The 115,343-nt window shown below is 43.1% G+C and carries 84 protein-coding genes (2 of these 84 running past the window's edge); 32 read left to right on the plus strand and 52 right to left on the minus strand.

What is annotated here, in order from left to right; translation table 11 throughout:
- From ACYVBM_RS00470 to ACYVBM_RS00485, 4 genes are all read left to right on the plus strand, one after another.
- Positions 1–190, plus strand: partial view of a SusC/RagA family TonB-linked outer membrane protein gene (locus ACYVBM_RS00470; RefSeq protein ID WP_460683635.1) — the end only. 3,131 nt of this gene lie to the left of the window's left edge; only the last 190 of its 3,321 coding nucleotides appear in the window; its start codon lies off the left edge, out of view; the stop codon is at positions 188–190.
- A gap of 12 nt (positions 191–202) precedes the next feature.
- Positions 203–1,858, plus strand: a complete 1,656-nt coding sequence (locus ACYVBM_RS00475) for a RagB/SusD family nutrient uptake outer membrane protein (RefSeq protein WP_460683636.1) — start codon at positions 203–205, stop codon at positions 1,856–1,858.
- 160 nt (positions 1,859–2,018) lie between these two features.
- Entirely contained in the window at positions 2,019–3,152 is a 1,134-nt protein-coding gene (locus tag ACYVBM_RS00480) for a SusE domain-containing protein (RefSeq protein ID WP_460683637.1), read from the plus strand.
- A gap of 158 nt (positions 3,153–3,310) precedes the next feature.
- On the plus strand, positions 3,311–4,510 hold the full coding sequence (locus ACYVBM_RS00485) for a glycoside hydrolase family 76 protein (RefSeq protein WP_460683638.1): 1,200 nt from the start codon (positions 3,311–3,313) through the stop codon (positions 4,508–4,510).
- A 186-nt stretch (positions 4,511–4,696) separates the two neighbouring features.
- Here ACYVBM_RS00485 and ACYVBM_RS00490 read toward each other — a convergent pair whose 3' ends face one another.
- The 8 genes from ACYVBM_RS00490 to ACYVBM_RS00525 all read right to left on the minus strand — a co-directional run bounded on the left by ACYVBM_RS00490 (position 4,697) and on the right by ACYVBM_RS00525 (position 14,658).
- Complete coding sequence (locus tag ACYVBM_RS00490) at positions 4,697–5,707, minus strand: LacI family DNA-binding transcriptional regulator (protein WP_460683639.1); 1,011 nt, start codon at positions 5,705–5,707, stop codon at positions 4,697–4,699.
- Between the two features lie 175 nt (positions 5,708–5,882).
- Positions 5,883–6,734 (minus strand): DUF4249 domain-containing protein, encoded by an 852-nt coding sequence (locus ACYVBM_RS00495; RefSeq protein ID WP_460683640.1) that lies wholly within the window; start codon positions 6,732–6,734, stop codon positions 5,883–5,885.
- A complete protein-coding gene (locus ACYVBM_RS00500; protein ID WP_460683641.1) occupies positions 6,735–9,056 on the minus strand; it encodes a TonB-dependent receptor in 2,322 nt (773 codons plus the stop codon).
- Positions 9,057–9,261: 205 nt separating this feature from the next.
- Positions 9,262–10,134, minus strand: coding sequence for an aldose 1-epimerase family protein (locus ACYVBM_RS00505; protein ID WP_460683642.1), 873 nt, complete (start codon positions 10,132–10,134; stop codon positions 9,262–9,264).
- A gap of 238 nt (positions 10,135–10,372) precedes the next feature.
- Positions 10,373–11,542 carry a mannonate dehydratase gene (uxuA, locus tag ACYVBM_RS00510; protein WP_460683643.1) on the minus strand — a complete coding sequence of 390 codons (1,170 nt, stop codon included), beginning with the start codon at positions 11,540–11,542 and terminating at the stop codon, positions 10,373–10,375.
- 59 nt (positions 11,543–11,601) lie between these two features.
- Positions 11,602–12,417: an SDR family oxidoreductase gene (locus ACYVBM_RS00515; protein ID WP_460683644.1), complete on the minus strand. Its 816-nt coding sequence runs from the start codon at positions 12,415–12,417 to the stop codon at positions 11,602–11,604.
- Positions 12,418–12,653: 236 nt separating this feature from the next.
- Positions 12,654–13,823 (minus strand): mannonate dehydratase, encoded by a 1,170-nt coding sequence (gene uxuA / locus ACYVBM_RS00520; RefSeq protein WP_460683645.1) that lies wholly within the window; start codon positions 13,821–13,823, stop codon positions 12,654–12,656.
- A gap of 19 nt (positions 13,824–13,842) precedes the next feature.
- Entirely contained in the window at positions 13,843–14,658 is an 816-nt protein-coding gene (locus ACYVBM_RS00525) for an SDR family oxidoreductase (RefSeq protein ID WP_460683646.1), read from the minus strand.
- 115 nt (positions 14,659–14,773) lie between these two features.
- Here ACYVBM_RS00525 and ACYVBM_RS00530 point away from each other — a divergent pair, with 115 nt between their 5' ends.
- On the plus strand, positions 14,774–15,637 hold the full coding sequence (locus ACYVBM_RS00530) for an AraC family transcriptional regulator (protein ID WP_460683647.1): 864 nt from the start codon (positions 14,774–14,776) through the stop codon (positions 15,635–15,637).
- Positions 15,638–15,704: 67 nt separating this feature from the next.
- Here the strand turns inward: ACYVBM_RS00530 and ACYVBM_RS00535 are convergent, their stop codons facing one another.
- Positions 15,705–17,249: an alpha-N-arabinofuranosidase gene (locus ACYVBM_RS00535; protein WP_460683648.1), complete on the minus strand. Its 1,545-nt coding sequence runs from the start codon at positions 17,247–17,249 to the stop codon at positions 15,705–15,707.
- Between the two features lie 396 nt (positions 17,250–17,645).
- On the opposite strand from ACYVBM_RS00535, the gene ACYVBM_RS00540 reads away from it, so the two are divergent.
- From ACYVBM_RS00540 to ACYVBM_RS00550, 3 genes are read left to right on the plus strand one after another with little or no spacing between them, the layout of a single operon-like run.
- On the plus strand, positions 17,646–18,893 hold the full coding sequence (locus ACYVBM_RS00540; RefSeq protein ID WP_460683649.1) for a U32 family peptidase: 1,248 nt from the start codon (positions 17,646–17,648) through the stop codon (positions 18,891–18,893).
- A complete protein-coding gene (locus ACYVBM_RS00545) occupies positions 18,886–19,107 on the plus strand; it encodes a ferredoxin (protein WP_460683650.1) in 222 nt (73 codons plus the stop codon). The genes ACYVBM_RS00540 and ACYVBM_RS00545 overlap by 8 nt, the downstream gene beginning before the upstream one ends.
- Positions 19,104–19,553: a hypothetical protein gene (locus tag ACYVBM_RS00550; protein ID WP_460683651.1), complete on the plus strand. Its 450-nt coding sequence runs from the start codon at positions 19,104–19,106 to the stop codon at positions 19,551–19,553. Before ACYVBM_RS00545 ends, ACYVBM_RS00550 begins: the two co-directional genes overlap by 4 nt.
- A 154-nt stretch (positions 19,554–19,707) precedes the next feature.
- Here the strand turns inward: ACYVBM_RS00550 and ACYVBM_RS00555 are convergent, their stop codons facing one another.
- The 12 genes from ACYVBM_RS00555 to ACYVBM_RS00610 form a co-directional block, all read right to left on the minus strand.
- Complete coding sequence (locus tag ACYVBM_RS00555) at positions 19,708–20,832, minus strand: glycoside hydrolase family 26 protein (protein ID WP_460683652.1); 1,125 nt, start codon at positions 20,830–20,832, stop codon at positions 19,708–19,710.
- A 151-nt stretch (positions 20,833–20,983) separates the two neighbouring features.
- Entirely contained in the window at positions 20,984–23,221 is a 2,238-nt protein-coding gene (locus ACYVBM_RS00560; RefSeq protein WP_460683653.1) for a glycoside hydrolase family 3 N-terminal domain-containing protein, read from the minus strand.
- Positions 23,222–23,232: 11 nt separating this feature from the next.
- Positions 23,233–24,333 (minus strand): SGNH/GDSL hydrolase family protein, encoded by a 1,101-nt coding sequence (locus ACYVBM_RS00565; RefSeq protein WP_460683654.1) that lies wholly within the window; start codon positions 24,331–24,333, stop codon positions 23,233–23,235.
- Positions 24,334–24,346: 13 nt separating this feature from the next.
- Positions 24,347–25,297 carry a glycoside hydrolase family 5 protein gene (locus tag ACYVBM_RS00570; protein WP_460683655.1) on the minus strand — a complete coding sequence of 317 codons (951 nt, stop codon included), beginning with the start codon at positions 25,295–25,297 and terminating at the stop codon, positions 24,347–24,349.
- 10 nt (positions 25,298–25,307) lie between these two features.
- Positions 25,308–28,145, minus strand: a complete 2,838-nt coding sequence (locus ACYVBM_RS00575) for a TIM-barrel domain-containing protein (RefSeq protein WP_460683656.1) — start codon at positions 28,143–28,145, stop codon at positions 25,308–25,310.
- Positions 28,146–28,198: 53 nt separating this feature from the next.
- Positions 28,199–29,947: an alpha-L-arabinofuranosidase gene (locus ACYVBM_RS00580; RefSeq protein ID WP_460683657.1), complete on the minus strand. Its 1,749-nt coding sequence runs from the start codon at positions 29,945–29,947 to the stop codon at positions 28,199–28,201.
- Positions 29,947–31,173 (minus strand): AGE family epimerase/isomerase, encoded by a 1,227-nt coding sequence (locus tag ACYVBM_RS00585; protein ID WP_460683658.1) that lies wholly within the window; start codon positions 31,171–31,173, stop codon positions 29,947–29,949. The genes ACYVBM_RS00580 and ACYVBM_RS00585 overlap by 1 nt, the downstream gene beginning before the upstream one ends.
- A 10-nt stretch (positions 31,174–31,183) precedes the next feature.
- Positions 31,184–32,401: a glycoside hydrolase family 130 protein gene (locus ACYVBM_RS00590; protein WP_460683659.1), complete on the minus strand. Its 1,218-nt coding sequence runs from the start codon at positions 32,399–32,401 to the stop codon at positions 31,184–31,186.
- A 298-nt stretch (positions 32,402–32,699) separates the two neighbouring features.
- Complete coding sequence (locus tag ACYVBM_RS00595; protein ID WP_460683660.1) at positions 32,700–34,259, minus strand: IPT/TIG domain-containing protein; 1,560 nt, start codon at positions 34,257–34,259, stop codon at positions 32,700–32,702.
- A gap of 27 nt (positions 34,260–34,286) precedes the next feature.
- Complete coding sequence (locus ACYVBM_RS00600; RefSeq protein ID WP_460683661.1) at positions 34,287–35,429, minus strand: glycan-binding surface protein; 1,143 nt, start codon at positions 35,427–35,429, stop codon at positions 34,287–34,289.
- 39 nt (positions 35,430–35,468) lie between these two features.
- Positions 35,469–37,163: a RagB/SusD family nutrient uptake outer membrane protein gene (locus tag ACYVBM_RS00605; protein WP_460683662.1), complete on the minus strand. Its 1,695-nt coding sequence runs from the start codon at positions 37,161–37,163 to the stop codon at positions 35,469–35,471.
- An 11-nt stretch (positions 37,164–37,174) separates the two neighbouring features.
- Positions 37,175–40,375, minus strand: coding sequence for a SusC/RagA family TonB-linked outer membrane protein (locus tag ACYVBM_RS00610; RefSeq protein ID WP_460683663.1), 3,201 nt, complete (start codon positions 40,373–40,375; stop codon positions 37,175–37,177).
- A 225-nt stretch (positions 40,376–40,600) separates the two neighbouring features.
- Here ACYVBM_RS00610 and ACYVBM_RS00615 point away from each other — a divergent pair, with 225 nt between their 5' ends.
- Complete coding sequence (locus ACYVBM_RS00615) at positions 40,601–41,485, plus strand: AraC family transcriptional regulator (protein ID WP_460683664.1); 885 nt, start codon at positions 40,601–40,603, stop codon at positions 41,483–41,485.
- Positions 41,486–41,602: 117 nt separating this feature from the next.
- On the opposite strand, the gene ACYVBM_RS00620 is transcribed toward ACYVBM_RS00615, so the two are convergent.
- The 5 genes from ACYVBM_RS00620 to ACYVBM_RS00640 all read right to left on the minus strand — a co-directional run bounded on the left by ACYVBM_RS00620 (position 41,603) and on the right by ACYVBM_RS00640 (position 49,144).
- Positions 41,603–44,356, minus strand: coding sequence for a glycosyl hydrolase (locus ACYVBM_RS00620; protein ID WP_460683665.1), 2,754 nt, complete (start codon positions 44,354–44,356; stop codon positions 41,603–41,605).
- A 20-nt stretch (positions 44,357–44,376) separates the two neighbouring features.
- Complete coding sequence (locus ACYVBM_RS00625; RefSeq protein ID WP_460683666.1) at positions 44,377–44,565, minus strand: hypothetical protein; 189 nt, start codon at positions 44,563–44,565, stop codon at positions 44,377–44,379.
- 292 nt (positions 44,566–44,857) lie between these two features.
- A complete protein-coding gene (locus ACYVBM_RS00630) occupies positions 44,858–47,266 on the minus strand; it encodes a glycoside hydrolase family 2 TIM barrel-domain containing protein (RefSeq protein ID WP_460683667.1) in 2,409 nt (802 codons plus the stop codon).
- A 160-nt stretch (positions 47,267–47,426) separates the two neighbouring features.
- On the minus strand, positions 47,427–48,767 hold the full coding sequence (locus ACYVBM_RS00635; protein ID WP_460683668.1) for a rhamnogalacturonidase: 1,341 nt from the start codon (positions 48,765–48,767) through the stop codon (positions 47,427–47,429).
- Positions 48,749–49,144 (minus strand): hypothetical protein, encoded by a 396-nt coding sequence (locus ACYVBM_RS00640; RefSeq protein ID WP_460683669.1) that lies wholly within the window; start codon positions 49,142–49,144, stop codon positions 48,749–48,751. The genes ACYVBM_RS00635 and ACYVBM_RS00640 overlap by 19 nt, the downstream gene beginning before the upstream one ends.
- A 40-nt stretch (positions 49,145–49,184) precedes the next feature.
- Here ACYVBM_RS00640 and ACYVBM_RS00645 point away from each other — a divergent pair, with 40 nt between their 5' ends.
- Complete coding sequence (locus ACYVBM_RS00645) at positions 49,185–49,526, plus strand: hypothetical protein (protein WP_460683670.1); 342 nt, start codon at positions 49,185–49,187, stop codon at positions 49,524–49,526.
- Between the two features lie 29 nt (positions 49,527–49,555).
- Here ACYVBM_RS00645 and ACYVBM_RS00650 read toward each other — a convergent pair whose 3' ends face one another.
- The 9 genes from ACYVBM_RS00650 to ACYVBM_RS00690 form a co-directional block, all read right to left on the minus strand.
- Positions 49,556–49,678, minus strand: coding sequence for a hypothetical protein (locus ACYVBM_RS00650; protein ID WP_460683671.1), 123 nt, complete (start codon positions 49,676–49,678; stop codon positions 49,556–49,558).
- Between the two features lie 243 nt (positions 49,679–49,921).
- On the minus strand, positions 49,922–51,238 hold the full coding sequence (locus tag ACYVBM_RS00655) for a rhamnogalacturonidase (protein WP_460683672.1): 1,317 nt from the start codon (positions 51,236–51,238) through the stop codon (positions 49,922–49,924).
- Positions 51,239–51,373: 135 nt separating this feature from the next.
- A complete protein-coding gene (locus tag ACYVBM_RS00660; RefSeq protein ID WP_460683673.1) occupies positions 51,374–53,236 on the minus strand; it encodes a RagB/SusD family nutrient uptake outer membrane protein in 1,863 nt (620 codons plus the stop codon).
- Between the two features lie 18 nt (positions 53,237–53,254).
- Positions 53,255–56,443: a SusC/RagA family TonB-linked outer membrane protein gene (locus tag ACYVBM_RS00665; protein ID WP_460683674.1), complete on the minus strand. Its 3,189-nt coding sequence runs from the start codon at positions 56,441–56,443 to the stop codon at positions 53,255–53,257.
- Positions 56,444–56,453: 10 nt separating this feature from the next.
- On the minus strand, positions 56,454–57,887 hold the full coding sequence (locus ACYVBM_RS00670) for a fasciclin domain-containing protein (protein ID WP_460683675.1): 1,434 nt from the start codon (positions 57,885–57,887) through the stop codon (positions 56,454–56,456).
- A gap of 18 nt (positions 57,888–57,905) precedes the next feature.
- Positions 57,906–59,705, minus strand: a complete 1,800-nt coding sequence (locus ACYVBM_RS00675) for a fasciclin domain-containing protein (RefSeq protein WP_460683676.1) — start codon at positions 59,703–59,705, stop codon at positions 57,906–57,908.
- Positions 59,706–59,711: 6 nt separating this feature from the next.
- Complete coding sequence (locus ACYVBM_RS00680; RefSeq protein WP_460683677.1) at positions 59,712–61,184, minus strand: RagB/SusD family nutrient uptake outer membrane protein; 1,473 nt, start codon at positions 61,182–61,184, stop codon at positions 59,712–59,714.
- Positions 61,185–61,194: 10 nt separating this feature from the next.
- Positions 61,195–64,479, minus strand: a complete 3,285-nt coding sequence (locus ACYVBM_RS00685; protein WP_460683678.1) for a SusC/RagA family TonB-linked outer membrane protein — start codon at positions 64,477–64,479, stop codon at positions 61,195–61,197.
- 12 nt (positions 64,480–64,491) lie between these two features.
- Positions 64,492–66,693, minus strand: coding sequence for a fasciclin domain-containing protein (locus tag ACYVBM_RS00690; RefSeq protein ID WP_460683679.1), 2,202 nt, complete (start codon positions 66,691–66,693; stop codon positions 64,492–64,494).
- 569 nt (positions 66,694–67,262) lie between these two features.
- On the opposite strand from ACYVBM_RS00690, the gene ACYVBM_RS00695 reads away from it, so the two are divergent.
- Positions 67,263–68,240: a Gfo/Idh/MocA family protein gene (locus ACYVBM_RS00695; protein WP_460683680.1), complete on the plus strand. Its 978-nt coding sequence runs from the start codon at positions 67,263–67,265 to the stop codon at positions 68,238–68,240.
- Between the two features lie 34 nt (positions 68,241–68,274).
- On the opposite strand, the gene proS is transcribed toward ACYVBM_RS00695, so the two are convergent.
- Positions 68,275–69,753, minus strand: a complete 1,479-nt coding sequence (gene proS, locus ACYVBM_RS00700; protein WP_460683681.1) for a proline--tRNA ligase — start codon at positions 69,751–69,753, stop codon at positions 68,275–68,277.
- A gap of 312 nt (positions 69,754–70,065) precedes the next feature.
- On the opposite strand from proS, the gene ACYVBM_RS00705 reads away from it, so the two are divergent.
- Both ACYVBM_RS00705 and ACYVBM_RS00710 read left to right on the plus strand, forming a co-directional pair.
- Complete coding sequence (locus ACYVBM_RS00705; protein ID WP_460683682.1) at positions 70,066–71,043, plus strand: hypothetical protein; 978 nt, start codon at positions 70,066–70,068, stop codon at positions 71,041–71,043.
- 50 nt (positions 71,044–71,093) lie between these two features.
- Positions 71,094–72,605 (plus strand): OmpP1/FadL family transporter, encoded by a 1,512-nt coding sequence (locus ACYVBM_RS00710; RefSeq protein ID WP_460683683.1) that lies wholly within the window; start codon positions 71,094–71,096, stop codon positions 72,603–72,605.
- Between the two features lie 88 nt (positions 72,606–72,693).
- On the opposite strand, the gene ACYVBM_RS00715 is transcribed toward ACYVBM_RS00710, so the two are convergent.
- The 4 genes from ACYVBM_RS00715 to ACYVBM_RS00730 all read right to left on the minus strand — a co-directional run bounded on the left by ACYVBM_RS00715 (position 72,694) and on the right by ACYVBM_RS00730 (position 75,831).
- Positions 72,694–73,488, minus strand: a complete 795-nt coding sequence (locus ACYVBM_RS00715; protein WP_460683684.1) for a segregation and condensation protein A — start codon at positions 73,486–73,488, stop codon at positions 72,694–72,696.
- Positions 73,489–73,589: 101 nt separating this feature from the next.
- The gene (gene mscL / locus ACYVBM_RS00720; RefSeq protein ID WP_460683685.1) at positions 73,590–73,976 is read right to left on the minus strand and encodes a large-conductance mechanosensitive channel protein MscL; all 387 of its coding nucleotides are present in this window, start codon (positions 73,974–73,976) and stop codon (positions 73,590–73,592) included.
- Positions 73,977–74,057: 81 nt separating this feature from the next.
- Positions 74,058–74,621 carry a ribosome recycling factor gene (gene frr, locus ACYVBM_RS00725; RefSeq protein WP_460683686.1) on the minus strand — a complete coding sequence of 188 codons (564 nt, stop codon included), beginning with the start codon at positions 74,619–74,621 and terminating at the stop codon, positions 74,058–74,060.
- A gap of 70 nt (positions 74,622–74,691) precedes the next feature.
- Complete coding sequence (locus tag ACYVBM_RS00730) at positions 74,692–75,831, minus strand: glycosyltransferase family 4 protein (protein WP_460683687.1); 1,140 nt, start codon at positions 75,829–75,831, stop codon at positions 74,692–74,694.
- Positions 75,832–75,981: 150 nt separating this feature from the next.
- Here ACYVBM_RS00730 and ACYVBM_RS00735 point away from each other — a divergent pair, with 150 nt between their 5' ends.
- Positions 75,982–76,815 carry a transketolase gene (locus tag ACYVBM_RS00735; protein ID WP_460683688.1) on the plus strand — a complete coding sequence of 278 codons (834 nt, stop codon included), beginning with the start codon at positions 75,982–75,984 and terminating at the stop codon, positions 76,813–76,815.
- A 206-nt stretch (positions 76,816–77,021) separates the two neighbouring features.
- Here ACYVBM_RS00735 and ACYVBM_RS00740 read toward each other — a convergent pair whose 3' ends face one another.
- The 6 genes from ACYVBM_RS00740 to ACYVBM_RS00765 all read right to left on the minus strand — a co-directional run bounded on the left by ACYVBM_RS00740 (position 77,022) and on the right by ACYVBM_RS00765 (position 84,841).
- Complete coding sequence (locus ACYVBM_RS00740; RefSeq protein WP_460683689.1) at positions 77,022–77,792, minus strand: EcsC family protein; 771 nt, start codon at positions 77,790–77,792, stop codon at positions 77,022–77,024.
- Between the two features lie 70 nt (positions 77,793–77,862).
- Positions 77,863–79,596 carry a sodium:solute symporter family transporter gene (locus ACYVBM_RS00745; RefSeq protein ID WP_460683690.1) on the minus strand — a complete coding sequence of 578 codons (1,734 nt, stop codon included), beginning with the start codon at positions 79,594–79,596 and terminating at the stop codon, positions 77,863–77,865.
- A 71-nt stretch (positions 79,597–79,667) separates the two neighbouring features.
- Complete coding sequence (gene araA, locus ACYVBM_RS00750; protein ID WP_460683691.1) at positions 79,668–81,170, minus strand: L-arabinose isomerase; 1,503 nt, start codon at positions 81,168–81,170, stop codon at positions 79,668–79,670.
- Between the two features lie 143 nt (positions 81,171–81,313).
- On the minus strand, positions 81,314–82,036 hold the full coding sequence (locus tag ACYVBM_RS00755) for an L-ribulose-5-phosphate 4-epimerase (RefSeq protein ID WP_460683692.1): 723 nt from the start codon (positions 82,034–82,036) through the stop codon (positions 81,314–81,316).
- A 128-nt stretch (positions 82,037–82,164) separates the two neighbouring features.
- Positions 82,165–83,805, minus strand: coding sequence for a ribulokinase (locus tag ACYVBM_RS00760; protein WP_460683693.1), 1,641 nt, complete (start codon positions 83,803–83,805; stop codon positions 82,165–82,167).
- A gap of 64 nt (positions 83,806–83,869) precedes the next feature.
- The gene (locus ACYVBM_RS00765) at positions 83,870–84,841 is read right to left on the minus strand and encodes a glycoside hydrolase family 43 protein (protein ID WP_460683694.1); all 972 of its coding nucleotides are present in this window, start codon (positions 84,839–84,841) and stop codon (positions 83,870–83,872) included.
- 143 nt (positions 84,842–84,984) lie between these two features.
- On the opposite strand from ACYVBM_RS00765, the gene ku reads away from it, so the two are divergent.
- The 6 genes from ku to ACYVBM_RS00795 all read left to right on the plus strand — a co-directional run bounded on the left by ku (position 84,985) and on the right by ACYVBM_RS00795 (position 91,656).
- A complete protein-coding gene (gene ku, locus ACYVBM_RS00770) occupies positions 84,985–85,755 on the plus strand; it encodes a non-homologous end joining protein Ku (RefSeq protein WP_460683695.1) in 771 nt (256 codons plus the stop codon).
- 3 nt (positions 85,756–85,758) lie between these two features.
- The gene (locus ACYVBM_RS00775; protein ID WP_460683696.1) at positions 85,759–86,406 is read left to right on the plus strand and encodes a DNA polymerase ligase N-terminal domain-containing protein; all 648 of its coding nucleotides are present in this window, start codon (positions 85,759–85,761) and stop codon (positions 86,404–86,406) included.
- 56 nt (positions 86,407–86,462) lie between these two features.
- Complete coding sequence (ligD, locus tag ACYVBM_RS00780) at positions 86,463–88,358, plus strand: DNA ligase D (RefSeq protein ID WP_460683697.1); 1,896 nt, start codon at positions 86,463–86,465, stop codon at positions 88,356–88,358.
- Between the two features lie 175 nt (positions 88,359–88,533).
- Entirely contained in the window at positions 88,534–90,123 is a 1,590-nt protein-coding gene (locus ACYVBM_RS00785; protein ID WP_460683698.1) for a peptide chain release factor 3, read from the plus strand.
- A 121-nt stretch (positions 90,124–90,244) separates the two neighbouring features.
- Positions 90,245–90,862, plus strand: coding sequence for a hypothetical protein (locus tag ACYVBM_RS00790; protein ID WP_460683699.1), 618 nt, complete (start codon positions 90,245–90,247; stop codon positions 90,860–90,862).
- 209 nt (positions 90,863–91,071) lie between these two features.
- Positions 91,072–91,656 (plus strand): Uma2 family endonuclease, encoded by a 585-nt coding sequence (locus ACYVBM_RS00795; protein WP_460683700.1) that lies wholly within the window; start codon positions 91,072–91,074, stop codon positions 91,654–91,656.
- On the opposite strand, the gene purB is transcribed toward ACYVBM_RS00795, so the two are convergent.
- Entirely contained in the window at positions 91,657–92,994 is a 1,338-nt protein-coding gene (gene purB / locus ACYVBM_RS00800; protein ID WP_460683701.1) for an adenylosuccinate lyase, read from the minus strand.
- Positions 92,995–93,117: 123 nt separating this feature from the next.
- Positions 93,118–93,492, minus strand: coding sequence for a four helix bundle protein (locus ACYVBM_RS00805; RefSeq protein WP_460683702.1), 375 nt, complete (start codon positions 93,490–93,492; stop codon positions 93,118–93,120).
- A 139-nt stretch (positions 93,493–93,631) separates the two neighbouring features.
- Between ACYVBM_RS00805 and ACYVBM_RS00810 the strand changes: the two genes are divergently transcribed.
- The 5 genes from ACYVBM_RS00810 to ACYVBM_RS00830 all read left to right on the plus strand — a co-directional run bounded on the left by ACYVBM_RS00810 (position 93,632) and on the right by ACYVBM_RS00830 (position 98,198).
- Complete coding sequence (locus ACYVBM_RS00810; RefSeq protein WP_460683703.1) at positions 93,632–94,372, plus strand: menaquinone biosynthetic enzyme MqnA/MqnD family protein; 741 nt, start codon at positions 93,632–93,634, stop codon at positions 94,370–94,372.
- Between the two features lie 219 nt (positions 94,373–94,591).
- Positions 94,592–95,344, plus strand: coding sequence for a class I SAM-dependent methyltransferase (locus ACYVBM_RS00815; RefSeq protein WP_460683704.1), 753 nt, complete (start codon positions 94,592–94,594; stop codon positions 95,342–95,344).
- Between the two features lie 108 nt (positions 95,345–95,452).
- Positions 95,453–96,298: a glycosyltransferase family protein gene (locus ACYVBM_RS00820; protein ID WP_460683705.1), complete on the plus strand. Its 846-nt coding sequence runs from the start codon at positions 95,453–95,455 to the stop codon at positions 96,296–96,298.
- Entirely contained in the window at positions 96,295–97,251 is a 957-nt protein-coding gene (locus ACYVBM_RS00825; protein ID WP_460683706.1) for an FkbM family methyltransferase, read from the plus strand. The genes ACYVBM_RS00820 and ACYVBM_RS00825 overlap by 4 nt, the downstream gene beginning before the upstream one ends.
- Positions 97,252–97,262: 11 nt before the next feature.
- Complete coding sequence (locus ACYVBM_RS00830; RefSeq protein ID WP_460683707.1) at positions 97,263–98,198, plus strand: glycosyltransferase family 2 protein; 936 nt, start codon at positions 97,263–97,265, stop codon at positions 98,196–98,198.
- Between the two features lie 12 nt (positions 98,199–98,210).
- Here ACYVBM_RS00830 and ACYVBM_RS00835 read toward each other — a convergent pair whose 3' ends face one another.
- Complete coding sequence (locus tag ACYVBM_RS00835) at positions 98,211–99,416, minus strand: glycosyltransferase family 4 protein (RefSeq protein WP_460683708.1); 1,206 nt, start codon at positions 99,414–99,416, stop codon at positions 98,211–98,213.
- A gap of 271 nt (positions 99,417–99,687) precedes the next feature.
- On the opposite strand from ACYVBM_RS00835, the gene ACYVBM_RS00840 reads away from it, so the two are divergent.
- The gene (locus ACYVBM_RS00840; RefSeq protein ID WP_460683709.1) at positions 99,688–100,260 is read left to right on the plus strand and encodes a tail fiber domain-containing protein; all 573 of its coding nucleotides are present in this window, start codon (positions 99,688–99,690) and stop codon (positions 100,258–100,260) included.
- Positions 100,261–100,459: 199 nt separating this feature from the next.
- Positions 100,460–102,364: a S8 family serine peptidase gene (locus ACYVBM_RS00845; RefSeq protein WP_460683710.1), complete on the plus strand. Its 1,905-nt coding sequence runs from the start codon at positions 100,460–100,462 to the stop codon at positions 102,362–102,364.
- 375 nt (positions 102,365–102,739) lie between these two features.
- Here the strand turns inward: ACYVBM_RS00845 and ACYVBM_RS00850 are convergent, their stop codons facing one another.
- From ACYVBM_RS00850 to ACYVBM_RS00860, 3 genes are all read right to left on the minus strand, one after another.
- The gene (locus tag ACYVBM_RS00850; protein WP_460683711.1) at positions 102,740–103,870 is read right to left on the minus strand and encodes a glycosyltransferase family 4 protein; all 1,131 of its coding nucleotides are present in this window, start codon (positions 103,868–103,870) and stop codon (positions 102,740–102,742) included.
- A gap of 56 nt (positions 103,871–103,926) precedes the next feature.
- Positions 103,927–106,419, minus strand: a complete 2,493-nt coding sequence (locus tag ACYVBM_RS00855) for a YfhO family protein (protein ID WP_460683712.1) — start codon at positions 106,417–106,419, stop codon at positions 103,927–103,929.
- A 124-nt stretch (positions 106,420–106,543) separates the two neighbouring features.
- Complete coding sequence (locus ACYVBM_RS00860; protein ID WP_460683713.1) at positions 106,544–106,696, minus strand: hypothetical protein; 153 nt, start codon at positions 106,694–106,696, stop codon at positions 106,544–106,546.
- Between the two features lie 167 nt (positions 106,697–106,863).
- Between ACYVBM_RS00860 and ACYVBM_RS00865 the strand changes: the two genes are divergently transcribed.
- The 5 genes from ACYVBM_RS00865 to ACYVBM_RS00885 form a co-directional block, all read left to right on the plus strand.
- Positions 106,864–107,664, plus strand: coding sequence for a queuosine precursor transporter (locus tag ACYVBM_RS00865; RefSeq protein WP_460683714.1), 801 nt, complete (start codon positions 106,864–106,866; stop codon positions 107,662–107,664).
- 383 nt (positions 107,665–108,047) lie between these two features.
- Positions 108,048–109,160 carry a glutamine-hydrolyzing carbamoyl-phosphate synthase small subunit gene (gene carA, locus ACYVBM_RS00870; protein WP_460683715.1) on the plus strand — a complete coding sequence of 371 codons (1,113 nt, stop codon included), beginning with the start codon at positions 108,048–108,050 and terminating at the stop codon, positions 109,158–109,160.
- 193 nt (positions 109,161–109,353) lie between these two features.
- Complete coding sequence (locus ACYVBM_RS00875) at positions 109,354–110,103, plus strand: DeoR/GlpR family DNA-binding transcription regulator (protein WP_460683716.1); 750 nt, start codon at positions 109,354–109,356, stop codon at positions 110,101–110,103.
- A 36-nt stretch (positions 110,104–110,139) separates the two neighbouring features.
- A complete protein-coding gene (locus ACYVBM_RS00880) occupies positions 110,140–113,556 on the plus strand; it encodes a SusC/RagA family TonB-linked outer membrane protein (RefSeq protein ID WP_460683717.1) in 3,417 nt (1,138 codons plus the stop codon).
- 19 nt (positions 113,557–113,575) lie between these two features.
- On the plus strand, positions 113,576–115,343 hold the 5' portion of the coding sequence (locus ACYVBM_RS00885) for a RagB/SusD family nutrient uptake outer membrane protein (protein ID WP_460683718.1). It continues 32 nt past the right edge of the window; only the first 1,768 of its 1,800 coding nucleotides appear in the window; it begins with the start codon at positions 113,576–113,578; its stop codon lies off the right edge, out of view.

Genomic DNA, 115,343 nt, shown 5'->3' on the forward strand with positions numbered 1-115,343 from the left:
TAAAAAAATAGGGCTGGATAAAGTGCGTATTTATGCAAACGCCCAGAATCCTTTTACTTTCTCCAAAAACTCCTTCATTGATCCGGAATCAACAGAGTTCGATAATATGCTTAAAGCAGGAGGAGGTAACAGCGGGAGAAATTATCCTACGCTTAAATTTTACGGAGCCGGTATCAATGTAGCGTTTTAAAATGTATGAAAAATGAAAAAAATATTATATATTATATTAACCTTTACAGCAATAGTACAGTTTTATTCCTGCCAGAAGCTGGACGTTGCTCCTGTTAATAAATTTACTGAAGCCAATTATTGGGTAAGCACCGATAAGGCAAGGCTGGTTTTAAATATGGCTTATAACCAGATGTACAATGCCGGGATGATGTGGCGGGATGAATTTTTAAGCGATAACCTCGTACATACTTATGGCACCAGCGACCCCTACACTATTCGCAGGGGAGAAGCCACCGCCGCGCTCAATCTTTTTGCCAACGAATGGAGCGATGCGTACGGCGGTATAAAAACCTGCCTGGTATTCCTTGAAAACGTGGACAGGGTGCCGGGTATGGACGAGAATGTAAAAAGCAGGATGATTGATGAAATACGGTTTATTCGCGCTTATATCTATTTCAGGCTGGTTAATTATTATGGCGATGTGCCGTTCTTCACCAGCCAGGTTAGCCTGGATGAAGCCTATAAAGTACACCGTACCGCCAAAAGCGAGGTGCTGGCTTTTATACATTCGGAGTTAGATGAAATTATCCAGAATGGTAACCTGCCTAAAAATGATAACCTAAACGCAGACGAAAAAGGCCGCATTACAACGGGAGCTGCCGTTGCTTTCCAGGCAAGAGCCTATTTATATGAAAACAACTATCCCAAAGTAAAAGAGTACACCGGGCGCCTGATCAGCGAACCGTCAAAATACGGCTCTTATCAGTTGTTTCAGCATACTGTGAAAAATGAAAGCTACTTCCGCCTTTTTACACCGGAAAATGAATATAACAGCGAAATTATACTGGATATCACATACGTACCGGGACTAAAAACCTGGGACAATATGAAGCAGATGGCACCGATTACAAAATACGCGGAAATATCGGCAGATAACCCGACCCAGGAACTGGTAGATGAATACATGACATTAAACGGGCTTCCCGTTAAAGGAACAGGCAAAGACCCCTCCTATAATGAAAATGATCCTTATACCAACCGCGATCCGCGCCTCACGGCAAGCATTGTATATGACAATTACAAGTGGTTAAATCAAAACGGATCAGTAAGCACCATAAGAACAGCAGTGGGTTCCGGCACTGATGATTCTTATAAAGGGCCAACAGAACGCCAAACCAAGACAGGTTATTATGTACGCAAATATTATGACTGGACCATGACCAGCAATAACCAGTCTGGCCTTAACATCGTCATGTTCCGCTATGCCGATGTGCTGCTCATGTATGCCGAAGCCAGCAATGAGCTCGGTAAAATATCACAGGCAGAATGGAATATAACCTTAAGGCCAATACGTGAAAGAGCAGGCTTCGGGACCGCAGTAGCGCTGGATTATCCCGCATCAAAATCGCAGGCAGAGCTAAGGAGCATTATACGAAACGAAAGGCGTGTAGAGCTGGCCTTCGAAGGTTTGCGCTGGTATGATATAAAGCGTTGGCAGATCGGGCACGAAGTACTGAACGGAAGAATACACGGGTTTAAATTTGCCGGAAGCGATCCCAATACAGATGGAGGATATGTTCGGGTAGAACAATACCAGTTTAACAGCAACCGCGATTATTTATGGTCAGTACCATTAAACCAGATGGACCTGAATGCCAATTTAAAGCCTAACAACCCCGGGTATTAATTAAGATCAATTACATGGATAAACGCTCAACATAAAAAATTATGAAATGAGCATAAAAAATATTCTTTATTATATCAAAAGGATAAATATTTTTCTATGCGAGTTCCCTGTCTGCCAACAGGCAGGCATGTGACCATTAAAAACCATAAAAAATAAACACATGAAAAAAATAGTATCTTATATTTTTATAGCTTTTTCATTCATCCTGGTTATAACAGGCTGCAGGAAAAATGAAATGGAGTACAAAGATCCCAGAGTAAGCGCTGTTGATGCGCTGTATGCTCCTTTAGGAAATCAACAATTAACTTTAAGCGCTGACCAGGGCGCCAGCTTATTATTCCAGTGGGCACCCAGCCATGCACAGGATGGGCAACTGGTTTCTTATGAAGTGGTTTTTTACAAGGAATCGAATTTAGAAACCCCTGTATATAGAATTATTTCTGAACAGGGCGGTAAAGAGCTGTACGCAAGTATCTCTCACCTGGATATTAACCGGGCCTGCTCGGCTGCCGGTATCCCAACCGGGGAAACAGGAACTGTTTACTGGACAGTTGTTTCCTGGCGTGGGCTAAGTTCTGCTACGTGTCCGCAAAAAAACAAGCTTACCGTAAAACGGCTGGAAGGGTTTGAAGCCATTCCTGATGAAGTGTATATTACCGGTGAAGCTTCTGAAACAGGTACAGATATTTCAAAGGCGCTTCCCATGAAAAGAACAGAAAATGGTAAGTTCGAAATATATACACAATTGAAGAAAGAAGGGGGGTTTAAATTTACAGACCGGAAAACCGGTGATCCTGTCAGCTATTATATTAACGCATCTAATAAATTAGCTGAAGCTAATAATGATGAATTATCTAAGGTAGATGAAACCGCTGTTTACCGTATCACGCTTGATTTTACAAATAAAGCCGTAACCTCCCTAAAGATCACTAAAATGGGTGTGTTCTTCTGCCCTGAAAACAAGGTCGTTTTAGACCTGGCGTACAAGGGTGCCGGCGTATGGTCCGGAACCGGCGTCATCAATTTCAGACAGGAAAGCTGGGGAAGAGATGAACGCTATAAATTCCAGCTCGAAACTTCTTCCGGAACAAAACAGCTGGGTACAGTGAATGGCACCGACAGCCGGCCCACGGCCAGCAGCCCGGCCTCTTACTATTATGTAAGGCTGCTCGATCAAAATTCACAATGGGATGACAAATGGAAATTTGCCACCGAGGTAGACGGCGCAAGCACTACAGTAACGCTTAGCATGAAGGCTGATGCCGCTTATACACATACCGTAAAAGTGAATTAAACTTTAACTGATAGGGCTGTCCCCAAAGGCTCCTTGATTGTCATATTGCCCCGATAGCTATCGGGATGACGAAATATGGACAATCAGGGGAATAGCCTTCGACAAGTTCAGGCTGACATACTTTTTGGTAAGCTCTATTAAAACAAATAAAAACGCACATGAAAAAGATTGCTATAATTTATAGCCTTGCTCTTCTTGCATTATCTTCCTGTATAAAGTATGATGATGCTTATACGGCGGTAAAAAATGCAAAAGATGATTTTTATGCTGTAAACTGGACAGCTGCTGCGGATAGCAGCACTAATTCATTTTTTAACAGATACTGGAATACCACATCGCATGTGTTTAATAACACATATGATGGTGAAATACAGGGAAACGACTACTGGCCGGAAGCTCATGGTCTGGATGTACTGGTAGATGCCTACCTGAGAACAAACGATAACAGGTTTAAACAGGCTATATATGATTTTTACGAGGGGGTAAGAAAAAAGAACTGGTACAGCAATAACTGGGAGAACGAATATTATGATGATATGGGCTGGCATGGGCTGGCACATATGAGGGCGCTGGAAGCCACGGGCGATCAACGCTATGCACAATCATCCAAAGACCTGTGGCGCTGGATTACTGCAGGCTGGACAGGGTATGACGGCGGTGGTATTAAATGGCGTAAATCATCAGACGATCTGGGAGAAGCAAAAGGCATTCCTGCCAACGGGCCTGCTGCTATTATCGCTGCCCGAAGATACAGGAAATACCCTGATGAAATAAATGGCGGACTCAACAACCTGGAATGGGCTAAAAGGATCTATAACTGGATGAAATATTATCGTACTATTTTGTCGTCTGGCAGGGTATTCGAAAATATTAATAACACCAATAACGATTACTCATACGATGTGGGCACTTATTTAGGCGCCGCCCTGGAGTTATATGATATTACAAAAGACAAAGTCTATTTTGATGATGCTGTAAGAATTACCAACTATCATATCTCGCACAATATAGATAAAGCGTATGGCGTAATGAAGGATTTTGGTGAACAGGCCGGAGGGGGTAAGGGCCACGATGTAAACCTCTTCAAAGGAATATTTGTTCGTTATTTCACCATACTGATACAGCATCCTGATCTGCCTGCCGCCGACCGGGGACGTTACCTTGGATTCTTGAAAAACAACGCTGAATATTTATGGATCAAAGGAACGCAGAAAACACCTGATATAAAATTCAGTTATACCTGGTGGAAGAACCCCGGAGATGCCGAGGTATGGGGCGATCTTCGTGCAGCAATAAGCGGGGCCACCACTATGGAAGCGATGGCATTATTGAAAAAAAACGGGTACCTGGATAAATAGCCGTGTTGAGCAGAAAGCATGTACGCCCAAAATTTACGTAATTAACGTAAGTTTTGGGCGTTTTTGATATTTTGGTAATGGCTGCGTTCACCCCACTGCATTTTCGTTTAGCTTACACCACGAACGCTATTAGAAAAGGGGAATTTTGCCTTAACAAAGATCCCAACCTCGTGCTATAAAAAAATCTTATAAAGACTGGCGGTTGATGAGCTCTGCATCCAACAGCAATGTTTCGTCTTTTTCCCCCTTTACCGGCTCACGCATATATTGGGTAAGGATCTCAATTCCCCGGCGGGCTATTTCCTTAATGGGTTGATGAATGGCAGTAATAGCGGGTTTGTACAATTTAAAAAGATCATGATCATCAAAAGAAAGCACCGCCACACGGTCGGGGATCTTCCATTTTAATTGTTGCAGCACCTTTAATCCATCAATACTCAGGTAGTTCGTGGCAAAAAACAAGGCATCTACATCATCGTTCTTTTTTAAAAAATCCATGATCCCTGTTTCATATGCACCATCCTCTGTTGAGAACGGAAGCTTTAAAATGAAACGCGATTGATACAGACCGCTTTTCTTAATGCTATGCTGAAATACGTTAAGCCGCTCTTTCATCTGCATCTGGTCAAGCGCCGTTATAATGAACCCTATTTTTTTATAGCCTTTCTGGACCAGTAATTCTACTCCCTTCGCAATGCTGTTCTTATTATTCACCAGCACGCAGGGCAGGTTTACGTCAGCAAAATACCGGTCCAGCAGCACTACCGGTTTTTTACTTTTCTTCAGCTTTATCACTTCTTCCTTCATACCACTGGATGGTGTAATAATAAACCCGTCCACCTGTTTATACAGCATTTTAATCAGCTCCGTTCCTTTCTTATCATCGTTCTCGGTGCTGCAATATACCACCCGGTACCCTGCCTTATAAGCCACATCTTCTATAGCTTTGGCAAGCATGGAAAAAAAAGTATTAGATATATCTTCAACAATCAACCCGATTACATGCGTTTTCCCGGTACGAAGGCTTGCAGCAGACTTATTAGGGACATAGCCTGTTTCTTCAATGATCTTTCGGATCTTATCAGCCATCTCTTCGCTAATGCGCATTTCCTTTTCCTTACCATTTATTACAAAGGAAACGGTTGAAGGGACTACGCCAGCTATTTTCGCTATGTCTTTAATAGATAACTGTTTCATCTGCGTGGTAAAGATTGGTTTATATTTTTTAGTTAAATACGTCCGGGTTATGGGAAAGCTAAAAATACAGTACTTTACGAAAATACCTCCCACTTATTATGTCAACTTTTGCAAAATCGTTTTTTTACGACAGGTGAATATAGTACTTTTCTGTTTTCCCATATCAAAAATAGTCTTAATCAGCCGGGTAACTACAGGTAGAATCGGGGAAAACAGCGATGTTCAGGGCAGAAACCGTATGTGCGCTAAAATGGCCCAATGCTCCACCCTTAATATTGGATACAGGATTCCCGGGCGATGCTGATTGTGATGATCCCAGCGAGCCCTGGCTCAGGCTGTACCAGAATAAATAGTTGGGCTGATCAATACATTGCATTTCAACCCGCACCTGGTCGCATTTTTTCAAAGTATATTCATTATTAAATATCAGTAACTCGTCTGTAACCATACGCCCGTTGAACAGGTCGTCTTTGGCAATGAAAATGGTAGTTTCTGCCCGGCCATCTACATACTGAATGAACCTGTAAGCGTTCCCCAATTCGGCCGGATCTTTAAACCGTATGGTAGCAATATTGCGTGTTTGCCCCAGGAAAAGCCTTTGTGTAATATACAGGCTGTCCAGCCGTACTTTTCGGGGCATGGTAGAGGTTGCGGTAAAAACCTTTACTTCGCCTGAGTTAGATGTGCCCGCAGGATGTTCTACCCGCAGATGATAGGTGCGGCCCGGGCGGCCGGTAAATTTTGCACGGTAAATGCCTCGTTCAGAGGCCGGCATTAAAACTACCGGAGTCTTTCCTTCTTCTGTAATGGTTACATGTGCGTTATTGACACCCGACAGGTTAAGACTATCGTAAAAATTACCGGTCATAGACACGCGCACACGGCATACACTGTCATCTGTAAGAATTCCCTCCACCACATATTGTGAAGGCGCATCCTGTATGCCTACATGAATCACTCTTTCGCAGCTCACTGCAATTAATGAAACACCGATCACCAGTAATATGAGCTTTAGTATGGACAACACTTATTTAAACTTAAAATTATAAGAAATGGATGGTACCAATTTAAAAAGAGAGGTTTTTACGGCTTCCGTGCGGGTAGGGTCTTCCTCGCTTTGCCGAAAGGTAATAACATAAGGATTTTCTCTGCCGTAAGCGTTAAAAAGACTGAAGGCCAGCTCTGAGGTAAATTTCTTTTTATCCTTCAGCAGCCAGGTAGCGCCCAGATCAAGACGATGATAGGCCGGCATCCTGTCGGCATTCCTTTTGTTATAGTAAAACACGATCTGATTGTCGATAATATATTTCCCGTTGGGATAGGTAACCGCATCACCGGTATAATAGATCCAGTTGGCTGCAAGGTTCCATTTCCTGTTAAGCTGGTAATTAAACACTATGGCTACATCATGGGTACGATCCTGCCTTGCATTATACCATTGCCCATCATTAATACCATTTATTTTTCTTTCTGTTTTAGACAGGGTATAGCTGATCCATCCGGTGGTTTTGCCGGTCTTCTTTTTCAGGAAAAGCTCCCAGCCATAAGCACGGCCCATGCCAAAAAGAATTTGCGATTCAATAGCATCATTGGTAAATATATCGGCTCCGGTTCTGTAATCGATCTGGTTGTGCATTTTTTTGTAGTAGGTTTCTGTTGAGAACTCATACCGGTTTTCCGCAAAGTTCTTATACCATCCCAACGAAAACAAATCAGCAATTTCAGGTTTTATAATATTGGTACTTGCCAGCCATTTATCAGTTGGTGCACCGGTGGTTGAATTAGACATCAGGTGCAGGTTTTGCACATTGCGTACATAGGATGCTTTGAAAGAGGATGTTTTATCGATGATGAAACTGGCTGCCAGGCGGGGTTCCAGGTTCAGGTAATTTTTTACTATTGCTCCTTTTGCATAAGTTAGGGTATCGGTTACATTTCCATCGGCATCTACCTCGTAAAAATCACCTGCGCCTAATATAGCAAACGAGGTTAAACGGGTGCCATAAGTAACATTCAGCCAGGGAGCCGCTTTCCAGGTATCGGTTACAAACAAGGCATTTTCCCACGAGTACCGATCCTGCAAATAAAAATTATTAAAGCTTGTGCCACCGGAAGAAGTAACATCGCCGGGACGTATTTTATGGTAGATGGAATTAAACCCGAAACGAAGTGCATGCCTGCTTCCCGCATACCATTGAAACTCCTGTTTGAGGTTTAAATCGCGGATCTTTGAATAAATATCCAGATCATTGTTAGGATTATTGATATTGATATTATAATCAAAATCACTGTAAATGAAAGAGGTGTTGGAGAACAGGCGGCTGTTAAAAATATGGTTCCAGCGCACGGTGCCGGTAATATTCCCCCAGTTAATGCCAAACTGCTGATCCAGCTTTAAATAATCCCTTCCAAAATACCCGGATACATAAATATTATCTTTCTGGCCAATTTTATAATTGAGCTTGGCATTGTAGTCATAAAAATAAAGCTTATTGTTGCGGATAGTAGTGTCTTTCGCAAGGGGAACAAAAACATCCGCGTAAGTTCTCCTGCCAGACAACAAAAAAGAAGACCTGTTTTTTTGAATAGGGCCTTCCAGGTTGAGCTTCGCTGATATAAGGCCTATACCGCCACTTAGTTCATATGCCTGGTTATTGCCCTCGTTCATCTTTACATCAAGCACAGATGACAGCCGGCCTCCATATTGTGCCGGCATGCCCCCTTTATAAACAGTAATATCTTTAATGGCATCAGAATTAAAGGTAGAAAAGAAACCCAAGAGGTGCGATGCATTATACACCTGTGCCTCGTCCAGTAAAATAAGGTTCTGATCGGCGCTGCCGCCACGCACATAAAATCCGCTGTTACCGTCTCCCGCCGGCTTTATACCGGGCAGTAACTGGATGGCTTTTAAAATATCCCGTTCTCCCAGCAGCATAGGAATAGTCTTTACTTCCGTTATGCTGAGCCGTTCTACTCCCATTTGTGTACCTGTAATAGTGCGGCCTTTACCGGAGGCCGATATTGTTACATTTTCCAGGTCTTTAATCTCATCGGACAGGGTAATATTTTTTGATATATTCTGATCCAGCCTTATTTTTTCAGCTATGGTTTCAAAGCCAACCGCTGAATATTCTATTACATATTCACCGGCAGGCAATGTGATAGAATAAAAACCATATTCATTGCTACTGATCCCTTCAGTACTGCTGGTAGATCGGATACTGGCATTGATAACGGTTTCTCCGGTACGCTGCGAACGTACCGTTCCGCTCAGGGTAAACTTCTGCTGCGCATAACCAACAGAAAACAGCGTGATCAGTAAAAGTGAAAAAATTAACCGCCTCATTACTTAAACAAAGCGAAAGATAATTGATAAAAGCGAGAAGCGTAAAAGTTTAATATTTTTTTAAGGTGGCCTCTATAAAGAAATGCCGCCACATAGTATCACAAAGCATCAATTTTAAAAATTTTCCGGGTGGAAAAAAAGTAAGGATGCTTTTGAAGCTATTATACTGTTGTATAGATACAACTTTAAAATACGATGTGGAGGGCTAAATAACCGTAAAGCTCCAGGTTCTTACAAATTCGTCCTCCGACCCGATACTATTGATCCCTTCCTTATTGATCAATTGCTGATCCGAAGTTACACTGTCTGCAACACCACACCAGGGCTCTATACAAACAAAGTCAGCATTTTTTGAAGCCCAAATACCCAGGTAAGGAAAGCCGGGAAAATCGAACCGGAACCCTTTCCCCGATCGTTGCGATAATAATTGTACACTATTGCTTTTGAGATGCTTTAATACTATCGCATCTTTCTCGAATAACTGCTTCTGTAACCTGATACTGTTTTGACCCCGGAAAAAAGGAACCGCCTCTTTCTCTAATAAGCCGGCAGATGTTATGGGCCACTTACCGGCAGTTTCAATTTCATTGAACAGGAGTATATAATCTTCATAACTATCGCCTTCAAACAGAGGCACACGAAAGGCAGGGTGTCCTCCAACAGAAAAATACATATTCGCGGAGCCGGTATTTACCACGCGGTACGTTACATGCAGCGATTGGCCCTCTATACTGTAATCTATAAAAAAATGAAAGGGAAAAGGATACCTGCTCAAAGTGTCCGCACTGCTTTCCAGCAAAAAAGAAAGCGTATCAGAAGTTTGCCGGTACAGCCCGAATACCATATCGCGGGCAAATCCGTGCCTTGGCATCTGATAGGCCCTGCCCTCAAAATAACAGGTATCTTCTTTTAATGTACCAACAACAGGAAACAGTACCGGGGAGTACTTGCCCCAAAAAGCAGGATCTCCGCTCCACATATACTCTTGTCCTGTTTTCAGATGCTTTATGCTTTGCAACTCGGCCCCTTTGGCCGCTACCGAAATATTTATATCGCTGTTTCCAATTGTAAAAACCATGCTATAAAAATAAGCTATAGCCGCCGAAGTTGCCCATACTTTATGCGGGTGTTTAACAAATTGCCCTTTTTTACAGCAGCAAGCTGATAAAAAGCTATTGTGAAGCGAGCCTGCCTGACGACCGTCAGGACACACTTCACTCAGACAGCTATGAACGGACAAATACCACCATAAAAACAGGCTGGAACCCAAACGGACCAGCCTGCAAACCAATTAACAACAATCCATTTAAATCATCTTATAAAATAGAATGGGCGATACCCATTTCCAATCCGCGCAATTCTGCCAGTCCTCGTAAACGGCCGATACAGGAGTATCCCGGGTTGGTCTTCTTTTTAAGATCGTCCACCATCTGATGGCCATGATCGGGCCTTACAGGAATGGAAATCTGCCTTTTTTGCTGCAATAATACCAGCTCCTTCATCACCGCATACATATTCGCATCGCCTTCGAGGTGATTGGCTTCGTAAAAGTTGCCTGCTGCATCACGTTGCGTAGATCTTAGATGTATAAAATTCACCCTGTCTCCAAGATTCTTCAACATTTGCGGCAGGTTGTTTTGTGCAATCACGCCAAAAGAACCCGTGCAATAGCACAAACCGTTCGACTGATTGGGTACCGCTTCCGTCAACTTTAGAAAATCACTTTCGGTGCTCATAATACGGGGCAAGCCCAATATGGCATAAGGCGGATCATCCGGATGTATCGCCAGCTTAACACCCACTTCATCTGCAACCGGTGCTATTTCCGACAAAAAATAAATAAGATTGGAACGGAGCTTTTCCGCATCCGTATTGTTATAGCGATCTAATTGCTTTTGAAACGCTTCCAGAGTAAAGCTTTCTTCTGCACCAGGCAGGCCGGCGATCATATTACGCACCAGCTGATCTTTTTCTTCCTGAGCCATTTCTTCCAGGCGTACCTTAGCCTTACTGAGCTCTTCTTCGGTATAATCTCTTTCTGCATCAGGCCTTTTCAGCAAGAACACATCAAAAGCAATAAAAGCAGCACGTTCAAAACGCAATGCTTTAGAACCATCAGGCATCGTGTAGGCCAGATCGGTACGCGTCCAATCCAGCACTGGCATAAAATTATATGTAACAATCATAACACCGCATGCGGCCAGGTTGCGAATGCTTTGCTTATAGTTCTCAATATACTTTTGAAAATCGCCTTCCTGCGTTTTGATATGCTCATGCACCGGTACACTTTCCACTACCGACCAGGTTAATCCTACTGATTCAATTTCGCCTTTTCTTTTTTGAATTTCTTCAACCGTCCATACTTCACCGTTTTTCACATGATGCAATGCGGTAACAATGCCGGTAGCCCCGGCCTGCTTGATATCCCAAAGTGATACCGGATCGTTAGGGCCATACCAACGCCAGGTTTGTTCAAATAGCTTCATTTTAAAGTATCGTTTAATTATTTTAAATAGAAATTTATATGCTTTAAATGCCGGGTGTATTAAATGGAAAAGGCATCAAAACCGCCATCAATCACTAATATAGTTCCGGTTACAAATTTTGAGGCATCGCTAATGAGATAATGCACCGAACCCAACAGTTCATCGGCATCGCCAAAACGATTGAAAGGGGTATGTGCCAGTATGGTTTTAGCACGATCCGTATAAGAGCCGTCTGTATTGGTTAACAAAGTTCTGTTTTGCTCTGTAATAAAAAAGCCCGGAGCTAATGCATTTACCCTAAAATTGGGGCCAAATTTCATAGCCAGTTCTCCTGCCATAAATTTGGTAAAATTAGATACAGCAGCTTTGGCTGAACCATAACCTGCTACCCGTGTTAAAGGGCGCAAAGCTGATTCGGAGGAGATATTAATGATATTACCCGAGCCCGTATCTACCATAGCTTTGGCAAATACCATGGTAGGTATTACGGTTCCGAACAAATTAAGATCTACTACTTTTTTAAAGGCATCAATATCTAAATCAAAAATAGTTTTATCAGGACCAATGGTTGCGCCAGCCATATTGCCGCCGGCAGCATTAATTAGTACATCAATTTTTCCGTAGGCTTCAAGTATAGCAGTACGATTGTGCTCCAGTACTTCTTTTTTTAAAACATCCGTTTCCATAAAAAGCGCCTCACCCCCGTCTGCTATAATCTTATTCACCAGATTATCCCCACGTTCCTTATCACGATCCAGCACCACAATCCGGGCACCATTTTTTGCCAAATAAGCTGCCATATCTGATCCTAATACGCCGCAGCCTCCGGTAATAACTACTACTTTACCTTTAATACTAAATAGCTCCTGTTCCATAATTTGCTTTTATTTATTACAAGTTTTTATACTCCGCTTCTTACGGTACCAGCCCTGATCTTTTTCCGGTAAACACGCCTTAGTTAATCGTCTACCATCATTGGGCAAGGTTTATTTCATTGTTTTTTTTGCAAAACCATATGCAATATAAAACTTCAAAGCCACCCTGCTACTGTGAGCCGGCGCCCGTTATTTTCGTTTCAGATATGCCTAATACGCTCCGCTTATATCTATAACTAAGACCTTAGCTGCTTTACAGTGGCCATTACTCCATCTATCTGCGCCAGAGCATACATACGTCCATGAAAAGAATAGCCGGGATTGTAGCCTTTATCCGCATCATCCAGCATCAGGCGCCCATGATCCACGCGCATGGGTAGCGAGGGGTTCACTTCTTCAAAAACGCTCACTACTTCTATCAGCCGCCCCCTGCCTTCGAGATGGGAAGCCTCCATAAAGTTTCCCCCTTCCAGAATATCTGTGCTACGCAGATGCACAAAGTGCGTACGACCGGCAAATTTCCTTGCCATTGAAGGTACATCATTGGTCAAACCCGAGCTTAAAGAACCGGCGCAAAATGTTAACCCGTTGTGTGGATTGTCTACTGCCTGTAATATCCAGCTAATATCTTCTTCATTGGTTACAATACGCGGTAAACCCAGCATCTGGTAGGGCGGATCATCAGGGTGCACGCACATATTGATACCATACTGCTCACACACCGGCATAATGCGGGTAAGGAAATACTTCATGTTTGCACGCAAACCATTTTTATCAATACCATCGTACAAACTCAGCAGCCGCTTAAAAATAGCTACCGGGTCCTGATCGCCCTCCCTGATATTACCATTAATGAAGCCCTGGGTTTTTACAATAATAGTATCAATCAACTGGTTCTTCTCTTTTTCAGTAATCACCTTATCCAGCTCTTTTACTTTTTCCAACTCAATTTCGGTATAATCGAGCACTGCATTATTTCTTTTCAGAATATAGATATCGAAATAAGCAAATTTTGTTTTATCGAAAAACAATGTTGAGGTTCCATCAGGTAATTTATAGTCCAGCTCTGTGCGTATCCAGTCTATGACCGGCATGAAGTTGTAGCAGATGGTACGAATACCGGCCCTCCCCAGGTTTTCAAGACTTACGATATAATTGTCGATCAGCCGGTCTCTTTCTGCACCGCCATATTTAATCGCCTCACTTACGGGCAGGCTTTCTGCTACTGACCAGCGCAGGCCGGCATCTTCAATAAACTTTTTATGATCCAGTATGGCTTCCGATGTCCATACTTCGCCGTTAGGAATATGATGCAAAGCGGTTACAATACCCTCCACTCCTATCTGCCGCAGCATGGGCAAAGTGATCTTATCTTTTTTGCCAAACCATCGCCAGGTTTTTTCCATATTAAACAATTTTTATTAATCAAACACCACTAAAGGCGCTGAAGCCACCATCAACAGGAAGCACAACACCTGTAATAAAACTGGCCGCATCACTACACAAAAACCGGACAGCACCGTTCAATTCAGCGATATCACCAAAACGACCCATTGGGGTTTTAGCCAGCACTTTTTTACTTCTTTCAGTTAAGGAACCGTCTGGATTGATAAGCACGGCGCGGTTCTGATCTCCAATAAAGAAACCCGGAGCTAAAGCATTTACCCGCACTTTGTCGCCAAATTTCAATGCCACTTCCGAAGCCAGCCATTGTGTAAAATTGCTTACAGCAGTTTTAGCTGCCGAATAACCCGGAACCCGGGTAATAGCAGAATACGCAGCCATGGAAGATATATTGATAATAGAACCGCTTTTTTGTTCAGCCATTACTTTACCAAAAACCATAGAAGGATAAACCGTACCGTTTAAATTTAAGTGGGTTACTTTTTCCCACTCCGGTACAGGCATATCAAAAAATGATTTGTCGGGGGCCAGTGTTCCGCCCGGAGTATTACCCCCCGCAATATTCAACAGAATATCGATGTGGCCCCATTTTGCCAACGCTTCTCCGGCTACGTTTTCCAGGCTTTCAATATCCAGCACATTTCCAACCACACCCATCGCCTCACCGCCCAGCTCCGTTAATTCTTTTACTATATTATCAATATTTTCCTGGCGGATATCGATTGCCACGATTTTGGCACCGGCCTGAACAAAACTTTTTGCTATGCTGCCACCGAGCACTCCACCTGCTCCTGTTATTACCGCAACCTTACCCTGAATACTAAATATATCACTCATAAAACAAGCATTTATTTTAACTAATTTAAACAATGCACAAATTTAGTTCAAAGCCCAACAAATATATTTTCCTAATTTTGCATATACTTATTCAATATTTGCAAGATTTATTTTTATGAGAACCATCATAAATGAACATCTTACTATTTCCAAAATATCACCACTTAAGGCCCGGCATTTTGACTACAAGTACTTTACCTATCCGTGGCATTTCCACCCCGAATATGAAATTATTTATATAAAAAAGGGCGCCGGAACAAGGTTTATCGGAAACAATATTGACAAGTACAATGACGGCGATAGTATGCTGATGGGATCCAACCTACCCCACTATATGAAGAGTGATGATATATACTCCTCTGAAGATAATAATCTAAGGGTAAATGGAAGCATTATTCAGTTTGAGAAAGATTTTATGTATTATTCGGTCAATCATTATCCCCATCTCAGGAAAATAAAGAAACTGCTTGAAAAGGCCCAGCATGGTATCTACTTTCCGGCCGGAAGTTCAGCAAAAATGAAAGAGTTGCTGGAGAGCATCCCTAAGAAAAAAGGGCTGGAACAGTTCATGTCTTTTCTCCAGCTTTTACAGGCAATGGCAGAAAATCAATTCAAACGAATCATATCTCATTCCAATTTTGCTGAAAAAGCAGCAAGCGATAGTTCGAGAATTGACATGGTATTGTCTTATTTAAATAGCCACTATACACAACCAATCAGCCTGAAAGAGGTTGCGTCATTTGCTGCTATGAATAATTCTGCATTCTGCCGTTTTTTTAAAACCAAAACGGGCAAATCCTTCAAATCCTACTTAATGGATATGCGCATAGATTATGCCTGTAAATTATTGCTGCTGGATGAGAAGAATATTTACCAGATAAGCACGGAGTGCGGGTTTGACACGATCTCGCATTTTAATAAAACATTCAAAAACAAATTAGGATATCCACCATCGGAGTACCGGAAAACAATGATGTAAGCATGTAAGTATTGTGCTTAATAGCTGCAGCTATAATCACCATTATTTCACTGCAGTGATTAACTTATTAATCCAATGTAATACTTACAATACTAAGTTTAGGTAATTTTACGATCAAATCATTTTTTTCAATTTTTACCTCTTTAAAAGCAACAGGAACCACTTTTGTTTTATTCTCAAAAGTGTTGATATCTGTAAAGCTTTTGGAAGTAAGGATGCGTCCGTTAACCGTTTTATATTTTTTACCGTTCAAAGAGGCCCTTACTGTAATGTCTTTACCGGCATCAATATTTACGAAAGTGATATGCACTTTTCCGTTGGAGTCAAGCGAAGCAGAAGCATTCACTGCGGGTATTTTACTGTTGCCGTTTACATAATCAGGAGTAGTAAAGGCAAAAGGGATCAGCCTGGCATCCATATGATTCATAAACAACTCAAACACATAATAAGTAGGTGTAAGCAGCATTTCTTTACCCTTCGTTAAAACAATAGATTGCAGCACATTTACAGTCTGTGCCAGGTTAGCCATCTTTACACGATCTGCATGATTATTAAAGATATTCAATGTGGTGCCTGCTATCAAAGCATCCCGCATGCTGTTCTGCTGATATAAAAATCCCGGGTTGGTACCTGGTTCTACATCCGTCCAGATTCCCCATTCATCTACTACCAAAGCCACCTTTTTTTCTTTATCGTATTTGTCCATAATGGCCGAATGTTTTTGTACCAGCTCTTCCATGTGCAGGCAATTCTTCATAGTATTGAAATATTCTTTTTCATCAAACTGTGTAGCAGAGCCTTTACTTCCATTCCAGTCGCCTGTAGGTAAGGTATAATAGTGCAGCGTAACCCCCCACATCTGGTTACGTGGAATATTTTTCATTAATGTTTCCGTCCAGTTATAATCGCCGGCATTGGCCCCGCTGGCAATTTTTTTCAATGGTGCTCCCGGGTAATTTCTTGCATAGGTGGCATACCTTTTATAGAGATCTGCATAATAGGCAGGGGTCATATTTCCTCCGCAGCCCCAGCTTTCATTGCCTACACCCCAATAAGTCACCTTCCAGGGTTTATCACGCCCGTTCTCTTTTCTAAGCTCGGTCATGGTGCTTTGTGCCGGGGAATTTAAGTATTCTACCCACTTGGCCATTTCTTCTACCGTACCGCTTCCTACATTACCCGCAACATATGGTTCTGTATTTAAAAGCTCGCAAAGCTCAAGGAACTCATGCGTTCCAAAACTGTTGTCTTCCGACACGCCACCCCAGTTGGTATTTACCATTCTGGGTCGTTCAGCAGGTTTTCCGATTCCATCACGCCAGTGATACTCATCAGCAAAGCAACCTCCGGGCCAGCGCAGGTTAGGGATCCTGATCTTTTTCAATGCTTCTACCACATCCAGCCTGATACGCCCCTGTTTTTTTACATCAAGGTTCTCATCTACCCAAAAACCGTCATAAATACAACGGCCTAGATGCTCCGCAAAATGTCCGTAAATATGCTTACTGATCACCGCCCTGGCTTCACGGGTGTTAAGAGCAGCAGTAATTTCCTGGGCATTTACCTGGAAATAAAAAGCAGCAGTAAACAACAGCAAAAAAAATTTCTTCATGGCAATAATATTTTAATTGTTTTTTAGACAATTAAAAATAGAAAATAAATTTTACCTGGCAAAAAGTCAGCTACATAATATTTGGAACCAGTGTATATCCTTCTGGCGGGATACCATGTAGAATACATTATAGAATTAATCCACACGATAGGATAACCATTGAAACAGGGTGACATTACTTTTATGGTCAGTACCCGGGTGATTCCCGGGATGAACCTACTTCTGGCTGATGTGCTTTCCGCAAACGGAGGATGAATAACATGGAAGCCTGCCGTTGACCAGCTGACAATTCAGCCAGACAGCTTCCCGGGTTCATAAAATATCAACATAGTTCATCTTCCTATATGACCAGAATCATTTCTGAAAAGTTTTGCTCCCGGTAGCTTTGCGCACGAAATGTTACACAGAAAAACAGAACTCTTATCACCGGCAGGCTCTTTTGATGCCCTGCAGGCTGGTATAGACGCTGGTGCGGATGCTATATATTTTGGGGTGGAGCAGCTGAATATGCGCACCTGCTCTACTCCTCCTTTTTCGATTGAAGATATTGCTGAAGTAGCGGAACGATGTAAAAAACAGGGTGTGAAAAGCTGCATCACGCTTAACACCATAGTATATGAACATGACCTGAGGCTATTAGACAATATACTAAAAGAAGTAAAGCAGCAGGGTATTGATGCGGTGATTGCTTCAGACTTTGCAGTGATTGAGCAATGTAACCGCATGGGCATTGCTTTGCATATTTCCACCCAGGCCAATATCAGCAATATTGAAGCGGTAAAATTTTTCTCAAGATTTTCTGATGTTGTGGTGCTGGCCCGGGAGCTCACACTGAAACAGGTGGAAAATATTTGTAATGAAATTATACGCAAAGACATCCGTGGCGTGTCGGGTGAACTGCTGAAAGTGGAAATTTTCGGGCATGGGGCACTTTGTATGGCGGTTTCGGGTAAATGCTATCTAAGTCTGCATACTCAAAACGCATCGGCTAACCGGGGAGCCTGTGTGCAGAATTGCCGCCGCCCTTATGAAGTAACCGACCTTGAAACCGGCCAGCAGCTTGTGGTTGATAACGAATATATCATGTCTCCCAAAGATCTGTGCACCCTTCCTTTTTTAAACGAAGTGGTAAACAGCGGTATTCATATTCTAAAAATAGAGGGCAGGAGCAAGGGAGCAGATTATGTGTACACCGTTACAAAATGTTACCGTGATGCGCTGAACGATATTGCAAACGGTACTTATTCCGAAGCAAGAACCGCAGGTTATATGGAACAGCTTGCGTCTGTGTACAACCGTGGTTTCTGGGATGGCTATTATCTCGGCAGAAAACTGGGTGAATGGACCAAAATCCCGGGCTCAGCAGCAACAGAGAAAAAGATATATATTGGCAAAGGCACAAAATATTATCCCAGGATCGGCATTGGGGAGTTTACAGTGGAAACGGGCAGCATTAAAAGCGGAGATACCATTATGATAAGCGGATCTAATATCGGTTTTATAAAAGAAACCATGCAATCCCTGACGGTGAACGGTGAGCCAGCCGGTATAGCCCGCAAAGGAGATAAGATCACTTTGCCAGTAACGGCAAAAATAACGCCCCGCGATAAATTATATAAAATCGTGCGTGCAGAAAATGAGTAAGCTGATCCATTACCGGGACAAATGTATAGGCTGCGGCATTTGTTATGAAATGCAGCAGGACCTCTGGCGCATGTCGAAGCGCGACGGTAAAGCCACGCTTATTAAAGCGGAGAAGAAGAACAAAACTTTTGTTTTAGAAATTAAAGAATGGGACAAGGCATTGGCGGCGGAAGTAGCTATAGCCTGTCCTGTAAAAATCATAAAGTTATCATGAGTCCCATACCTTCAGAGATCGTAACGTTTTTAGAAAAACAAACCTGCGCAAGCGTTTGCTGCGTGGATGAACAGGGAAACCCTTATTCATTCAGCTGTTTTTACGCCTTAAACAATAAGGAAGGATTGTTATACTACAAATCTTCCTCTACTACCCAACATTCGAAGATACTTCAGCGAAATACTATTGTTTCCGGAACCATATTGCCGGATAAGCTAAAGAAAATGCTGGTTCAGGGCGTACAGTTTACAGGCAGGCTGATTGCAGCAGGTGAACCTTTAACCCGGAACGCGGGCGCCACATATCACTTTCGGTTTCCTTTTGCGCTTGCCATGCCGGGTGAAGTATGGACCATAGAACTGGAAACCATAAAGATGACCGACAGCGGAAAAGCGTTTGGCAAGAAAACAACCTGGAAAAGAACGGCCGTAGCAGAAACCGCATAACCCGGCGGTTCGGTACACAAAAGTATTTTACAATACACTCATGGTGCTGCAGGTACCGTTTGGTTCGTTGGTCTATCGTCCGGAGGCGATATAGTAAACGTTCAAGGCAGGAATGTATGCCGGGATCGGACGCTTCACACAGCCTTCGCTTAAGCTAATGGTATAATTTGAGCTTAGCCGCATCTTTCTCAAAAAATGTTTCGGGCTTTTTATAAAAGTCGGCAAAATCCTTCGCAGCAGCATGGCCTTTGTAGGGCACATAAAACTCTGTTGACTGATCGTATGGCTTATACCCGGCATTACGCCAGAACAGAACATAAGCGAACTGATGTTTCTTAAACACAGGATACAAAGTCTGTGTGAACCATTTGCTATCCGGGATCTGGCTAAACCCTATCTCCCCTACTGCGGGTATCTTATTCCGCTTTTTGGCTATACCACTTATTATCTCTAATCCACTGTCCAGCATTTTTACAAATCCCGGATCATATTGTGCTTCTCCCCGTTGATAGGTATCGAAAGACAGGATATCTACATAATCATCGCCGGGATAGCGCTCTAAAAATTGCGTATCACTGGTAAATTCTGTACCGGTATTATACCCTATCAATAAATTATGTAAATGCTTTTCATTCCTTAAATAATCTACCGAAAAACGAAACAGTTGCTTAAACTCTTCATTGGTGCTGCTTTTTACGCCCCACCAGAACCATCCCCCGGTATGCTCATGAAAAGGCCGCCATAGTACAGGGAGGGCCTCTCCCTTCGGCCCTTTTAGCTCGTGTAAAAAAACAGCTACTTTATCGAGGTATTCTTTAAACACCAGATGCCTGCTGCCACCCGGCAAAACAGCCGCTACTGAACCGGGAGCAGGGTCCCAGGCATTTTTACCGGTAAAAGGATTATTGACATGCCAGCTAATCGTAATCACAGCGCCACGCTGGTAGGCGCTGATGATATAATCCCGCATTTTATCAAAAGGCACATCATCTAAATTTTTATCTTTCCCTAGCTCCAGGTTTCCCAGCTCCCAGCCATAAATACCCGGATAATCACCTGTTACATCTTTTATATCGCTACGGCCCTGCTCATACTTCCATTTAACTCCATAAGCCAGATCGTCCTGATGCCCAACCAGGTATCCCCTGAGCATCATTTTTTGCAGGTTGCTCAAAAGCCGCCGGGTCTCGGCCGTCGCATATTTGTCTGACGGCGAAACCTGTGCAAGTATTATATTACAGAACACCGAAAGCCAACCTAATAAATATATCTTTTTCATTCGTATATTATTTTAGAAACAGCAGGCGCTGCCATTATTCAAAACCTGACGCAGAAACCGCCGGATAAAAAAGAATATCATCTTCCTATTATTTGCCTCAGGCCGACATTACTTTTTTAGTCAGCCCCGGCCTTAAATATTATATGCCCTCTTACCATACTTCAAAATCCAGGCCCTGCACCTCTTTGGAGTTACCGCCTGCAAATACTTCAAACCTCCCTGGTTCAAAGACCAGATCTCCCTGTTCATTGTAAAATGAAAGTTCTTCTGTACCAATTGTGAACTTCACCTTAGTGGTTTCACCTTTCTTTAATGCTATTTTTTCAAATCCCTTCAGCTCCTTCACCGGCCTTACAATCGAAGCAGTAATATCTCTTATATATAACTGTACCACTTCTTCCCCGTCCCTGTCGCCGGTATTTGTTACCGGTACTTCAACCGTGAGCACTTCTCCTCTTTTAAGTGTTGTATTGTTTATAGCCATCTTACCATACGAGAAGGTAGTATAGCTTAAACCAAATCCAAACGGGAATAAGGGTTCATTAGGAATATCTCGATAACGGCTATACCAATTTCCTGCCCCATCCGTTGCAGTTGGCCGGCCGGTATTAAAATGATTATAGTACACAGGTACCTGGCCTACGGTATAAGGAAAGCTCATTACTGTTTTACCCGAAGGGTTATATGTTCCGCTTATTACACTGGCAATAGCATTACCACTTTCAATACCTAATATCCAGGTATATAATATGGCATCCACATGGGGTAATAATTCTGTAAGAATTAACGGACGGCCTGCTGCTATTACTGCTACTACAGGCTTCCCGGTTTGCTTCAGCGCTTTTATCAGCTCTATCTGATTTTGTGGCACTACAGGATTCGCCAGCGACCGGTCTTCCCCGGCCAGCTTACCGGATATACCTATATTCACAATGGCCACATCCGCATTTGCCACAGCATTTACTGCTTCGTTCATCAAAGCCGCATCGGCTGCGCCATTCAACCGGTAACCCTCGTTATACGAATGCTGTATATTAGCATTTGCCAGCCCTTCACGTAAACTAACCGCCTGCTGCGCATCGCCTTTAGCAATCCAAAAATCATACATATCGTCTTTACTGTCAGCCAGAACACCTATCAGCGCTACTTTAGCGCCCTTACCCACCGGCAATGCTTTATTATCATTTTTTAACAGCACTATAGATTCCTGTGCTGCGGTCAGTGCTTCTTTGCGATTGGCAGCTGTAAGTATGTTATTTTTTTCTCTTTCCTCATCGGCATACTTATACGGATCGTCAAAAAGTCCCAGCCTAAACTTGACGGTTAATATCCTGCTCACGGCTTCATCTAATTCTTTTCCCGAGATCTTTCCTTTTTTTACCAACCCGGGAATATACTTATACATCACTTTCGATTCCATGTCAATCATGCTGCCTGCCTTAAATGCTTTATACGCTACATCCTCCTCATCTGCGGCATAACCCCAGCTAATCATTTCTCCAAAAGAGTTCCAGTCGCTTACCACCATGCCTTTAAAACCCCATTTCTTTTTTAACACTTCTGTAACCAGGTATTTACTGGCGCTAACCGGCACTCCGTCCAGGGTTGTAAAACCATTCATTACAGTGAGTGCACCCGCTTCAACTGCTTTCTTATAAGGCAGCATATATTTGTTCCATAAGGCCGTTCTGGAAACATCGGTTACATTATACTCGCGTCCTGCTTCTGCCAAACCGTAAGCAGCGTAATGCTTAACACAAGCCAGGATATTATGTGCTGATAAATTACCCTGGAAACCTTTTACCCTTGCAGCAGACAACAGGGATCCATACCAGGGGTCTTCGCCGATACCTTCCATTACCCGTCCCCAGCGGGGATCGTTACTTAAATCGCACATAGGCGCAAATGTCCAGTGAATACCGGATGCCGACGCTTCGAGCGCAGCAACGGACGCATTTTTCTCAACCTGTTTTAAATTCCAGCTGCAAGCTTCTGCCAGAGGAATGGGGAAGATCGTTTTATAACCGTGTATTACATCATATGCGAATAGTAAGGGGATACCCAGCCTGCTTTTTTCAACCGCTATCTGTTGAATGGCTTTGGTTTCGGCCACACCATTCACATTTAACATAGAGCCTACCAGCCCTTCCTGTACTGCTTTCATTTTGCCCTGCTGCCCTATATCATTTAAAGCAGGGCCGGTAAAAACACCACCGTTCAGTTGGTTCAACTGGCCAGCTTTTTCTTCTATTGTCATGCGTTTGAGCAGATCCGAAACACGTTGGGCTACCGGCAGTTCTTTGTTTTTATAAGGTACCATAACTGAAGTTTGTGCTATGCAGGAAGTACTGAGCACTGCTGATGCAAGCATCGTTAATCCAATTTTCATTCGTAAATATTTTATTCTTTTTGTTTCTTATTTAACAATTTATTCTTCTGAAAGAAAGTCGCTAATTCCGCGGCAATCTGCGAATGCTCGTTTACAGAAGGATGATAATCGCAACCCGAAATATACCTGCCTTTAAAAACGAAATACGTAATGTTGTTGTCGCCATTTCGCCTTAACTCCAGTTCCACATTCTTTAAACGCTGAGCCATAAAGAATTTCAGCCGTTCATCGGCCATTGGCGATGTCATCAATACAATGGTAGCTTGAGGATAATAAAGCCGTACCTGTCTGGTAAAGGCTACATACTTTTTTTCAAAAGCACCGGCATCCTGTATCCCGTCGTTTTGTCCCAGGCAAATAGCCACCACACGGGGAGTATATCTTTTAAAATCCCACTGAACCGAATCCTTTCCTGTATCTATTTTATCAAATACCTGCGGCATTAAAATGGTCATATTACAGCAACTGTGCATGAGTCCGATACCCGATACCGAACTTAATATCCAATCTGCATGCAGCTTACGTGCGGTTACCGGTCCATAAGCCATATAGGCATTATGCTGATCTTCCCAGCGGCCGGCACCACATTTTACAAGGCTGGTATCGGCAGAAGCGCCACAGGTGATAGAATCGCCTATAAATTCGATCAAACAATTCCCGGAGCTTTTATGAAAAGCTATAGCTGAAGCCTGTACTCCTATCACATCTATATAACCAATAGAGGCTTCTGTATTCTTTGCTACAAGTAGCGTATGCTTTTTCTTTTTTAGAATTGGTATCAACGTGATCGTGTCTCTGTTTGACTGAAGCCTTAACCGAAGCGCGGGCTCATTGTCTAACTGTATCTCTATATAATTATGCTGTACCCCATAACGCAACTCATCAGCTAGTATCAGTCTACAGGTATCGCCTGTAAAAGCAAACTCAAAATAAGCGCCGGGCGACCACAGGCGCCTTACATCGCCCACCTCCTGAAAACGGCCTGTATAGCGAATGGCAGCATGACTGGCAGGGAAAAACATAGCGCCCGCGTACAGGGAAAAGAAGCATACATACAACAGGAAACTTACTATTAAAAGCCGTTCCCAGTATTTTCTTACGAATCGGCACATACAATCTTCAATTTTAAAAATCTTTTAAATATTGCTGCACCATCTTACCGGAGAGCTTAATATCCTCTTCTTTCCAGTTGCCATCCGATGCCGCCGACTTATTCAATACAGAACAGGTTTCATCTTTATCTGAGACTGACCAGGTAACCCAGCTCAGTTTCCGTGTTTTCATCCAACGGATATAGGCCTCCCATTCGTCTTTATCAATAGGCCCATCGCCGGTTGCGAGCATTCCTGCCGATTCTGAAATAAAAACAGGCAACCCTTTGGCAATGGCAGCATCTGTTCTGTCGCGCAATTCCTTTTTATGCGTACCTGCATAAAAGTGCATGGTGTACATCAGGTTACCAAAGCCCTTAACAGGGTCTTCCGCAGCCAGGTGAAGATGCTGATCCCAATGAGGCGTACCTACCAGAATAATATTAGCGCTGTCTATAGCCCGGATAGCTTTTATCACTTCCTCAGCATACGCTTTTACCTGGGGCCAGGTTTCATCATCGGGCTCATTGAATATTTCATAAATGATATTGGGATAATTCTTATACAGCCGGGCGATCTCTTCAAAGAAAAGTGTTGCTTCCGGCAGGTTGATGTTATGACTATGCCAGTCTACGATAACATAAATACCTTCTTTAATAGCCGCATCAATAACGGTTTTGATCAATTTAAAGGAGGCTTCCCTGTTATGGAGGTATCCCTTTTCAGGCTCTACGCCCAATGCCGCTCTTACCACATTAGCATGCCATTTTTCTTTCAATTCCTTTACAGCACCGGCTGTATAAAACCTTGGATGAAAGCAGCTCCATCCAAAGCTCATGCCTTTTAATTGCACCGGGCGGCCCTTTTCATCACTTAGTTGCGTACCTATTACCTGTAGCTTCCCTATCTCTTTTACAGGCTGGGCTGATATAATAGCCGGAACCAGGCTCCCTAACAGGATCATAATATTTACAATTTGTTTCATAGCCTGTTCATTATAATTTCACAATAATTTTCTTGCCTTTATAGGTAACAGGAATACCCGTTCTTTCGTCGAAATCAAAAGCTGATGGCTTTGACCGGTTAATTAGCCTGACATAAAAAGTCCGTTGTTTCAGCATACCGGGAAACCCGCCCTTCCTGTCTTCTATAGTAAGTGTTTTACCGGCCTGATCATACCTGAAAGTAATATAGGCGTACGCTCCCTTTTCGTAGTTATAATTCAAACCCTCATCTTCATACAACGTAAACATAGCATCTTTACCCCCATACACATACAATGTAACAGGATCGGCAGGTTTTTCATCGGTATACTGTAAGACAGGCCCCGCCGGGATCACAGTACCTTCCTTAACAAACACAGGCATCCGCTCATAAGGTGCAGCAACCGTTATATACTGCCCCCCGGTATAGTATCTGCCCGTGTACAGGTCGTACCAGCCCTGCCCTGCGGGCAGGTATAATTTTCTTTGCGTTGCTTTATAAGCATAAACCGGATTAATAAGTAAAGAAGGGCCGAACATATATTGATCGCCTATATTGGTAACCGTGGTATCACAGGCAAAATCAAACACCAGTGCTCTCATGATGGTACCATCTTTATGATAAGCATTGCCAGCCAGTGAATAGATATAAGGCATCAGGTGATAACGCAGCTTGTTGTAATATAGCATACTGCTATAGGCAGGATGCCCTTCAGATGCTATATTATATATTTCCCTGAAAGGAAACTGGCCATGTACCCTGAACAAAGGTGTAAAAGCGCCAAACTGGTACCAGCGTGTATTTAATTCACGCCATTCGTCCAGATCTTTTTCTGCTGGTTTTTCATACCGCCTTTCAACAGAAAAACCACCTATATCCATTGTCCAGTAAGGCAGCCCTGATAAAGAGAAATTAATACCTGCGCTTATCTGCGCCTTCATATCTTCCCAGCGCGTGGCAATGTCGCCGCTCCATATAGCAGCGGCATAACGTTGCGAACCGGCAAAGCCCGAACGCGTTAAGAGAAAGACCCTTTTATCCGGATCTGATCCACGCTGCCCCTCATAAATACCTTTGGCATTTTGCAGCGGGTAAGCATTAAGGAACTGAGCTGCTGTACCTAAAGCGGTGGGCGCCATCTGCTGCTTACGTCTCTCGGGAGATACATTAGAAAGAATATCAGGCTCGCTGGCATCCATCCACCAGGCATCTATACCTCTCTTATACAACTTCTTATTGATCAGGTTCCAAAAACCTTTACGGGCCTCTTCATTAAAAGCATCATAAAAAGTAGAAGTGTACCCCTGCGCGATCCAGTCTTTCTGCCTGTCTGCGATATTTCGTTTGTATAACCATCCCTTAGCATTAAAGCTGTCGTACACGGGTATTCCTTCATAAAACTTGGGCCATACAGAAATCATGATACGCGCATGATTATCGTGCACCTGTTTTATCATTGCATCCGGATCGGGGAAACGCTTCTCATCAAAATCCTGGCTGCCCCATTCTGCTTCACGCCAGTAGCTCCAATCGAGCACGATATTATCTAATGGAATTTTTCTTTTTCTAAACTCGTTTAACACACCTGTAAGCTCGTCCTGGGTTTTATATCTCTCCCGGCTTTGCCAGAAACCCATGGCCCATTTGGGCATCAATACGGCTTTGCCTGTCAATTGCCTGTAACCGCTTATTACATCATCTACATCATCGCCATATACGAAATAATAATCCAGCTGTTTACCCGCTTCACTGTCAAACGTATAACTGTTCTCATGATCTTTACCAACCGGCGGCAGCCATTTTACGGTAAGATAAGATTCACCGCCATCTGGTATCCATTCAATACGGATGGGGTACTTTTTATTCTTTTCAAAATTAAAATTAATAACACCCGAGCCGGGATTCCAGGCCTGACGCCATTTATCGAATAAGAGCTTTCCATCAATCCAGACTTTAGTATAGCCCGCATACGTAAGCCGTATTTTATGTACCCCTTCCAAGCCACTGGCTATACTTCCCTCCCAGCTCACCAGGCCTTTGTCTGCCTTAAAACCAGGAGGCAGGTGCAGTTTACTGTCATTTACATAGGCATAGTTAATCTCAGACTCAGCCTTAACTATATCTTTTGACGGATTATTTTTATCATTGCCATAAGTAGCCGTCAGCCAGCCCTGGTTGCCTTGTTTATCGAATAATATTAAAGAGGATAAAGACTGGAAATTACGGGTATCACCTACTTTGGTAAGCGAGTAGTTATCCCAAAGCAGCCCGTAGTTATTTTTTGATACTAAAAAGGGAACAGCTACTTCGGTATTATTCTGGAACAGCAATACCTGCTGGCCTTTATAATTGTACATATCCTCCTGGTGCTGGCCAAGCCCGTACCAGGCATCATCTGCAGACATATCAAAGGTTTGCCTGATGCTATACAGCGGCTCTCCTTCCCATACCACCGGTTTTAAATGCCTGCCGGTTGCAGCCCGCTCACTCAGCAAAACATGTCCTTTTTTATCAGCATAGCTCACCGTCCCGGTTTTTTTATCAATAGTTACTTTAAGCGCAGCAGTGGTAAGCAGCAGTTTATTATCGTTGGTTTCGGAAAGGCTCCATCCTGCTTGCCGGTGCACCGGCAACACCACCAGGCTTTCGCTCGGGGCAGGCTCCTGACCAGGCAAAGCCGTTACCCTTATTATTTTTTGTGTAATCACCTGAACGCTTAGCACGGCCGCATTCCCTGAAAATGATTTTTCAGGATATAGTATTATGCCATCAACTGTTTTTTTATATTGCTGCTGCGCGGCGGTAACCCAACCACTTATCATTAAAATGAACAAACACAAAATCCTCATCCGAAATAAAATTTTATTTTTAATAGCTCATATCGGGCCGGCCAATATTTCCCTTATTTTTTATCCACTACCATAAACACAGCGCTTCTTGCAGGCACTGATACTTTAATTCCTCCTGATACAGCAGCCGCCGAAGGCGGAATGGACAGGTAATTATCAGGTCCACCGGCAGCACCGGCAGGTCCCTGCCCATTTACATATACTCTCCGGGAGAATTCCCCGTTATCGGATCCCCCTGTAAGTGTGTACCAGTAAAATGTATCCCCTTTCAGAAAATTATGAATCTTAACCTCCACACCCATTGCTGCAGCAGAAGTATTCAGCAACACTACCCCGGTTTCTCCCGAGGTAAAGGAAGAAGCATAGGCCTCAAGTGCCGGGTTAGATGCAGTAACATTTAAAGTTCTGTCGCCAAGTACTTTTTGAAAATAATACATATGATAAAATGCCGGTCTGGGCGTCCATTTAGGTATGCCATCAGGCTCATCGCCCTGGCTAAACCAACCATGATCGTTGCCATCTTCCCAGGCATTGGCCAAATCCCATCGCGAAGCAAATCCAAATTGCTGTTTCAGCATTTCGGATAATACCGACACGGCATGCAAGCCGCTTACATGCGATACCATTTGCCTGGAACCGGTAGCAAATATATTCCACTCGTCCATTGCTACCGGCCTTTCAGCAACACCATAAGTTTTAAATTGCTGTTTTACATACTGCATAATACTTTTCGTAACCGTACTTCCCGATGAAAGTATTTCGGCCGCAGCAGAATTTACATGATAAGGAGTATAGTAACTATGTGTAACGTAAAAATCAGGCACATTTTCAAGCGCGATAAGCGCACCACTGTTCCATGTTTTAAAGGTATTGGTTTCCCAGCTCGCGGGCTCGGCTTCTACCATAACAGCACCTATATATATTTTTTTACCTTTTTCTGTGGCAGCTTTACGCATGGAGTCGGCAAATACTTTAAAATGCTTTCCATACAACTGGCCCGTAAGAAATTCAGGTTGCCCATCTTTATTATCAGCTATATGGATTCTGTAACCTGCCTCCCAACTTCCAAAATTCTCGTTACCTATTTCCCAGTACTGGGTGCGCCCATTATCGTAACGAACCCAGTCTGCTGCAAGGTGGGCCGCTTCGGCTACAGGATCGGGGCCTTTTCCATAACGTGCAAATCCATAATTAACAGTGATCAGCCCCTTGTTACCTGTTTGCTGTAACATACTGTAATAATTATCCACAGAAAGGGTCCAGGCTGCTTCATTTTTTCCATACCAATAACCCGCATCAACAGCGGCACCATTCACATCAAGCAACTTTCCCGGAGCGTTGGCCGGAGGGACACCCGGCGCGGCATTCCAGAAAAACAGGTCGCTGATACTGCCGCCGGGAAAACGTATAAAGCCCGGTTTATTTTGCGAAAGATGGTTCATCAGCTTCGGCTCGGTAACCATTTGTGTCATCCAGGTATTTGCATTATTACCAAGCAGGGTAGCCGGCACCTTACCTATTACATTGCTGCGATCTACCGTAACCGTAACGGTTGTAGTGGAAGGCGGCGCTACCTTGGCAACAACTGAAGGAACAGTAAAACTTTTAGGACCCCAGTGTTCTATAAAGAAACCTACCGTTGCTGCCAAAGGCGGGTCGGCCTGTGGTTTTATCTCCGCTTCTTTATCACCGGGCTGTACAGGTAAAGGCAGCGGGTCAGGATCGGAAGGTCTGCCCTTTTTACAGGCCATGCTTACAACCAGCGACAATAAACACACCACAGCTTTTAAATATACCCTCATTATATCTTTTTTAAAACAGGCTTACGCACCCGCTTTATTATTTCAAGACAGGCGCGGGCGTTATGATAAGGACATTTCCAAAAACCCAGTTTAGGCTCATCCATTTTTGTATAATCCTCTTTTACTCCCCAAAACCATTCTCCATATTTCCTGTCAATAATATGCACCCTGATAAAATTCCATGTGTGCAGCAGGTATTGAACATATAAAGGATCATTCGTAAGCTGGTACGCGTTTAAAAAACCCACCATAGCTTCGGCCTGCACCCACCAGTGCTTTTCTTTATTAACTGATCCTGAAACACCATCCATTTCATAATATAACGCACCATCTTTATCTACCCAACGCAAGGTTGCTTCGCTCATCTTTATCGCCAGCTGCTCAAAACGTTCCAGGTACATTTTGTCGTCCAGCGCAGCAGCACAATGCTGCAGCAGCCAGGCCGCTTCTATATCGTGTCCAAAAGAATAACCACTTACCGCGGGTCCCCACTCTTTGTTAAAGAACAGCTTCAGATGCCAGGTTTGCTTATCAATGATCTTCTGGTCAAAAATATCCAACAGGTCTTTTATTTTTCCAGACAGGTTGCCATCCGGCCAAACTTCGTACAATGCTGCATAGGCTTCTACCACATGTAAATGCGTATTGGTTGTTTTAGGCATATTTTCATCCTTATCTGAAAGCCGGAGATCTTCAACAGGCTGCCAGCTTTCTGTAAACGCCTCTATATATCCTTTGCCTTCCTTATCAGCTGTATGTCGCTCTAAATGTACATACAGCTGCCTCGCCAGTTCGAGGGCTTCTTTATCAGAGGTCAGCTTTACATATTCACTCAGGCCATAAATACAAAAAGCTATACCATAGGTTTGTTTTTTACCATCCAGCTTTTCTCCCCGGGAGGTTACAGACCAGTAAGCACCGCCATATTGCCTGTCTATAAAATGATCTCTTATATACCGATAGGCTCTTCGCGCCAGTTGCACTAACTGCTGATCTTTACGCAAGCCGGCAGCTGCTGAAAATGCCCACAATATCCTGCTGTTAAGCACCAGCCCTTTTGCGGCACCAGGCCGGGGGTTATTGTTATTATCTATCTCTCCCAGAAATCCCCCGTTACGATCATCCACTGCATTACTGATCCAGTAGCGGAGGATATGACCCAGCTCCGCATCCATCTCACGGGCTAAAACCTCACACTTCTCTATCCGTATTTGTTCATCGTCCATTACTATACAATTACCGGTCAAATCCATTTACCACAGGCAACACCTGCCACTCTTCTAATACTGCCTGGTTAGCTTTTATTATATCATGCAATGTTAATACCGTATTATAAGAAGTATAGCCATCTGCAGGTGTATTTATCACATAATCCAGCAGGCGGTCTATTGTAGACACGGCTACATGTACCCGGGTATCAGAGGAAGCATAATAAATAAATACTTTACCATCATTATCTGCAATCCACCCATTGCTGAATGCCACATTAGACACATCGCCTACCCGCTCATCACCTTCGGGAGCCAGGAAGTAGCCCGCAGGCCTGTGTATCACTTTTGAAATATCGCCGAGGTCGGTCATAAACATATACAGCACGTATCTTAATCCTGCAGCAGTATTACGTACGCCATGTGCCAGGTGCAGCCAGCCTTTTCGTGTTTTAAGCGGGGCCGGCCCCAGACCGTTTTTTAATTCTGATATGGTATGATATCGCCGTCTCTCAATTACCTGCTCTTTTTCTATTACGGCATGCTCCATATTATCAGCAAAGCCCAGGCCTATACCCCCGCCGCTGCCGGCATCGATAAAGCCATCCTGCGGCCGGGTATAAAAAGCATATTTACCATCTACAAATTCGGGATGCAATACCACATTCCTTTGCTGGGCCGACGGTGTTACCAGATCGTTCAAACGTTCCCAGCTTTTTAAATCTTTGGTACGCGCTATCCCACACTGGGCTATAGCCGAAGACTGATCAGATTCATGCACAGAAGGATCTTTCCTTTCGGAGCAAAACAAACCATAGATCCATCCGTCCTCATGCTCCACAAGTCTTATGTCATAAATATTCGTATCGGGCACATTGGTTTGGGGAATCAGAACCGGGTAATCCCAGAACCTGAAGCCATCTATGCCATTATCACTTTCTGCAATAGCAAAAAAAGATTTACGGTTCGCTGCTTCTACCCGGGCCATTACAAGGTATTTGTTCTTCCATTTTATAGCCCCAGCATTCAGTACTGCGTTAATACCCATTCTTTCCATTAAGTAAGGATTGTTCTTCCTATTAAGATCGTAACGCCAGAAAACGGGAGTATGGGCTGCTGTTAATACAGGATATTTATAACGCTCGTACACTCCATTGTTTTCTTCAACAGGCTCATTCACCCTGTTGATCAGTTGCTGATAACGATCCTGCAGCGCTGAAAGCCTCGCTTCAAAACTTTGCTCCATATCTTTAAATTTAACTATTTAATACCGCCCTCTTTCCGACCCTGCTTATGTAAACATGCTTATTAACTGCCAGGCTTATCCATACTCAACAAAGGACCTTACCAGTAATTGTTACTGATAAAATAATACGGTAGCCCATTAATCCGGAACAAGACCCAGCTGAGAAAAAACCTGCACGATGCCAACAAACACCAGTAACAGCCCAAAGCAGTACATATTTTTTATAAGACACGCGGTTGGGTACACTCATAAAACCCAATCAGGCAATAGTGCCTATTGCCTGCCGGGCATTACTATTTTAATTTAACCCAATCTCATCAACATATATAGTACCGCCAATACCCTGCATATCCTGAATAGTCAATTGCGTTAAGGATGCATCGGAAGTAAGGCTACCTACAGGAATTGCATAATCCTTCCATTCTCCCGCTGCACCCAACACCAGCGAATAATTGCCACCATTAAATTGGATATTTAGCGTCATACCCGCAGTACCTGCAGTTGGATAGACCGATAGTTTAAACATTGTATAAGGCGCCAAACTAATATTACCATTACCCAGCTGGATAGGAGATCCCCAGCTTCCGGCGTTATATACTACCTTAATGGATTTGGAACCTACCCTTACAGGTGTTGAATTGGCATAATCCCTGGTTCCACCCCAGCCATCGCCAACCCAGCCATTCCAGTTTACCACGGCATCATCATAAAGATGTAAAGCAATAACCGGGGGAGGTGCCGCACCTGTTATTTCGAGAATACCGGAGGACTGTACGGTTAAAACAGAGTTTAATACTTTTAATGTCACCAAGCCATTCGCTATACCCGTAGGTACTTTTACTACTATTTTCGTAGCAGACTGACTGACAAAGCTGGTAACAGGATTGGTAACATTTTCAAATAAAATTGCAGTAACCAGGTCCAGGTTAGTACCGGTTATGGTAAGATCGGCTCCCGGGTCTACCGGATTGGGAGCTAACTGCGTAATGGCAGGTAATATGATATTCAATTCATTTGCCGACTCTGTCTGTACACCCGATGCTGCTTCCAGTTTTACCCGTCCCCTGGTAGTAGCACCCGGCACTTTTACCAAGAGCTCAGTTGCAGACTGGCTGACAAATTCGGTAACTGCAGTAGCCACACCCGGGAAAACAATTTTTTTAACCAGGTCCAGATCTGTTCCTTTAATGGTAACATTATCACCGTGCTTTACCGCAGCCGGTGAAAAAGCAGTAGCCAACGGTAATGTAACTGTAAGGATTTCTGTTGTTTCGAAATCACCCGCTTCAGTGCCGCTATACACAATTAGCAGGGGGCCGGTTTTGGCGTCCGCCGGAACGGTAACTACCAGCTCATCAAATTTTTTGCTTACAAAATTTTCAACCAGTTTATCACCACCAAATGTTACAGAGGTAACCCAGTTGAGAAAGGTACCATGTATTGTAATATTAGCGCCGGGTCTTGCCTCCCCCGTAACGGAAGTTACGGTAGCACCTACACCCATATCGAACATAGACTTGGAAATAATATCACCGCTACTGGTTTTTAATATAACCTTCCCCCGTTCAGCTGCGTGCGGAACCACAAGGGTGATCAAAGTAGCAGTTTGCGCAGTAAATGTCGCTTTATCTACCACTGCGCCAGTACCTGCAAATACTATGGCAGTTACCTTATCGAGATTATGCCCTATAAAACGGATTTCTTCGCCGTGCTTTACGCCGGTTGGCCCAAAACTGAGCAGTACCACTTCACCCGTTGTGACTTCTTCCTTGTCTTTTTTGCACGACTGCAGCCATACAGCGGGCAGCAAAAGCACTAACAGCGCCAATAATGATTTAGCTTTTATAATATTTCTCATATCCCTGATATTGTTACTTTAGTAATATTATTTAGACTCTTTGGGCACTACCCTGAAGCTGTCAAAGCATATATCTGCATCCCAGTTGCCGGCTGCATTACCTACCAACAGACGGCACCAGTAGCCCGAAGCACTAATTACGGGCCTAACAGTATAAGAATCGAATACTTCTGTTAACGGGATCACTACCGTTTGCCATTGCCCTTTGGTATCGAATGGTGCAGGCCATATATAACCACCATTTTGTTCTGCTGTTAATCCCACATTTATTTTCACAGCATTCCCATTATAAGGCTTAATGGTGTTTACTTCAAACTTGAGGTAATAATCCTGTGGTTTTAAAATTGCCTCATCGGGTATGTTCTTGCTATGAACGGGCATAGAGCTTGCCGGGCCTCCGGCTAATTCGGTCCAGCTCCATGCTGTCACCTCTTTAGTTAACCGGATATAATTACCATTGATCAGCGGAGGATCCCCTGCACCTGGATTACTTACCACCAGGCTGCTGTTCCACCAGCCTTCGTAAGGATCGCTGCTGATAAAAAGGTTCCTGTTATCCCTGAACCAGAAATCGGATTGAGTTTCCCCAAAATTGGTTTTTATAGTAACAGGACCTGGCTGCGCGCCTGCAGGAACCCTTACTTTAACGGCCTGGTCTGCTATTTCAACCACTTCGCCCTCAACACCGCCGGTAAATGTTACCGATACCGGGGCATAAAAATAATCTCCGTTGATAGTGGCCACACCCCCTTCATTTACAAATTCACAGAGCATACTGTTTATGGCAGGCTTGCTGATCTGTACTTTAAAATCATGCAGCAGCTCATAACCATTCCTGAATATAATTTTCAGCTTGTTGATTATGTTGCCGGGAACCAGGCTGGGCACTGATGCCAAAATAGATCTTGAAGTAATGTAAGTAGGCGTAATAACCGCTTTCCGGTCGTTGAACCAAACTTCTACCGCATTTTCCAGGTTATCGCCCATGATAGCCACTAACTGCCCCTGGCCTGCCCCGGCCAGCAATGAATCGGAGGCTGCAGGATCGGTGATGCGCACATAGCTTACAGAAGGCATTTTATTTTGATCTTCCTTTTTACAGGAAGCAAATAATGCTGCTGTGCCCATCAGCACAAGAACAGCAACTATTGTAATATATATTTTTTGCATTCTTATTGAATTTCTGCTTTAAAAAATAGGATGTACAGGTTATGGATAATCTACCGGAGGCTTTTGCAAATTAGGGGCCTGGGCCAATTCGGTATTAGGAATGGGCAGGTAGAAATTACCGCTGCCTACATTAGCACTTCTTTCAGAAAACCATGATGTTTTGGTAATGGTCCACTCTGATGGATTGGGCATCACATTCGGCTGCACCAAAAACAATCCCCTGTCCTGCGAATTGATCAGGTTATATGCTTTTGCAGGATTCCAGTACTGAAGCGAAATAATATCATACCAGGCCATTCCTTCCATGGCAAACTCCTTGAACCTTTCAGAAAATACTTCGTCCAGCGTAAGCGGTCCTTTTGCTCCCAGCCCGCTCACCTCATAAGGCGGCAGCCCTGCACGGGTATGAACCGCATTAAAATAATCTATAGCTGTTGCATCGGTAGTAGAACCACTATTACCAATCACTGCTTCTGTATAAACCAGGTACATTTCTGCCAGGCGCTGCATATAGGTGTTCTGTGGATAGTTCTGCTGCGCGGCCAGGCCTTCCAGGGTTTGAGCACCTACCAAATACTTTTTAATACTGGCGGGGTTCTGCCCATCGCTTGATGTAAACGGATGCACGTAGGAGGCTCCGGTCGATTTTACCTTGATCTCGGGATATTCAAAGCCGGGAAACAGGAAAGTAGCTTTCAGCCGCTGATCTAGCGTTCTTCCCTTCATTACATCTTCTGAAACCTTGCTAAAACCTTCGTACTGGCCCAGCAACCACCAGGTAGCGCTGTATCCGCCACCCCATCCGTTCAGGGCCAGATCGGTATTAGGACTGATCTGGTCGATCACGCTATTTCCCAGGCCATAAGTACCGGTTCCTCCTGTAAATACCCATTGCAGCTCAAACAACGATTCGTTATTATTATCATAAGGGTATTTAAACAGGTTGGCATAGTCGGACAATAAACGCTTACCGCTTAGTGTAATTACCCTTTGCGCATAGTACCTGGCACTATCTAAAAACTGCTGGTTTCTCGATCCGCCATTTGACTCTACCCCGGCGCGGGTTAAATAAAATCTTGCCAGCATTCCTTCTGCCGACCATTTGGTGACCCGGCCTTCCTGGGTAGACGTTTCGGGCAGATCTGCTGCCGCAGCTTTCATTTCTCTTGTTATAAACTTCCATACACTGGATATAGTGTTCCGGGTAATAGTAGTGTCGTATAACTTTTCAAAATTATTTTCGATAATCGGAACAGGCCCCCAATTCATTACCAGATAACGATATGCCAGTGCCCGCATATATTTTGCCTCTGCAATAGCCTGCTTTTTTACTGACGGAGAGACGTCGGCCCCGCCATATCTTTCTATATTATACAGGAAGAGGTTGGCCTGCGCTATCACGGTAAAGAAAGCATTCCACGATGCCGTAACATGGCCGTTCTCCCCGGTAGCGGTAAATAGTACATGAGCTCTGAAATCGCCGCCCCATGGATAAAAAACCGTTCCTCCCCTGATATCTCCTAACGAAAAACTGGCCTTATCATTGTAGCTGAACCATACTTTGCTATACAATAAACTGGTGCCTGCCAATACCTGCTCATCGGTTTTATAAAAATTGGCATCGGTTATAGCGCTTAAAGGCGGCCTTTCCAGAAAGCCTTTTTTACAGGCAGCAAATGCCACGGTTACCAGCAGCAATGCTAAAACATTATTGAAACGAAATCTATTATTCATATCAGCAATTTTTAGAAATTAACACTTATAGAGGCATTATACATTCGGGTAAGCGGATAGCGGCCAAAATCAAGGCCAATAGCCTGGTTACCAGAGCTGGCACCTGCACCGGTATATGCACCAATTTCGGGATCATAACCTTTATACTTAGTGAATGTCAGTACGTTCTGAATGCCTACGCCTACTCTTACTCCTTTTAAAATTTTCGTATAGTTGATTATTTTTGAAGGCAGGCTATAAGACAAAGAAATATTCTTTACCCGCAGGTAAGAGCCATCTTCCACAAACCTCGAGGAAACCACGTTCTGGTTATTTTCACTTGCCACACCCGATGTAGTAATACGCGGGATCGTTGTACCAGGGTTTTCTAATACAGGATTGGATTCACTTCCTGTAAGCTTTGCGTAATTGGTCATTTCTGTTAAAAAGTTACGGCTCAGGTTTACGTTGTTGGGATTCAGGCTTAGCTGCCGGATAGCGTTATACACGTCATTTCCATAAACACCGGTAACCAGTATACTCAGCTCGATGCTTTTATAGGAGAACGTGTTAGTAAACCCGCCACTCAACTTAGGCCAGGGATTACCAATATCGGTTTGGTCGTCTACTGTAATAATACCATCACCATTGACATCTTTATATTTTGCATCGCCTACCCAAATCCCATTATTCGAGTTTTCGGTTGGCCGGCGAACACCGTTTCCATCTGCCGGAACAGGGCTATTATTAATTTCTTCTACTGACCGGAAAACACCTTCTGCTATATAGCCACGGAATAACCAGGGCTGGCCGCCTACAGAAGAACGCTGCACCCACGGAAATGTATAACCAAATATCCAATCGGAAGTACGGCTAATAGGTACATTATCCAAAGTTAAAGAAGTGACTACTGTTTTGAAATGAGACAGGTTCAGGTTCGACTCCCATCTGAAATCGTTCTTCTGCACAACAGTGCCATTTAAACTAAGGTTCCAGCCTTTTGTTTGCAGAGAACCTGTATTTACCGGCGGAGGCCCAACAGCTCCAACGGCATCATTAATACCCGTATATTTAGGCAAGGTAGCGTTCATAATAAGGTTATCCGTATTTTTTACGTAATAATCAGCCTCTATAGTAAGCCGGTTCTTCCATAAACCTATATTAATACCTACGTTATTGGTTTTGGTTTCCTCCCACTGTAAATCGGGGTTAGTAAAAGTGCCGGGCAAGAAGCCGGTACCCCAGGTGGTAGCACCCGGCACCATAGGCGCATAAATACCTGAACCGGTACCCTGGTTGCCGGTCAAACCGGTTTCAAGGCGCAGTTTTAATTCATTGATTAAAGAGGATTTGAAGAATTTTTCCTGGCTTACCCGCCACGCAGCAGATAATGAAGGAAAAGTACCCCATCTTTTATTTGAGCCAAAATTAGGAGAGCCATCCCGCCGGAATGTGCCCACTAACAAATAGCGGTTATCATAATTATAGGTGCCCCTACCCAGGTAAGATTCCTGAGCCCAGGGATAGGTACCACCGCCATTTGTGGCAGAGAGCGGGTCACCAGCCTCAAGATCAAACACATCATTGGTAAGGAAGCCTGTTCTTGTTGCGGATATAACTTTATACCAGGACTCCTGTGCTTCATGGCTCACCATTAAATTAATATTATGCTTATTAATTTGTTTGTTATACTCGACCAATTGGTTCCAGTTCCAGTACCAGCTTGAAAAAGTACCCTCGTTTAATGAATTTACAGTTTGCAAATGCCATTGATCAAGCCTGTAAGTAGGGGTATAGTACATAGAAAGCCCGTTTCCGAGACTTCCGTTAAATGAACTTCTTAGTGTTAATCCTTTTAAAGGGGTAACAGCCACATTTAAGCCGCCCAGGAACTGGCGTTTCATATTCTTATTGGTAATAAGATTGGCGATGGCTATGGGATTTACAGGTGCAAACTGCCCCTGCCCGTTAATAGGATCACTGCCACCCCATGTACCATCGAGGTTATTAACCGGTATTTGCGGGGTGAGCCTGAGCGCGTTGGCAATAAGCGGATCGGAAGCACTGTAGTTAGTTGCAGTTAATACTTCATTGGTTTGGTTAAAGCTAAGATTAGTACCTATCGAAAGCCAGGTACGGGGCTTATTATCCAGATTTAGCCTGAAGCCATAACGATCGAACCCCGACCCTTCTGCCACACCATCCTGGTTCATATATTCGCCGGACATATAATAGGTCGTATTATTGTTGCCTCCACTCAGGCTGAGCTGGTGCTTGCCCATATTAGCCACCCTGAACAGCGCTTTTTGCCAGTCAGTACCCGCTCCTAATATAGATGGATCCAAAAAGTTCTCCGGTATATTCTGAGGCGTACCTAAAGTATATTGGTAGTCGTTCACCATCTGCGCGTATTGACGCAGGTTCATCACATCAAGATGCCGGGGCGGCCTTTGCGAATTGTGCTGGTAACTGTAGTTAATTTTAAAATCTCCAGATTTACCCCGCTTGGTAGTAATAATAATAACCCCGTTTGTTGCGCGTGAGCCATATATTGCGGTAGCAGAAGGCCCCTGCAGTATCTGCATATCCTCAATATCAGCCGGGTTAAAGCCCGCCAAAGGGTTGGAAGAGCTCTGATTACCGTAGGATACATCGTCATTCTGTATTTGTATGCCATCTATCACATACAAAGGAGCGGTACGATTGAGAGAGCTGATACCACGGATATTTACCGATAAACCTCCTCCAGGCTGACCGGAGTTCTGAGTTACATACACTCCGGCGGCCCGTCCCTGTAGTGCCTGCTCCAAAGTAGTATTTACTGTTTTCTCTATTGCTTTAGAAGAAACAGATGTTTGGGCAGTGGTAAGATTCGATCTTTGAGCAGTGCCATAACCGATCACTACTACATCACTTAGCGTACTGGTGCTGCCCGAAAGCGTAATTGCCTGCAATACCCCGTCCGTTATCGCTGTCTCTTTAGCAGGAAAACCCACGTACGTGACCACTAAGATATTACTGGCATTGGGCACATTTATTGTAAACAGCCCTTTTTCATCGGTAACAGCATACAATTGAGTGCCTTTTACCTGAACCGTTGCATTGGCTAACGGCACCCCGTTAGCATCATTTACAACTCCCGAAATTTTTCTTGTATCCTGTGCCTGCGCAAAAAGCACAAAAAAAGTACACGCAAGAAGCAACCATGCTCTTGCATTTTTCATTTTAAACATATGGCAATAAGTTTAGTTTAAAGGTACTATTTTGAAGGGCTCTTAACCTAATACTTTATTGTCATAAAATGATACAAATTATACAAAATTTAAACCGATTACAAAAATTATTAATATAATTAATTCATTATCAATATATTATTATACATATTTTATCAAAATTGGCCTAAAATAGTTTTTTTTATTGATACTTTTATTACATTATTCTTATATAATTTTACGTTTATGTTTAAAAATATACTTCGTGAGATTATACCGCTTACACCTTACGATTGCTTTGCTATTAACAGGAGGGTAAAGTCTGAGTTTGATTTTCCTTTGCACAGCCATGATGAAATTGAGCTGAACTTTATCAGTAACGGCAAAGGCACCCGCAGGATGATAGGAAATCATATAGGCGTAATTGACGACCTGGAGCTGGTACTGGTAGGACCTAATTTGCCCCATGTGTGGGAAACCTATCAATGTAAAAGCAGTGAGATTGCCGAAACCACTATTCATTTTCAAAAAGATTTCCTGAACGAAAAATTCTTCAGAAGAAACCAGATGGTTTTCATCCAGAAGATGCTGGAACTATCTCCGAGAGGTATTCTTTTTTCAAAGGAAACCATCCTGGCTATCATGCCCCGCCTCAGCACTTTGGGCCAAAAACAGGGTTTTGATTCGGTGCTCGAACTATTATCGATACTGCACGACCTTTCTATATCGCGCAATATGCAAACTCTTTCTGACGTGGGGCTTTCGCCCGACCATACTTCGAACTATAACAGCCGCCGTATTGAAAAGGTAATGGAATACATTAACCACAACTTCCAAAGAAATATTACACTGAATGAAGCTGCTCAGATCGTGAACATGACCGATATGTCTTTCAGCCGCTTTTTTAAATCAAGAACAGGCATCACTTTTATGGACACCCTGCTGGAATGCAGGATCGGCAATGCTTCGAGGCTCCTGATCGACACTACCCAATCCATCTCGGAGGTTGCCTATAACTGCGGGTTCAATAACATATCCAACTTTAACAGGCTCTTCAAAAAGAGAAAAGGTTGTACACCAAAAAAGTTCAGAGAAGATTATATTTTTTATGGCACCCGGAAGTTTATATAAGCGCTAGTAATAGCTGGCATGAAGCGCTATCAACAGTTACAATTGCATATAACCATCATAAAAGATATTTACCGGTATCCCGCTCCCTTACTTTACATGTTGCATGATACTGGCAATCTACCTCAGCGGCACCAGATTTACTTCGCCATCCAATCCCGAAGGTTGTACATTCCAGGTGGCCGCATTAAAATCTTTATAATTAATATTCACAAAATTGATCTCATGGTAATTGCGCCATAGTTCTCCTTTCTGATCCATGTAGCGGATACGGTTGGCCATCAGGTTGCACACTTCTATACGAATGGTATTGGTACCTTCTTTCAGGTATTCTCCCACCCTGATTTCATAAGGCAGGCTCCATATCAGCCCGGCATTTTTACCGTTAATGATAATGCGGGCAGATTCATATAATTTATCTAGCTGCAATAAATAATCCGTTGCCTTATTTTTTATGCTGAAAGAAGTAGTGTACACCCCGGTACCTGAAAAATGCTGCGTAGCAATATCATTGGTAAAACTTGTCCAGGGCCTGATACCTGCAGTTTGTTTTGCAACTGGTAAAAACGGGCCGCCCTCCTTAAAGCTGATCGTCCATTTATTGCTTGTCAGATTGACCGGCGATCCGGTTGCCACTAAATATCTATATGCAGGCACCACTGCTGTTTTCGCTGAGACTTTGATGATCACTGACTGGCCCGATTTTAACTGCAAACGGATACCTGTTTTACCCCGCTCTTTCTTAAAAGCTAACTGACTGACAGCACCGTTCAGCGGGTCCATCAATAAAACACTGTTCCCGGTTGCCTGCAGGCTGATGGCTTCGTCCACGTCATTGGCGGTATTATTTACGATAAAGTAATAAACAGCATCTGCCAATTTCCGGCGAACAAACTTCAGGCCGTTTAATACCATGCTTTCGGGCAACACATTTAACCGGTTCAGCGCCTCACTCATATTTCCTACAACCACTTTTCCGCTGCCTACCTGCGCCATCTGCAACCCGTTTACTTCTGAAAGCTTTACTCCATGGATCAATGCTTTTAGTGCGGCCCTTTGCTTTTCCACATCATTGAAACCCGGTACATCTTCAGGCAACTGTTCTATCACCACTGTTCCGCCTTCTGCTGCAATCCGCAGCAAATTTTTAAAAGTGTTGACCGGCATTTTTTCGCAGGCAGGCACCAAGAGCACTTTATGCCGGGCGCCACCAGGCACTACGCTCATTACTCCTTCGTTCGCTTTTGCCCCTGCCAGCATCCTGTCAGAAACAAAATCCAGCGAATACCCATTCTGCTGCAGCCCTACCACATTTTTATAAAACGGTGTGGGATGCAGCCACTCATCTACATGATGTACGGAAAGAGGCTTATCCATGCCTTTGGCATTATGCCATACATCGTACACCGGCCAGTAAATGGCCAGTTCATTATCGGGCGCACCGGCCTGCAACACAGACTGGCAGCGGGCGATATAGTTATTCAACCCGCTTAAGTGCGGCCATAAACTATTATTGGGAACAAAGTTAACCGATGCATAAAACAACCAGCCCGGCCATTTAGCATCCGCCGGGCTATAGGTAGTACCATGATAAAAAACATGGTTAATACCTGCCAGGAACACCTGGTCCACCTCAGGTTTGCACTGGCTCCAGGAAGTTTTAAAATGCTCACCCAACCAGGTAAAGGTTTCGCAGCTTGTTAAAGGCTTGCCATAAGCATGTGCAGCCGATGAAGCAAATTTCAGCATATTGGGGTCGGGATCAACATTGCGTATATCAGCGCTGTCTCTTTTCAATCCCCTGATCGCAAAATAGCTACTGCCAAAGGTTTCTGTTTCGGGTATATCAAAGGCTCCGTACAGGTCGAGCAGGTTACCGGGCGAGCCATGCGCCTGGTTGATGGAAAGCGCTTTCCTTTTATGTGTCCAGTTAGTAAACACTGTAGAGAAGTTCTCACGCATCAGGTCGGCCATTGTTTCCCGGTAATCTGATTTTAACCGGGCTACGGCATCACTGCCGGTATCAGAAAAAAGCAGGTTGATATAGTTGCTCAGGTCATATCCTCTCCGTTTCTGAAATTCCTCAAAGAAAGCAGGTGTCCAGTTGGCCCCGTACACTTCATAGCTGTCATTGAAAAAGCCTTTTACACCGTGTGAAGCGTTACCAAAAGCTGTATCAAAAATTGTAAAATAATTGGCTGTTGCATCCTTAGAAAAATGATCAATGGTAAAGCCCTCACCACCAGGTGCCGCACGCTTTACCGCCTGCCTGGTTTTACCGTTGAAAATGGCGTACAGCCTTAAACCCTGTGCAGCTGTATATCTTAAATGGCCCTCTTTGTCTACTTTGCCGGTAAGATCAACGGCATTGCCGTTTTTATCAAATCCGATTACAGTGCTTAATACAGCAAAGTCTTTTTGTTTAGGATCGCTCACCGTTATCTTTTCACCAAGCGCAGCATTTGCATTCAAATCATATTGCTGAACGATGACCTTAGATGCTGCATCTTCTTTGGTTACATGTGTGCCTCCAATGGGCCAACCCGTGCCCACAGAAATATAAACGCCCATATCCAGCGCATTGGATTGTTGAACTGTATAGTCCAGCATTTTCATCCATTCCGGCGAAAGATATCGGATATAGCGGCTTTCAAATCCTTTGGCCCCATAGATAGGCACAATCTCAGTTCCTCCAAAACCAGCTTTAGCGTATTGCTGTAACGATGCGCTGATATTCTTTTCATCTACCGCGCTGCCCATCCACCACCAGCGCGTCCAGGGTTTAGCCTGCTGCGTAATAGCAGGCCATTGCGTTTGAGCAATCAATTGAGCTGATACAAAAACAGCCAGACAAGCGATCCCTATTTTTTTCATGCCAATTATTTTAACTTATCCTAATATATTTTCAATACTACAATACCACGTGCGGGTATGTCAATACTTTTATGCAGCCAAAGATCCCTAAGTTTATTATGCTTCTTTATACCAGCCTTTTCCGGTGTTAAGCTGAATACGATATCCTTACTGCCCCAGTTCATTATAGCGATTGCTTTCTGTACTTTTTTCCTTAGCTGTTTGAACATATCTCTACGTTATCCTCCTTCCAGATCTGCGGAAAACAATGTTGGCATAAGTTGAAAATGGGACCACACAACTCAATAAAACAATAATTAGTATTTTCTTCATACAGACCTGTTCTGTTATACATTTTAGTAACATATGCTTTAAGTTATTGTATATAGCCCTATTAGATTTCATCATTTCTCTTTAGTTTCAGGAGACTTTTTGACTCCGCTCCGCTCAAAGTGACGATTCTTTTTTGTCATTACCTTGTTGATTTGGCACCGTAAATTCTTTAGTTGACAATACACCGCCTTACTTAGTTACCAGTACTCTTTCCACTGTTTTTAACCCCTTAACCGAGGCTCTTACAGTAACTTTTCCTGCTGCCTGCCGAGATCGCAGTATAGCCATTGCAAAACCATTATACAATTTTCGGCTGTTGCCATCAAACAGCTCATCACTGTAATGATCGCCGTTATCTACTGCAATTAATTGAGCAGCACCGCTTATTTCAAAATGCACTTCGGCAGGATCAGCGGTGTACACGCGCCGGTCCCTGTTATCTACCGCATATACCTTTACATACTGCAGGTCTGTACCCCCCGCTTTCCAGTTCGTATTTTCTGTTTCTATTTTTAAAGCCACTGCTCTGCCTGTTGTTTCTAATTGATGGCGGGCTACTTCTTTACCATTGGTACGTGCTATTGCTACCACCTTACCGGCCGCATAAGGTACTCCCGGCCAATAGATCATATTACGTTTTGCAGGATCGGTGGTATTGTTTTTCTGAACACCAACCGATTTCCCGTTCACCAATAGTTCTACCTCTTCTGCATTGGTAAAAGTAAACAGGTTTTGTTTGCTCCCCGCTTTCCTGTTCCAATGAGCGGACAGCGGCAAATGGCCTACAGTAATATCGTTCCATTCTATATTTTCTTTTTCATTGTCCATAATGCCTATATGCACCAAAGGTTCATTGGAGAAGGTGCTTTTGATTAAATAGGCTTGTGGCAAGGGTTCCAGCGAATGATTGAAGAAAGAATAGGCCCAGCCTTTTTTGGGCCAACCGTTGGATTCGCCCCAATATTCGATAGCACCCCAATAAGCCAGTCCTATCATCTTCTCCCTGTCCATTCCGTAAAACGGCGCCAATAATTCGTTGGTGGTGGCTTCGCTCTGGTAAATATTCATATCCGGTGCATGCTTTAAATAATCGGCATAGTTGTACCAGCGATAATTGAAACTGGCCACATCGGTAACCGTAGCCAGCTCAGGCGGAACAATATTCGTATTGAAGCCCTCGTCATTTTTACCTACGCCACCGGCGCGGGCAGGGAACATAGCCACTGTTGTTTTGCGGGTGGAATCATAACGCCTGGCCAGCACATTCATTAAACGGTAAGTAGTTACACCCCAGTCGCCGGTTGGGTAGCCTGCCAGGTCTTCCCGCATCTGCAGCTCATTACCAAACGACCAAAGGATCACCGAAGGATGGTTCCTGTCGCGTTTGATCCATTCAGTTAAATTTTCCGGCCAGATCTCCGTCCATGGCTTACGGCCCACCCAGTAATCCTTATTGCTCCATTTATCGTACAACTCATCCACAATTAAAATACCTTTTTCATCAGCAAGACGTAAAAACGCTTTGGAATATGGATTGTGTGAAGTGCGGATATGATTATAGCCAAAAGCCTTCAGCAGGTCCATTTGCCTGGCCATAGCGGTTTCGTGAGCTGCAGCACCCACGGCACCGAGGTCGTGGTGGTTGGCAATTCCCTTCAGGAAAACTTTTTTACCATTGAGTTTAAAGCCAAACTCTTTGGAAAACTCAATGGTACGGATGCCAAATTTTTCTGTTACCTGATCCATTATTTTTCCATCTAAATGTAAGGTAACTACAGCAGTGTAAAGATTTGGATGGTCGCAGTCCCATAGCTGCGGACCAGGCACATTGATCACGGGCAACAGCACTTCTACTGTTCTAAGTTTATTTCTTTGAGGTGCGGCAATTTTCGAGACAGCAATTGGTTTTCCATCAGGAGCAAAAATTTCCGCATTGATCTCCAGGTTATAGGTTTTATTCCTGATCCCTTCCAGCTCTACCTGTACCTTTACCTCCGCATTTTGTTCATCAATTTTTGATGTAGTGATAAACACCCCATGACGTGCAACGGAGACCTCGTTCTTAACAACCAGGTACACATCGCGAAAAAGCCCGCCGCCGGTGTACCAGCGCGAATTACCTTTTGTGGAGGCCCGAACAGCCAGTATATTGTCTGCATCATATTTGATGAGCTTTGAAATATCTGTCTCAAAACCCAGGTAACCATAATCGGTACCACCTATTTTTACCCCGTTCAGCCATGCATCGCCACTCAACATGATACCTTCAAAATCAAGCAATACTTTTTTACCCCTCCATACAGGATCGGCCTTAAAAATTTTACGGTACCAACCTGTTCCTTCTTCCTTAAAACCTCTTGCCCCACCGGCAGCTTTCACCCAGGGTTGATTGATCTGGAAATCGTGCGGCAAGTCAAGGGGTTTCCAGTCCGAATCATTAAAGCCGGGCTTTTCAGCATTGGGAACATTGCCATGATGAAATTTCCAGCCAAAATTAAACAGCTGGCTGATCCGGATGCCTTCGTGGTTTGCCTGTGCAGAAAGCATACCTGTCAATAACAGACAGGTAATAACAAGCGCTATGGGTTTTCTTAACATGATGCTTATTTTAAAGGTATACCTAGTGTCATATCAATTAAATAATGTCTGTCGCTCTGAGCTTGTCGAAGGGTGGTTCGTCATCCCGATAGCGATCGGGACACCACGACAAAATTTATTTAACTAAACAATATGAGGTTTTAAAGACCTTATAGTAGGTCTACAGTTTCTTATTATTTACAGTAATATTTTTCAGCTGCAGATTTTTGATGAAATCCAGTTCAATATGGGGCTTTTCCGGAACAGTAATGTCCAGGTTTTCCAATGTAAAATCTGAAAGCGCGTATTGCTTTGAAGATTTGATATGGAGAAAATCATTGCATTTTACATTGCAGTTGCGTATAGTGATATGGCTCGCGGAAGATTTCGGCTCCGGTTGCCCTTTCAGATCGAAAAACTGCATCCACGCACCTATTGAGAAAAAACTGCGCGCAGTCCCGTTGATATCTTCTACCAGTACATATTGATGGTTCTGCGGCGTGTCGGGTCTCATTTTCAGCAACAGCACGTGCGATGTATTATTTACAGTGCAACGCCGCATTATCACATTGTAAGTGAAAACCGATTCGCTGCCCAATGTCAGGGACGGGCAATTGACAAAGGTATTGTCTTCGACAATGATATTGCGGTTGGCCCCATTATTAGGATCTTTGTCTGCCGTTGGCCCTTTGCCTCCTTTCAGGCAAACGCCATCATCGTTTACTGATATGTAACAGTTCTTGATTAAAACATTCTGACATACATCCAGGTCAATACCATCGGAACTTGGCGCTCGCACTTCGCTGCCGTTATTGGTACCCGCAAGGATACGCACGCCAAGAATTTTCAGGTTCTCACATTTATAGTAATGAGAGCTCCAAAACGGCGAATTAAGCAGCTGTACGCCCGATACCTGCACATTTTTACTGTTCGATACAAACAGCAGCCGCGGGCGTTGCTCATCCATATTGGTGCATTTGGGATTCCATTGGCGGCGCAGCCAGAAAGCCTTCCAGTAGCGCAGCCCGTTACCATTGATGATCCCTTTGCCCGAAATAGTAAAACCATCCAGGCCATCGGCATTGACCAGCGCGGCAAAATATTTCAGCGACTGTCCTTCTATGCGGGTGGTAATAATTTTAAAATCGGAAATATCATCGCTGCCTTTGAGGGTTGCCCCTTCTTCCAGGTATAAATGCGTTTGAGGTTTAAAAAACAGCGAGCCGCTGAGGAAAACGCCTTTGGGAATAATGACCACCCCGCCACCCTCTCCGGCCGCCTTGTCGATAACCGCCTGGATTTTTTCGGTTTGTACAAGCGTGCTGTCGGCTTTTACACCATGATCAGTAATGGTATATTTTTTTCCCAGTGAATTCAACGTAACAATACCTGTATCGGAGAACCAGGCAGGAATGGGCGTTCCATCGGGAAAAGTTTGTGCATATAAGCTCCCTGTATTTTTGAAAACAGGAAAACCAAACAACAGCACCAAAACGAAAATGATTATATTTTTGTATCGCATATCCTTTTATTTTTAATAAACCCGGTGCCGGCATTACTGCTTATCGAGATAACAAACCTTTTTGCCGTCGTTTTAATATGTTTGCGATACCATACGATACCAGTTGACAGATCCACGATATCCTTTTTAAATGCTTCATCTTCGTTCCAGGCTGCAGGCAAAGTGACTGGTTTCCAGGCTCCTCCCGAACTAACCGAAGGAGAGGCGTATTCCTCTGGCCGCACTTCACCGATATGCAATTCCCAATTGCTGTTGAAATTATATTTGCGCTGAAGCGGTACTGCAATGGCCAGAACGGTATTGCACCCGATAATAAAAAAACAGATAATAACACATATCCATTTGACTGGCAGTATATCCTGACTTGAGACTCGCATATCAAATTGGTTCAATCGTTATATAATAACAGGGTTATCATTGACTACGAAAATAAAATATCCCCACTTTTTATTGTCCTGTTGCATCCTGTGCAGGCATATCAAGGTTGGCACTTCCGGATTATGGATAAAGCCTATTTGCTGCTTTAATAACACGGCTATATTTTGCGACCCCATGCTGATCTACCTGCCTGATACGGATAAATATATCTGCAGCACCATTAACTTTGAACAAAGCACTTTTTACACAGCCGCTAAAAAAGCTGCCGGTACAAGTCCTGACATTACTGCATACAAACGCACTTTTTTCCGGTTACCCGCAAAACTGATCCATAACAGGAATATAAAAGAAATGCCCGAAACCGGTGCTATTGAGAGGTAAAATGGATTCCATTTGTAGAGGCTACCACATCAAAATACCTGTTGTTGCTCTCGAATGATGCTCCACCTTACAAACAGCGTTCCCGATTTTATAATTGCACTAAGCGAACCAATACCTACAGGAAGTGTAGCTTCATATAATAAATATCCCATGCTATTTGTATTCAGCGCTGAAACAGCTCCTGAAAAAGAATATGAGGAAAGTAAAAGCAAATAACGTAAGTAGGCGACATTTTATAAGAACAAATCATTGTTTATATCCATCATGCCGTTCCTGCCTTGTACCATGGGCCTCTTTCGCTTTTTGAAGAGATGCCTTTTATTTCTGCATCATCGAAATAATACAGGTGTAGCTTTGCTATTAATTTCAAAACGTAAATTAAGCCACATCACTATTTATAATTTCACTCCGTTTATCATTACATTATCCAAAGTAAAATTCCTGATATAGTCCTTATTTATTTCCGGATTTTTAGCGGCTTTGATTGTAAGATTTTTAAAAGTAAAATTGTAAAGCATATATTGATCCGATTTCTTTACATTGAATACCGCATCACAATGCAGATCAATATTTCTCATGGTGATATGATGGGCATTAGCAGTACGTATTTCCTGCTCTCCTTTCAGATCGAAGAACTGCGTCCATGGCTGTATAAACAACACATTAGCTGCAAATCCTGAAATATTTTCCACAGTTATGTACTCATAATGTTGCGGGGTATCGGGGCGCATTTTCAGCCAAAGGAGTCTTTGCGCATGTTCGATCTTTACACGGCGTAAAATGATGTTACGGTTGTGAACCGATTCGCTGCCGCAGGTAAGTGCGCTATGACAAAAACCATAAGTACAATCTTCTATAATGATATTATAGTTTCCCCCGTTATTACTGTCTCTGTCTGCAAAAGGCCCCTTACCGCCTTTCAGCGCCACGGCATCGTCATTGACTGACATATAACAGTTCTTAATCAGTACGTTTTTACAAACATCCAGGTCGATAGCATCGGAGCTGGGTGCTTTTACCGGTGCCTGAGGCGCGTAAATATAAAGATCCAGCAATTTCAGGTTTTCACACTTATAGTAATGTGAGGTCCAGAACGGAGAATTGATCAGCCTGATGCCCGACACCTGCACATTCTTACTATGGGAAATATATAATAGTCTCGGGCGCATTTCATCCATGTTGGTACATTTCGGATTAAACTCACGGCGCAGCCAGAAGTGCTTCCAATAAGTTAAGCCATTTCCATTGAGTGTTCCTTTTCCTGAAATAGTAAACCCATCTACTTTATCGGCATTGACAAGGGCTGCAAAATATTTCAGCATTTGCCCTTCCATCCTGGTTTCTATTAATGCAAAGTGGCTGATATCATCGCTGCCTTTAAGGGTTGCACCTTCTTCGAGGTACAGGTGGGTTTTGGGCTTAAAGAAAAGCGAACCGCTCAAAAATGTTCCTTTAGGCACAACGATCACACCACCTCCGTTACCTGCAGCCTTATCTATCACCGCCTGAATTTTTTCTGTTTGAATACGGCTGCTGTCGTTAACCACCCCATGATCGGTGATCCGGTATTTTTTACCGAGCTTGTTGATATCGGTGGGAGTAATTTTTCTAAACCAGTCGGGTATAGGCGTGCCATCTGGAAATATTTCCTGGGCCGATAAATGACCTGCGCCTAATAACAACAATAAAAAAACGAATAATCTCAACTTCATAAATAGTTACTGTTTCATTTAATAAAAATGCTAATGCACGAATAAAGACTTTCGTGGTTTTATTCGTGCATTAGTTCAGGTTCAAATATAATGCAGGCCCCCTGGAATAGCTGAAATACAGCCCTCCTTGGGCCTTTAGTCCAGCTTAAACGGCAGGTACCAGTTATCCCTGTTCATCAGCTTTGCCCGTACTTCTCCGGCTTTGGGATTGCCTGCTTTCAATAATTTTTGATACACCTTATCTGCCAGGAAAGCATTGTCGTTCCGGCGACGGGCAATACGGGTAAGGTCGCTCCACCGCTCTCCCTCAAAAGCCAGCTCTGCGGCGTCCTCTTCAACAATTTTATCTTCCAGCAAAACGGGGTCTACCTCAAAGCCCATCATTACATTACCATAGCCGTCAGCCGTTCCGGGACCGTAGGTGATACCGGGCAATTGCAGGTTAGGCATAGTTGCCCTGGCTCTGATTCCTATATTACGGTACCACATTCCCAGTCCTACCTGGTTCTTGACCCGCGCATCCAGGTAATACGGAGAGTTTTCAGGATAAGCAACCCTGCTTGTTCCAAAGCCCTGGTGGGTGATCATGGATTCCAGCTCAAAAAAGCTGGCAGGTGCCTTTGTTCCGCCACTGGTAAGAGCGCCATAATAATAAGTATTTATAATACCGTCGTTTAAAAGCGCATACGCTACACGGCCCTGTCCATCGCGATTGGCCGCTTCAGCAAACCTCAGGTGCGCCTGCGCCGCCCTGAAGATGTTCCATTGCCCGCCCTTGTTCAGCAGTGACAGTGGCCCTGATGCATTATCAGTCAGCTTGGTGATCACCGGGTCACTTCCTACCATTTCATAAGATAATTTTCCCCTGGGATCCCAGGGAATGCCACTGTTGTTTGTTTGGGCATTCCAGTAATCGATGATCTTCTGAGAAGGCCTTATTTTATAGCTACCGGCTTTTGACGCCAGCTCTACAAAGGGATTCCCCGGAGCAAAAGCATTGCTGTAGGGTATTCCCCAGTTCCATTCAGACCACCAATGCCTGCTGGTATTAGGTAAAGCAAACATGCTTCGCCAACCTTCGGTCACCGAGTTGATAAGCGAAGAGCCCTCCTGTGCCCGGGAGAAACTAACCACCAGATTTGCATTGGCAGCATCTGACCACCCAATCCGGTTTGAATTGCGTCTGAAGTTTTCCCACTCGTTGACGGTGGAATAATAATTTTCATCTTCCGATCCCAGAATCTTTTTATACCAGTAGGCAGCCTGGTAATAATCGCCTTTCCATAAATACAGCTCACCTAACACATGGGGCTTACAAATATATATTTTACGGGTATCTCTAGCATCTACCGTAAAATTGAGGCTGGCCCCCGTAGGATATGCCTGGTACTGGAGATAAGGCAGGTCTTTCGTATCATTGATCAGTTGGGTGATCAGCTGATCGAAGCCCAATTTAGGCTGATTATTGAGTGCCGGGATATCTTTTACCGTTTCAACGGCCTCGGTTATATAGGGCACGGCACCATAATGAATGCCTAGCTGGAGGTACAACCAGGTTCTTAATACCGCTATATCAGAATATCTTTGCGTAAACTCTGCCTGGCTTAATTTGCCCTGGTCGGCCATGATTTTAAAGTTTTTCAACGCATCATTACAGTTAAAAATGATCTTGTAAAAAGGGGTAGGATCTGCATAAGGATTATCTGCGGTTACCTCATGGTTGGATAACTGCCGCAGCCAGGGGTCTGCATTCAGCGTAACATCTACCAGGTCGGCCCTTAGTTCGTTCAGCAGAATATACTTATCTCCCAAACCAGCCACCTGCCCGTAAATGCCCAGCACAACAGCATCCGCATCAGCCAGGGTATTATATACCATAGATTGATCCAGCTTATCTTCCGGTAGCAGCTCAAGCGTTTTTTTGCAGGAAGCAAAGAATAATGCGGCTGCCGGCAAAGCCATTAGTATAAAACGTATATGCGAGTGCACGATTTTCATTACTACAAATTTTTATTATTATAAACCAATACGAACGCCCAGTTGATACGATCTGAAGATGGGTTCCAGCGTTACATCTATCCCTTGTTGAAAAACGTTCGCCGAAACTGCAAACTCAGGATCGTATCCCAGGTATTTGCTAATTGTAAAAAGATTATTGGCAGTACCGTAAACCCGTATATATTTTATGATCTGCCTGTTGATTCCGAAATCATATTCCAGTACCGCCTGTCTTACCCTAAAATAAGATCCGTCTTCTATCCACCTGTCAGAAAAGCGGGCATTTCCCATCGGATCGCCATAACTTACTTTGGGTACATTGGTTTCCTGGCCTTCGGCTCTCCAGCGGTTCAGCATAAGCTCGGTCTGGTTGTAAAAATTTTTACCGGACTCCAACTGTGCCCTGGTATAATTATACACATCATTACCGGCGCTAAAAGTGAACAGTGCCGAGAACTTCCATCGTTTATAGGAAACGGAATGGTTCATGCCTCCAAAAAAATCGGGCAGGGGATTTCCTAATATAAACCGGTCATTGCCATCAATGATCTTATCGCCGTTTCTATCCGCAAACCTGGCGTCCCCGGCCTTAAAAGGAATTTTATTTCCAGTCACATCCAGTATTACCAAACCTGCGGCATCTGCTTCTGCCTGCGTGCTGTATACCCCCTCGAATTTGAACCCGTAAAAAGAATTGGCTACCTGCCCTTTTTGGGTTATGTAAGTGGCGCCGGCATACTCTGTATACACTGTTTCGGGGATATCCGTTATTGTATTATTGTATTTTCCTAAAGAAATACCTGCATCCCATTTAACGCGGCTGTTGACCAAGCGCCCGAATATACTTACGTCAACACCCGTATTTTTCATTGATCCGTTATTGAATAAATAGTGGCTGATGCCGGATAAGGAGTTGCCCTTATTATATACCAGCATATTTTTGGTATGATGCTGATAAAGATCAATGCTAAAGTTCAGCCGTTCCTGGAACAGAGCCACATCTACCCCGCCGTTTAGCTTTTCTACTGTTTCCCATTTCAGGTAAGGATTAGCGGCGCCTTCGCGAACCAAGCCCTGAACACCCAGCAGGTTCTGAGAAATATAGTTTTTGCGGGCATTAAAATTTCCTATATCGTCATTACCTACCAGACCGTAATTCAGTCTTAGTTTCAGCAGGCTTATCACCGGGCTTCCTTTTAAGAAATCTTCATTCGACAAGATCCATCCTGCACCAACAGCCGGGAATACCCCATAAGGATGGCCGGATATCTTAATGCCCTGATCGGCCTCTTTTCCAAACCTGCTGGACCCGTCTACACCCAGGGAAGCATTAATAATATATCTGTTCTGCAACGTCAGGTTGGCCAGGGCATATCCTGTTACATTTACCCATTTCCCGATATGACCGCCATATACCCTTGATTCGGCTGTAGAATTTCCGATACTTACTAATTGATCCGTTGCCGAATTAAAGCCTAACGCATAGTCCTGCTCTGCATCATTTTTCTGGTACCTGAAACCCGCAATAGCTTCTATATCGCTTTCATTACCCAGCCTGCTGTTAAAGCGCAGCCGCAGGTCATTTGAAATCGCATAATAGCGTGCTACCTGCGCCCCGAGGCGGCTGTACACTTCCATATTATTTACAGTATCCTTAGCCACTCCTTTTTTAGGAACAAAAAAATCTTCCTGGGCCTTATCATAAGTAACAGCGGTAAGATTACTGATATTAAAATGCTCATTTAACTTATAATCAAATACCAGCGATCCTAAAAACCGGTACGCTTTTTTATTGTTTAAACCATTATAAATTACCTGCATTGGATTAGAATAACCAAAATAATCGGCATCGGCATAGTTAGGAGAAACAGAGCCATCATTGGTAATATCATTGGGATATAAAAACGGGGCTTTTGTTAATGCCAGGAATACCGGATTGGTTTTGGGAGACAAGCCCTGATCTTTTAACCGCTGCTGCCCGTATCCCATTGAAATATTGGTTTGAGCTGTTAGCCGGTTGCTCAGGCGCATATCGCCATTGAACCGGGCCGTATATTTATCCTGCTGGGTATTATCTATAATTCCCCTTTCATTATTGTAACCGACAGAAAGGGCATATTTAGCAATATTATCGCCGCCTGTTACCCTTAAAAATAAATTTTTATCCATACTGTTCTTAAACACTTCTTTTTGCCAGTTGGTATTATTGTGATAAGTGCCATATTCTGAATAAGAACGGTCGTCATTATTAAACGGCATCGCTGCAATTTCTTCTCCGGAATAGGAAGATGTGGCCAATACATCATTGAGGTAGCTGCGATAAGCATACGCATTTAAAAGCGGCAAATTTTTAGGTGCCTGGTTGTAGCCAGATGACAACTGCAGATCAATTCGGGTGGCGAGCTCTTTTGCATGGTTGGTATTGATCACTATCACACCGTTTGCCGCGCGTGCGCCGTAAATAGAGGTTCCCACCGCGTCTTTTAATACAGTTATATCCTGTATATCTCTTATATCAATATTCTGAAGCGGGTTGTTTTCATGCCCCACCGTTATGGAAGGGCTATGCATTTCGGCATTATATACTACGCCATCGATAATATATAAGGGCTGGTTATTCGCATATAATGAGCTGAAGTTCCTGATCAATACGTTGGCGCCCATCGCTGGCGTTCCGGATTTTCGGATAACAGAGACTCCTGAAAATTTACCCTGTAAATAACTATCTGCTGTTTCTGAATTCTGTTCCCAGGCATCTATATCGAGTTTTTCAACAGCGCCCGTTGTTTTCAGTATACCGTTGTCGCCAAAAACAGTACTTGTTTTTTCGTATAGCGAATGATAATCGGCCGGGTATAATACAACGGATAGCGGCTTATCAGACAGCACCGGTATTGTTTTAGTAGTGTATCCCTCCATGGATACTTCGATCAAAGCATGCTTTCCAGGAACATTCAGCTCAAAATTCCCGATGCTGTCAGTGATCTTTGCTACAGTATTTCTATAAGTAATCCTTGCCCCGGTTACCGGAAGCCCTGAGCGGCTATCCAATACTTTTCCTTTCACGCCGAATGAAAACGCAGTGCCTGAAGCCGCCGCTTCCCGGGCCGGTTCGTTTACCTGGCCATAAGCATTTCCCGCGGCCATCATTATCAGACACAGTAAACTTCCTGCTGTTAAACTACTTTTATTAATCTTACTCATCATTTTGGTTGGGTTATTGTATTTGAGGAACAAAGCGCAGGTATTCTAAAATAACAGGACCTGTTCCGTTTGACACTACCAGCAAACGCAGGTACCCGAATTCGTCCTGGGTAACTTCTCCTAAGTAAACTTCCTTATGATTTAACGGCTGTACTACAAAGGGCATACGCACCGCATTGGCACCTGCCGAATCAGTAACCGGCCTGTTGTACTGATCGAGCTCGTTAACAGATACGGAGGATGGATTAAAGAATTGAACATATTGTGTAAATGTGGCTGTTTGAGGATCGCCGGCCAATCCCATTATAGCCCGCCCATAAACCTTATATTTAACCACGTTCACATTAGCCACCCTGTATTTTACATAAAATGAAGTAACGCCATGTCCATAAATTTCTATATCATTATAGAGGCTATCCAGCAGATCCCGCTTATTCCTGAAATAGATATTCCCTCTTTTATCATTTTGCCTGTATCCCGATGGCTGTGTGCCCAGCACTCTTATTTCCTTGATACGGTCTGTTAATTTATAATCCAGCTTTTTTACACGATACACACTGCCATTGCTTGTTTTGTGCTTTGATATAATATCAGCATCGCTCACACTGAACTTAGTGCCCGCAATGGAAAGCAGCTCTGTTGATGCTGTTCCCAGGCTCACATCTCCCGCAACAGTAAGATCTTTCAGCAACGCCTTTAAGGTATAGTACCGGGTAGTACTGTCGGGTATTGAATTATCATAGTGGGTACGATAATAATAAGCCAGCTTATTATATTCCCCGGTAAAATAGTTATCATCTACCACAAAATAAGTGTACTTGCTGTTTTCAGTAGTCATAGGCCGTCTAACCTCACTGATCCAGTTAGGAAACAAAGTGGTGTCATACATCCGCACGGCATCTGCCTGCAGTGTTCCGGGAAACATTGTATGAACCAGCGTATAAATATTAAGCAGCGGTTTTAACGGCGTACTCACTACGTGATACAGCCCGTTGCCTGCCACAATGTTTTTTCTTTGAGCAGGCACCCCATCAAAGGCGCCATGCGTAAATTCCACATATTTATTACGCAGGTTCTTTGCCCGAACGGTATCCATCGCCTCGTTTACATTATACACTGAATTAATGATATGATAGCCTACAAAGCTTCTTACTACCGAGGTATCATTAAAATCGTACTGGGCTTTTACACTTTCCACTGCATCGTTCGTGGGAACAATAAGCGTATAGTTTTTGGAAGACTTCAGCTCTTCTGCATACCCCGACCTGTCAACCAAAGCGAAGAATGTAGAAAACTCGGCATTTTCTCCTATTACCTCGTATAAGGTTTTTTGAGATTGGGGATCTGCAATACCTATATGGTCATCCCATTTATTGGAACAGGACCAGCATCCCAGACATAAAAAAAACAAACAGCTGATATAAACTCTTGATAAAATATTCATCATCGTACTACATTAAATTAATTATCGTGGCCTGTAAAATAATTCGCCGGGCATCTGGTGAAATCTCGGATAAATTTGCTCCAGATCGTCGGCGGGTATAAAATGGATCATATCAAGATAAACCAGGTTGCTTCCACATTTTACATCGCTAACAGCCTGGAACCTTATCGTATGACGATCGGTTGTTTCTACATTAATAGTTCCGGCCAGCCTGCCCACATTTAAAGCGCCATCGCCTGTTTTAGCCAGGATCCCCCCGGTAACACCATTGGCATTATAATCGCCCTGGGTAGCAAAATACCTTTTATACCCCTGGGCCAGCATGAGGTTATCGGCACTGGGATCGGCCAGGTTCGCAACACCCGAGCCACTTAGTGTTTGACTGAGAAATACAATATTAGGCAGGATTTGCTCATCGGCTTTTCCCGGATTATATATTACCTGTAAGTTAGACCCCTGCCCGTTCTGGGCATAGCAAATCCATACTTTATATTTTCCCTTCACCAGGTAAGGTGTTTTTATATCTACATATTTTACCCTGGCAGCATTGCCTGCACACATTGTTAAACTTAGCAGATCACCGTTCGCATAAGGGCGCTTGGTAGACAGGCCGGAATAGAAAATATACTGGTTGGTTCCAATAGTAGAAACATCCAGTTTTTCAAAGCCAATAGAATTCGCTATAGGCTGCCCGTTTGACACCAGGGACTTTGAACCGTTGCGATAACTTGCTCCCAGTGCCTGCAAAAGTTCTGGAGAAGTAGCTATATCAAAATATACAGGAACCTGCATTCTTACTTTGATCCTGAAGCTGCTCAGGCTTTCGTGCAATACCCCGTTCACTGCCGTCACATCACTTGCCCGTCTGTTGAGCTCAGCCCCCGGCTCATATACGCCATTAAATACATCATCGTTCAGCAGCACTTTAGTGCCTACCAGCTTTGTATTGATGATCTCTTTAGGCGCCAGCGTATAAATAGAAGAAAGAGAGGCGATGTCTTCCAGGTAATTGCCCCCGTTGCTGATGTGATAGGCTACATACAGCCATAAGCTATCCGAATGGCTTTTAGGATTACCTGTTTGCGAATATTTTTCTTTAAGCTGGCTGTAGCTGGTAATTCCTGCAACCTTCAATACAGAGTCTGATTCTGCTATAACCGTCTGGAAACGTTTTGCAGCCGGTATTTCGGTACCGCGCTTATAATAGAGGGTATCATAAAAACCGGTTTCCTTAAGCGCCTGTGTAAAAATAGCATACCGGGGGTTGCTTTCAATTAATTCGGCCAGGCTTAACGAAGGTGGTGTTAACGCTGCATTAATGGAGTGAACAATACCATTGCCGCAAGCTATATTGGCCTGTGTAATCACAGCAGCTTTATTGACCCGGAAATTGCCGTTCAGGACGTCGGTATACAGGTACTCGCCAAAAAGTGTGGGCGTTTTTATTTTCCCGTCCGTAAACCTTAATGAGCCAACAGTGTCGCGTACAATATGATATTTTACAAAGTTGAGCAATTCTGCATCCTGGAAATCGCTTAAAGAAGTTTTCCCGCTTTCGCTCATCCATTTCTTCATCGCATCGTTGGTTGGCGCAAATAAAGTATAGGTACCATAGGCGCCTAAAAAACCAGAGGCTTTAGCTCTTTCCAGCGCTTCCAGCAGCAATGAGTAGGTGTCTGTATTTTTCTGCAGGTACCCTGTAATGTTCACCTCATCGGTTGTGGTTTGCCTGTAAACAGGTTTTTGACAGGAAAATAAACAGCAAAATACCAGCAATATGAAAATGCCAAAATGAAATACTTGGGCAGTAGTCTTTTTCATAATAAACTATTTTAAGTAAAAGGGATTTTGTTTTAGCAAAGGATCTTTAAACAGCTCTGTTTCCAGTATAGGCAGGTAATGGCTGTCCTTATCACGTATTTTATTAATAGCCGATTGCTGCACAGTAACATCAGCTGTTTTTGCAACCAATTCGGCCAGCACTTCTATATTGGCATAATTTTGCTTTTTAGCCAGCCTCAGCAAATCGAACCATCGCTTGCCTTCAAATGCCAGCTCCCGCGCCCGCTCTTCTATAATGTATTTGGTAATACCATCCACATCTGTTTCGGCTACATCCCGGTACGTTGCCTGCAATGCGCCGCGCAGGGTTCTCAGCTCATTGAGTATTTCGAGCGCTGTTGCGCCGCGTCCCTGCTCATTAGCGGCCTCTGCCTTTATCAGCATAACATCTGAAATCCGGTATACCTGGAAATTGTAATAGCTGGGAATTTCTATTCCGAATTTAAAAATACTGCCTGTTGATCCGAATAAGTACCCTTCTCCCCTGCTATCTGTGGCATCGAGGTCGCCCTCAGTGTTTGGCGTAAAAATATCTGCATTTATCAGCAGGTTATCTGCTGCATAAGGTTTCCTGGTATCTGCGACCAATGCATACAATGGATTCTCCCTCGAGTCTTTATGACTGATCTCAAAAATGGTTTCGGCAGATCCTCCTTCAAAAACAGATACATTGGCTCTTCCCTGTAGCCTGTAGCGTTTGGTGGCCAATACCTTATCTGCTTCTGCCTCTGCTTTATCATATTGCTCGTTCCATAAATATACATCTGCCAGCAAAGCCGTTACCGCAGGTTTAGTAATTCGCCCTTTGTTTACCGGACTTTCGGTAACAATGCTACCGGATGCGGGTACTACATGATAATTGGGCACCAGGGTTTGTGCGTGGGTTAAGTCAGCAATTAATTGCTGTATCACCTGGGCAGCAGTAGACTGGGGTGTAGGCTGTATATCGGTATCTTTATAAGAGCCTTTCAGTTTTAAAGGAATATCCCGGAAAGTTCTTACCAGGTAAAAATATAATAAGCTCCTGATGGTTAATGCTTCTCCTAAATACGAATTATACATTTCGTCGGTGAACGTGGGATCCAGTTTTTTTGCATCCCCGGCAAAGTCTATTAACAGGTTGCAATTGTTGATCACTATATATAAAGCGCTCCAGTCTGATATACTGTTGGTGCTAAGGATGTTCATATTTTTAACAAACCGGTAATCGTCGCTGGCATAAGAGGTGGGTACCACCATATCGCCGCGCAGCTCTCCCCACACAAACAGGCGCTCCTCCACACCGCCCCCGTTAAGGGAAGAATAAATACCCGTTAGAGCGGCTTTTACATCTTCTTTTGTTCTCCAGAACTCTGCTTTGGTAATACCATCCTGCGGCTGCAGGTCGAGCCATTTTTTGCAGGAAGCGGTGCTTACCAGTAATAGAGCCATCAGTAAATATTTATACATTGTATTCATATATCGTTTTTTAAAACATGATGGAAAGGCCAATGGTCACGGTTTTCAGCGGCGGTGTCATAGAGTAATCCACCAGTGTAGAAAACGCATCTTTGAAGCGTACGGCTACATCGGGGTCCTGCCCGGTATACTTTGTAAAAGTGATCAGGTTCTCTGCCGTAATATAAGCGCCCAAATTATTTATTCTTATCCTTTGCAAAAAGCTCCGGGCAAAGTCGTATTTTAATGTCAGCGACCGCAGCCTCAGGAATGAGGCATCCTCCACATAGCGGCTGGAACCTAAAGAATTATATCCTGAGCCATATATAGCCCTCGGTATATCGGTTACATCACCTTCATTCCTCCATCTTCTTAAAACAGCAGTGCTCTGGTTATTATAGCCCAGCATATCGGTAGTATTCATTTTGGTTCCATTGATAATATCCATACCCTGCCTGTAATTAAAAAACGTAGTGAGCTTTAAACGTTTATTATAGGATATGGATAAACCAAAACCGCCGGTAATCTTTGGATTGCTGTTGCCCAGGTATACAATATCTTTATGATCGATTACTCCATCGTGGTTAATATCCTCGTATACGGCATCGCCGGGCTGAAACACGTAGTCTACTGCGGGGTAATTAAACCTCATGAATATAGTTTCCCCATCGGGGCCAATAATAGGATCGCCATGCGTATCCTTTGCCACTGTAGCTTCTCTGTCTTTATAAACGCCGAGATATCTGAATCCGTAAAATGATCCGAATGGATTATCTTCCTGCAAGTAGGTAAAGAAGGATTTATTTTTTAATGCGCTTTTTGCATTTTCACGGGGATATAAGGGAGAGATTTCCCGGATCACGTTTCCGTTATGGGCGATATTAAAATTGAAATTCACATCCCATTTACTGGTACGTATGGGTGTAAAATTCACACTTGCTTCCCAGCCATCATTATCCATGGAACCCACGTTCATGGTCAGCTCTCTAAAACCATTATAGGTAGCAATCTGGATCTTATCCATCATCAGGTCTGTGGTGCGTCTTTTGTATATTTCCCCGCCCAAAACCAGCATCCCTTTCAATAATTCTATATCTAACCCGATATTCTGCTGGGTTACAGTTTCCCATTTCAGGTCCGAAAGCTCTATATTGGAAGAGTATACCCCGTTTTCGCCCAGGTAAGCATAATCATAGGTTTTATAAATATTAATATACCCATAATCTCCTTTGGGAGCATTCCCGCTTTGCCCCCAGCTGGCCCTGAGTTTGATATCGTCGACCCAGGTAATGTTCCTGATAAAATTTTCCTGGCCCAGGCGCCAGGCACCAGATATAGCGGGAAAAACACCGTAGCGGTTGGCAGGGCCAAAACGGGAGCTGCCATCAGCCCTTACACTTGCTGCAAATATGTAGCGGTTTTTAAAAGCATAATTGCCCTGCAGCAATGCCCCTATGGAGCGGGACTGGGTAGTTGCCGATTTAGCAGAACCTGTAAGGGTTCGGGCAGGAATGCTGGGATCCTGTAAGAAAGACGAAGCGGTATTGGTTGCCTCGAGGCCCTGGATCGTATATCTGGTTTCATCGGTCTGAAAAGACAGATTACCCGTAAACAGGTGATCGCCGCCCAGGTTAGGCGTATAAAGCAGATTGGTTTTGGTGCTCATGGAAAACCTGTCGTAATCTGCATCGGAAGCCCTGTTCACAGTAGCTTCCGTAAAAGGCCTTCCGGTTGCCAGCTGTGGCAGGAAAGTTTTGGTTTTATTATTGTTGATATTTAACGATACATCGCTGCGCAGCAATAATATTTTAGGTACCAGCTTATACTGAAGGCTGAACCTGCTGGCTACCACATCGCCTAATTGCTTGCTGAGCGCATTATTAACCATCGAAAGCGGGTTGAATGTGCCGGAATACTTAACGCTACCGCCATTATCAGTACGACCAAATGTACCCTGGGCCGTACTGATAGGTGTGAAGAGGTTACCTGTAGGTCTTCCGTATTCATCATACTCCCAAACCGCCTGGTTAGGCATCTTTTGATATGCGAAATCCCTGACGTTACCTATATATAACATATCATTAGCTACGTGGGTATACGAAACATCAGACTGGAAAGTAATACGCTGAGAAACCACATAGTCCAGGTTTACCCTCGCAGACAACCTGTCAGTACCGGTTTCTTTGGTTACGCCCTGCTGGTTAAAATAACCGAGAGAAGCCAGGTACCTTGCTTTATCTCCCCCACCCCTGATTTGTATATTATGATCCTGGAAATAACCGGTTTGCGTAATTGTTTTTATCCAATCGGTGTTATTGCTAAAATTATAGTAAGTATACGTATTATTAGGGTCGTACTGGAACTGCTGCGCATTTTCTGAAGTAGAAAATAACCTGCCAGCATTATAGTATTCTTCCAGCAATAAGGTAGTATACTGGTTACCGTTAAGCATAGGAATAGATTTTGGCTGCTTGGATAAGGAGCCTTTAAAATTATAGCTCAAGGTGGGCTTGCTTACACTGCCACGCTTGGTATTTATAATCAGCACACCATTGGCAGCGCGGGAGCCCCAAATGGCCGTAGCCGCCGCATCTTTTAAAACAGAAATGTCCTGTATATCTGATGGCGCAATGTTTAACAGCTGTCCGTAAGCATTATCATCGGATGTGGCAAAGTTGAAATCGTCAGGGATCGTAATATCATAAGGCATCCCATCTACCACAATTAACGGATCTGACGCGCCGTTTAATGAAGAGGTACCACGGATACGGATCTGCATACCTGCGCCGGGATCGCCGGAAACCGTACTGATATCTACGCCCGCTAACCTGCCCTGCAGGGCCTGATCAATAGAGGCCGACTGCATCTCTTCCATTTCTTTCATATTGATAGAAGCAATAGCTGAAGTATTACGCGCTTTGGAAAGTCCCATACCTGTACCATCGTCTGTCTTTTTCTGACTGATCACTACTACCTCTTCCATCGTATTCTGTGCAGGTTCCAGCACCACATTAATCTGCTTTCTTACCCCTACAACAATCGGGTCCAGGCTTTTGTAGCTTGTATGCGTAACAGATAGCCTCACATCGCTGCCGGTAAACCGCAGGATGTAATTCCCTTCCACATCAGTAGTGGCAGACGCAACTGTTCTGTCTTCTTTATCAATCAGCGTTACCGTAGCCCCTCTTACCGGTTGCTTGTCTGACTTATCTGTTACGCGGCCGGTTAATATATTACTTCCCTGATCCTGCGCATATACCCTGTGCAAGCCCAACAGGCATACAACTAAATTCAATATTATTAATAACTTTCTCATAATTACGCCTGATTAAAGCCCATTTTTTAAGTATCCGTTCATTGAATGTATTAATACCCTTTGTGCCAGCAGGTTGCTCTTGGCAACATCCGCCGATACACTGTTGCCCAGGTTATCCCGAACCGTTAGCTGGTTCATTGTATTCTGCACTACCGTTACCGGCTGGGTATTACCCTCAATATCCTTACATAAGGACTCAAAAACTCCTGTTTTTTTACCATCAATAGCAAAGGAATTTTTAAGTATATGGTACTGTATAAACCGCTTAATTTTATCTTTATCTGCCTGGGCGCTGGGGTTGGTAGCAGCCGGCAGATCGCCGTTAGTAACTGCCTGGGCAATTGCTGCATTATTAGGGATAAGCATGGTATAATTAGCGCCCAGCTCTATCCCGTTTATCTTACCGTCAGAAACATACATATCCGTAGCCACCAGGTATTGAAAGAATCGATAAAACGGGGAGGTGCTTGTTTCGGCCCCCATCTTTTTAAGAAAGTCAGCGATATTGGTTTTCGAAGAAGTAAGGGCTTTGCTGGTGTATACGGCCATCCCGTTTAAAGGACCCGACTGGCTGGTACCAATATCAGTAGAATCTACTTTTACATAATTAACCGCGCTATCCATGGTACCACTGGAATACATTTTATAATTATCATACTTGATATACTCTCCAGCATAACTTTCCAGCATACCCGATCCTCCCAGATTGGGTATCGGATCATTGTCCAATGGAACAATATGATACATCAGAACTTCACGCATTGCCGGGCTGCCGTTACTACCTCTGAACCTTATCGGATCGCTTGAATTAAAAGCATCGTACTCAAATCCCATCCTGTTCAGCTCCCGGTCCGATACAAGCATTAATATATACCGAAGCGTGGGAATTTTAAGAGTAAGGTTCATTCCTATTCTCGTTAATGCAACCTGCATCAGGCTATACTTGGGGTCCAGTAAAACATTCCCGTAAACTGACTGAAAAACATTAGCATTCTGGCAGGCATTCACCCCGTAAAAAGCGCCGTTGCTCAGCAGTTTTGTTTCAACAATATTTGCTTTTGTGATTTTAGTGGCTTCGCCTGTTATATTTTTTTCAGTTTCAAATCGGGACGGCCATACCTGGGTATTATATAAATGCGCATTAATAAACTCCGTAAGAATGGTGCTGTTACTGTAATAGAGATCTTTTATAGTAGTACCTGCGGGATAATATTTTAACAGTACTCTGCTTATATAATCATTTACCGCTGCATTATTGGGAATAGTAACGGAATTATTATTTGTTTGCGCGTCATTGGCATCTTCCTTCGTATAATTTTCATTATTTAAAGCCAGCGCAATGCCTGTATAACTTTTGGTAAAAACACTATCCGTATTTCCTGTTAGTACCTGGTACCGGCGCGATACATCCGCATTATAAGAGTATGTGGTAAACAAATCCAGGATCTCCTTAAAAGTGCTGTACGCCGTTTTTCCACGCAGGTACTGATCTATACTTTGCTGCGGCATCAGTACCCTGTCTACTACATGTATATAACCATTTTCAGCAATAATATTGCTTCTGGACGGATCTATTGTGGCCTCTGCGATATTTAGGCCTGTATATTCGGAATTGGGATAAAAAGCTTTATAATCAGTAGCGCCCAGGTTCCTTGCGTCCATGTAAGCCTTAAAAAAATAAGTCACATGTTTATTATTGTTTTCTGATGGTACATATGCATTATCGGCGCCCCTGTTGGTAGATATGATCTTCCTGGCTCTTCCATTAGAAGTTTCTTCTTCAACAAAATCATAATACACGGTTCGCCTTCTAAATGCAAAACCAGGTACCCATCCTTTTGAAGAAAAATTATCATTCAGTTTCTCCAGTCTCTCGCCATCGTATACCATAGAAGCCCTCACTATTTTTTCGGCCAGCACTTTGTCAATCTGGCTAATACCCGATATTCCCTGGTCTGTCATAAACTTTTGAAAAGCGGCATCGGTAGGCGCAAAAACCGTCCATGAGCTGGCAGCGCCCAGCACCTCTTTATAACCCGATTTGTCAATGCAGGCCAGGAAATTTTTAAAATCTCCCATCGAATCCAATTGCTGATAAATGGGCTGCGCCAGCCAGGAAGGTCTTGCATAGTATTCGTCAAACGACTTCTTGCTACATGCCCCTAATAATAAAACCAGGCATACAGTAACGCAGTTAAAAATCCACTTTTTCATTATTCTTTATTTTTAGGCAGATGCAGCCTTATTCGGCAAAAACCACAGAATTTTTGCAAATGCTACATGCAATTTTTATTGCTTAGAAAATTGATTTCAGTTTGTTTTGTTTAATACTTTCTAGTCTAATAATTCATTCAACCGTTTTTTCATGCAACCGTATTTATGAGCCATTAACAGAACGAAAGTAAATAAGTTAGAAACTTCTACTATCCTGCTGCATCCTGTTTTTTGGTGTTTTTTTACTGCAGGATGGAAAAAATCGTTTTTTCTATGGAGGCGATGTTATTTTTAGGTCGGCCCCCGGCTATAATATTGAAAATAAAGGGATACGTGAAACAGTATGTATGAAACTTTTTTATTTAAGATATCTCTTCCCCACGGCATTTCGTTCAGCAAAGCTTTCATGTTTGTACCCCTTGTAAAGGGCAAGCATTATGAGCCTGGTTATTTAACCGATAAGGATGCAGGCACACTGGTAAGTGTCTGCTTCCAGCTGGCAAACAGCTCAAATCCCCTTTTAATCCTGCCCTGTTTTTTATTTATTTTAGCAGTTTAAAATAGTAATAATGGAACAGGTAAACTGGGGGATTATTGGTTGTGGCGATGTAACAGAAGTAAAAAGCGGCCCTGCGTTCAATAAGGTACCCCATTCCAGACTGGTAGCAGTAATGAGGCGTAATGCTGAAAAAGCAGCAGACTATGCGCACAGGCATGGTGTGCAAAAATCGTACAGTGATGCACAGGCCCTGATCAATGATCCGGATGTAAATGCCATATACATTGCTACACCTCCTTCAACACATTTGCTATATGCATTAGCGGCTATGCAGGCGGGCAAACCAGTATATGTAGAAAAGCCCATGGCCATGAACGCTTCTGAGGCACGGCAAATGACTGATTATGCACAACAACGAAAGGTAAAGCTCTCAGTGGCGCATTACAGAAGGGAGTTGCCGTTGTTCTTAAAAATCAAATCGCTTATTGATAGCGCCGCCATTGGTGATATACGATTCGCTGATCTGAAGCTGCTGCAAAGCAGGTTGGCTCACCTGGTAGCAAACACCGGTAACAACTGGCGGATGAATCCGGAAGTATCCGGCGGAGGCTTGTTTCATGATCTGGCTCCTCACCAGATAGACCTGATGCTTTACCTTTTTGGCAGCGCAAAGCACAGCCTGGGTTACGCGGTTAATCAAAGTAAGGTCCATAAATCTGACGACCTGGTAACAGGCACTATTCTTTTTAAAAAGGATATTCTTTTTACCGGCACATGGTGCTTTACCGTAAATGAGCCAGATGCCAGGGATATTTGCACTATCTATGGCTCCAGGGGAAATCTGAGCTTTGGTTTTTTTGGCAATAGCTTATCAGTTACAGTTGACGGGAGAACAGAAACACTGGAGTTCGATGCTGTTACACATGTGCAGCAGCCAATGATAGAAAAAGTGGTCCGCTATTTTTCAGGTAAAGGAGAGAACCCATGTGACGGAGCCGCAGGAGTAGAAACAATGATGCTGATGGACAGTTTCTGCAAAAGACCATAGCAGCATTTTAAAGCGCTATAGCTGGCATCTATTATTAATATGCCCTGGCAAAAAGCACCCTTCTTGCAGATGGTTTACCACTTAAAATACATCGGCCCTCTTCTATACCCGTATCATCTGAAGGGATACAGCGTATAGTGGCCTTAGTCTTTTCCTTGATCTCATTTTCAGTTGCTGCGGTACCGTCCCAGTGTGCCAGCACAAATCCTCCCTTTTCATCTAATAGTTGCACAAACTCTTCCCATGTATCGGCTTTTGTAATATGTTCATCACGGTAGGTTTTAGCTTTATTAAACATATTGTTCTGTATATCAAGCAATAACCCATCAATGTACTGGCTTATCCCATCAGCATGAATCGTTTCTTTAGTTCTTGTATCTCTTCTGGCCACCTCAATCTGGTTATTGGCCAGGTCGCGCGCACCCAATGTTACACGTACCGGTACCCCTTTCAATTCATATTCAGCAAATTTCCACCCCGGCCTTGTATTATCATTGTCATCATATTTGGCACGGATTCCCATTGTCTTCAGGTCAGACAGGATTTCGCTGGCCCTGGCATCAATCAGCGCTTTTTGTTCTTCCCCTTTATAAATAGGCACGATCACTACCTGCAAAGGCGCTATTTTAGGAGGGAGGATTAACCCTTCATCATCGCTGTGCGCCATTACCAGCGCTCCTACCAGCCTGGTGCTCACTCCCCAGCTGGTGGCCCACACATATTCCTGTTTATTTTCCTTATTCAGGAACTGTACATCAAAAGCTTTTGCAAAATTCTGTCCTAAAAAATGCGACGTTCCTGCCTGTAAGGCCTTGCCATCCTGCATAAGGGCTTCAATGCAATAAGTATCAATTGCTCCGGCAAACCGCTCACTTTCTGTTTTTACACCTTTTATCACCGGTACGGCCATAAATTCTTCTGCAAACTGCGCGTATACATCCAGCATTTTTTTAGCTTCCTCTTCGGCTTCCTGCTGTGTGGCATGAGCGGTGTGCCCTTCCTGCCACAAAAATTCTGCCGTACGTAAAAACAGGCGGGTTCTCATTTCCCATCTCACCACATTAGCCCACTGGTTTACCAGAATAGGCAAGTCGCGATAGCTCTGTATCCAGTCTTTATAAGTATTCCAGATAATCGTTTCGCTGGTAGGGCGTACGATCAGCTCTTCCTCCAGCCGGGCTTCGGGATCTACGACTACCCCTTTGCCATCCGGATCATTTTTAAGCCTGTAGTGGGTGACTACGGCACACTCCTTGGCGAATCCCTCTACATGCGCGGCCTCTTTGCTTAAAAAGCTCTTAGGAATAAAAAGGGGGAAATACGCGTTTACATGCCCGGTATCTTTAAACATCTTATCAAGCGCATCGCGCATATTTTCCCAAAGGGTAAATCCATAAGGCTTTATGACCATACACCCCCTTACAGCAGAATAATCAGCCAGCCCACCTTTCAACACCAGGTCATTATACCATTGCGAATAATCCTGCGCCCTTGAAGTAATTTCTTTACTCATAAATTTATAATACTTCTTTGATTTTCAGCTGCGGCCTGCAGACCAACCTGTTGACATGGTCTTCACTCATGTTGCAGTTCCGGCTCTGAAAACAGCTTTTATTTTAAATTTAAAATGTCTAATTATTTATCAATCTGCCTGCCAACTTATTTTAACAAAAAATGTTGTGAATTAACAGCAGTTAGTGCATCCTTTTATATCATTTTGTCGTCACAAACAATAAGGAATATATACTATTTTTACATCCCTGCTGTTAAAAGACGGCAAATGTAAATTTTAAAGCCAATTAAAACAATTATTAAAATATAATAAATGCCCAAGATGAAAATAAAATCCACAACCCTGCTTCTTCTTTTAGGCGCTATAATAGCCATAGCCGGCTGTTCTACTGCCTACAGGACCGGGCAAACTCCAGACGATGTATACAGCTCACCCGCTCCTACCCAGGAAGAATATGCCAAAGTCAGGAAAACAGATGAAAAGCGGTATCGCAGTTACGATGATTCATACGAAGATTATGAGGATTACGATGACCGCTATCTGCGCATGAAAGTGCGCGACCGGAACCGTTGGAGTGCGCTGGACGACTGGTATTATTACGGTGATCGCTATAATTTCAGCTATTATAATAACTGGGCCTACTGGAACGATCCGTGGTACTGGAATAACCCGTGGAGCCCTGTAAGTTACTGGAATACCTGGTATAACCCCTGGTACACCGGGTGGTATGGCGGATGGTACGGCCCCGGTTTTGGCTGGGGATGGAACAGCCCCTGGTATAGTGGATGGTATGCCGGATGGGGTGGATGGTATGGTAGCCGTTGGGGATGGTACGACCCCTGGTATACCGGATGGTACGGTCCCGGATGGGGCGGATGGTATGGTGGCGGTGTGATTGTTGGCCGCAGGGCTGATTATGGCCCCAGAACCACTAACCTGAACACGTATAACAGGGGAGGCATTGGCGCAGGCAACGGGCGTACCGGGTACATTAACCGGTCTGGAAGCGGGTATGTAAGCTCTTACGGGGTACGGAACAATTCGAGCGTGAACACGAATCGCGGCAATGCCGGCTACAATTCTCGGGCTGTTTCTTCGGGCCGCTATTCCAATACAGATACTTATAGCAACAGGTCTTATTCCAATGACAGGTACACCTCTCCCAGATCTACTTATTCGGCTCCTTCCAATTCATCTCCATCTTATTCTGCTCCGGCATCATCCGGGGGAAGAAGCGGTGGCGGTGGTGGCAGCACTGGCGGCGGCGGTGGCAGCGGCAGAAGATTCTAAAATATAGTGCGCTTAAAATTCAATGCTTTTAACCTTATTAAATTGTATAAATGAAAAAAATTTTCCTGGCTGCAACGTTCATCGCTGCATATAGTGTTTCTCTGGCCCAGACTCCTGAAGATGCATTAAGATACTCCTGGCTGCAGGCTTCAGGTACTGCAAGGTCGCAGGCTATTGGTAATGCCAATGGGGCCATTGGAGGGGAAATTTCTACCATATTCTCCAATCCTGCCAATATCGGTTTTTATAAAACCAGCGACTTTGTTATTTCAGGCGGTAGTAATATTATCAATAACAATAGCACCTACCTTGGGGTATCAGAAAAAGCAAACAAATCCGCCGGTTTTTTAGGAACTACGGGATTTGTATTAGGCAATCCTGCTTATGGTAAAGGCTCGATCAAAAGCGCTGCTTTTGGTATTGCTATAAACAGGCTTGCTGACTTTAACAACCGGGTTGCTTATAATAATAAAGGAGGACAGCTAAGCCGTAGCTCGATGGCAGATTATTTTATTGAAGATGCCGTTGCTAACGGTTTAAATGATTATGGATCTGATCTGGCTATGAAGGCAGGATGGATCAAAGAAGATGGAAAAGACGAAAACGGCAATACAAAGCTGGCTTCACCGGCTGTAGCTTTAGCCATGGCAAGCGGCCTCGAGCAAAAACAGGTAATAACCACCAATGGTGGAATTACAGAGCTGGCTTTAGCAGGCGCCGTTAATTTAAATGAGCGGGTATTTTTAGGGGGTACGGTCGGTTTCCCCATGTTAAGGTACGGCGCCAGCAGGCAATACACCGAGCAAGACCCTACCGCAAACGGCAATGGTTTCGATGCTGCCTGGTTTGATGACGACCTGGTTACCAAAGGCGTTGGAGTTAATATAAAAGCCGGCGTTGTTTTTAAAGCTACGGATAATTTAAGATTAGGTTTTGCAGCCCACTCTCCAACCTTCTATTCACTAAGTGATAGTTATACGGCTTCAGCCGGTGCCAACCTCGATGCCGGTCCTAATGGTGATAAAACTTATTCCAGCAAAGAACTGGTATATGATTATAACCTGCATACTCCTTACAAGCTGATGGGAAGCTTTTCTCTGTTGTTTGGTAATGTGCATGATGTAAGCACCCAAAAAGGCTTTTTATCGGGCGATGTGGAATATGTGAACTATACGGCCTCCAACTTCAAAACTACATCGAATGACAGAGGTACTAATAACGGTTACTTTACCGGGCTGAACCGTGCCATTGATGATGCGTATAAAGGAGCGGTAAACGCCCGGCTGGGAGCTGAATTGAAATTCAACCCGATTGCTGTACGCTTTGGCGGTGCTTATTATGGCAACCCTTACCAGAATATAGCCGGAGAAAAAGGGGAGTTGGTACAGGCTACCGGAGGTTTAGGTTACAGGAATAAGGGATTTTTTATAGACCTGGGTTATGTACACAGCTTTGGCAAGGACGTGGTTTTCCCCTACCGCATTAATACAGCTGATTTTTACCCTGCAAATATCAAAAGCAACAATTCCAGGATCCTGCTTACCCTTGGCTTTAAAATTTAGGCAATCAAACATTTATATACTAAAAAATCCCTGCAATATGTTATTGTAGGGATTTTTTATGACATGCTGATGGGTTACAGGTACAGGCTTAATCAAAATCCGATTTTTCATTCACTTCAATATTGGGATCGCGGTCTTCAGGTGCTACATATTCCAGAATAAAATTATTCTTTCCGTCGCCGGTCATGATCTTTAAGAAGTTTTGCTGTACCAGCTCTAATACAGACAAAAACATGAATATAGCCTGAACCCGGTTTTCTGCTACTTCAAAAAGCTTTTCAAAAGAAAGATGCTTTTCTGCTTCTGCCATTCCAATTACCTGGCCCCTGCTGGTTTCCATAGTATAGCTGTACCTGACCACTGTATGTACCGGCTTGTTTACCCTGTCGCTATACTTTTGCATAGCCTTTTCAAAGGCTTTCATCAGCTTAAACAATGACAGTGCCTGAATCTCTGTTCCCTCACCGGCGTCCTCTCCTACCCGGGACAGCTCTTTCTGGATATTTCCCCTTTTGATCATCAGCATACGCAACGCCTCCTGTTCGGCTAATTGGGCAGCCGCTTCTTTGAACTTCTTATATTCGAGAATCTTGTTAACCAGCTCCTCGCGGGGATCAATCTCATTCCCCTGGGCATCCAGTTCTTTTCGGGGTATGAGCATTTTAGCTTTGATACGCATCAGCGTGGAAACAAACAGGATGAATTCGCTTGACAACTCAATATTTAAGGAATCCTGGTGATGGATATAATCCAGGAAATCGTTGGTGATTTGAGTGATGGGAATATTGTAAATATCCAGCTCGTCGCGCTCTATAAAAAAAAGCAAAAGATCAAAAGGCCCTTCAAACTGCGAAAGTTTAATCTGATAAGTAGAATTTGCCACGAACTTATTTTTATACTGATAAAATAATAAAGTCCTGCAATAAAGCAGGACGTTTTCCAATGCAATAAAATGGTTACAGCTTAAAAGTCCAAATAAACAGGTCAGGCTTTTTTCTTCAACTCGTCGCGGATCTCAATTAACAATTGATCTGTTGATGAGGGAGGCGTAGGGGCAGGTGCTGCTTCCTCTTTCTTTTTAAGACTGTTTATTCCTTTTATAATCACAAATAATGCGAATGCTATAATAATAAATGATATAACCTGCGACAAAAAATTACCATACTTGATGGCAGTTCCGGGAAAAGTAAGCTCACTCAAATTTTTAAGATTTGCTTTTTCCAAAGCAGGAGTTAAGATGGCCGGTGTAATAATATCTTCCACTAAGGACGTGACTATTTTGCCAAAAGCCCCGCCAATTACTACGGCTACCGCCAAATCTACAACGTTCCCTTTAACGGCAAACTCTTTAAACTCTTTAAGGAATCCCATATAATATCATTTTATTATTTAAACAAATATAAAAGAGTTAGCAGAAAAAAGGAATTTTTCCTTTTCCTGGTAACCGCAGCATTAAATGGACATGATCTCTTTTTCTTTAGCGGCAAGGTGCTTTTCTACTATAGCTATGTAATTGTCGGTAAGCAGCTGAACACTGGCTTCCGCATCTTTAGCCGCATCTTCGCTCAGCCCTTCTTTCTGAAGTTTTTTAATCGCTTCAATAGCGTCTCTCCTTCCGCTTCTTACGCCCACTTTTGAGGTTTCGCCTTCACCCTGGCATCTTTTAACGAGCTCTTTTCTCCGCTCCTCAGTCAGGGGAGGCAGGTATAACCTAATATTAACGCCATCATTCTGGGGATTAATACCAATATTGGCTGCAATAATGGCCCTTTCTATAGGTTGCAACATATTTTTTTCCCAGGGTTGTATATTAATGGTTCGGGCATCCATAACCGTAATATTACCTACCTGGCTGATGGGTACAGGCGCTCCATAATAATCTACCACAATACCATCTACTATTTGAGGAGTGGCTTTACCGGCACGTATTTTTGCCAATTCTACTTCCAGGTGGCCGATGGCCTTTTTCATATTCTCTTCAGAAGTTTTTACTACCTTATCTATTTGATCTTGCATACATTATAATTTGAAAGTGCACAAAACTAATAAAATGCCTGAAGATTAAGAAACCTGGATTTAAGAATAATCAGCCCTGCACTTTTTCGATAGGCTGTTTGGTAGAAAGATCGATTACTTTAGAGGTCGCTTTTTTTGCCTGCAGGTGAGAAATGATCTGCCTCTGTACTACCAGCTTACGACGCGATAAGGTGGAATACAGGGTTCCGATCGTTATAAATGAAAAGCCAAAAACAGTGATCAGCAGGAAGGTACTGTCCAATTTCCTGGCAAAATAAACGGCTGCAATTATAGCTATATTAGCAGAAACGCATATGAGAGTAATACCAGAATGGCTGAAGCCCTTATCTAATAATATATGATGAATATGATTTCTGTCCGGAGAAAAAGGAGAACGGCCCTTTAGTATTCTTATAGAAAACACTCTTATGGTATCTACCAGTGGAATTAATAAAAGCGAAATCCCGATAACAGCGGCAGAGGCAACAGGCAACACAGCAGATGGACTGGATGCGGTATTGATAAACTTCAATACCAGTACAGAGAGGATCAGGCCTATCAGTAAAGACCCACAATCGCCCATAAAAATCTTTGCCGGGTGAAAGTTAAAGATTAAAAAAGCCAGCAGGGCTGCAGATAAAGAAAATGAAAGGATCGCATAGGAGGTTAACCCGGCGATATAGAAGTAAGTTCCTAATAGTAAAGATACCATCAGGCCCAGGCCACCGGCCAGCCCGTCAATGCCATCAATTAAATTAAAGGCATTAATAACCAGTATCATGGTTATATACGTTAAAGGAACACTGTATACAGGAGCCAACTCATTAACACCAAAAATTCCATAGAGGCTTTCGATCCTTATACCTCCGAAGTGTATAATTATACCCGCAGCAATAATTTGCGCCACAAATTTTTTAAAAGCAGAAAGCGCTATAATATCATCTTTAAGCCCTATAAAAAATATAATGAAAATAGAAGCAAAGAAATATTGAAACTCCGGGAAAGACTGAAAATCAACACTCACCAGGCATGAAAACACTACAGCAATAAATACGCCCACTCCTCCCAAAGACGCAATAGTATGCTTATGAAGCTTTCTTTCGTCGGGAATATCGTATAGCTTCTTCTTGTCAGCAATATGCATTATTACAGGGATTACCAGAAAAGCAACTATAAACGAAATTATAGCGGTTACAAATAACTGGAGCATTCAATAAGGATTAAGGTGGCACAAAATTAGACATTCTCCATTCCAAAAACAATTTTCGAGCCATTTTTTTGATTTCTTATATACACTAAACATTATTTCAACCTTTTATAAAAAATCCTCATTTTTGCAATTCATCAAAAAACGGAAAAGATGGCAACTTTGCAGGAAATAGCATCTCAGGTAAGAAGAGATATAGTAAGAATGGTACATGGGGCCCAAAGCGGACACCCCGGCGGTTCATTAGGCTGTGCTGATTTTTTAACAGCTCTGTACTTTAAAGAAATGGAGCACGATCCTTCTTTTAATATGGAAGGGAAAAATGAAAATCTTTTCTTTTTATCTAACGGACATATTTCCCCGGTGTTTTATTCGGTATTGGCGCGATCGGGTTATTTTGATGTGAAAGAACTTGCTACGTTCAGAAAGATCAACAGCCGCCTTCAGGGGCATCCGGCAACACACGAGCATTTGCCTGGTGTTCGCGTAGCCAGTGGGTCTTTAGGTCAGGGTATGAGCGTGGCTATTGGTGCCGCATTGTCAAAAAAGCTGAATGGAGACGATAAACTGGTTTATTCCCTGCATGGCGATGGAGAACTGAATGAAGGACAGATCTGGGAAGCCATTATGTTTGCGGCACATCATAAAGTAGATAACCTGATTGCTACTGTAGACTGGAACGGCCAGCAGATAGACGGGCCTACTGAAAAAGTTTTAAACATGGGTAACCTGCACGAGAAATTTAAAGTTTTCGGATGGCATGTTTTAGAAATGAATGGTAACGATATGGACGATGTGATTGCGGGCCTGGAAAAAGCGAAAGCCGCTTCAGGACAGGGTAAACCCATTGCTATTATGATGCATACGATAATGGGTAAGGGTGTGGACTTTATGGAAAATGACCATGGATGGCACGGGATTGCCCCTAACGATGAACAGCTGGCTAAAGCGCTGGCACAATTACCGGAAACATTAGGCGACTATTAACCGACTTTATTAAAAATGCAAAGCCTGGATATTCGTATCAGGCTTTGCATTTCTCTCGGTGTATTTATTATTATCTTCTGCGGCTGGCAAACTTTTTAGCCAATTGCAAACTTTAGTATACCATTCCCTGTTTTCCCGGATCCGGCATTCATACTCCTTTGGTGTAACTCATGCCTTTTCCCAATTGGCTGCACAGGAGAAAAGTCTTATTTGGACTTGAATGAGCTCTTGTTTAGAAGTCTCATACGATAGGCATTCATGGCTGTTTTACCCAGCTTTTTGACAAGTGTATAATTTGCAATAACACCTACCGGCGCTCCAATTACCGGTAAAAGCTGCGCCATTTTTGCAAGATCGAGATAATCCCTGTATTCCTGCTGAAATTTACGCCATTCAAACTGCCTGATGTCCTTAGGCAGCTTATCTGCAATATTGTTCCAGTCAGCCATCTTTTGATAGATGTCTTTGCTATGGCGACGGCCTGAAAACGCCAGTTCAAAAATATGGAGCAGATAAATCCGCTCTCTATAATCATCCAGGTCAAAGCCATAAGCAGCCGCTATTTCATATAACAGCTTTAGCTTAAGCGCCAGTAAAACAGGAAAATCAGCCAGCCCCAGAAAAATTCCACCGGCGCCGGTGATACCACCTTCTACAGCAGCGGTGCTACGGTAAAGTTTTATTTTTTCCTTTACAGCCTGCTCTCTTTCAAACAAAGTAGCCTTTTTTAAAGGCTTTGCTGTAGTATACTTTGCACCAAATAATACGCCTCTTACCATTTGCCTGATGAGTATAGTAATGGCTTTATGTACTTTTTCCGGAATGTATGAGTTGATCTTATCCTGGGTAGTCTTAGACAGCCTGCTCCATAGTCCGGGATTTTTCATCATCCTTAACTGCCATTGCTGCAATTCATCATATGCCCATATTTCATAACCCGTCATGCTTGATATTCTTTCAAAAACTATACCCTGCATTCAGCCATAAATAAAAATACCGGCCGGAAGCGGCTTCCGGCCGGTAAACAGGAAAGAAATAAGCTATCTACTACCAGAACCTCACATAAATGGCAGTAAGGAGCAATAAGGTTATAACAATCAGGATCATTGTTCTTGGATCCACCTTGAACATTTTACTATCTATCGCAAATGCCTTCGGATTAACTTTAGGCCCTGCAAGACTGATAGCAACCATTACTGCAACCGTAATTACGAACGACCAGCCCATATTGATCAGGAAGGGTATTTCCGTAATGGTATGCAACACGCCTTTTTCCATTTTTTCGTAAGTAAATGCTGTGTACATCCAGGTTTCTTTGCCAAAAATTTCTACGGCATAACTATTAAAAAATATAGCCAGCAAGAAACCCAGTATCACCCCAACAAGCGCTGCCGTGCCGGTTGTACGTTTCCAGAACATCCCTAACAGGAACATGGCAAACACACCCGGGCTGATGAACCCTGTGTATTTCTGGATAAAGGTAAAGCCCCCTTCCCCTCCAATACCTAAAGCATCAGTCCAGGTAAAAGCCAGGGCAATCAACATAGCAATAATAATAGCCCATCTGCCGGTTCTTACCATTTGAATTTCTGTGGCATCTTTTTTCAGGTATTTTTTGAAAATATCAAGCGTATAAATTGTAGAAATACTATTCACTTTACCTGCCAGGGATGCAACAATAGCTGCAGTAAGAGCGGCCACAGCCAGGCCTTTAAGGCCTACCGGTAAAAAGCCCAGGATGGCAGAATAGGCCCCGTCTTTCACACCATTGAAACCAGGCAGCTGCCCTTTAGTATATAATACATAAGCGGCAATACCGGGAAGCATCACAATAATAGGCATGAACAACTTTAAAAACCCTGCAAATAAGATACCTGTACGGGCCGTTTTCAGATCAGCACCTAAAGCACGCTGAGTAATGTACTGGTTACAGCCCCAATAGTTCAGGTTTACGATCCACTGACCAGCAAAATACATAGCCAGGCCCGGTAAAACCACATATTTCTGCACATCAAGATTCTCAGGCATACTTAAGGTTGTGGTAGTAACCTTTGGCTTATCGAGCATTAGCTTAAAATGCTGGGGCGCTTCGTTCATAAGAGCTTTAAACCCGGCAATAGCACTTCCGACGGCCGCACCATTGATCCGCTGATCTACGATCTGCAATGCCATATAAACCGTAGCCAGACCTCCTATAATAAGTACCGCTACCTGGATCACATCTGTATACCCGATCACCTTCATACCACCCAATCCAATAAGCAACGCCATTACCAGCAGGGTGATCATAATAATATGCAGGTATCCACCGCCTAATAACGTGTCAATAGCCAGTGCTCCCAGGTAAAGAATAGAGGTAAGATTTACAATTACATATAAAAAAAGCCAGAACACCGCCATGATGAGCGACACTGACTTATTATACCTTGTTTCGAGGAACTGGGGCATGGTGTAGATCTTATTCTTTAAGTAGATCGGGATAAACCATACCGCAATAATAATAAGCGCTATAGCAGCAATCCATTCGTAGGCAGCCACAGCCACTCCCACAAAAAAGCCCTCGCCACTCATTCCTATAAATTGTTCGGCAGAAATGTTCGATGCGATCAATGATGCACCGATGGCCCACCACGTTAAAGATCCTTCTGCCAGGAAATAATCATGCGATGCCGAAACTGTTGCCTTTTTCTTACGCATGTAAACCCAATAACCATAAGAAGCTACAAGAATAAAATACACGAAAAAGACAACAAAGTCCAGTGTGCCTAAATTACTACTCATAATGACAGCATTAAATTTTTATAAAAGTTTGCTAATATAACTCATTAATAAATCGCTACAACCAATTTATTTTAAGATTTATTCAATTGATAATACACATCGCTCCAGCGTAACTCGTTCTTAAAATGATAAAGGTCTGTGTTTTTCCCAATCAACGTAAATTCTATGCCTGCCATATCAGCAAAATCTTCCAGATGTTCGGCTGTCAGGTTTTGAGAATAACCGGTATGATGGGCACCGCCAGCCAGGATCCAGGCGGCACATCCTGTATTCATATCAGGATAAGGCTTCCAAAGCACACGGGCAACAGGTAGTTTTGGCAAATCATTCTGGGGCGCTAAAGCTTCTACCTCGTTCACCAATAAACGGAAACGATTGCCCATATCCATAATAGAAGCATTTAAAGCGGCACCGCCAGGGGCATTAAACACCAGCCTAACCGGATCTTCCTTACCGCCAATACCCAACGGATGTACTTCTACTTTTGCTTTGCCAGCAGCAATGCTTGGGCATATTTCCAGCATATGAGAACCTAATACAAGGGAATTATGAGGGTCAAAGTGATAGGTATAATCTTCCATAAAGCTGTTGCCACCAGGCAGCCCTGCGCCCATTACTTTCATAGCACGAACCAAAGCTGCTGTTTTCCAGTCGCCCTCACCTGCAAATCCATACCCGGCAGCCATCATACGTTGAGAGCCGATGCCCGGTAACTGTTTCATACCATAAAGATCTTCGAACGTATCGCTGTATCCTTTAAAATCACCCTCTTCCAGAAAATACTTTAAGCCCAACTCAATCTTTGTAGCATCCAGTAATGACTGATACTGAGGTCCGCGCTGATGCAGGCTTTCCATCACTTCATAGGTTTCAAAATATTCTTTCACCAGGGCCTCTGTTTCGGCGTCTGTTACCTCATTGATCACTTTTACAAGGTCGCCGATACCATGCGTATTAACGCTGTACCCAAACCGAAGCTCAGCCTCTACTTTATCACCGTCTGTTACAGCCACATAGCGCATATTATCCCCGAAACGAACGAACCTTGCACCCTGCCAGTCGTGCCATCCGGCTGCTGCTCTTGCCCATACTCCGATACGAGCAATGGCATTATCATCTTTCCAATAGCCCACTACCACTTTACGGCGCTTACGCATACGACTTACCATAAAACCAAATTCCCTGTCGCCATGTGCCGACTGGTTCGTGTTCATAAAGTCCATATCAATAGATCCCCAGGGAATATCCCGGTTGTACTGTGTATGGAAATGCAATAACGGCTTATGTAAAATTTTCAGACCATTGATCCACATTTTGGCCGGAGAAAAAGTGTGCATCCAGGTAATTACGCCAATACAATCCTTACTGTGGTTGGCTTCAGCACAGAACGCATAAATTTCTTCGGTAGACTTCAGTGTTCCTTTGTATACAACCGTTACAGGAATATCGGCATGATCATTCATATAAGCGGCAATCTCTTTCGAATGCTGGTCTACTTCGATAAGCGTTTGCTCTCCGTAAAGGTTCTGGCTACCGGTAGCGAACCAAACCTCCAGTTTTTTAAGATCTATCATTGAGTTTTTTATTTTGTTATCAACTATTTAATCTTACTCATCAAAATTGCGTCGCACACTTGTACAGTGGCACATAGCGCAGCGATTTAAGATGGTAGTTGATTGATGACAGTACCTGTCAACAGTCAACTTTTTCCGGTCAACTATACACCCGATTGCCCGTAATAGCTGTCAGGGCCGTGTTTACGCTCATAATGCTTACTGATCAAAGCATCCTCCAGTTTTGGCGCTTTAGGGTTGATCTGCTCTGTCAGCAAAGCCATTTTAGCCACCTGCTCCAGCACCGCACTGTTGTGCACCGCTTTCGCTGCATTCTTCCCCCAGGTAAAAGGGGCATGATTACCTACCAAAACCATTTCTACTTCTTTATAATCAAGTCCCTTATCGCTAAAGCAGTTCATGATCTGGAAACCTGTTTCGTATTCATAATTCCCTTTAATCATTTCATCGCTCATAGGTGGTGCGCAGGGAATATCAACCGTATTATAATCGGCATGTGTGGTTCCGAAAATAGGAATATCTCTTTGCGACTGGGCCCATGCTGTAGCATAGGTAGAATGCGTATGCACTATACCCCCGATACTTTCCCAATACTTATAAAGCACTGCATGTGTTTTTGTATCGGACGAGGGATTCAATGTGCCTTCTACTGTATTACCGTCAAAATCTACAATTACCATTTTTTCGGGAGAAAGATCTTCATAGGCTACGCCACTTGGTTTTATAGCAAATAATCCCAGGTTTCTGTCGGCCTCACTTACGTTACCAAAAGTAAAGAGTACAAGCCCCAGCTTAGGTAACTGCATGTTAGCTTCGTAAGCTGCTTCACGAATGTGCTTATAATTCATAATTTGTTCATGGTTCATAGCTTATGGTTCATAGTTTTTATATTTAGATATTCAGATTTAGACTTTAGACTTTTAGATATCCACACCTGATTATCTGTCTAAAATCTGCCGTCAGTTATCATCATCTATGAACCATCAACTATATGCTAAATATTTTCTTCAATAAATTTTCCGAATGCTTCATATTTTTTCATACGCCTGGCGTAATAGTCTACGTTTGCCGGAATGGGATGATATTCAGCATCAAAGCCCTGCCCCATAGCTTCCATAGCTTCGTTTACATTAGGATACAAACCGGCTACCGTAGCAGCAAACATAGCAGCACCTGCGGCGCAGGTTTGCTCAGATTTATGGATCTTGATAGGCATGTTCATTACATCAGCCATCACCTGCATAATATATGGCGACTTCCTGGCTACGCCTCCTACCCCGATCAATCCTTTTACCGGCACCCCTTCGCTGATAAACCTGTCTACTATTGCCCGGGCACCAAAACAACTGGCTTCTACCAAAGCTTTAAAAATAGCGGGGGCATCACTTCCGAGGTTCAGCCCCATAATGGCCCCTTTCATTAATTGGCTGGCATCGGGTGTACGACGGCCGTTCAGCCAGTCTACCGCCAGTTCGTCTTCATCATGTAAAGGCAGCCTGGATGCAGCATCCGATAGTTCTTTTATAATTTTAGATTCTACAGTCCTTTGCAGCTCCGCATCTTCTAAAAACTGCAATGGCCAGGCAATCAAATTTTTAAACCATGCATAAATATCTCCGAAGGCGCTTTGCCCCGCCTCCAGGCCAATCATTCCCGGGATCACAGACCCATGTACCTGCCCGCATATGCCGCGTACCAGCTTATTCCCGAATTCCTCTACCGGCACCACCAGCATATCGCAGGTGGAAGTACCCATCACTTTACTTAAATAATAAGGCTCTATCTGGCCGCCCACGGCACCCATATGTGCATCAAAGGCTCCGATACCTACTATAACATCTGTGCTCAGGCCGAGTTTTTGTGCCCATTCCCGGGATAAGTTTCCTGCTGCCTGGTCAGCGGCATAGGTTTGGGAAGGCAGTTTTGAGGTGAAACCATCTAACAGGGGATCCAGCGAGGTAAAAAACTCATTTGGAGGGAACCCGTTGAATTCTTTTGCCCATATACCTTTATGGCCTGCAGAACAAACCCCGCGCTTAATATCTTTTACATCATTTCCGCCGGTCAGCAGAAACGGAAGCCAGTCGCAATGCTCTACCCAACTGGCGGTTGCCTTCCTCACTTTCTCATCTTCACGAAATACATGCAGCAGCTTGGCCCAGAACCATTCGCTGGAATAGATCCCTCCCACATATTGCAGGTAATTCGTATCAAATTTTGTGGCATGCCTGTTTATTTCATCGGCCTCTTTTATAGAAGTATGATCTTTCCACAACACAAACATCGCGTTAGGATTTTCTGCGAATTCAGCGCTTAGCGCAAGTGGCGCACCCGCCGCGTCTACAGCAACAGGAGTAGAGCCGGTTGTATCTACAGAAATACCTTTTACATGCTTTGCTACCTCTGGCCCTGCCTTTTCCAGGCATTCTTTCACAGTATGTACCAGGCCTTCCACATAATCCAGAGGATGCTGACGGAACTGATTAGCAGCGGGGTTACAATATAAACCCTTTTTCCAACGGGGGTATTCAAACACAGCAGCAGCAACTTCTTCTCCGTTAGTTGCGTTTAATATAACCGATCTTACAGAATCTGATCCGTAATCTACCCCTATAACATAAGCGTATTGAGACATGGCAGCATAATTTTTAAGTGTGCTAAATTAAAGAAAAAATAAATATTAATTGTATCAATTACAATTATTTTATTTTGTTTAACGTTACCCCTTCGTTAGTAATGATCACCGGTTTGATCAGTCCGTTGTTGTCGAACTCCATTTTATCTATACAAACCACCCTTGCGTTTCCATCCTTCTCGCCCAAAGGCCTGCGGTGATAAACAATGTAATATTCATTTTTACCGGGGATTTGCAGTACAGAGTGATGCCCCGCACCGGTAGCGATTGCCGGGTCCTGCTCCAGTATTTTGCCAATCCGTTTAAATGGCCCCAGCGGTGAATCGGCAATGGCATAAGCGACACAATAGTCAGGGCCGGTCCACCCTCCCTCCGACCACATAAAATAGTATTTCCCGTTCCTGATGAACATAAACGGGCCTTCTACATACTTTTCGGGGGTAACCTCTTTAAAAACCGAACCATCCTCAAAAGGAACAAATCCTGTAAAATCCTTCCTTAGCTTAGCCACATTACAATGACGCCAGCCACCATAATATATATAATACTGCCCGTCCTTATCTTTAAATACGAACTGGTCAATAGGCTGGGCTCCATTGTGAAATTTATCAATCAGCGGTTTTCCCAGGTAGTCTTTGTAAGGTCCTTCCGGCTTATTGGAAATACCCACCCCAATACCACCAGATTCCTGATCAGTTTGAATATCATTGGCGGCAAAAAACAGGAAGTATTTTTTATTTTTTTCCACAATGGCAGGCGCCCACATGGCTCGCCGGGCCCACTTTACAGCGCTAGTATCAATTATTTTTTCATGTTTTTTCCAGCTAACCAGGTCTTTAGATGAATAGGCATCCAGGAAGACCTGCTTTTCGTAGGGCGCCGAATAGGTAGGAAATATCCAGTAGTTTTTTTTAAATACAGCCACTTCAGGATCGGCATACCATCCCGGGAACACAGGGTTGCCAGCGGATCGTTGCTGACCCAATAACTTGGCACAAAAAATTATCCCAATTAAGATTAATACTGTTTTTTTCATATATATCTATATATCTAATTAATTACACCCAGGCATATGCAAGGGCAATGGGCGCTAAGTTACAGAATAGCATTTAACACAATTACCTCATTTCATACCAAAATCCTTGGTATCAATTTTGTTTGAACAATTAAAAATAAGTTATGAAGGCAATATGGACAGGCGCTATTGGATTTGGCCTGGTAAACATACCGGTGAAGTTATACTCGGCGACAGAAGAAAGTAATCCCGACCTGGATATGTTGGATAAAAAAGACCACAGCCGTATCCGTTTTAAAAGAGTAAACGAAAAAACGGGAAGGGAAGTAGAATGGGGCAATATTGTAAAAGGCTATGAGTACGAGGGTAAATATGTGATTCTGGATGATAAAGACTTCGAAAAGGCCAGTCCTGAAAAGTCTAAAATACTATCGATCGACAGCTTCGTAAAAGAAGAGGAAATCGACAGCATTTATTTTGAAACGCCTTATTATTTAGAGCCCCAGAAAAATGGGGAAGCCGCTTATACCCTTCTGGTAGAAGCATTGAAAAAGACTCAAATGGCAGGCGTGGGCACCTTTGTAATGCGCAATAAAGAAGCTTTGGGAATATTAAGGCCTTATAATGATATTATGCTGTTCCAACGCATACGTTATGAAGAAGAGATCAGGAAAACTTCAGAACTTTCCGCGCCCAAAAGAACGGTAAAGCCTGCGGAATTGAAAATGGCGGTTACACTCATCGACCAGCTTTCTGAAAAATTTGACATCTCTGCTTACAAAAACACCTATTCAGCCAAATTAATGAAAATAATAGAAGCAAAGGCAAAAGGCAAAAAAGTGGCTGCGCCCAAATTAAGCGTGGCGCACATCAAATCAAAAGACCTGATGGAACAACTTAAAGCCAGCCTCTCACTCAAAAAGAAAGCCTCGTAAAATATGCCTGCATTATCCACATACAAAAGCAAAAGAAACTTCAGGTCTACAAGCGAACCTGCAGGGAAAGTAAAAAAAGGCAGCAAACAGCTTCGCTTTGTTGTACAAAGGCATGCGGCTTCACGGCTTCATTACGATTTCCGGCTGGAAATGGAAGGTGTGCTGAAAAGCTGGGCAGTGCCTAAAGGCCCGTCGCTGAATCCGGCAGATAAAAGACTGGCCATGATGGTGGAAGACCATCCTTATGATTATCGCAATTTTGAGGGAACCATACCCGAAGGCAATTATGGCGCAGGCGAAGTGGAAATATGGGATGAAGGTACCTACGAAGCTTTGCAAAAAGATACTCAAAAAAAACCTGCCTTGCCGGCAGACAGGGAAGAAACGATTTTATTGAATGAACTAAAAAACGGTTCCATAAAATTTATTCTGCACGGTAAAAAGTTAAAAGGTTCATTTGCTCTTGTAAAAATGCACACGGAAGATTCTGGCAATGCCTGGTTGCTGATTAAGCATCAGGACGAATATGCCGTTACTACAAAATACGATGCTGAAAAATTCACCAACAAAACATCGAAAGTAACCAGGGCTGTTGAGGCTAAAGCAACAAAAAAAGCTGCTGTAAAAAAAAAGCCCATCCAAAACATATAAACAACCATGAGCTGAGCCTTTCCGGTGAAAAAAAATTCAGGCATTTTATACGCCCAATGCTGGCTACCTCAGGCGGGCATCCTTTTAACGATCCGGACTGGATCTTCGAGATCAAATGGGATGGTTACCGTGCAATAGCTGAAACAAGAACTACGTTCAGGTTATACTCCAGAAACGGATTATCCTTTTCAGAGAAGTTCTCACCGATAGCTGCAGCCCTTCAAACCCAGCCGCACGAAATGATACTGGATGGCGAAATCGTGGCCTATAATAAAGAAGGACTCCCGGATTTTCAAACTTTACAGCATTTTGGAGAAACGCCTGATGTACCGCTGGTGTACTATGTATTTGACCTGTTACGCCTGAACGGTCACAGTACTGCCTCACTTTCAACAATTGATCGTAAAGCGCTTTTAAAAGAAGCTTTAGCCGAAAATGATTATGTAAAATATTGTGAGCATATCGAACAACGGGGCATTGATTTTTTTAATGCCGCAAAAGAAAATAACCTGGAAGGTATTATTGCCAAACGCGCTACAGCGCCTTATTTAGATGGCAGGCGCAGCGGAGACTGGCTTAAAATAAAACATCATAACACCGAAGAAGTGATTATTGCAGGTTTCACTGCGCCACGGGGTTCCCGCAAAAAATTTGGTGCGCTGATCCTGGGCCGGTATAAAGATAAAAAGCTGGTATATGCCGGCCATACGGGAACCGGCTTCGATCAGCAATCATTAGCAGAAGTGTATGACCAGCTACGTCCGCTCATTACAAAAAAATCACCATTCAGTATAACACCGAAAACAAATATGCCAGCCACCTGGGTTAGGCCCGAGCTGGTTTGCAATATAAAATTCAGTGAGCTGACAAAGGATCATATTTTCCGCCACCCGGTATTTATGGGATTGCGTGTAGATAAAGCAGCCGAAGAAGTAACTCTTCCTCAAAATGAAAAAACTATGACAACGGTTAAAAAAGCTGAAGGCATAAAGCCTGAAGCCCAAGGCAAGACAGATAAATCTCTCAATAACCCGGAAGCCAACCGCGCGCTGAAAATAGGCACAAAAGAAGTTAAGCTCACTAATCAAAATAAAATATACTGGCCGGACGAGGGGTATACCAAAGGCGACCTGGTTAACTATTATGAAAAAATGCACGCATATATACTCCCGTATTTAAAAAACAGACCTGAAAACTTAAACCGCTTTCCCAATGGCATTAAAGGCGGTAGCTTTTATCATAAAGATGCCGGCGACACAGCGCCCGGCTGGGTTACATCTGTTGAAATTTTTTCTGAAAGCACGCAGAAAAATATCGATTATATCATCTGCAACGATAAAGCCACACTTTTATACCTGGCCAACCTGGGATGTATTGAAATGAACCCATGGAACAGCACTATTAACAAACCGGAATATCCTACCTATATGATCATTGATATTGACCCATCGGAAAAAAACACGTTTGAACAGGTAATAGACACCGCCCTGGCCACCAAACAAGTGCTGGATGCATGCGGGGCGCCCTCTTATTGTAAAACATCCGGCGCATCAGGCCTGCATGTGTTTGTGCCAATGGGAAACAAATACGATTACGAGCAGGTAAAAACTTTTGCGCATTTAACAGCAATGAAGGTTACGGAATTATTGCCGGACATGACGACCCTGGAGCGAAACCTTAAGAAACGAGGCAACAAAAAAATATATGTAGACTACCTGCAAAATCGTAAGGGTCAAACCATCGCCAGCGCTTACAGCGTACGGCCTAAAAAAGGCGCTACAGTATCTACACCGCTGGATTGGAAAGAGGTTAAAAAAGGCCTGCATCCTTCACAGTTCAATATCAGAACAATAGCTGAACGTATAGGCAGGCTGGGAGATATCTTTAAGCCGGTGCTTGGAAAAGGTGCTGATATTATGAAATGCTTAAAGAAAATGGAAGGTGGAGTATAGCCGATAGTTCATAGTCTATGAGTTATCTGCAAAATGATATCACATGCACTGCCAATCAACCGGGCATCACAAGTCTGGTGCCATGCTTGCCTGCGGCAGACCATTCTGCGGTAGTAACATAAAAATAAAAATGACAAAATGATGGTATCTTCGCAGCTTTTTAAGAAAATACGTAATGAAGTTCCACGATGAGATCATGAGAAGGCGCACATTCGCCATTATCAGCCACCCGGATGCGGGTAAAACCACACTAACGGAAAAATTCCTGCTTTTTGGCGGCGCCATACAGGTAGCCGGTGCAGTAAAAAGCAATAAAATAAAAAAGTCCGCTACATCGGATTTTATGGAAATCGAGCGCCAGCGCGGTATTTCGGTAGCCACATCCGTAATGAGCTTTGAGTACAATGGCATTTTAATAAACCTGCTGGATACTCCTGGTCACAAAGACTTTGCCGAAGATACTTACCGCACACTTACCGCTGTGGACAGCGTAATATTGGTGGTGGACAGCGTGAATGGTGTGGAAGACCAGACCCGCCGGCTGATGGAAGTGTGCCGTATGCGCGATACACCGGTGATTGTATTCATCAATAAAATGGACCGTGATGGAAAGAACCGCTTTGACCTGCTGGAAGAAATAGAAAAAGAGCTGAGCATTCAGCTGCACCCCATGACCTGGCCTATTAATAGCGGTAAAGACTTTAAAGGTGTTTACAATCTGCATGATAAAAACTTACGCCTGTTTACAGCTAACACTAAAGCTGATGATGAAGATGCCATTGCTATCAGCGATATCAATGATCCGGTTTTGGATGAAAAATTAGGAGCGGCTGATGCGGCCATTTTACGTGAAGATGTGGAACTGGTAGATGGAGTAAACGGCGAGTTGAATGTGGATGATTATTTAAAAGCAAAAGTATCGCCCGTATTTTTTGGCAGCGCCATTAACAATTTTGGGGTTAAAGAAATGCTGGACACCTTTATACGCATTGCGCCTCCTCCACAAAGCCGTGAAACGAATGCACGAAAAGTAGATGTGGAAGAGCCAAAGCTAAGTGGTTTTGTATTTAAAATACACGCGAACCTTGATCCTAAGCATCGCGACCGGATTGCATTTTTCCGGGTTTGCAGCGGCAGGTTTGAACGCAATAAATATTTTCATCATGTGAGGCTGGATAAGGACGTGCGTTTTAGCAATCCTTACTCATTTATGGCGCGTGATAAAAGCGTGATCGAAGATGCCTATGCCGGCGATGTGGTGGGTTTATTCGATACCGGTAATTTTAAAATCGGTGATACGCTTACGGAGGGTGAGGATTTTTACTTTACGGGCATTCCTTCTTTTTCTCCTGAAATATTCAAAGAAGTAATAAATAAAGACCCTATGAAGACCAAACAGCTGGAAAAGGGTTTATTACAATTGACAGATGAAGGCGTGGCGCAATTGTTTACACAGTTCGGCGGTACCAAGAAAATTATTGGTTGCGTGGGTGAGCTGCAATTTGAAGTGATACAATACCGGTTATTACACGAATATGGGGCTTCTGTTGAATTCCGCGCATTACCATTTTATAAAGCCTGCTGGATCACCAGTAAGGATGCCAAAAAATTAGACGACTTTACAAAATTTAAACTGGCTAATACCGGCGAAGACAAAGATGGGCACCCGGTGTACCTGGCGCAAAGCGAGTGGTTCCTGAATACAGAGATCAGTAACAACCCTGATATTGAGTTTCATTTTACAAGCGAGATACATAAGGAGTAGTCGGGAAAGTCGGAAAGACCGGAAGACGGTAAAGTCAGCGGTGGAGTAGGTTTTATTGGAGGGGAATGGTGTTTATATTTATGTATTTATTCCTGTTACTGCATCTTGTAAAAAAATCTTTATGACTAAGTTATTGTTTACTATCGCTCTTTCATTTGCCATTACGCTGGCATCTGGCCAAAACCAGCAGTTCAAAAAACTTTTAGAAGAAGGCGGCCTTGAATTTACGATGCCGGATGGTTTTGACACTATCGCCACCCGTCAAAATCCCGACATGAATTATGAGCTTGTCCTTCAAAGCAAAAACGACAGTTTTGAGATACGGTATGCAATACGGCCATTGAAAAAACGGGTTGAGGAATTTGAGAAAATGGCAGCAGACAGCACAAAGACAAACATTTCATCTGCCAAATCCCATCCAAATAAAATGTATAAAATGACGCTGATGGCCGTGCTAATCAATACCTCTTTACAACAGCAGGGAAGCAACACGCCAACCATACCCAGGCTTAGTGAATTTAAACCGGAAGCCGTGAAAAATGAGTTCAACGCCGATTGGGGTGCAATGTCAGGCTATCCTCCAAGAGCCTCTTTTGACAGCACATATAAAAATTGCATGACAGTTGCGTTGCATAGAGATAATGCCTCCGATGTCTATATTTTTTATTTGTTCAACAACAGGGAAACATTCATGCGGATGACAACACCGCCTGTATTTCATGCTATAAGATACAAATAATCGTTTTCTGCAAAATAAGAAAGGCAGGCGTCCAGGATGCCTAACATTTTTACTGTCGGTCATAAGACACGACAGCGGCGAACCGCCATTGCTGGAGAAAACACCAGCAACAAAATATCGGCTATATAATAAAAATTGTTATGTACCAGCCATGCCAGGGTTGTAATGTATCTAAAGCATATTTCGTATTTTTGGAAAAAGGCTAAAGCATGATTACCGATATATCTCAATTAGATTTAAACAAAAAATATTCGTACGCGGATTACCTTACCTGGCGGTTCAAGGAAGCAGTGGAGTTGATAAAGGGTAAGCTGTTTATACTATCCCCTGCACCGACCTCGAGGCATCAGAAGATTGCGGGTAACTTACATGGCTACATCTGGAATCACTTTCATAAAGACAGGTGCAATGTATATCCCGCCCCATTTGATGTTCGTCTTGTGAAAAACAAAGCATCAGACAACGAAATCAATACCGTGGTGCAACCTGATATATGCGTAATATGTGATGAAAACAAAATTGACGAACGCGGCTGCATCGGCGCGCCTGATTTAATTGTAGAGATTCTTTCACCTTATACTGCCAAAAAGGATATGAATGAAAAGTATAATCTTTACGAAGAAAACGGCGTATCAGAGTACTGGGTGGTTTTCCCCGATACCAATGCTATCAACCAATACACCTTAAAGGATGGCAAATACGACTTTATTGACCCCTTGTTTATGAACCAAAGTATTACCAGCACTGCTTTTCCTGAGCTAACGATTGAACTGAAAGATATTTTTCGCAATTAATTAATATTTTGCTACAATGCCTGTATAATTATGTGGCGTAATCTTTTTCAGTTCTGCTTTTATTGCAGCAGGCACTTTTAAAGAGCCGATAAATTTATGTAAGGACTGTTTAGTGATACCTTCTTTACCCCGCGTTAGATCTTTCAATGCTTCGTAAGGATTGGGGTATTTCTCCCGGCGAAGAATGGTTTGGATCGCCTCCGCTACTACAGCCCACGTATTATCCAGGTCCGCTTTTAAAGCGGCTTCATTCAGTACCAGCTTGCCTAATCCCTTTTCGATGCTTTTAATAGCGATCATCGTATGTGCAACAGGTACGCCAATATTACGCAGCACTGTGCTGTCTGTTAAATCACGTTGCAAACGGCTTACAGGCAGCTTGGCAGAAAGATGCTCTAACATGGCATTTGCCATACCCAGGTTACCTTCTGCATTTTCGAAATCTATAGGATTTACTTTATGCGGCATCGCCGATGAACCTACCTCCCCGGCTTTGGTTTTCTGCTTAAAGTATTCCATGCTGATATAGGTCCACAGGTCACGGCACAGATCCAGCAGTATGGTATTGATGCGTTTTATACAGTCGAAGTGCGCCGCCAGGTTATCGTAATGTTCAATCTGTGTGGTAAACTGCATTCTTTGCAGTCCCAGCACTTCCTCTACGAAATGGTTCCCGAATTTTATCCAGTCTGTTTTAGGATATGCCACATGATGTGCATTAAAATTCCCGGTAGCGCCACCAAATTTGGCAGACACAGGAACATATGAAAACAGCTGAACCTGGTTTTCGATCCTTTCTACGAATACCATGATCTCCTTACCTAATCTCGTTGGGGAAGCAGGCTGGCCATGAGTTTTGGCCAGCATCGGTATTGCCTTCCATTGTTGTGCCAGCTCATGCAAATGATTTTGCAGGTTCAGGTAAGCTGGCAATAATTCAAATTCCAGGCTATGCTTCCAAAGTAAAGGAATAGCCGTATTATTAATATCCTGCGAGGTAAGGCCGAAATGGATCCATTCCTTCGCTTCTTTGGAGTCTGTCTTATCTAATTCACTTTTCAGGAAATATTCCACCGCTTTTACATCATGATTGGTGGTTTTTTCAATCTCTTTTATGGCTTCAGCATTTTCCACGCTGAAATTTTCGATTACACTGCGTAGATGTTTTTTAGCAGCAGCCGATAGCTTTAGAAATTTCTTATCGGACAATAAAAAAAGATATTCAATCTCTACAATCACTCTGTATTTAATAAGGGCATACTCACTGAAATATTCCTGCAGGCTCTGCACCTGTTTACTGTAACGGCCATCTATAGGCGAAATTGCGGTTAAAGACATAATATTCGGTTCATGGTTGATAGATACTTGTTTCTGGATGCTGGTTTCTGGATGCTGGATACTTGTTTCTGGATGCTGGATACTTGTTTCTGGATGCTGGATGCTGGTTTCTGGATGCTGATTTTATTTAGCACTGATATGCCCTTCTTCTACGGCCTGTAAAAACCTGTTCAGCTTCTTTCCTAATAAATCTATTTTCTCTTTAAGTGCCGTAAAAATCGCCTCATCGGTTAAGGATCCGGTTTCAAACAAAGTTTCAAGGTGGTCTATGGTTTCATCATTTGAAGCCTGCGCGTAAACAAGAAATTTTATAAACTCATTCTTATACCTTCGCCTGCCATACCCTTCTACAATGGTTGATTTTACAGACTTGCTGGAGCGCCTGATTTGCTGGCCTTCTTCGAAAAGCTCAAACTTGGGTAGTTGTAATGACATTTTATGTATAGCAATAACAACTTCTCTGGCCGTTTGCCAAATTTCTAATTTACGATAACTCATAGCTTGAAATATTTAATATGAGAAATGGATACTGGCTACGGGATGCTGATTACTGGCCATCCAATATCCAGAATCAAGCATCCAGAATCAGCATTTCTGCACATAACCTATCTTTGCCGCGCAAAAATAAGCATTCAAAGTGGAAGAAAAGATAAGAGTAGGTATTGTAAGCTATTTAAATACACGACCCCTCATTTACGGATTAGAGCGGCTTCCTATAAAAGATAAGATAGCGCTGATCGAAGAGCATCCGGCTTTGTTAGCAGATAAGCTCCGGAATGGGGAGATCGACCTCGGACTGGTGCCTGTGGCGGTTATCCCACGGCTGCCACAGAGCTACATCAACGGGAATTATTGTATCGGGGCTGTAGGCGATGTAGCCTCGGTAGCACTTTTTAGCGAAGAACCGGTTGAAAAGATCCGGAAAATATATCTCGACTACCAAAGCCGCTCATCGGTGCAGCTTTTAAAATGGCTGCTAAGGCATCACTGGAAAATAAACCCCGAGTTGGTTCAGGCTCAAAATGAATCCTATATTCAAGAAATCGGGGCTACAACCGGCGCATTAATTATTGGGGACAGGGCATTAAATCAAAGAAAGCAGTCCCAATACATTTACGACCTGGCCGGAGAGTGGAAAAACGCCACCGGCTTACCTTTTGTATTTGCGGCATGGGTAAGCACCCGGGAGCTGCCCAATACATTTATTAAAGAATTTGATGAGGCCAATGGATACGGCCTGCAGCATATTGACGAAATAGCGGCCGAGCACAATAACGGCATTTATGACTTAAAGAAATATTTTTCACATAACCTGAGCTATGAGCTGGATGAAGAAAAAAAGAAGGGTTTGGAACTGTTCCTGAAAAATATTTCCTGATCCCTGTTTGTTAATTACGAACCTGAATCAATTGGGCAGGTTTTATATTTCCTGATTCACAAAGTTTGTATGTATAGCAGCCTGCTAATATTTACTGCCAACTTACTCGTTCGTAAAGGCATACAGGTATATTAGATGTTGTTAATTGTGTTTCATTCTGCGATCCGTGTTATATTTTTATCGTATTTTCCGTACACCAATCAATTTTTAAATAAAACCATGAAGCTGATACAAGAAATTTTCGATTCCTACGATGGCCCATTAATCATGAAACAGAATAGTTATATGGATGTTTATGATTACTACTTTTCAAAATACAGGAATAAAGAAATACATTTTTTAGAAATAGGCATTCAGCATGGCGGGTCTTTAAAATTCTGGAGGGAGGTTTTTGGCGACAAGGCTCACATATATGCGATAGATATCAACCCTGAATGTAAGCAATTCGAAACCGACCGTACCAGGGTTTTCATTGGTTCGCAGGAAGACAAAACTTTTCTTGAGAAAATAAAAGCTGAAATACCCAAACTGGACATCATTTTGGATGACGGTGGACATACTATGAAACAACAGATAGTTTCATTCCAAACATTATTCGATCATGTAAAAGAGGATGGGTTATATTTATGTGAAGACACCCATACTTCTTACTGGAAAAAGTATGGTGGAGGCCTGGGCAAAAAGGGAACATTTATTGAGTTTTCTAAAAAACATATTGACAGTTTACACGCCTGGTTTATACCCCGTAAACAGCAAAGAATAAAGATGGATGATATTACTACCAGGGTTTGGGGCATCCATTATTATGATTCTATTGTAGTGTATGTAAAGAAAATTATGGGGAAACCTGTTACCGTTAATAAAGGGTACGAAACAATAGATGCGCTTAAGTTTTCCCTGTATGGACATAAAAGGCCTTTCTATAAAAGGATCACTGATTTTATATTCAATCGGAAAAAGATTTATCAATAATTGATTCTTGCTGATATAAAAATCAATTGCTGCTAAATCTCACAGGCCCTTCTTTACAAAGCAACATACCTTTATTATTTTGCAGGAATACGCATTTAAATTAAAAAAATGAAATTAGCCGGAGTAGTTATTCTGTATAACCCTGACGAGAAGGTGTTGGCCAACATAACCAGTTATAGCACGGCACTGGACCGTATTTACATTCTCGACAACTCCGAATCTGCTGCGAAAGATTTTTCGAACCAGCTAAACCAGATCCCTAACGGCGTTTACGTTCAATATCAAAATAATGCAGGCATAGCATTACGGCTTAATGAAGCAGCAGACATGGCCCGTAAGGAGAATTTTACACACCTGCTAACAATGGACCAGGATTCTTCATTTGGAGCGGGTGTTTTCCGGGAATATATAATTAAAACAAATAATTACCTGAAAGATCATGACAATGTAGGTGTATTTGCGGTCAACTTTCAACCCCGGTTTATCCCCGTCGAAGAGCAACCCAAAGAAGTTTTAAGCACTATCACCTCGGGTAGTATAATTGATCTGGATATCCATCAGCAGGTCGGCGGGTATGATAATGACCTCTTTTTAGATTTGGTTGACGCGGATTATTGCTATAGAGTGAACCTGGCGGGGTTTAAAACAGTGCTATTCCCTGGTATTATTTTAAATCATATAATCGGATACCATGTATGGGGAAGATCATTAAAAAATTTTAAACTTACACGCAGAAAAATACATCCCCCGGTGCGCCTGTACTATTTGGTTAGAAACAGCCTATTTTTGTTAAATAAGCGCCCATTACCGGAAGGAGCAAAACAGGAGATTAAAAAATCCCTATGGCTTTTAAAAAACAATCTCATCTACAACAAACGATGGCAGGTGATAAAATATATGGTTAAAGCATATATTGATTACAAGAATAATAAAATGGGGAAAATACAATCATGATATTAGCCAGGATGCTGTATAAATCTGTTCTTTATATTTATTACTTAATAAAATTTAAAAGTAGTAAAGTAGCTTTTAATTTTGCACATTATAATCTTCCGCCAAAGTATGCAGGTGCTCTTTCTGTTAACAAAGGGCTGCTGGTTTTTAACAAAACAGGGAATGCCATATCAAAAGATTGTTTAGCTAATTACAGGGGAGAATACATAAAGCTCGTTTGCTGTTTAAACGACTCCCGCGTTACAGTAACCGCCTCAACAAAAAAGAATTTTACCGTACTGGTGGAAGGCATTTATTTAAATATTAATTCACTGTCAAACCTGTTTACCTTATACGAGTTATACTTCGAAACGCTGTATAATATTTTAAATTTGAATACAGATATTGTAGTGGTCGATATAGGTATGAATGTGGGCTTTGCATCATTGTTCTTTGCAAAAAAATTAAACCCGAAAATTATCTATGCGTACGAACCCTTTCAGGAAACATATAAGGAGGCATTGCGAAACTTCGACCTGAACCCGGCATTAAAATCCAAAATCTGCCCCAACAACTACGGCCTTAGTGATTATGAAGACACTATATCGGCACCTCAAATGCAAAGCGGTGATGGCGGAGCCAGCGTTAACAAAGACATATTAAAAAACAATCATACCCAGCATCTTCCCAAAACTTCGGTAAAAATAAAAGACATCCGGAAAGAAGTACAGCGGATTATAACAGCAAATCCTGAAAATACCTTACTGTTTAAAATAGACTGTGAGGGCGAAGAATACCCAATATTCGAAAAATTAAAAACTTCAGATATTTTTGAAAAGACCTCCGCTTTTATCATTGAATGGCACCTGAAAGGTTTTGATACGATTGCATCTGTATTAAGCCGGCACGGGTTTAAAATTTTATCCCTGCCCAGGCCCGATAATATAAGCGGTATGTTATACGCCTTTAAATAAATATTTGCACTATGCCTTTTATATCTATTTGCATACCGGCCTATCAACGCCCGCAATACCTGAAAAGGTTGCTGGATTCTATCCGCATGCAAAGTTTTAAGGATTTTGAGGTAATTATTACCGACGACAGCCCCGATGATTCTGTTTACCAGTTGTTTCATGAGTATTCAGACATTCCTTCACTGTACTATCATAAAAACCCCCGGCCGCTGGGCACCCCTGCTAACTGGAACGCCGCTATTGCCTTAGCTAAAGGCCAATGGATAAAACTGATGCATGATGATGATTGGTTTGCAAACGAAACATCATTGCAACAGTTTGCAGACTGTGCAAAAAACAATGACGGAGCCTTTATTTTTTCGGCTTTTATCAATGTATATGAAGATGGAAGAAAAGAAAAACCTTTCTTTCCTGAAAAATTCAGGATAAGAAAAGCAAAAAAAGAGCCTGCCATACTTTTAGCAAAAAACTTCATCGGCGCGCCCAGCACTACCATGCACAAAAATGATAAGAGGTATGAATATGACACAGAACTTAAATGGCTGGTAGATATTGATATGTACAGAAGAAGGATGGAAACGGACAAACTTGTTTATATATCACAACCACTGGTAAACCTGTACATGAGCAATTCGCAGGTTACTTCTTACACCAAAAATATTGCACAAATTGAAATACCCGAACATTTTCACTATCTGAATAAAATGGGGATTCATAAGCTTAATAATATTTTAGTGTACGATTACAACTGGCGCTTTATCAGGAATTTTTCAATCACCGATATTGAAGACCTGCGGAAGTTTGGATACAGTGGCCCTGTGCACCCGGTTTTAACAGCAATCATAACAGCACAAGCAAAAATTTACAGAAAGTTATTACGAAATGGCGTTAGCTCTAAATTATTAATGGCGCTGCATTTTATTAAAAATAAGAAGCTAATCAAATGATAAAAGTCCGCACTATTGGTTAGCCAACAATAGCCTCCTGTAATTTTCCCTGAAATCTTCTGGCGTAAAATTCGTGATAACGAATTCATATGCAGTTGCAGATACTTTATTTAATTGTGCCAAGTTATTGCAAAAATAATCTATTTTCTCAACAGCATCCTGTACTATTGCATCCTCATTACTATTATCTTTTATTAGAAAACCATTAGCTGAATCTTCAATATATTCAGGAATGGCGCCTACATCAGTAGCTAACACCACAGCACCGTAAGCCATCGCTTCCATAATAGCAATAGGAAAGCCTTCCCAGGCCGACGTCATAAGTAAAACATCATTTTGACCGTGGAAGGCATACATATCTGCTCCTCCATTAATTTCTCCAACATATACATTACCGGCATCAACCAGATTTTTCGGAATTTCATTTTTAAAAGAACCCGCAAGCTTGAACGTTACAGGCAACCCTTTTTCCCGGCAGGCTTCGATAATTCTCATTATCAGCCAAACTCTTTTTTGGGGGCCACCCCGGCCGGCATAATATATTTTTAAAGGAAGCTCAAAGCTACGTCCATTATAACTGTGTGGTATTTTTTCAAGACAATATTGAATAACAACAAGCCTTTCAGTATATTCATCAGGTATTCCGATCTCTTTATAATAGGTCGTAAACAGTTGCTTAAAAAAATTAGCGACTACAATTCTTGCAGTAATAAATTTGATAAATGGAGCCCACACCCATGTAAAATGCCTGTCGAACATGTGTATTAACTCATATATATCAATGCTCCGCCTGATATGTGGTGTTAGTTTATAACCAAAATTGCACTGCCCAATAAATACAACAGGCTTCCTTTTTTGTTTATTAATATAGGCACTGCAAATGCCCCGGTAAATTAAATTATTCCAGTACCGAAACTTATTATCAGTCCAATAACTGATCTCTTTAATAGTAACATGCGGCAGTTCAAAAAAATGCTTCATGCCTTCATTGGACGATATCTTGGTAAAAAATATAATTACTTTTTTATCATTGAACGATTTTACAATTTCAGCATTTACTCTTTCTGCTCCGCCTATACCATATCCCGGGAAAAAGAAAAAAATATCGTACGTACCAGCCAACGGCTTTTTTAAAGCCAGCCAACGGCCATATAGAACAAATGGGAACATAACCACCTGCTCGAGATAACGTTTTATAGAAAATAGTCTGTACAGCATGTATTTATTAAACTTGCGGCAAGTTACAGATTACTCCTGTCTAATTAGTTTCTGAAAAGGAAAATTATTTATACTCAAATAGTATCATTTATAGTATGATCTAAATCATAACATCGCATGATATTAGTCATTTTGTTTATCATAAAAATTTATCTACCTTCACAGTAAGCCATTGAGTACGATTGTTCCGTTAAGCTAAACTTATTGAATATACAAAGCCCGAAAAGCCTTATAAGCCTCATATAATTGTTAACACCTAAAATTCAACATTATGAAAAAACAGTTTTTTACAGTAGTTTTCCTACTCTCAGCCTCTATCTCGTTTTCTCAAATCAAATATTCCGGCGGTATTCTAACTGTAGGAGGACTTGCTCCAATTACCCATTATGCCAATGTTATGCATGGTAGCCTTTTTCTAGCTGCAACTGATGCCCACACTCAATTTTTCCAGTTTGATATATTTAACGGTAGGATAGCCACAAACAACAACTGGTGTGTTTTTTATAATTCGCAAACCAGCACTTTTAATGATATAGCAGTGGGCACCCTCTATCAGTACTCCGATGCCCGCGCCAAAACCAATGTAAAAGCCATTAATTACGGTTTATCTACCATTAGCAAACTAAGGCCGGTAAGCTATAACCTTATTAAAAACCCATCGGGCGAAAACAATCATTTAGAACTGGGGCTGATAGCCCAGGAGCTGGAACAGGTAATGCCGGAGCTAGTAAGAACAGACAGCGAAGGTAAAAAGCTGGTAAACTATAACGGCCTGATACCGGTGCTCATAAAAGCCGTACAGGAGCTGCAAAAAGAAGTAGCCGAGTTAAAAGCGGCCAAATAAACGTATTCTTTTAAAAAATGGAGCAATATACAGGGATTAAAGCCAAAGCTTACAACCCTGTACCATTAACACAGATTATTAAGTAGTCATAAATATGAAATAGCCATTTCCTCCTTCATGCCCGGGCATGTTCAAAGAACTTCCTGGGAGATTATTCTGGCTATTCCATGTGTCTGTTAAAACAATAAAAGAGAAACACATGAAAAAGAAATTCAAAGGCCTGCTGTGGCTTTTGTTACCAGCCATTTTTATACTAGGTTTTGGCTGCGCTAAAACAAAAGACCTTGCGGCAGATGCTGATTTGAAAAATACTGATGCCCGTTCAGTAACATCTTTCAGCGATTATTACTGGTATAAAGGAAAGCAAATACCCATCAATAAAAACCCGGGCAAAAAATATATATTGTTTAATGCGGCTAACGAAGCAACGGTGTATGCAGCACTTTCCGGGAAAGGCATTAAACTACAGCAGAAGGCAGAAACACTAAGCTTATCTCCATCCATCAGAAAAAGCAATAACCGTCTACAAGGAACATTAAAATGGGCGATTGTTGAGAGCATGGTAAGCCTGGCATCAGTTGATTCAAGCATCCTGTATGAAGGCCCATTTTTTACCACAATGGACGGGAGCGAAGCCGGGTTAAGCCATTTGCTTTATGTAAAGCTTAAATCAGAAAAAGATATAGCGTACTTGTTGAAATTAGCCGATGAAAATAAAGCAGAAATTATAGGAAATGATAAAAATATGCCACTTTGGTACACCCTGCAATGCACTAAACAATCAACTGGTAACGCCCTCGAACTGGCAAACAGGCTTTATGAAACCAATTTATTTGCATCATGCCAGCCCGACCTTATGACTAATGATGTAGTGAATTGTGTAAATGACACCTACTTCGCCAATCAATGGAACCTGAATAATACAGGACAATACGGAGGCACTTCGGGAGTTGATATTAAATACTGTGCCGCAAGAGGAGTTACACAAGGAAACAGCAGTATAATCGTTGCTGTTATTGACCAGGGTATACAATTATCCCATCCAGATTTAAATATATATAACCAAAGCTACGATACAGAAAGCGGTACTTCGCCAAGCCAGTTATTAGGTGAACATGGAACGGCCTGCGCAGGGATAATCGGCGCGTATTCAAATAATAGTACTGGCGTAGCAGGTATTGCTTCCAATTGCCCGTTGATGTCAATTAGTAATAGTTTGGCATCAACGCCGAACAGCAGACAGAAAAGAGCTGATGGATTTTATTATGCGGTTAATAATGGGGCTTCGGTAATATCCAACTCCTGGGGGTCGGCTGTTATGTATCAGATAATAGATGATGCAATTGATTATGCCTTAACTAATGGACGGGGCGGGTTAGGCTGTGTTGTTGTTTTTGCTGCTGGTAACGACAATTCATCGGTTAGCTATCCTGCTAATTCAAACCCGGATATCGTTGTTGTTGGCGCTATATCTCCCTGTGGGCAAAGAAAAAGTCCTTCTTCTTGTGATACGGAAACAACCTGGGGAAGCAACTATGGAACGGAACTGGATGTTGTTGCTCCGGGCGTACTAATACCGACTACAGATATTACAGGGACAGGGGGCTATAACCCATATATTCCCATACACCCGTGGAGTGGAGGAACTAAAATCTCTACAGACTATTCAGACCAAAGCTACACAGTTTGGTTTAATGGAACTTCTGCCGCTACTCCGCATGTAGCGGGAGTTGCAGCTCTGGTACTTTCTATCAACCCCAACCTGACCCAAAAGCAAGTCGCCAATATTATAGAACAAACCTCCCAAAAAGTGGGCGGCTATTCCTATACCACCACCAGCGGCAGGCCCAACGGAAGCTGGAACAATGAAATGGGCTATGGCCTGCTGAATGCTTTTGCAGCGGTAACTGCAGCCAGCTGTACTACCGTGTATTATAACAATCAGACAGTAAATACAAATACAACCGTTGCCGGTTGCAGCATTGAATCGACAAATGTTACGGTGAACAGCGGTGCCAAACTTACTTTTACGGCAGTGAACTATATTCTAATGAACGCTGATTTTGAGGTAAAAAGCGGGGCAGAATTTGAAGCTGGTTTTTAAAGAAATAAAACAAGGCGTGTAAAAAATGGGGCAGTGAAAACTACCTCATTTTTTTGCATTTGCCGGTGTATCACCAGCAAATTTTTGTGCCCGCCAATGCTATATTTGAGGTAACTAAACCATTAGCAGCAAATATGTAACATGGCGGTGATAACACTCCGCCACGGCGGGTATATTGCAGCGGAAGAATTTAAATACACACACGAAACGTTGGCGATTATGTATTGGGAATTGGAAATATTCAGCCAGCCATGCGCAATATTCAATTTCATTTGCTCCATGCTGAGGTATTAAACTTTAGGCTTTCAGCTTTTTGCGCACAAGGATATAACACACAGCATCTTTTTGCAACCTGCTGTCTTTCTGAAGCCCCAACTACAGGCTGTTCACTATTCTCACTGCTTTCTGTGCAATCGCATCCCAGCTAAAATGTTCGTAAAAAGATCGCGGGATATCGCCCGGACCCCTATTGGCCTTTTTGCAAACAGCAGCGGCAAAGGCCCTTGTATCCCCATCCTCAACAACAGTAAGATGATCCCCTGTACTATGCGGCGGCACGCCATAAGCGCCGGTCTTAAAAGAAACGGCCGGAGTATTGGCGCCCAACGCCTCTACCAGCTTGGTTTTAATACCTCCACCATCTGTTATGGGGTTGATAAAAAGATCTGCAGCTTTAAAATACAGGTCTATATCTTCTACAAAGCCCTTATAAATAATATGCTGATCTTTATATGCCTTCAGCTGATCATAACGCTCCGCCAACCGCAATCCACAAATAACAATCCTGTATGGGAATGAACAGGTTTTGAGCAATTCGGGATTGATCTCATTCAATATCCTGTCAAGTCCCTCCCTGTTCGGGCCATAGTCGAGCGTACCGTTAAAGAGAATGAGCCTCGTATCGGCTGGCAGTCCCAGCTCTTTGCAAACAGTGTTCCTGCACTGCAGCTTCTCCCCAGCCGGCGGAACGGCGCCTGCCTCGATCCCATACGTAACAACAGTGCACTTCTTCGCATCCAGCTTATACGCGTCTATAGCATAAGCCATGTCTTCTTCTGTGATAAAAAAATTAAAATCAGCGTTCCGGTGGGCCAGTTTTTCATACTGATACATGATCCGCCACCACCACTTATTCATGCTTTTAAACCTGGCTGCTTCAATATTGTGCGAATGAATGATCAGCTTTAAGCCTCCCAACCTTTTTAAAGCAATACCTAACCAGGCATAATAAGGATGCTCTATAATAACATGTCTGATCCCTCGTGCCCGACATGTTTTTTTTATTTTACTAAAAATAGAAAGATCAGCATAACGGGATTTTTTCACGGTGCTGCCTAAAACATCTGTAAAATCAACGCCCGCTACTGTCCCCGTATTTTCCGAAACCGTAAAGCAGGTTACGTGTGCATATTTAGCAACATGCTTTAAAAAATAATAAATACCCTTTTCACCACCTTTAATAGCAGGAATTATTTTGTAGGGTACTATGGATGCGATATGACTCAAGTGCAGATGACAGCAGTATATCTGCCAATTATCAATTCAAAATTATTCATTACTTATTACTTTATAACGGGCCTCCTCTTATCCATCCACCATTGCATGATAAAACCGCCCAGCACTATAATGATCATCAGCCATGAGCTGAGATAAGAAATGATGATGCCTCTTTTTACTGTTTCCGGCTCAAAAACAAACTTTATGCTGTGCTGGCCCTGCGGTACGAATACACCTCTCATAAAATAATTGGCCTTTACAATATCAGCTTTCTGTCCATCAATATAAGCATTCCATCCGGCAGGATAATATACTTCGCTAAAAACCACGAAACCACCAGATGGTGTATGGGCAGTATACGTTATCTCATCATTGGTGTACTTAACCACTTTGATGGCTGAAGAGGAGTCTGCTACCGGCTTATTACTCCCTCTTAAAAAAAGCTGTTGCACAACGGCCGTATCTTTTAAGTTAGTATGTTCTATAGCCTGTAGTTCTTCCACATCATTGCCAACTGGTTTTATAGCTTTTACAAACCATGCAGCGCCGTAGGCATTGGGATTGGGGATCAGTTGCTGCTGTCCCTGATGGTTTGTACTGATAATGTATTTTACATCCAGTGCGTTCAGCAACTGTTCGTTAGGAACACCTGTGCTAAAGTATCTTTCTATAATATCCTGGTATATCCTAAGCTTTGCAGGATGATAGCCCAACACGGATCGGTGAAAATAAGACACCCGGTTATCATCTCTTCCACCCACATCAAATACGCGATAATGCGGATCTTTATCCTTTAATATCTCCTGGTCGACGGGAAGCAGCGTTGCTTCGGCTGTCAGCAATTCATCTTTAGGAATATACTGCTCATCACTAAAATATTTTTTATCTACCACCCATAGGTCGATAAACATAACCAGGGCCAATATCAACACTGCTATAACCGGCTTCATCCAGTTTTTGATAATGGCATAAATAACACCCAATACCAAAATCATAAACAGGATGGCACGAAATATCTGCTCCCCGAACAGCTGCTTCCTGTCGGCCTTCAACCCTGCAATAATAGCCCTGTTTAAGCTATCCCCGCCGTTAGGATCAATTTGCGCCTGCATGATCATTTCATCGCCAGCGGTATTGTAGCTTTGAGCAATATAAAGCAGGCCAAGCACTACTATAATACCCCCCAGCGTGTACAATATCGTCTTAAAATTCGCTTTAAGGGTTTCTTTTGCGCTATTCGCAAAGCATAATGAATAAATCGTAATAACTGCCATTAAAGGCATCGTGAACGCTGCAATAACCAAAGCCATAGAAGGTGCCCTGAACTTGTTATATAACGGTAAGTGATCCAGCAAAAATTTATTGAACCCATAGAAATAACTTCCCCAGCTCATCAACACGCTCAACACTGTAACAATAAGTAAGGGCCATTTTAACGGATGTTTTACCACTGCAAAACCAATAACAGCCAATATAAATATAATGGCCCCGATATAAGCCGGACCTCCCGAATAATCGCCCGGTTTGGTCATACCACCCCAGTATGCCCTTAGCTGTGGCAAGAACTGAACAGCCTGCATTTCTGGTACTCCGGCTGCAACCAGCCGGTCCACCACCTTCGAATCTTCCTGCAAGGGTGCTCCGCTAAAGCCTCCCACCGCATTGGGCATCAGCATTACCAGGGGCTCTACCTGGCTCATACTATAATTAAATGCATAATCTGCATCCAGCCCGGCGGTATTAGCGGATTTCACTTCATTACCAATAATTTCCAGGCTTTTGCCGCCGCGCATCGTGTATTTGGTGTACTCGTTTGTTGAAAGATATGACAACGAATAGCACCCCAGCGCAACTAAAGCCGCCACAGCACTAAGTCCGAAAGAAACTGCTATATGCTTATACTCTTTATTTTTTATCCAAAAAACCAGGTACCCTATTGTAACAGCGGCTGCAATTAAAAAGAAATAATAAGCAATCTGCGGATGATTGGCCATCAGTTCACAGGTTGCCCCCAGCGTAGCTACTGCCAGTCCAATCCAGTACCTTTTATGAAATATAAGCAACAAACCCGATAGCAATAAAGGCATATAGGCGATAGCCATCATTTTGGTTTCGTGGCCGGCGCTTATGATTAACGGGTTATAAGTAGAATAGGCATAAGCCAATGCTCCAAAAACCCCGGCAGCAGGGTTCAGGCGCAGCACAACACATAAAATATAAAAACAAACACAGGCCATAAAAAAGAAATTCATAGGCTTGGGAAGCCACAGGCCAAATACTTTATTCAAATCAGGCAACGGGCCTTGTTTCCCTTCCATAGCGATCTGGTAATTAGGCATACCGCTGAATACATGCGTATTCCATAAAGGCAGCTTACCGGTTTGTTTCTTTACTTCATACGCATTTTGAGCAGAACCTTTCCAGCCACTGATCCCTATATCATGCTGATTGAGCACTTTGCCGTCCAGCACCGGTTTACAAAACAAAACCGTTACTATTAAAAAAACAAAGATCGCGAGCACATGGGGCAGCGCATTTTTTAGCCAGTTATTATTCATTACAAGAATTTTATTGTACTTCAGCACAAAGACATTGAATAGCCAGGTGCTATCACAATTTTAAGCATAGTGCCTGGCGCTTTGCTGCATTGGGCAAAATAATACTATTTTATACGAAACCCGGCTAAAATAAATAATAAATTTGCAGGATAGATTCGCTTATGCGTTGGTTAATATTTTTATCCCGGGTATCTTTTTTAAGCGGCATAGTTATGTTGCTGGCTTTATCGTTTCTGTTTACATCATGGAATAAAGCAGCAATCGTTTCTTCCGGCATAATTATGACTGGTTATGGGCTGGCAATGATAGTATTGCCATTAACAGGCCTGATTTATCTAATACTGGCCTTTACCCGCAAAAAACCAGCGCAATACGTACCCCGCTGGCTTATGGTTTCAAATATTTTCCTGCTGATTATTTTTCTACTTTTTACTTTTTATATCAATGATCCGTACTATTATTAAAGATAAATCTACCCGGCTGTATATTTTATTAGGAGGATTTTTTATAGCTAATGCTATTATTGCCGAAGTCATTGGGGTGAAAATTTTTTCCCTCGAAAAAACCCTCGGCATTACCCCTTTTGATATCCGCCTGTTTGGAAACAGTTTTGCCTTTAATCTTACTGCAGGTGTTTTGCTCTGGCCTGTTGTTTTTATAATGACAGATATTATCAACGAATATTACGGTATGAAAGGAGTGCGTTTTTTGTCTCTGATCGCTGCGGCCCTCATTGCCTATACCTTTATTATGTTCCAGGGCGCTATTGGCCTCATTCCTGCTGATTTCTGGACGGCCAATTACAGGCATCAGCACATAAACGATGCGAATAATGCCTACCGTATTATTTTAGGACAGGGTTCCTGGATCATTATCGGCTCGCTGACAGCCTTTTTAGCAGGGCAGGTACTGGATGTGCTTGTTTTTCATAGCATAAAAAAAGCCACCGGTGAAAAAGCAATATGGTTAAGGGCAACAGGCAGCACACTGATTTCTCAATTAATAGACAGTTTCGTAGTTCTTTTTATTGCATTTTATATAGGGCCTCGTGTATCTCCCAACCAGGGCGATCCCTGGAGCCTGAATCTGGTAATGGCCATTTGCGTGGGTAATTATATTTACAAGTTCATTATTGCCATAGTGATGACACCCGTAATTTACCTGGTACACGGGATGATAGAAAGATACCTCGGCACCTCACTGGCGGCAGCCATGAAAAGAGAAGCGATGACAAAAGGCAGTTGAGAATATTACTCAAAATCTGAATCTCAATATTATTAGCGTAAAGAGAGGAACAGGGCAAACGCATCTGATTTTGAAGACTTTTATGCTTCATCCTTTCAGGCCTGTTTGCAATGATTTCAGTAAGGTGGAATTGATATCATCAGGCTCCGGAACAGGATGTTACGTGAAAATTTATTCATTAGATAACCGGCAGTCCAAAGTTCTTAACGGGCTATTCATAAATTTCACACAACAGCTACAAAATCTCAGTTTTTCACCCTATTTTTGCACGATTTTTTTGTTGAAATCCGCCACGGCGGACAAGTTATATTCATCAGCTGAAGAGTGCGACGCAAGTAAAGATGCTGCATGCACTGACGCTGGTAACATAAAAAAAGAAATAAATGCCTGATACACAATCTCAATCCCGCGCTATTTTATTATTACAGGATGGAACCGTTGCCGAAGGCTTAGCTTTTGGAGCCATTGGTACCACCACCGGAGAAATTTGTTTCAATACCGGTATGACCGGTTACCAGGAGGTGTTTACCGATCCCAGCTATTATGGCCAGATCGTGATCATGAATGCGGTGCATGTAGGCAATTACGGGGTCATTCCGGAAGATGTAGAGAGCGATAGCGTAAAAGTTTTAGGAGTGATAGCCAAGAACCTGAATGAAAATTTCTCCCGCAAAAGGGCCGAGGGATCGCTGGATGCTTACCTGAAAAAAAATAATATTGTTTCGATTCATGGCGTAGACACCCGGGCTTTGGTGGCTCATATACGTACCAAAGGTGCCATGAACTGCATCATCTCTTCTGAAATCTTTGATTTGGAAGAGCTAAAGCAGCGGCTGGCTCAAACACCGGATATGAGTGGCCAGGAGCTGGCTTCAAAAGTTTCTACCCAGGAGGCATATGAGTTAGGTGATGCCAATGCTGCTGTAAAAATTGCAGTAATGGATTATGGTACCAAGCGGCACATTTTACAATGTATGGCAGACCGCGGCGCGTATGTAAAAGTATTTCCTGCGAAAACCCCGCTGGCGGAAGTAAAAAACTTTAACCCCGATGGTTATTTTATATCCAATGGTCCCGGCGATCCTGCTGCTATGGATTATGCGATTGACACTGTTAAAAATATTTTAAAAGAAGATAAACCTGTTTTCGGCATTTGCCTGGGGCACCAGCTGCTGGCATTAGCCAATGGGATAGAAACTTTTAAAATGCACCACGGTCACAGGGGTTTGAACCATCCTGTAAAAAATATTATTACCGGCAAATCTGAAATTACCACGCAGAATCACGGTTTTGGAGTCGACCCTGAATCGGTAAAAGCATCGGATAAAGTGGAAGTAACCCACATAAACCTGAACGACCAGTCCATAGAAGGCATCCGGGTAAAAGGCAAGCCTGCCTTTTCGGTACAGTACCACCCCGAAAGCACACCAGGACCGCATGATTCGAGATACCTTTTTGATGATTTTATTGCGATGATTAAAGCTTCAAAAAATTAATTAGCCAAAATACCCGTAATCTATTTGCGCCGGATTTATTGACTAAATCCGGCTTTTTTGTGATTGTATATTGCCATATACTGCGCTATTTTTTGCTTGTTTTATCCTGTTTATGCAAAATGTTTCTGTTTTTTGCTGTTTTTTGCAGGAAGTTATATTATCTTTAAGCTATCCTTAACAAAACACTCCGAAATTGCTTAAGAAGGAAAGGCAGGCATATATACTCCATCAGCTCAATCTTCATAATAAAGTATTGAGCGTGGATCTATGCAATGAGATAGCTGTTTCGGAGGACACGATAAGGAGAGACCTGCAGGAATTATCAGGACTTGGACGATTGATAAAAGTACATGGTGGTGCGCTTTCGATGGCTTTTAATGAGGTACAGTTTAAGCCACTAAATGTTTATTCACAACCTCATAAAAAAATTATTGTAAACAAGGCGCTGCAATTAATAGAAGAGGGAATGTTTGTGCTTACCAGCGGAGGAACCACCATTCTCGAACTGATACGGGCATTGCCGCCTCATCTTAAATTAACGATCATGACGGGCAGTATTCCCGTTATTAATGCTTGCCTGGCGCATCCGAAACTAGAAGTGGTTGTAATAGGCGATAAACTATCGAAAGATTCGAAAATAACTGTAGGAGCCGAGGCTATTGAAAAGATCAGTCATGTGAATGCTGATTTGTGCTTTCTGGGAACAAATGCCATTGACATAAAGCACGGTGTTACAGATAACGATTGGGAAGTGGTTCAAATAAAAAAGGCGATGATAAGCTCAGCTTCCAAAGTGATCAGTATGACTATTTCAGAAAAGCTGGGCACCTATCAGCCTATAGGTGTATGTGGGTTAGATAAAATAGACTATTTGATTACAGAGCTCGAACCTTTAAACAAAGCGCTGGTAACCTTCCGGGAAGCTGGTGTAACCGTTTTGTAGAAATTCAGAATAACTATACTTTTTAAATCAGAAATTATGAGGAAAACAATTGTAAGTAATGTATTCCTGTGGCTGCTATGCTGTTTACTTCCCGGCTTGGCATTGGCCCAAACCCGCACCATAACGGGTACTGTTACCGATGATGGCGGCAAACCTATTTATAGCGCTACGGTTTCTGTAAAAGGAACTGCAAGAGCCACTTCTGCTGATCAGGACGGGGCTTTTTCTATTTCAGCTTCTGCCGGGGATATTCTTGAATTTACCGCTGTAGGCTACATCATGCAGAGTATTTCGGTTGGAGCGTCTGATCTTATTTCGGTTAAGCTCAAACCTGGAGACGCCAACCTCGATGAGGTGGTAGTAGTTGGTTATGGGATGCAAAAGAAAAGCAACATTACCGGCGCTATTACTAATGTAAATGTGGATAGGGTGCTTGGCAGCCGGCCTATAGCCGATATAGGCCGTGGCCTGCAGGGTGCCGTTCCGGGCTTATCCGTACGGATTCCCAGCGGGGAAGTAGGCTCCGATCCTTTGATGCGGATTAGAGGATTTGTGGGTTCTATACAGGGGTCGAGCGCACCGCTGCTGTTGGTAGACAACGTAGAGGTACCCAGTATACAGGTGATCAATCCCAACGATGTGGAAAGCATTACGGTGTTAAAAGACGCTTCTGCCGCCTCTATTTACGGCGCTAAAGCAGCTTTTGGGGTAATATTGATCACTACCAAGAAAGGAGCAAAAAAAGAAGGTACAGAGTTGACTTACTCCAATAATTTTTCCTGGCAGACGCCGTTCAAAGAGCTGAAGCTGGCGGGTATCGACGGTTTGCAATATACTTTAGATGCATTTCAGAATGCCGGGGGTGCCGGCCCTGCGGGTGGTTTCTGGCGTATCGACAGCGCCAGCCTGGCAAAAGCCCGCGAATGGCAACGCTTATACGGCAGTACGGTAAAACCTACCGATCCCGTGGTATATGGCAGGGACTGGTATTGGGATGGCATCCAGAAGTTCGGATACAGGATCTATGATCCCATCAGCACTATGATAAAAAAGTATACGTTTACCCAAAATCATAATCTTTCATTAAATGGTAAATCTAATAAAACACTATATAATGTAGGATTTGGCTACCTTAACCAAACCGGTATGATGAAGCCGGCCAAGCACGATGACTTTAACCGGTACACCGCCAATTTTAAAGTTTCCACACAGGTAAATGATTTTGTTTCGGTAAGAGCAGGCGGTTTGTATTCCGACCGTACCAAGCGCTATCCCAACTCAACGAATACATCTGGCTTTGGGGCCGACCCCTGGTTGTACCTGTATCGCTGGAGCCTCTTATTCCCTACAGGCGTAAAAGAGCTGGGCGAAGAAATACGCGATCCTTACTGGGACGCTAAGAACACAAATACTGTATCGGATCAAAGGAAGTATATCAATCTGAACTTTGGTACTACTATAGATCTTACAAAGAACTGGCAGGTAATAGCCGATTATACCTACGATTTCCGTAACGAGACAGTAAATTCTTCTTTACCGCAGACGACCCTGAGAGAGCACTGGTATTCAGCCATTCCCTGGGTAGATGATAATGGTAACCGCGTGTATGTAGATAGTGCCGGCAATATAGTTAATGAGGGCGGTATGCCTGGTTATAGGTTCCCGCTTTCTAATTATGTTACAAAAGAGAACAGCTATGTATATCAATCCTCCTGGGATGCTCAAAAGCATACCATAAATGCTTACACGGTATATAACCTGAACCTTGCAGATAAGAATGCGCTTAAGTTTACTTTGGGCTCTAATATCGTAGCTCAAAAATGGAAAAGCCATTGGTCAAGAAAAACGCAATTGTTCAACAAAGACAATCCCCAGTTTAATTTTGCAGATGGTACCGAAACGGTAGGCGGCGGAGAGAACTGGGATTCACAGTTAGGTTATTTTGGAAGGATCAATTATGCTTTTGACGATAAATACCTGTTGGAAGGCAACCTGCGCTACGATGCCACATCCATTTTTCCGGCCAACATGCGCTGGCGCTGGTATCCTTCATTTTCTGCGGGATGGGTGCTCACCGAAGAAGAATTTATGAAAGAAATCAAACCGGTTCTGAGCTATGCAAAATTCCGTGGGTCCTGGGGGTCCATCGGCGATCAATCGGTCCCCAACAGCTTGTATGTCTCCACAATGAATTTTACCAAAAACAGCTGGCTGACAAGCAATGGCGATCAGCTCCTTCAGCTTGGCACGCCGGCTCCTGTTTCGGCCGGTATTACCTGGCAGGATATTGAAACTTTGAACCTGGGTACGGATCTGCGCTTCTTTAACAGCAAATTGGGAGTAGTGTTCGACTGGTACCAGCGGGAAACTAAAAATATGATCATCCCGGGCAGGGCGCTTCCTGAAACTTACGGCGCTGCTGCGCCTCCCGGAAATTTTGGCAACCTGAGGACAAGAGGATGGGAAATAGCGGTTGACTTTAACCATCGCTTTAAAAGCGGGCTGGGCCTTAATGTAATGGCAAATTTGTCTGATGCAGTAACCTATGTGACTAAAGGGCCTGACTGGAATACCGCTTATGAGAACCGGAGTGTAGATGGGACTTTTACCACCGGAAAGCGTTATGGCGATATTTATGGTTATGTAACTGACAGGCTGTTCCAGAAAGAAGATTTTGTATATGATGCGAATGGTAATTTTGTAGACGAGTACATTATTTACCAGGGCAATTCGAGGAAAGTGCATAAGCTTGCGGGCAACAATCCCATTTATCAAACCCTTTTTGAAGATGGCGCTACGCGCATGATCAGCCCGGGTGATGTGAAATTTGTAGACGTGGATGGCGACGGTTATATTACTCCCGGCAAAAACACCTTTGGTGATCCCGGTGACAGGGTAGTAATAGGTAACGTACTTCCGCGATATGAATACGGCTTTCGCATCGGCGTTGATTACAAGTCATTTGATTTCTCTGTAATGGGCCAGGGTGTAGGCAAAAGAACTATATGGGGGTCGGGCCAGCTGGCAATACCCGGCTATTTTGCTAAAGAAGGTGCCATGCCGCAGGCCATTGCCGGCGACTACTGGCGGCCCGATCATACCGATGCTTTCTATCCCAGGGCCTGGGACCTGGGTGGAGCAAATTCCGGGTTTACCATGGTGCAGCAAACACGCTATACATTGAATATGGCTTATTTCCGGGTAAAAAATATCACCCTGGGGTACAATGTAGCGACACGTATTTTAGAAAGGATCAAAATGAAGCAGGCGCGCATTTATGTGTCGTTTGAAAACTTTATCACTTTCGATAAGCTGCGTGGTCTTCCCATTGATCCCGAAGCGATTTCGGGTGAGTCGATACTTCGCACAGACGGCAATTACAACCTGGGCCGTACCGGAACCGGTAACCCGACTTTTAAAATTGCTTCATTCGGTATGAATATTTCCTTGTAAACTTAATCTTACCATTATTATGAAATATCAATTATATACTTTATTAATGGCATTCCTGGTAATCAGTTCAGCAGGCTGTAAAAAATTCCTGGACAGGCCGCAGCTTACATCAGAAGATGACCAGACTGCCTGGGTATCAGAAGCGAACCTGAGAGCTTATGCCAATAAATACTACCCTTCTTTTTTTACAGGCTACGGTACAGGATTTAGCGCAGAAGCCGATGCGGCCATGCTGGGCTTTCAGTTTAGCGATGATATCCTTTTAAGAGGAAACCAGGGCAACTTTGCCCGATCGGTTCCCAACAGCAGTATATGGAGCTACTCCACTATCCGTTCTTTAAATATTATGCTCGACCGGATAGAAAACAAGATGAAAGGGCTGCTGGAAGAAGAAGGCTATAATCACTGGACCGGTATAGGCCGTTTTTTCCGGGCTTTGGAGTATGCAGATATGGTGACCACATTCGGAGATGTGCCTTACTATGATTATGTGCCGCTGGATACCGACCTGGATGATTTGTATAAACCGCGCACACCCCGCAACCAGGTAATGGATGCAGTATACAATGACCTGCAATATGCAATGAATAACGTAAGGGCTGCAGACGGCGACCAGCAGGTGAATAAATATGTAGTAGCGGGTTTTGTTACCAGGGTAGCGCTAAGGGAAGGGTCCTGGCAGAAATATTACTACAATAACAATGAGCGGGCTAACAAGTTTTTTCAGCTGGCTGTAGAAGCAGGGAATTTGCTTATCAACAGCGGTAGATACGATATTGTTACCGATTTCAGAACCCTGTTTGCTTCTAATACCCTCGCCGGTAACAAAGATGTGATATTGTACCGGCATTATGACCCGGCAGTAAATATTACACATGCCGTAGCCACTTATAATAACCTGTCAGAGTCCATTGCTTATGGCCCCACTACCGATTTGTTGAAATCTTTCATTTGTGTAGATGGACGCCCTTACCAGAACTCTGAGGCCACTAATGCCACCAGCTTTACCCTATCGAATATGATTAAAACCAGAGACTCGAGACTGGAAGCTACTTTTTATGATAAGCCAACACCAAAGAATGTGGCGACCTTCTGGTATATCAACAAATTTGTTCCCCGTAGCGTGGTGGCAATCGTTGAAGCTGGCGGCACTCCTCCCGCCGAGTTTTCCAGCAACAGGAACCAGACAGACTATCCTGTATTCAGGTATGCGGAAGCGCTGCTTAACTGGATAGAGGCCAAAGCTGAAATGGGCGCTGCCACGCAGGCAGATTTAGATGTATCTGTTAATAAAATACGGAACAGGCCACTGGCGCCGGAAGCTGTAGCCAAAGGAGTAGTAAAAACGGCACCATTGCAACTGGCGGCGCTGCCGGATGATCCTTCCCGCGATCCGTCGGTATCAGCATTACTATGGGAAATTCGCAGGGAAAGACGCATGGAATTTGTCTTTGAATATTCGCGCTACCAGGACCTGAAACGCTGGAAAAAACTGGAATATATGAATACAGAAACCCGGAAAGACCTTTTATCCGGAGGCTGGGTAAACTTTCCCGCAGAAGTACCGGGAAGCCTGTCTGCTGCCAATGTAGGACAAATATCTGTGGTAAATGGCAGCAATACCGTAGTTTATAACGGAACCAATAATGCAGCCATGCAAGGCTTTTTCCGTACTACCAATACCAATGGCCGGCAACCCTTCCTGAACCTGCCCGGTGTAAATCCTTATTTAGCGCCCATAGGCAGGAACCAGATGGACAATTATAAAAATAATGGTTACAAGCTGG

Source organism: Niabella aquatica, from assembly GCF_054779315.1.

What these genes read in the sequence shown, in the direction of transcription:
- ACYVBM_RS00475 (WP_460683636.1), top strand. Translation starts at nt 203, where the DNA reads ATGAAAAAAATATTATATATTATATTAACCTTTACAGCAATAGTACAG.
- ACYVBM_RS00480 (WP_460683637.1), top strand. Translation starts at nt 2,019, where the DNA reads ATGAAAAAAATAGTATCTTATATTTTTATAGCTTTTTCATTCATCCTG.
- ACYVBM_RS00485 (WP_460683638.1), top strand. Translation starts at nt 3,311, where the DNA reads ATGAAAAAGATTGCTATAATTTATAGCCTTGCTCTTCTTGCATTATCT.
- ACYVBM_RS00490 (WP_460683639.1), bottom strand. Translation starts at nt 5,707, where the DNA reads ATGAAACAGTTATCTATTAAAGACATAGCGAAAATAGCTGGCGTAGTC.
- ACYVBM_RS00500 (WP_460683641.1), bottom strand. Translation starts at nt 9,056, where the DNA reads ATGAGGCGGTTAATTTTTTCACTTTTACTGATCACGCTGTTTTCTGTT.
- ACYVBM_RS00505 (WP_460683642.1), bottom strand. Translation starts at nt 10,134, where the DNA reads ATGGTTTTTACAATTGGAAACAGCGATATAAATATTTCGGTAGCGGCC.
- uxuA (WP_460683643.1), bottom strand. Translation starts at nt 11,542, where the DNA reads ATGAAGCTATTTGAACAAACCTGGCGTTGGTATGGCCCTAACGATCCG.
- ACYVBM_RS00515 (WP_460683644.1), bottom strand. Translation starts at nt 12,417, where the DNA reads ATGGAACAGGAGCTATTTAGTATTAAAGGTAAAGTAGTAGTTATTACC.
- uxuA (WP_460683645.1), bottom strand. Translation starts at nt 13,823, where the DNA reads ATGGAAAAAACCTGGCGATGGTTTGGCAAAAAAGATAAGATCACTTTG.
- ACYVBM_RS00525 (WP_460683646.1), bottom strand. Translation starts at nt 14,658, where the DNA reads ATGAGTGATATATTTAGTATTCAGGGTAAGGTTGCGGTAATAACAGGA.
- ACYVBM_RS00530 (WP_460683647.1), top strand. Translation starts at nt 14,774, where the DNA reads ATGAGAACCATCATAAATGAACATCTTACTATTTCCAAAATATCACCA.
- ACYVBM_RS00535 (WP_460683648.1), bottom strand. Translation starts at nt 17,249, where the DNA reads ATGAAGAAATTTTTTTTGCTGTTGTTTACTGCTGCTTTTTATTTCCAG.
- ACYVBM_RS00540 (WP_460683649.1), top strand. Translation starts at nt 17,646, where the DNA reads ATGTTACACAGAAAAACAGAACTCTTATCACCGGCAGGCTCTTTTGAT.
- ACYVBM_RS00545 (WP_460683650.1), top strand. Translation starts at nt 18,886, where the DNA reads ATGAGTAAGCTGATCCATTACCGGGACAAATGTATAGGCTGCGGCATT.
- ACYVBM_RS00550 (WP_460683651.1), top strand. Translation starts at nt 19,104, where the DNA reads ATGAGTCCCATACCTTCAGAGATCGTAACGTTTTTAGAAAAACAAACC.
- ACYVBM_RS00555 (WP_460683652.1), bottom strand. Translation starts at nt 20,832, where the DNA reads ATGAAAAAGATATATTTATTAGGTTGGCTTTCGGTGTTCTGTAATATA.
- ACYVBM_RS00560 (WP_460683653.1), bottom strand. Translation starts at nt 23,221, where the DNA reads ATGAAAATTGGATTAACGATGCTTGCATCAGCAGTGCTCAGTACTTCC.
- ACYVBM_RS00565 (WP_460683654.1), bottom strand. Translation starts at nt 24,333, where the DNA reads ATGTGCCGATTCGTAAGAAAATACTGGGAACGGCTTTTAATAGTAAGT.
- ACYVBM_RS00570 (WP_460683655.1), bottom strand. Translation starts at nt 25,297, where the DNA reads ATGAAACAAATTGTAAATATTATGATCCTGTTAGGGAGCCTGGTTCCG.
- ACYVBM_RS00575 (WP_460683656.1), bottom strand. Translation starts at nt 28,145, where the DNA reads ATGAGGATTTTGTGTTTGTTCATTTTAATGATAAGTGGTTGGGTTACC.
- ACYVBM_RS00580 (WP_460683657.1), bottom strand. Translation starts at nt 29,947, where the DNA reads ATGAGGGTATATTTAAAAGCTGTGGTGTGTTTATTGTCGCTGGTTGTA.
- ACYVBM_RS00585 (WP_460683658.1), bottom strand. Translation starts at nt 31,173, where the DNA reads ATGGACGATGAACAAATACGGATAGAGAAGTGTGAGGTTTTAGCCCGT.
- ACYVBM_RS00590 (WP_460683659.1), bottom strand. Translation starts at nt 32,401, where the DNA reads ATGGAGCAAAGTTTTGAAGCGAGGCTTTCAGCGCTGCAGGATCGTTAT.
- ACYVBM_RS00595 (WP_460683660.1), bottom strand. Translation starts at nt 34,259, where the DNA reads ATGAGAAATATTATAAAAGCTAAATCATTATTGGCGCTGTTAGTGCTT.
- ACYVBM_RS00600 (WP_460683661.1), bottom strand. Translation starts at nt 35,429, where the DNA reads ATGCAAAAAATATATATTACAATAGTTGCTGTTCTTGTGCTGATGGGC.
- ACYVBM_RS00605 (WP_460683662.1), bottom strand. Translation starts at nt 37,163, where the DNA reads ATGAATAATAGATTTCGTTTCAATAATGTTTTAGCATTGCTGCTGGTA.
- ACYVBM_RS00610 (WP_460683663.1), bottom strand. Translation starts at nt 40,375, where the DNA reads ATGTTTAAAATGAAAAATGCAAGAGCATGGTTGCTTCTTGCGTGTACT.
- ACYVBM_RS00615 (WP_460683664.1), top strand. Translation starts at nt 40,601, where the DNA reads ATGTTTAAAAATATACTTCGTGAGATTATACCGCTTACACCTTACGAT.
- ACYVBM_RS00620 (WP_460683665.1), bottom strand. Translation starts at nt 44,356, where the DNA reads ATGAAAAAAATAGGGATCGCTTGTCTGGCTGTTTTTGTATCAGCTCAA.
- ACYVBM_RS00625 (WP_460683666.1), bottom strand. Translation starts at nt 44,565, where the DNA reads ATGTTCAAACAGCTAAGGAAAAAAGTACAGAAAGCAATCGCTATAATG.
- ACYVBM_RS00630 (WP_460683667.1), bottom strand. Translation starts at nt 47,266, where the DNA reads ATGTTAAGAAAACCCATAGCGCTTGTTATTACCTGTCTGTTATTGACA.
- ACYVBM_RS00635 (WP_460683668.1), bottom strand. Translation starts at nt 48,767, where the DNA reads ATGCGATACAAAAATATAATCATTTTCGTTTTGGTGCTGTTGTTTGGT.
- ACYVBM_RS00640 (WP_460683669.1), bottom strand. Translation starts at nt 49,144, where the DNA reads ATGCGAGTCTCAAGTCAGGATATACTGCCAGTCAAATGGATATGTGTT.
- ACYVBM_RS00650 (WP_460683671.1), bottom strand. Translation starts at nt 49,678, where the DNA reads ATGGGATATTTATTATATGAAGCTACACTTCCTGTAGGTATTGGTTCG.
- ACYVBM_RS00655 (WP_460683672.1), bottom strand. Translation starts at nt 51,238, where the DNA reads ATGAAGTTGAGATTATTCGTTTTTTTATTGTTGTTATTAGGCGCAGGT.
- ACYVBM_RS00660 (WP_460683673.1), bottom strand. Translation starts at nt 53,236, where the DNA reads ATGAAAATCGTGCACTCGCATATACGTTTTATACTAATGGCTTTGCCG.
- ACYVBM_RS00665 (WP_460683674.1), bottom strand. Translation starts at nt 56,443, where the DNA reads ATGATGAGTAAGATTAATAAAAGTAGTTTAACAGCAGGAAGTTTACTG.
- ACYVBM_RS00670 (WP_460683675.1), bottom strand. Translation starts at nt 57,887, where the DNA reads ATGATGAATATTTTATCAAGAGTTTATATCAGCTGTTTGTTTTTTTTA.
- ACYVBM_RS00675 (WP_460683676.1), bottom strand. Translation starts at nt 59,705, where the DNA reads ATGAAAAAGACTACTGCCCAAGTATTTCATTTTGGCATTTTCATATTG.
- ACYVBM_RS00680 (WP_460683677.1), bottom strand. Translation starts at nt 61,184, where the DNA reads ATGAATACAATGTATAAATATTTACTGATGGCTCTATTACTGGTAAGC.
- ACYVBM_RS00685 (WP_460683678.1), bottom strand. Translation starts at nt 64,479, where the DNA reads ATGAGAAAGTTATTAATAATATTGAATTTAGTTGTATGCCTGTTGGGC.
- ACYVBM_RS00690 (WP_460683679.1), bottom strand. Translation starts at nt 66,693, where the DNA reads ATGAAAAAGTGGATTTTTAACTGCGTTACTGTATGCCTGGTTTTATTA.
- ACYVBM_RS00695 (WP_460683680.1), top strand. Translation starts at nt 67,263, where the DNA reads ATGGAACAGGTAAACTGGGGGATTATTGGTTGTGGCGATGTAACAGAA.
- proS (WP_460683681.1), bottom strand. Translation starts at nt 69,753, where the DNA reads ATGAGTAAAGAAATTACTTCAAGGGCGCAGGATTATTCGCAATGGTAT.
- ACYVBM_RS00705 (WP_460683682.1), top strand. Translation starts at nt 70,066, where the DNA reads ATGCCCAAGATGAAAATAAAATCCACAACCCTGCTTCTTCTTTTAGGC.
- ACYVBM_RS00710 (WP_460683683.1), top strand. Translation starts at nt 71,094, where the DNA reads ATGAAAAAAATTTTCCTGGCTGCAACGTTCATCGCTGCATATAGTGTT.
- mscL (WP_460683685.1), bottom strand. Translation starts at nt 73,976, where the DNA reads ATGGGATTCCTTAAAGAGTTTAAAGAGTTTGCCGTTAAAGGGAACGTT.
- frr (WP_460683686.1), bottom strand. Translation starts at nt 74,621, where the DNA reads ATGCAAGATCAAATAGATAAGGTAGTAAAAACTTCTGAAGAGAATATG.
- ACYVBM_RS00730 (WP_460683687.1), bottom strand. Translation starts at nt 75,831, where the DNA reads ATGCTCCAGTTATTTGTAACCGCTATAATTTCGTTTATAGTTGCTTTT.
- ACYVBM_RS00735 (WP_460683688.1), top strand. Translation starts at nt 75,982, where the DNA reads ATGGCAACTTTGCAGGAAATAGCATCTCAGGTAAGAAGAGATATAGTA.
- ACYVBM_RS00740 (WP_460683689.1), bottom strand. Translation starts at nt 77,792, where the DNA reads ATGCAGGGTATAGTTTTTGAAAGAATATCAAGCATGACGGGTTATGAA.
- ACYVBM_RS00745 (WP_460683690.1), bottom strand. Translation starts at nt 79,596, where the DNA reads ATGAGTAGTAATTTAGGCACACTGGACTTTGTTGTCTTTTTCGTGTAT.
- araA (WP_460683691.1), bottom strand. Translation starts at nt 81,170, where the DNA reads ATGATAGATCTTAAAAAACTGGAGGTTTGGTTCGCTACCGGTAGCCAG.
- ACYVBM_RS00755 (WP_460683692.1), bottom strand. Translation starts at nt 82,036, where the DNA reads ATGAACCATGAACAAATTATGAATTATAAGCACATTCGTGAAGCAGCT.
- ACYVBM_RS00760 (WP_460683693.1), bottom strand. Translation starts at nt 83,805, where the DNA reads ATGTCTCAATACGCTTATGTTATAGGGGTAGATTACGGATCAGATTCT.
- ACYVBM_RS00765 (WP_460683694.1), bottom strand. Translation starts at nt 84,841, where the DNA reads ATGAAAAAAACAGTATTAATCTTAATTGGGATAATTTTTTGTGCCAAG.
- ku (WP_460683695.1), top strand. Translation starts at nt 84,985, where the DNA reads ATGAAGGCAATATGGACAGGCGCTATTGGATTTGGCCTGGTAAACATA.
- ACYVBM_RS00775 (WP_460683696.1), top strand. Translation starts at nt 85,759, where the DNA reads ATGCCTGCATTATCCACATACAAAAGCAAAAGAAACTTCAGGTCTACA.
- ligD (WP_460683697.1), top strand. Translation starts at nt 86,463, where the DNA reads ATGCTGGCTACCTCAGGCGGGCATCCTTTTAACGATCCGGACTGGATC.
- ACYVBM_RS00785 (WP_460683698.1), top strand. Translation starts at nt 88,534, where the DNA reads ATGAAGTTCCACGATGAGATCATGAGAAGGCGCACATTCGCCATTATC.
- ACYVBM_RS00790 (WP_460683699.1), top strand. Translation starts at nt 90,245, where the DNA reads ATGACTAAGTTATTGTTTACTATCGCTCTTTCATTTGCCATTACGCTG.
- ACYVBM_RS00795 (WP_460683700.1), top strand. Translation starts at nt 91,072, where the DNA reads ATGATTACCGATATATCTCAATTAGATTTAAACAAAAAATATTCGTAC.
- purB (WP_460683701.1), bottom strand. Translation starts at nt 92,994, where the DNA reads ATGTCTTTAACCGCAATTTCGCCTATAGATGGCCGTTACAGTAAACAG.
- ACYVBM_RS00805 (WP_460683702.1), bottom strand. Translation starts at nt 93,492, where the DNA reads ATGAGTTATCGTAAATTAGAAATTTGGCAAACGGCCAGAGAAGTTGTT.
- ACYVBM_RS00815 (WP_460683704.1), top strand. Translation starts at nt 94,592, where the DNA reads ATGAAGCTGATACAAGAAATTTTCGATTCCTACGATGGCCCATTAATC.
- ACYVBM_RS00820 (WP_460683705.1), top strand. Translation starts at nt 95,453, where the DNA reads ATGAAATTAGCCGGAGTAGTTATTCTGTATAACCCTGACGAGAAGGTG.
- ACYVBM_RS00825 (WP_460683706.1), top strand. Translation starts at nt 96,295, where the DNA reads ATGATATTAGCCAGGATGCTGTATAAATCTGTTCTTTATATTTATTAC.
- ACYVBM_RS00830 (WP_460683707.1), top strand. Translation starts at nt 97,263, where the DNA reads ATGCCTTTTATATCTATTTGCATACCGGCCTATCAACGCCCGCAATAC.
- ACYVBM_RS00835 (WP_460683708.1), bottom strand. Translation starts at nt 99,416, where the DNA reads ATGCTGTACAGACTATTTTCTATAAAACGTTATCTCGAGCAGGTGGTT.
- ACYVBM_RS00840 (WP_460683709.1), top strand. Translation starts at nt 99,688, where the DNA reads ATGAAAAAACAGTTTTTTACAGTAGTTTTCCTACTCTCAGCCTCTATC.
- ACYVBM_RS00845 (WP_460683710.1), top strand. Translation starts at nt 100,460, where the DNA reads ATGAAAAAGAAATTCAAAGGCCTGCTGTGGCTTTTGTTACCAGCCATT.
- ACYVBM_RS00855 (WP_460683712.1), bottom strand. Translation starts at nt 106,419, where the DNA reads ATGAATAATAACTGGCTAAAAAATGCGCTGCCCCATGTGCTCGCGATC.
- ACYVBM_RS00860 (WP_460683713.1), bottom strand. Translation starts at nt 106,696, where the DNA reads ATGCCGGAAGAAACGATTGCTGCTTTATTCCATGATGTAAACAGAAAC.
- ACYVBM_RS00865 (WP_460683714.1), top strand. Translation starts at nt 106,864, where the DNA reads ATGATCCGTACTATTATTAAAGATAAATCTACCCGGCTGTATATTTTA.
- carA (WP_460683715.1), top strand. Translation starts at nt 108,048, where the DNA reads ATGCCTGATACACAATCTCAATCCCGCGCTATTTTATTATTACAGGAT.
- ACYVBM_RS00880 (WP_460683717.1), top strand. Translation starts at nt 110,140, where the DNA reads ATGAGGAAAACAATTGTAAGTAATGTATTCCTGTGGCTGCTATGCTGT.